Genomic DNA, 114,574 nt, shown 5'->3' with positions numbered 1-114,574 from the left:
CCGGCGATCGCGGGCGGCTACTACCGGACCGGCGACAACGTCGAACTCGAGCCGGACGGCACCGTGAGCTTCATCGGCCGCGCGGACGACGTGATCACGTCGTCCGGCTACCGGATCGGCCCGTTCGACGTGGAAAGCGCGCTGATCGAGCATCCTGCCGTCAGCGAAGCCGCCGTGATCGGCGTGCCCGATCCGGAGCGTACGGAGATCGTCAAGGCATTCGTCGTGCTGTCGAAGGGCATCGACGGCACGCCGGCGCTGGCGGAGGAACTGAGCCAGCACGTGAAGCGGCGGCTGTCCGCCCACGCCTATCCTCGCGCGATCGACTTCGTCGATGCGCTGCCGAAAACCCCGAGCGGCAAGATCCAGCGCTTCGTGTTGCGCAAGATGGAAGCCGAGAAGGCCGCTCAACCCTGAATACGGATTGCTAATGAATATCAAGGATCGCGTTTTTCTGATTACGGGTGCCGGTTCGGGCCTCGGCGCCGCGGTGGCGCGCATGGTCGTCGCGCAAGGCGGCAAGGCCGTGCTGCTGGACGTCAATGACGATGCCGGCGCAAGCCTCGCGCACGAACTCGGCGCGGCCGCGCGCTTCGTGAAGACCGACGTGACGAGCGAAGCCGACGGGCAGGCAGCCGTGGCCGCCGCGCGTGACTCGTTTGGCCGCATCGACGCGCTCGTCAACTGCGCGGGCGTCGCGCCGGGAGAGAAGGTCGTCGGCCGCGACGGTCCGCACTCGCTGGACCGCTTCGCGCGCGCGGTGTCGATCAATCTCGTCGGCACGTTCAACATGATCCGGCTGGCTGCCGAAGCGATGTCGAAGCAGGATGCCGACGCGGAAGGCGAGCGCGGCGTGATCGTCAACACCGCGTCGGTCGCGGCGTTCGACGGGCAGATCGGGCAGGCCGCGTATGCGGCGTCGAAGAGCGGCGTGGTGGGCATGACGCTGCCGATCGCGCGCGAACTCGCGCGGTTCGGCATTCGTGTCGTGACGATCGCGCCCGGCATCTTCGCGACGCCGATGATGGCCGGCATGCCGCAGGACGTGCAGGATGCGCTCGGCAAGAGCGTGCCGTTCCCGCCGCGGCTCGGCCGCCCGGAGGAATTTGCGGCGCTGGTGCGCCACATCGCCGAGAACACGATGCTGAACGGCGAAGTCATCCGTCTCGATGGCGCGTTGCGCATGGCACCGCGCTGACACTGGAGGAAGCGAATCATGACGACTCAGGATCCGATCGTAATCGTTGGTATGGCGCGTACGCCGATGGGTGGCTTCCAGGGCGACCTTGCCGCGGCCAGCGCGAGCGAGCTCGGCGCGGTAGCGATTCGCGCGGCGCTCGAGCGTGCGAACGTGCCGGCCGAACGCATCGATGAAATCGTGTTCGGCTGCGTGCTGCCGGCCGGGCAGGGCCAGGCGCCGGCGCGGCAGGCCGCGCTGAAGGCCGGGCTGCCGCTCGGGGCGGGCGCGACCACGGTCAACAAGATGTGCGGCTCGGGGATGAGGGCGGCGATGTTCGCGCACGACCTGCTGCTGGCAGGTTCGGCGGGCGTGGCCGTCGCGGGCGGGATGGAAAGCATGACGAATGCGCCGTACCTGCTGCCGAAAGCGCGCGCGGGGATGCGGATGGGCCACGGCCAGGTGCTCGACCACATGTTCCTCGACGGGCTCGAGGACGCGTATGAAAAAGGCCGCCTGATGGGCACGTTCGCCGAGGATTGCGCGCAGGCGTACCAGTTCACGCGCGAAGCGCAGGATGCGTTTGCGATCGCGTCGCTGACGCGCGCGCAACGCGCGATCGCCGAAGGGCATTTCGTGTCGGAGATCGCGCCGGTGACCGTGAAGGCCGGCAAGACCGAAGCGGTCGTGTCGATCGACGAGCAGCCGGGCAAGGCGAAGCTCGACAAGATCCCGACGCTGAAGCCGGCATTCCGCGAAGGCGGCACGGTGACGGCAGCGAACGCGTCGTCGATTTCGGACGGTGCCGCGGCGCTGGTGATGATGCGCCGCTCGGAAGCGGAACGCCTGGGCCTCGCGCCGAAGGCCGTGATCGTCGGGCATTCGACTTACGCGGACAAGCCGGGCCTGTTCGCGACGGCGCCGATCGGCGCGCTGCGCAAGCTGTCGGAGAAAACCGGCTGGAACCTGCGCGACGTCGATCTGTTCGAGATCAACGAAGCGTTCGCGGTGGTGCCGATGGCCGCGATGCGCGATCTCGGCCTGCCGCACGAGAAGGTCAACGTGCACGGCGGCGCGTGCGCGCTCGGACATCCGATCGGCGCATCGGGCGCGCGCGTGATGGTGACGCTGCTGGCAGCGCTCGAAACGTATGGCTTGAAACGCGGCGTCGCGTCGCTGTGCATCGGCGGCGGCGAGGCGACGGCCATCGCGATCGAGCGCATCGCGTAACGTGTAACGCATAACACGCATGCTGCGACGCGGGCGACGGGTATCGCGCAGGAAACGCCTGCGTGGTGCTCGTCGCCCGTTTTTTATTCGACGGCTCGCCGCGGTTGCACTATGGTTTCGCGTTCGGCGACACCGCGCCGCATGCGCGTATCACGAGCTGCACGACCTGCTCGGTCTTCTCGTCGAACGCCTTTCGCGTGAACGCGCGCTTGCCGCTCAGCGCGCGGATCTGCGCATCGAAATCCGCATAGTGCTGCGTGGTCGCCCAGATCAGGTACATCAGCGCATGCGCGTCGATCGGCGCGAGCAGCCCGCGCGCGATCCAGCCGTCGATGACGTTCACGCGCGTGTCGAACCACGGCTTCACGCGTTGCGACAGGATGTCCTGCATGTGCTCCGCGCCATGGATGATCTCGTTGGCCCAGACCTTCGAGCCGAGCGGGCGCCGCCGCGACAGATCCATCTTCGCGCGCACGTAGCCGCCGATCGCTTTCACCGGATCGTCGCCGGCCTCGAACGAGCCGGCCGCGCGATGCCAGTCCTCGAACAGGTCGTCGAGCACGCGGCGGTACAGCGCGTGCTTCGTCGGGAAGTAGTAATGCACGTTTGCCTTCGGCAGGCCGGCGCGTTCCGCGATCATCGCGGTGCTCGCGCCGTCGAGCCCGCGCTCCGCGAACACGGCTTCCGCACAGGCAAGCAGATGCGCTTCGTTGGACTCGCGGATGTGCGCTTTGCGTCGCCGCAAAGGCGCGGACGTTTCGTCGCTGTCGGTCGCTTCGGCTGCCGCCTCGTCATGTCTCATCGTTACCCTCGCGCGGCGGGCATGCCGCGTTGGGCTTCATTCTAGCCGCTGATTTGCGTCGAACACACGCTTGCGGACGCTGCGCATCCGCAGCGATGCTGCGTTGCGATGGCACGTTTCTCGCTCTATCGAACCACGAAAGAAAGACATTGCTTTGGTCATTTTGATCGTCTAAAACCTGTCCAATCGGACAGGATTCGACGAGCGGCGCAACGCGGTTCCGACGATTCGTCGGACGAACTTCACGCACGACCGGGACATGCACCGCGCATGGGCGCGTATGCCCCGAAACGGGCATTGCACGCACCGGCACAGACCGGGCTGACGACATCACCGACCCCACAGGAGCGATGCGAATGAACGCGGTATCGGAAACAGTGAAGCGGCCGGTCTTCGACCCGTCGATCAAGGTCGACGGCAAGCGGTTGTGGGACAGCCTGATGGAAGTCGCGAAGATCGGCGCGACGCCGAAAGGCGGCGTGTGTCGCCTCGCGCTGACCGATCTCGACAAGGCCGGCCGCGACCTGATCGCCGGCTGGGCGAAGGCCGCCGGCTGCACGGTGACGGTCGATACGATGGGCAACGTGTTCATGCGCCGCGCGGGCCGCGTGGCGGACGCGGCGCCGGTCGTCACGGGCTCGCACGCGGATTCGCAGCCGACGGGCGGCCGCTTCGACGGCATCTACGGCGTGCTCGGCGGCCTCGAGGTGATTCGCAGTCTCAACGATCACGGGATCGAAACCGAGCATCCGGTCGAGGTCGTGATCTGGACCAACGAGGAGGGCTCGCGCTTCGCGCCCGCGATGGTCGCGTCCGGTGTGTTCGCGGGCGTGTTCCCGCTCGAATACGGGCTGTCGCGCAAGGACGTCGACGGCAAGACGATCGGCGAGGAGCTGGCGCGCATCGGCTACGCGGGCGACGTGCCGTGCGGCGGCCGCAAGCTGCACGCGGCGTTCGAACTGCATATCGAGCAGGGACCGATTCTCGAAGCGGAGTGCAAGACGATCGGTGTCGTGACCGATGCGCAGGGGCAGCGCTGGTACGAGATCACATTTACCGGCCAGGAAGCGCATGCGGGGCCGACGCCGATGCCGCGCCGCCGCGACGCGCTGCTCGGCGCGTCGCGCGTGGTCGATCTCGTCAACCGGATCGGCCTCGATCATGCGCCGTTCGGCTGCGCGACGGTCGGCATGATGCAGATCCATCCGAACTCGCGCAACGTGATTCCCGGCCGCGTGTTCTTCACCGTCGATTTTCGTCATCCTGACGACGCCGTGCTCGCGCAGATGGACGCCGCGCTGCGCGACGGCGTCGCGCGCATCGCGGCCGGCATCGGGCTCGAAACGGAACTCGAGCAGATTTTCTACTACAAGCCCGTCGCGTTCGATGCGGCGTGCGTGGCGGCCGTGCGTGACGCGGCCGATCGCTTCGGCTACTCGCACCGCGACATCGTGTCGGGCGCGGGGCACGACGCATGCTATCTGGCGCAGGTCGCGCCGACGTCGATGGTGTTCGTGCCGTGCGTCGACGGCATCAGCCACAACGAGATCGAGGACGCGACGCCCGCGTGGATCGAGGCCGGCGCGAACGTGCTGCTGCACGCGATGCTGTCCCGCGCATGCGAGCCGGCTTCATGACGAATCGACCGTAGCAGCCGGCAGGCTGCGCATCGCCTGACCGCAGGATTCCTCAGCATGACCGCCCCGACTGTGCATTCGCAGCCGGCGGGGATGGCTTTGTCTCCACCCAGTCGAAGGAACGCGTATGACCACCAAGCCAACCGGCGATATCGCCGCGCATCGCCTGTCGTCCACGCAACTCTCGTGCGAATTCGCCGATATCGCGCCGCTGCTCGATCCGACTGCCGCGGCGGCCGCTGCCAGCCGCTGCCATTACTGCTACGACGCGCCGTGCGTGCACGCGTGCCCGACGCAGATCGACATCCCGAGCTTCATCCGCAAGATCGGCAACGGCAACCTGAAAGGCGCCGCGACCGACATCCTGTCCGCGAATCCGCTCGGCGGCATGTGCGCACGCGTGTGCCCGACCGAGATCCTGTGCGAAGGCGCATGCGTGCGCAACCATCAGGATGCGCAGCCGGTCGCGATTGGCGCGCTGCAGCGGCACGCGACCGACTGGGCGATGGCAACCGGTGCGGTGCGTTTTACGCGTGCGCCCGATACGGGTCGCCATGTCGCGGTGGTCGGCGCGGGGCCGGCCGGGCTCGCGTGCGCGCACCGGCTCGCGCTCGCCGGGCACCGCGTGACGCTGTTCGATGCGCGCCCGAAGGCTGGTGGCCTCGACGAATACGGGATCGCCGCGTACAAGACGGTCGACGATTTCGCGCAGCGTGAAGTCGAATGGCTGCTGTCGGTCGGCGGCATCACGCTGAAAACGGGTGTTGCGCTCGGACGCGACATGACGCTCGACACGCTGCGCGAGCAGCACGACGCAGTGTTTCTCGCGATGGGCCTCGGTGGCGTGCGCGCGCTCGCGATCGACGGTGAGCAACTGGCCGGCGTGATGAACGCGGTCGACTTCATCGAGCAGGTGCGGCAGGCCGACGGGCTGGAGAACGTGCCGGTCGGGCGGCGCGTGGTCGTGATCGGCGGCGGCAATACGGCCATCGATGCGGCCGTGCAGAGCCGCAAGCTCGGCGCCGAGCGCGTGACGATGGTTTACCGGCGCGGTGTGGACGCGATGAGCGCGACGTGGGCCGAACGCGAGTTCGCGCAGAAGAGCGGCGTCACGCTCGTCACGCACGCGAAGCCGGTGCGCATCGCGGGCGCAAACGGGCAGGTGACGGGCGTCGAGTTCGACGCGGCATCGGGCGAGCGCTTCACCGTCGACGCGGACATGGTGCTGAAGGCGATCGGCCAGACGCTGGTGCCCGACGGCATCGCGGCCGCGTTGCTGACGGCGGACGGCACGCGTATCGCGGTGGACGCGGACGGGCGCACGGCACTGCCCGACATATGGGCCGGCGGCGATTGCGCGGCGACGGACGGCATCGACCTCACGGTGCAGGCCGTGCAGGACGGCAAGCGCGCGGCCGCGTCGATCGACGCGGCGCTCGCGCTGCGCGACGCGAAGGCCGCATAGGCGCCCGCGCACGCATCCACTCCACGACAACGACCCCACTTTCACGGAGCCGAACATGGCCGACCTTCGCTGCACCATCGCGGGCATCACTTCGCCGAATCCCTTCTGGCTCGCGTCCGCGCCGCCGACCGACAAGGCCTACAACGTCAACCGCGCGTTCGAGGCGGGCTGGGGCGGCGTCGTGTGGAAGACGCTCGGGCTCGATCCGCACGTCGTCAACGTCAGCTCGCGCTACGGCGCCGTGCAGTGGAACGGCCAGCGCATCGCGGGGCTGAACAACATCGAGCTGATCACCGACCGTCCGCTCGACGTGAACCTGAGAGAGATCGCGCAGGTCAAGCGCGACTGGCCGGATCGCGCGCTGATCGTGTCGCTGATGGTGCCGTGCAACGAGCGCGACTGGAAATGGATCCTGCCGCTCGTCGAGGATACGGGCGCCGACGCGGTCGAGCTGAACTTCGGCTGCCCGCACGGGATGAGCGAGCGCGGGATGGGCGCGGCCGTCGGGCAGGTGCCCGAATATGTCGAGATGGTCACGCGCTGGGTCAAGGAGGGAACGAAGCTGCCGTGCCTCGTGAAGCTCACGCCGAACATCAGCGACATCCGCATGGGGTCGCGTGCCGCGTACAAGGGCGGTGCGGACGGCGTGTCGCTGATCAACACGATCAACTCGATCGTTGCGGTCGATCTCGACCACATGGCACCGATGCCGACCGTCGACGGCAAGGGTACGCACGGCGGCTATTGCGGCCCGGCGGTCAAGCCGATCGCGCTGAACATGGTCGCGGAGATCGCGCGCGATCCGGAAACGCCGAACCTGCCGATCTCCGGTATCGGCGGCATTTCGACATGGCGTGACGCGGCCGAATTCATCGTGCTCGGCGCCGGCAGCGTGCAGGTGTGCACCGCGGCGATGCATTACGGCTTCCGGATCGTGTCGGATCTCGCCGACGGGCTGTCGAACTGGATGGACGAAAAGGGCTACGCGACGCTCGACGACGTGCGCGGCCGCGCGGTGCCGAACGTGACCGACTGGAAATACCTGAACCTGAAATACGACATCAAGGCGCGCATCGATCAGGACCGCTGCATCCAGTGCGGGCTGTGCCATATCGCGTGCGAGGACACGTCGCACCAGGCGATCACGCGCGAGAAGGACGGCGTGCGCCACTTCGAAGTGATCGATTCGGAGTGCGTCGGGTGCAATCTTTGCATGCACGTGTGTCCGGTCGAGCAATGCATCACGATGGAGCGCGTCGATTCGGGCGAGTACGCGAACTGGACCACGCATCCGAACAACCCGGCGCGCACCGATGCGGCGGCGAGCCCGGCGGCGCCCGAGAAGCACGCGAAGGCGGCTTGACCTGCGTCCGGCGGCGCGGAAGATCCGGCGCCGCTGTTTTTCGTTTCCGTGAGCCGGCATCGCATGATGCCGGCGCTGACGTTTACGTGGAGTGCCTTCGATGAAACCAGCAGCGACCCCCGCCGATTCCGACAGCGCCGCGGCGCAGGGCGGCAGCCTGTACAACGACGACCTCGCGCCGACGACGCCGGCGCAGCGCACGTGGAAGTGGTATCACTTCGCCGCGCTATGGGTCGGGATGGTGATGAACATCGCGTCGTACATGCTTGCGGCCGGGCTGATCCAGGAAGGCATGTCGCCGTGGCAGGCGGTGATGACCGTGCTGCTCGGCAACCTGATCGTGCTCGTGCCGATGCTGCTGATCGGCCATGCGGGCGCGAAGCACGGGATTCCGTACGCGGTACTCGTGCGCGCGTCGTTCGGCACGCAGGGCGCGAAGCTGCCGGCGCTGCTGCGCGCGATCGTCGCGTGCGGCTGGTACGGCATCCAGACCTGGCTCGGCGGCAGCGCGATCTACACGCTGCTGAACATCCTGACCGGCAACGCGCTGCATGGCGCGGCGCTGCCGGTCGTCGGCATCTCGTTCGGGCAGCTCGCGTGCTTCCTCGTGTTCTGGGCGCTGCAGCTCTACTTCATCCTGCACGGCACCGATTCGATCCGCTGGCTCGAAAGCTGGTCCGCGCCGATCAAGGTCGTGATGTGCGTGGCGCTCGTGTGGTGGGCGACATCGAAGGCGGGCGGCTTCGGCTCGATGCTGTCGGCACCGTCGCAGTTCGCGGCGGGCGGCAAGAAGGCCGGGCTGTTCTGGGCGACCTTCTGGCCGGGCCTGACCGCGATGGTCGGCTTCTGGGCGACGCTCGCGCTGAACATTCCCGATTTCACGCGCTTCGCGCATTCGCAGCGCGACCAGATGATCGGGCAGTCGATCGGGCTGCCGCTGCCGATGGCGCTGCTGTCGGTGGTGTCGGTCGTGGTGACGTCGGCGACCGTCGTGATCTACGGCAACGCGATCTGGGACCCGATCGACCTGACGAGCCGGATGACGGGCATCGGCGTGGGCATCGCGCTCGTGATCCTCACGCTCGACACGATGTGCTGCAACCTCGCCGCGAATCTGGTCGGCCCCGCGTACGACTTCTCGAGCCTGTGGCCGAAGGCCATCTCGTACCGCGCGGGCGGGATGATCACCGCGACGATCGCGATCGTGATGATGCCGTGGAAGATCCTCGCGACGACGGACGGCTATATCTTCACCTGGCTCGTCGGTTATTCGGCGCTGCTCGGGCCCGTCGCGGGCATCATGATGGTCGACTACTTCCTGATTCGCGGCACGCAGCTCGACACGCGCGCGCTGTTCGACGAGCGCGGCGGCTTCAGCTACGCGCGCGGCTGGAACCCGGCCGCGCTGGCCGCGCTCGCGGTCGGCGTGCTGCCGAACCTGCCAGGTTTCCTGCACACCGCATTTCCGGCGTCGTTTCCGAACGTGCCGGCGTTCTTCAACACGCTTTATACGTACGCGTGGTTCGTCGGCCTCGTGCTGGCGTCGGGCGTGTACGGCACCTGGATGAAGTGGCGCGCCGGACAGCGCGCGCAGATCGCGAGCGCATGACGCGCGGCACCGCATGCGGAACCCGACAGTCAACGAGGAGGCAACCAAATGGCAATCCTGATTCGCGGCGGCACCGTGATCGATGCGGACCGCTCCTATCGCGCGGACGTGCTCTGCGCGGAACCGCAGGACGGCGGCACGATCCTGCAGATCGCCGAGCAGATCGACGCGCCGGCCGGCGCGAGCGTCGTCGACGCGCACGACCAGTACGTGATGCCGGGCGGCATCGATCCGCATACGCACATGGAACTGCCGTTCATGGGCACGACCGCGAGCGACGATTTCTACTCGGGCACGGCCGCCGGGCTGTCGGGCGGCACGACGAGCATCATCGACTTCGTGATCCCGAGCCCGAAGCAGCCGCTGATGGACGCGTTCCTCGAATGGCGCGGCTGGGCCGAGAAGGCGGCGGCCGACTACGGCTTCCACGTGGCGGTGACGTGGTGGGACGAGAGCGTGCACCGCGACATGGGCACGCTCGTGCGCGAGCACGGCGTGTCGAGCTTCAAGCACTTCATGGCGTACAAGAACGCGATCATGGCCGACGACGAGATCCTCGTGAACAGCTTCTCGCGTTCGCTCGAACTCGGCGCGCTGCCGACCGTGCACGCGGAGAACGGCGAGCTCGTGTTCCGGCTGCAGCAGGCGCTGCTCGCGCGCGGGATGACGGGGCCTGAGGCACATCCGTTGTCGCGTCCGCCGGAGGTCGAAGGCGAGGCCGCAAACCGCGCGATCCGCATCGCGCAGGTGCTCGGCGTGCCCGTGTATATCGTGCACGTATCGGCGAAGGATGCGGTCGACGCGATCACGCGCGCGCGCAGCGAAGGGCTGCGCGTGTTCGGCGAAGTGCTGCCGGGCCACCTGGTGATCGACGAGGCCGTTTATCGCGACCCGGACTGGACGCGTGCGGCCGCACACGTGATGAGCCCGCCGTTCCGCTCGGCCGAGCATCGCGAAGCGCTGTGGCGCGGGCTGCAGTCGGGGCAGCTGCATACGACGGCAACCGATCACTGCGTGTTCTGCGCATCGCAGAAGGCGATGGGCCGCGACGATTTCACGAGGATTCCGAACGGCTGCGGCGGCGTCGAGGATCGCATGTCGGTGCTGTGGCATCACGGCGTGAATCGCGGCCGCATCACGCCGAACGAGTTCGTGCGGATCACGTCGACGAACGCCGCGCAGATCTTCAACCTGTATCCGCGCAAGGGCGCCGTGCAGGTGGGCGCCGATGCCGACCTCGTCGTGTGGGATCCGGCCGCGACGAAGACAATCTCGGTGAAGACCCACCACCAGCAGGTCGACTTCAACGTGTTCGAGGGAATGACGGTGCAGGGCGTCGCGACGCACACGCTCACGCGCGGCGCGCTCGCGTGGGCCGACGGCGACCTGCGCGCGGTGCGCGGCGCGGGCCGCTATCTGAAACGCCCGCCTGCGGCCGGCTACTACGAGGCCGCACGCATTGCGAACCGGCTGCGCGAACCGCATCCGGTCGAGCGCGCTGGCTGAACGGTGCGTGTCGCGCGGGGCGTGTCCGTTCGCACGGCACGCCCCGCATGCATTTGAGCGTGCCGACCGGGTAATATCCACCGACAGCGTTGCACGAACGTTCCCGGCGGCGTGCGGGACAGATCAATAACATCGAGAGAAAGGAGCACAAGGTGGATATTCTGCGCAGTCTCCTGGGTATGCTGTTCCTGCTGCTGGTTGCGTATCTGCTGTCGAACAACCGGCGCGCGGTAAGCGGCCGGACCATGATCGCCGCGCTGTTCACGCAGTTCGCGATCGGCGCGCTGGTGCTGTTCGTGCCGTCAGGCCGCGCGGCACTGGCAGCGGCCGCGAACGGCGTCAATCGCGTGCTTGACATGGGCAATCACGGCATCGCGTTCGTGTTCGGCGGGCTGGTGGACAGCCGGATGTTCCAGTTGTTCGGCGACGGCGGGTTCGTATTCGGCCTGCGCGTGCTGCCGATGATCATCTTCGTCACCGCGCTGATCGCGGTGCTGTACTACGTCGGCGTGATGAAGTGGCTCGTCGCGATCCTCGGTGCAGGGCTGGCGAAAGTGCTCGGCGTGAGCCGTATCGAGGCGTGCTCGGCCGTCGCGACGATCTTCCTCGGGCAAAGCGAGATGCCCGCGCTCGTGAAGCCGTTCGTGCGGAACATGACGAGCGCCGAGATCTTCACGGTGATGGCGAGCGGCATGGCGTCGGTCGCGGGCTCGGTGCTGGTCGGCTACGCCGGCCTCGGCGTGAAGATGGAGTATCTGCTCGCCGCGTCGTTCATGGCGGTGCCGGGCGGGCTGCTGTTCGGCAAGCTGCTGTTTCCGACCGTCGAGCCGAGCCGCGTCGTGGTCGACGGTCTCGATTTCGACGACAAGCGGGCCGCCAACGTGATCGAGGCGGCGGCGTCCGGCGCGTCGGTCGGCCTGCGGATCGCGATCAACGTCGGCGCGATGCTGATCGCGTTCGTGGGGCTCATCGCGCTGATGAACCTCATCGTCGGCGGCGTGGCCGCGTTCGCGGGCTTTCCGCAGGTCACGCTGCTGGGCATCCTCGGCCACCTGTTCGCGCCGCTTGCGTGGATCATCGGCGTGCCGTGGCACGACGCGGCGCTGGCCGGCAATTTCATTGGCGAGAAACTGATCTTCAACGAGTTCGTCGCATACGGCGACCTGTCGCCGTACCTGAAGGGCAGCGAGCACGTCGCGGCGGCCGGCCTGCAAGTGCTCGACCCGAAGACGCTCGCGATCGTGTCGTTCGCGCTGTGCGGCTTCGCGAACTTCTCGTCGATCGCCATTCTCGCGGGCGGCTTCAGCGCGGTCGCGCCGGAGCGTCGGTCGGAAGTCGCACGGCACGGCTTGCGTGCGCTGACGGCCGCGACACTGTCGAACCTGATGAGCGCCGCGATTGCCGGCTTGTTCTTCTCGCTGCATTGAACCGCGCAGCGGCCACTGACCGACCGAGGAGATGCAACGATGTTTCTACCGCAGGAATTCATCCGCAAGAAGCGCGACCGGCAGCCGCTCGATCGCGACGAGATTGGCGCGTTCGTGCGCGGCGTGACCGACGGCAGCGTGACCGAGGGCCAGGTGGCGGCATTCGCGATGGCCGTGTATTTCAACGACCTGAGCGTCGACGAACGCGTCGCGCTGACGATTGCGCAGCGCGACTCGGGCGACGTGCTCGACTGGCGCGCGCTCGATCTCGGCGGACCCGTGATCGACAAGCATTCGACCGGTGGCGTCGGCGACGTCGTGTCGCTGATGCTCGGACCGATGGTGGCCGCGTGCGGCGGATACGTGCCGATGATCTCGGGGCGCGGGCTCGGCCACACCGGCGGAACGCTCGACAAGCTCAGCGCGATCCCCGGCTACGACGTGACGCCCGATACGGATGCGTTTCGCCGCACGGTGCGCGACGTCGGCGTCGCGATCATCGGGCAGACCGCTCGGCTGGCACCGGCCGACAAGCGCATCTATGCGATTCGCGATGTGACGGCGACCGTCGAGTCGGTCGCGATGATCACCGCGTCGATCCTGTCGAAGAAGCTCGCGGCAGGACTCGACGGGCTCGTGATGGACGTCAAGGTCGGCTCCGGTGCGTTCATGCCGACCATCGAGCAATCGGCGGAACTGGCCCGCAGCATCGTCGACGTCGGCAACGGCGCCGGCATGAAGACGACCGCGATCCTTACCGACATGAACCAGTCGCTCGCACCGTGTGCCGGCAACGCGCTCGAAGTGGCGTGCGCGATCGACTACCTGACGGGCAAGTCGCGTCCGGCCCGGCTGCATGAAGTGACGATGGCGCTCTCGGCACGGTTGCTCGTCACCGGCGGGCTGGCGCAGGATGCCGCGCAGGCGCGCGCGATGCTGCAGCGGGCGCTCGACTCGGGCGCGGCGGCGGAACGTTTCGCGAGAATGGTCGTGGCGCTCGGCGGCCCCGCGGACCTGATCGATGCGCCCGGGCGACATCTCGCGCGGGCGGCGGTAATCGTGCCGGTTCCGGCGCGCGCGAGCGGCGTCGTGCAGCGGGTCGATTGCCGCGCGCTCGGGCTGGCGGTCGTTGCGCTCGGCGGTGGCCGCACGCGCGCGGCGGATGCGATCGACACCCGTGTCGGCCTGTCCGCGCTCGCGGAGATCGGGCAGCGCGTCGAGGCCGGCCAACCGCTCGGTTGCGTGCACGCCGGCGACGCCGCCGCGGCGGCGCGCGCGGTGGACGCGGTCCAGCGCAGCTATGTGCTGGGCGAGACGGGCGATGCGCCGCCGACCATTTACGAGCGGATCGGCTGACCGGTCGCCGGTGCCGGCACGGAGGGAGCGTGCGGGCATCGGCGGCCGCTTCACATCACGGGATGTATCGTGCGCGCCGGGATGCGGCTGCGTCGATGCATCCCGGCACACCACCGGAGGCATCATCGAGATGGAACGAGACGAATTGCTCGAACAGGCAAAGGCGGCGCGCGAACGCGCGTATGCGCCGTATTCGCGCTTCAAGGTCGGCGCGGCGCTGCAGGCGCGCGACGGGACGATTTTTCACGGCTGCAACGTCGAGAACGCGTCCTACGGACTGTGCAATTGCGCGGAGCGCACGGCGATGTTTTCGGCCATCGCCGCCGGCTATCGTCCGGGGGACTTCGCGCGGCTCGCGGTCGTCGGCGACACGGACGGCGCGATCGCGCCATGCGGCGCGTGCCGTCAGGTGATCATCGAGATCGGCATGCCCGACATCGAAGTGATCCTGGGCAACCTGAAAGGCGATGTCGAGGTGACGACGGCGCACGCGTTGCTGCCGGGCGCGTTCCGGTTGTAGCGGAGCGCGCCGCGGCGAGCGTGCGCCGTCGTGCGGCGCGCCGCACGTATCACGCGTCGTCGCGTGCTTCGCGGATCGGGATCACGGTGCGGCCGCCGCACTGGCGCAGCAGGTCGCGCAGCTCGTTGATGACCGGAAACACCTCGTGGTTCCAGTCGGCGCCCTGGCGATCATGTGCTTCCTGTTCGCGCTCGACGATCCAGCGGTCCTCGCGGAAGATGCGCTCGGTAAACCAGACGAGCAGCGGCCACGCGAGATCGAGCGCGAACGGGATGCCGGGCTTGTGGATCGACAGCAGTCCGAACGTGCGGTTGGTGCGTTGCTCGGCGTCGAGCGGCACGTAGACGATCCACAGGTCCATCACGAGCGTGCCTTCGCTCGAACGGATCCGCAGCGTCTGGTACGGGTAGCCGGTGCGTACCGTCATCACGCTCTTGTCGGACTGGTCGGCCGGCTTCTTGCTCGCGCCGAACACGAGCGCCTCGCCGACCGGCTGCTTGCCCTCCATCCGCGCGAACGTGTAGTCGACCTCGACCCAGTCGTCGCCGCGGCGCCGGCCCACCGAGCGCGCGCGCATCTGCCCCATCTGCTTGCGATGCAGGAACTGATGGTTCATGTCCATCAGGTTCTCGTGCATGAACGAGTAGTGGCACTTGACCTCGCGGCCGAAGCGGCGGGTCTTGTACGCGGGGTTGTCCGCCGATTCGAGCGCGGGAAACGGCCGCGTGTCGGCGAGCGTCGCGTCGCCGGGGAACACGAAGATCAGCCCGTGCGCTTCGCGGCACGGATACGCGCGCACGCCGTTCGGCAAACGCTCGCGGCCGAGGTAGGGCACGTCGACGCAGCGGCCGCTGTCGCACGCGTAGGTCCAGCCGTGATAGCAGCAGCGCAGCGTTTCGCCGCTCACGACGCCCGCATGCAGCGGCACCTGGCGGTGCGCGCAACGATCTTCGAGCGCGTACACGGCGCCCGATTCGGTGCGCACGAGCACGATCGGATCGCCGGCGAAGCGCACGCCGAGCGTCTTGCCGCGCTTGAGCTCGCGCGACCACGCGAGCGGATACCAGTGATCGGGGTGAATGGGCACGCGGCGCAGGTCGCGCACGAGCGCGCCGGAAGACGATTCTTCGAGGGTGCTGCTGTCAGGCAAAGGCACTGCGAGCATGCGTGACGTCTCCTGGCTGGGCAGAAAGTCCGGGCGCCGCAAGAAGCGGCGGGAATCTGAAGAAGTCTACGCGAAGTTGCCCGATGTGGCGGACGCGATGCGGGTTTGCCCCGGCATGACGGCCGGGGTTTCGTTGATGCGGCGCAAACCGGGCCGCAGGCGGTGCGCGCCCGCCCCGGCCGTGCGGCGGGCAGCAAACCGGCCGCGCGGCCGGTCACCGGTCACGAGCCGGCATCGCGCCACAGCACCGCGTCCGTGCGGTACAGCGCCGGGAAGCGCTGCTTCAGCCCGGCGACCTTCGGCAGGTCGTTGAACGCGATATACGGCGCGTCGGGATGCAGTTCGAGGTAGTTCTGGTGATAGGCCTCGGCCGGATAAAACCCCTTGTATGCCTCGACGCGCGTGACGACGGGCGCCGGAAACACGTGGGCGCTGCCGAGCTGCGCGATATACGCGGTCGCGACCGCGCGTTGCTGCGCGTTGGTCGGGAAGATCGCGGACCGGTACTGCGGCCCTTCGTCGGGGCCCTGCCGGTTGAGTTCGGTCGGGTCGTGCGCGACCGAGAAGAACACCTGCAGCAGCCGGCCGTACGTGATCTGCGTCGGATCGTAGACGATGCGGACCGATTCCGCATGCCCGGTCAACCCGGAGCCGACGAGCGCATAGTGCGCGGTTTCGGATGCACCGCCTGCATAGCCGGCCGTGACCTGCTTCACGCCCTTCACGTGCTCGAACACGCCCTGCACGCCCCAGAAGCAGCCGCCGGCGAGCACGGCCGTCTCGTCGTGCGACGCGCCGGGCGTTTCGTCGAGCGTCGGCGCGGGCACGGTGCGCATCGGCTCGGCGGAATTGACGATGCGCTGGAAGCCGAACACGGCGGCGGCCGCGACGGCGATGGCGCCGATGCGGCGCAGCATCGCTGCGCGCCGTCGCGGCGCGGAATCGCGGGTGGGTGTCGGGTTCATCGTTTGCTCCTTCGGAATGCGTTGTGGAAGACGGTGCTCGGGTGGCGGCGTTGCCCGCGTGCGGCGCCCGCATGCGGCGCCCGCGTTCAACCGAATGTGAATGCGTACGCATCGACACCGGGATCGAGAAACTCGATCGCGAACGTGCGGTCGGCGATCGCGCCGGGTTGCCGGACGAGCTGGTACAGGCGCTGCCCGGTGACGGTGCCGTAGCCCTGCGCGTCGACGTCGGCGCCGTGCGCGGCACCGGGCGCCGCGCCGTCGAGCGTCACGCGAAAGCGCACGGGCTGGCCGTTCGCGCCCGAGCCGAGCACGAGGTGCAGGTCGCGTGCATGGAAGCGGTAGACGATCCGGCCGGACGGCGCGGCGAGCGACGCGCGCTCGGTGCCGACCTGCCAGGTGCCGGCGAGGCCCCAGTCGTTGAGACCGGGGCGAGCCGGCGCGTCGTAGCGGTGGGCCGCGTCGCGCACGACGCCGCCCGGCGACGAGAAATCTTCCGCGCGCGCATAGCCGACGTAGGTTTCGGGCGAGCGGACGTCCGCGGCGTCCGCCGCCGCGAGCGCGCCCTTCGCGGGCGCACCGGCCAGCCCGAGCGGCACGTTCAGCGCTTCCGGATGGCCGGCTTCGGCGAGCAGCGACTGGATCGCGCGTTCCGACTGCGCGTATTCGCCTTCGCCGAAGTGGTGATGACGGATGCGCCCTTGCGCGTCGATGAAGTAGTGCGCGGGCCAGTATTCGTTGCCGAACGCGCGCCAGATCGAATAACCGTTGTCGATCGCGACCGGGTAGTCGATGCCGAGGTCGTGCACGGCTTTCTTCACGTTGCCGATGTCGCGCTCGAACGCGAACTCCGGCGCGTGCACGCCGATCACGACGAGCCCGTACGGCGCGTACTTGCGCGCCCACGCGTTGGTGTACGGCAGCGTGCGCAGGCAGTTGATGCACGAATAGGTCCAGAAATCGACGAGCACGACCTTGCCGCGCAGGCCGGCCGCCGTCAGCGGCGGCGAGTTCAGCCACTGTACGGCGCCGTCGAGCGACGGGAGCGTGCCTTCGACGGGCAGCGCGGCCGGCTTCACGTCGGCCGCGCGCATCATCGCGCTGCCGGCCATCGCACCGCCGCCGGCCTGCGCGCCATCGGCAGTCGCGGCCATCATCGCGCCGCCGCTTGCGTTGCCGGACGTGTTGCCGGCAGCGTTGCCCGTGGCGGCCGTCGTTGCGGGCGCACCGTTCGAGCGCCCGCCGAGCCGGTCGACGAGCTTCGTCTCGAGCCCGCCCGTCGTGACGGTCGACAGTTGCGCGAGCGCACCCGTATCGAGGCCGAGCGCGATCGCGCCGACGCCGGCCAGCAGCGCCGCGCCGATCCCGCGCCGGATCCATTCGCCGGCGCCGAGCGAGCGCTTCATTGCGGCGAATACCTTGCCGCCGATCACGAGCGCGACGGCGAGCGACGTCGCCGCGCCGGCCGCATACGCGACGAGCAGCAGCGTCGTGCCGACGCTCGCGCCGCGCAGCGCGGCGCCGGTCAGCACGAGCCCGAGGATCGGGCCCGCGCACGGCGCCCACAGCAGGCCGGTCGCGATGCCGAGCAGCAGCGACGACGCGGGGCCGGCCGGACGGCCGTCGCGCTGCGCGAGCCCGGTGAGCCGGTTGCCGGCGGCGACGAGCGGGCGCGTCAGGTGTTCCGCGAAGCGCGGCATCAGCAGCGTCAGGCCGAACACCGCGAGCAGCACGATGGCGATCCAGCGGCCGGCCTGGTTGGCCTGTGCGACCCAGCCGCCGCCGACGGCGGCGAGCGTCGCGACGACGGCGAACGTGAGCGCCATGCCGGCCAGCAGCGGCAGGCCGGTGCGCACGAACGGCTGGTCGGCGCGCGCGAACACGAACGGCAGCACGGGCAGGATGCACGGGCTCAGGATCGTGAGCACGCCGCCGAGATAGGCAAGGACGATGAGCAGCATGGTGCGTTCTCCAGTCGGTCGGGAGCGGGGCCGGATCAGGCGGCGGCCGGGTGGAAGGCGAGCGCGAGCCCGTTCATGCAGTAGCGCAGGCCGGTCGGCGGCGGGCCGTCGTCGAACACGTGGCCGAGATGGCCGCCGCAGCGGCGGCAGTGCACTTCGGTGCGGACCATCCCGAACGACGCGTCGGCGTGGGTGCCGACCGCGTGGTCGAGCGGTTTCCAGAAGCTCGGCCAGCCCGTATGGCTGTCGAACTTGGTGGCCGACGAGAACAGCGCGAGGTCGCAGCCGGCGCACGCGAACGTGCCGGGCCGGTGCTCGTCGTTCAGCGGGCTGCTGAACGGCCGTTCGGTGCCGGCGTCGCGCAGGATCGCGAACTGGGCGGGCGTGAGCCGGCGATGCCATTCGGCGTCGCTGAGCGTGATTTCGAAAGGGGCGGCCATCCGTGGGGCGGCGGGCGGTGGAGCGGCCGGCGGCGCGGCGAATGCGCGGCCGACCAGCGCGCGACGGCCGGCGGACGACAGCGCCGCGAGCGCGGCGAGGCCGGTGGCGCCGGCGAACAGCAGCAGATGTCTGCGGGTGGGCATGATGGGCTCCTGGAAGCAGGTCCTGAAAACATGCGCCTATCGTAGGCAGCGGCCGGTGTCGAAGTCCTCACGAAAAGTTAAATGAATCGTGATGTTTTCCGGGTAATCCGGCCGGGTCCGCTGAAATCCGTCCAGGCCCCGTCTGACAAGGGTTTGCTGGATATTGGTGGTCGCCAGCTTACACGGCGCCGCAACTGCGCTTCACCGTTGACGTCGACGGTCAACCCGAACCCTGCGCGATCACGGCCGAGGCGCTCGACGATCATTTCGGCGCGCGCTCGGCGCTGTAAGCCGACCTGCGTGACGCGTTCGGGCGCGGTCGGGCCTTACGCTCCCATGCGGCCATTGCTCGACGCGGCGGGCCGACGTCTCCGTCCGAGCTCGAATACCGCGGCCTTACCGGCCAGGAGCGGCGGTTCGGCCCGCGCGCGTCGCTTGCTCGGGTTCGACAGCCGCCGGCGCATGAGCCTGTGAAGCCGGCGGCGTCGCATTCATATACACCGGTGCAGCCTTTTTCTCCTTTCGTACTCCCGGTGGCGGCGCGGTCGGGCGCTGCTCCATGTCGGTCAGCATCTGCTTGCACGGCAGCGGCTGATCGCGGCCCGGCTGGAGCAATGCGAGCAAACTCGCGAGCGGATTCAGCAGGCCTAGCGCCACCGCCGCCCCGCCGCGCGCGATGAGCGCGCCCGGCTTCACGCCCACGTGCGGCTGCTTGAAGGTGCCGGTGACGTACAGCGGCGAGCGCAGCGATATCACCCGGAACCCCTTGGTATGCGGATGAATCGTCAGGTTCATGGTCTCGTCCCGCAGGTTCACGTTACCGTTCATGCCGATCACCGCATCTTCGGTGTCGAGCGCGAATACGCGCGAGTCGAGCACGCCATTGGTGACCACGAAATCGGCCGCCGCGCAGTTGATCTTCACGTCGCGATCGCGGAACAGCTTCTCGTACACCACGTTCGCCACGTTCAACCCGGCCGCTTCCATCAGCACCAGGCTCACGGTGCCGTCCGTGACCAGCGTCTTCACTTCTCCGTTGGACGTGGCGGCGAGCGCCGCCGGCGAGTTGCCGGTGGCCGACAGCGCGGCATCGCCGTTGACTTCGCCGAGCGCCGTCTGCATGACCTCGAACGTCGGGAATAGCCGCTTCAGCTTCAGGTGTCGCGCCTGCAGCGTGAACCGCCCCTTGAGCGGCGTGCCACTGCCGTCCAGGTGGATGTTCGACGCCAGCGTGCCGCCCGCGACACCGAAGTTCAGCGGGTTGAGGGTCAGCACGCCGTCCTGCATGACGACGTGGGTCGTCAGGTCGGTGATCGGCAAGCTCGGGGACTTGATGATGCGCTGCCCGGTGAACCGGACGTCGGCGTCGATCTTCTTCCAGCGCTCCGTGTGGAACGCCTCGACCGGCAGTGCCTTGTTCGCGGGCTGCGCGACCGCGGCGCCGCGGCGCGCCTTGCTGGCATTCGTGTCGGCGCCGATGAGCGGCGCCAGGTCGGCGAACCGCAGCACCTTCGACACCAGCGTGCCCGACAGGAGCGGCCTCGGTTCGCGCGAAACGTACACCAGCGTGCCGGTGAGATCGCTGCCGCCGACACGCCCCGTGAAGTCCTCGTACTTGAAGACATTTCCGGACGCGCGGAATTGCCCGATCAGCCGTCCGTCGGTCGCATAGGGCGGGGTTTCGGGCAGTGTGATGCCGGTGACGTCGTACAGGTGCGCCATGCTGGTGCCCGCGAGCCACAGTCGCAGGTCGACCGCCGCCAGGTGCGCCGGATCGGTCAGCGTGCCGACGAGCGCCAGCTTCGTATCGCCGAAGCGCAAATTGGCCTGGACCGGAAACGGGCGCTGACCGCTTTGCAGTCCCAGCACGTTTCCGAGCTTGCCAGTGCCGGCAACGTGCCCTTTCTTGTAGGTTCCGTCGACGGTCCACCCGATCGTGTAGTCGCCCGTGCTTACGGACGCGGCGGGCGCGGCGCCTGCCGATGCGCCGGACGCTGCGGAGGCCGTCGCGCCCGCCGCCGCTGTCGCGGACGTGCTCGACGCAGCCGATGCCGCCGGGGCGATCGCGGTAGTGGATATCGCGGCCGACGCTTGCGACGCCGCGGCCAGCGCTTGCGACGCCGCTGCCGATGCGCGGGATGCCGCTTCGATACCCGACACGGGCGCCGGGGATCGTGCCGCACCGTGGTGTACCTGTGCCGCGAGTTTCTTTTGGCCCTCCTGGCCGACGGCCTGCGCCGATTCGCTGCGCGCCAGCGCCGCCTGCTGCTTCAACGCATCGCCGAACGCAATCGGCTTGCCGAGCGTGTCGATCACACCGCTCAGGTCGAATTGCTTCTGTTGGTCGTAGTAGCGGAGCTTGCCGGTGGCGAACGCGATATCGTGCAGGTCGAGCGTCCACTTGCCCGGATGACCGGCATTCTTGAGCTGGAACGTCCAGTTGACGCGCCCGTCCGCGAGGCGTTCGAGGTCGACGGATGGATTGACGAGGTCGATGGCCGGAATCACGATGCGGCGCGCGAGCAGCGGCAGCGCCTCGACTTCGAAGCTGATCGCGTCGAGCGTGGCGAAATGCTTCGTGCGCGCCCAGTCCGGGTTGGCGATCGTGACATTGCGGGCGCTGAATCGCGGCCACGGCACCCAGGCGCGCCAGCCATGCTCGCTCGCGGGCCGATGCCACCCGACACGCAGGTCGCCGTTGATGGCGAACTGCCGTCCGATCGCGTCCGATACCTTGTCATCGACCCAAGGGCGCGCGCGGTTCCAGTCGAACGTCACGATGAAGACGAACAGCGCGGCAATCGTCAGGGCAACGACAACGGCGAGCCACGCGGCCATCTTGCCGACGGTATGGCCGTTGCGCATCTTTCACTCCCGGGTTGGGCTGCACCGAAACGATGGCGCAATTCGTGTTCCCGAATGCGCTTCGACCGGCCAACTGGTCTATTTCAGCGTTGCAACCAGGCAGGCGAGTCCGGAAATGGCAAGCCCGATGGGATCGGGAAAGTGAACCTTCCGCATCGACCCCGAAGGTTTCGACAAGGGCGAGCGATATGTGCAGGCGCTTGAGCCGTGCGAAACGTATCAACGCTGAAACATTTTCATCCGCTCACGGCGACTTTCCGTGTATTCCGGCGGTTCGTATCGTCCTGCGAATCGAGTGCGTCGAGATGGCATATCGCTTGCTACTAAATACTAAAGATTGCACCCGCAGACGAGTGATCCGGGAAATAGCGTCCAGGTGCGATCGTCTTCATGAGGATCAAGAGGAAATCGTAATGAGCATACTTGCGACTTACACGTTCGCATTGCAGCACGGCAGCCATGTAACGTTCCTTATTCCTCAGAACGGCTGCCCATCCGGCGCGGCCCAGTTTTTCCTTGCCGCGCATCTGTCCGATGGTGCTGGATCGCTCGCCGACAGATTTCATCGAGCGAACAGGTTTGCCGAGCTGACTTCACCCGACGCGCATGAGAATTTGTCCTATCGCTACCTGGTCGATCTCGGCGGGCATATCGTCGCGTTTCGGCACGACTCGGAGGGGAACGAGTGGGAGCGGTTTTTCTCGGGACACTACGCGGAATTCATCAATGGGCACGCGCCGCTCAAGGTTCTCGGCGACGGCGTGCTGAAGCACATCAAGTCCTGTACCGGCGGAAATGACGAATGGGTGACGCGCGGGCAGCTTGTCAGGCGTCATGCCGCAGCCGTGGAGACATTGTCGTTGCAACGCGAACGATTTCCGGAGCGGGCGGATGTCATTTCAAGCTATCAAAGCGATGTCGATGCGCTGGCCGTTTCTCTCAGGCGATACAGCGAAAGTGAGGATTTTGAATGAATGCGGCAGAATATTTATTAAAAAATATCGACCTGCATTATCTGACAGCTTCAAAAAATGACAATTTCAAGCGATTATAAGAAATATATTTTGGGATTTATATATTCATACCATTTCGCATGCTTGCTTGATTTTGATCAATGATAACGTTTCCGAATCAGGGCATCCACCTACGAGGTGGCGGACCGGAAATGGACGCGGGCGCGTTAGAATGTGCCCACTAAATCGCGCATTGAATCGTCGCAGGAAATGGTGGGGTCGTTACAAACTCTCGCACACCTTGTTGCGTTGAAAAGCGGGAGGCATGCGTTCGCGCATGCATACACAATCCAATTGTCCGATACGAATATTCCATGCAGACCATGCTAAGTCCGCACGAAATTACTACTTTAATGATCGTTTGGGATGCTCCTGATCAGATCGAACTGGATCGCGACGAACTCGTCACGCTCATCGAGCATCGCCTGATCGCCGTTGATCAGCCGGCATCGGGTTGTCGGCGTGTCCAGGTTACCGCAGAGGGCCGCGCCGTCCTGAAAGCGGTCTCGCGAATGCGTTGAGTGATCCGAGTTGGCCGAAAATGACGGAGGATGCTATGAGCGGAGCATGGGTCGGGTTCGTGGTCGGCGCGTTCGTGCTGGCGTTTGCGGCAATTGCCGCAATGAACCGCTATCGCCGCGAGCATCGTCGCGCGGAACTGCTTAGAAATCTGGACCACCATGAATGGTGGCACTGGACTCATACCTCCACCGCGGGTTCGCGAACCGCGAAAAGATGAACCGCGTACATCGCAGGTCAGGCATCCGGCAGCAGGTCGCGCGCGACACGTTGCAATAACGCGTCGGGCGTGGCCGTCTCTGCCAAGTACCTCTTCGGCCACCACAACTGCCTCTACGGAGTGCGTGTTGGCGGGCGCGAGCTAATGTCGGAAGTGGTGTACGGCGGTGTGGAGCGGAATCGGCGGGAGGCGGTGGCGATTGCAGGAGAATGTTGCTTTCCAAGGTAACGAACCCAGCAACCAATCCACCACCATGGCGAAACGTAATCGGGAAGCGAACGACAGTCAAGCAACGGAAACAGAATTCAAGGGGCCCGTCGGCCTGGACGAGTTGATCCAGCAAGGCGCGCGGCAGATTATCCAGCAAGCGATCGAGGCGGAATTGAAGGCATTGCTCGAGCAATATTCGAACGTGAAGACGCTGGACGGCCGGCGGGCGATCGTGCGCAACGGCTATCTGCCTGAGCGAGACGTTGTCACGGCAATCGGACCGGTAACGGTCCAGGTGCCGAAGGTCCGCGATCGCTCGGGCTCGGGGGTAAAGTTCAACTCGGAGATCGTGCCGCCCTACGTGCGCAAGTCGCCGCGTGTGTCGTCGGCGCTGCCGTGGCTGTATCTGCGCGGCGTCTCGACCGGCGACATGAGCGAAGCGCTCAGCGTATTGCTCGGCGACCAGGCGAAAGGCCTGTCGGCAAATACCGTCATTCGTCTCAAAGCGATCTGGGCGGACGAATTCGCGCAATGGAACAATCGGGACTTGTCGGCGGCCCGCTGGGTCTACTGGTGGGCCGACGGCATTCATACTGGGGCGCGCAGCGAGGATTCCGACGGGCAATGTCTGCTGGTGATCATCGGCGTGAAGCCAGACGGCAGCAAGGAACGCGTCGCGCTCGCCGACGGCTACCGCGAGTCGAAGGATTCGTGGGTCGAGCTACTGCTCGATCTGAAGGCTCGCGGTCTACAAGCCGGCCCACTGCTAGCCGTCGGCGACGGCGCGATGGGCTTGTGGGCGGCACTCGAGGAAGTGTTCCCGCAGACGCGGCACCAGCGCTGCTGGTTTCACAAGATCGGCAACGTGCTCAACGCGTTGCCGAAGTCGCAGCAGGGCAAGGCCAAGGCCGCGCTCGCGGAGATCTGGAACGCCGCGACGCGCGCCGATGCGATCGTCGCCTACGATCAGTTCGTCGCGACCTATACGGCCAAATATCCGAAAGCTGTCGAGAAGGTCACGAAGGATCGCGACGAGCTGCTCGCGTTTTACGACTTCCCGGCCGAGCACTGGCAGCATGTGCGCACGACGAATCCGATCGAGTCGACCTTCGCGACGGTCCGCCACCGCACGACCCGCACGCGAAACTGTCTGTCGCGCGCGACCTTCCTCGGCATGGCCTTCAAGCTCATCGAAGCAGCAGAGGAATCATGGCGCCGCATTCGCGGTGTCGACAAAATCGAACAGATCTTGAACGGCGTGCCCTTCAAGGACGGAACACCGGTGACCGAGAGCACACCGGCTCCTGCTCAACCGCTTGCCGCTTGATCATGCTGCTCGACTGTCGTACACCACATTTGACATTAGCTCGGCGGGCGCGCCTGATGTTCGTTACTCCGGAGAGGGCGAAGGTGTATCGCTATGGTATGTAGCAGGGGTCCCTTTGATTCCTGTGCAATGTTCCGGCTGGATCTACCCCGGCTTGGCGGTGCCCCTGACTTCCTGAGATTCCCTTCCGAAAACGACGTTCCACCAAACGGTCGGCCTCTTCGCGGCCACGGCGTCAGGGCATGCGAGCCCACCGTGTTCCATATTTGCCTGAGCGTTTTGATCTCGTCATGCGAAGCGGCGTGGAAGCGCGTTTCGTAGGCAAGGAGGTGGGCGGCAGGAGCCCGGATCGACCGGCGCTCTAGAATTGATGCCTGTGCCGAAGCGCCTTTGCCCGGACAAACCGTTCGACGTTCATGTCGACGCCGGCCAGTCGGGCGAGTAGACCTCCTCAACGGATTCCAACATGCGCATCCCACCACTCAAGGCAATCATCGCGTTCGAAAGCGTGGCCCGGACCAAGAGCGTGAATCGCGCTGCGGACGAGCTCGGCCTGACCGCGTCCGCCGTGAGCCACCAGCTCAGCAACCTCGAATCGCTGATCGGTCAGCCGCTGTTCCAGCGATCGGGGCGCGGGCTCGTCCTCACGCCGACCGGCGAGCGCTACCTGGCGGACGTCACCGGCTCGCTGGCCGACCTGAGCCGCGCAACCGAGCGTGCGTCGAGCCGCACCGAAGTCGATATCCTGCGCGTGCATTCGAGCCCGAGCTTCGGGTTGATGTGGCTGCTGCCGCGGCTGTCGTCGTTTCAGGAGGCGAACGGCGATATCCAGCTGAACCTCGCGTGCTCCTACGAAAACGTGTCGTTCTCGAACGGCTTCTACGATATCGATGTCCGGCACGGCTACGGCAACTGGGACAACCTCGAGGTCAGGACGGTGCGCGGCGAGTTCATTGCGCCGCTCGCTTCGCCGCAATATCTTGAACGGCATCCGGTGAAGGCGCCGGAAGAACTGCTCGCGCATCGGCTGATCTATTCCGAAACGCCGTTGGTCCAGTGGAAGCAGTGGTTCGGTCGGGCCGGCGTATCGCTCGCGGCTCAGAAGACCTTCGATTTTTCATTCGACCGGTCATACATGTCGCTCGAAACCGCTGCGCTGGGCCTGGGCATCGCGCTCGAAAGCCTGATGCTTGCGTCGGTGAAGATCCGCGAAGGGCTGCTGGTTCCGGTGTTCGACGAGACTCATGCGGTCGAAGTCGGCGCGCATCACCTCGTTTACCCGCGGCAGAACGCGGAACTGCCCCGCGTGAAGCGTTTCCTTGCGTGGATCGAGCGGGAGGTCGCGGCTTACGGGCGGCCGGGCTGAGCGCCTCGTCCTCCGGTCCGCACGCGATATTGCGTTGCAGCACCCGCGGCGCGCCGTGCGGCGTCATCTGAAATTTTCTCAACTATGGCTGAGCGTTTCCGCGTTGATGCGGGTGTCCGGTGAGCCGACACTCTGGACACACATCAACAACAGGAGACGACCGATGTTGCTCGACAACAAGACCATCATCGTGACAGGCGCCGCATCGCCGCGCGGTATCGGCAAGGCCACGGCCCGCATACTGGCTGCACACGGCGCACGCGTTGCGATTCTCGACCTTCGCCGCGAAGACGCCGAGGCAGCCGCCGCCGAACTCGGGACGGACCATCTCGGCCTGGCATGCGACGTGACCGACCGCGACGCGTGCATGGCCGCGGCCCGCGCGACGCTGGAGCGCCATGGTCGCATCGACGGCCTCGTGAACAACGCCGGCGTCACGCAGCCCGTGCGCACGATGGACATTTCCGGGCGCGACTTCGACACGATCGTCGACGTGAACCTGCGCGGCACGCTGTACATGTCTCAAGCGGTGCTGCCGGCGATGAAGGAGCAGCGCGGCGGCAGCATCGTGTGCATGTCGTCGGTGTCCGCGCAACGCGGCGGCGGCATCTTCGGCGGTCCGCACTACAGCGCCGCGAAGGCCGGCGTGCTCGGTCTCGCGAAGGCAATGGCGCGCGAATTCGGCGCCGACCATATCCGCATCAATTCGATCACGCCGGGCCTGATCCAGACCGACATCACCGGCGACAAGCTGACGCCCGACATGCGCGAGGAGATCATCAAGGGCATTCCGCTCGGCCGCCTCGGCGATGCCGCCGATGTCGCCAACGCATGCCTGTTCCTGCTGAGCGACCTGTCGAGCTACCTGACGGGCATCACGCTCGACGTCAATGGCGGGATGCTGATCCACTGAAACGGTGCCGCGAAAATCGCGGCGCCGCCCATCATGCACCCGGGACAACCCGGGGCCATGGCAGGAGACAAAGATGAGAGCAAAGTACCCCGCACCGCCGGTTCCGGGCGAGATGCTGCAACGGGACGATGCGCAGACGTTCGAAGCGGCCGCCTACGCGAAGGTGGCGCGACGGCTGATCCCGTTCCTGATGCTGTGCTACCTGGGCGCCTATCTCGACCGCGTCAACGTCGGGTTCGCGAAACTGCAGATGCTCAACGACCTGCGCTTCAGCGAGACGGTGTACGGCATGGGTGCAGGCATTTTCTTTCTCGGCTACTTTCTGTTCGAAGTGCCGAGCAACCTGATCCTGCATCGCGTCGGTGCGCGCCGCTGGCTCGCCCGCATCATGCTGACGTGGGCAGTCATTTCGGCGAGCTTCGTGTTCGTCAGGTCGCCCACCGCGTTCTATGTGCTGCGGTTCCTGCTCGGCGTCGCCGAAGCGGGTTTTGCACCGGGCGTGATCCTGTACCTCACGTACTGGTTCCCGTCGGCACGCCGCGCGAAGGCACTGTCGCTGTTCTTCATGGCGATTCCGCTGGCGGGGATCATCGGCGGGCCGCTGTCGGGCGCGATCATGCATTCGCTGCACGGCGCGATGTCGATGGCGGGCTGGAAGTGGTTGTTCCTGCTCGAGGCGCTGCCTTCGTTCGTGCTGGGCTTTGCGATCCTGCTGTATCTCGATGACGGCATTGCCGGCGCGAAATGGCTGACCGATGCCGAAAAAGCCTTGCTGGCGCGCAACGTGTCGGCCGACGCCGAGCACACTACCGCCCACCTGTCGATTCGTTCGTTCGTCGCCGACCGCCGCCTGTGGCTGATGGCCGCGATCTACTTCTGCGTCGTGCTCGGTCAGTACGGCCTCACGTTCTGGCTGCCCACGATCATTCGCAAGGCCGGGGTTGCCGATCCGCTGTGGGTCGGACTGTTCACCGCGATCCCGTATGCGTGCGCAATCATCGCGCTGCCGCTGATCGGCATGAGCGCGGATCGCCGCCGCGAGCGTCGCTTCCATCTCGCGGTGCCGATGCTGATCGCGGCGGCGGGCTTCGCGACTTTGCCGACGCTCGGCAGCGTCAGCGCGTCGATCGTGTGCCTGAGCATTGCGTCCGCCGGCATCCTCGCGTCGTCGTCGCAGTTCTGGTCGCTGCCGACGGCCCTGCTGGGCGGGATGTCGGCGGCGGCGGGCATCGCCGCGGTCAACTGCTTTGCCAATCTCGCGGGCTTCTTCTCGCCTGCGATCGTCGGCTGGCTGAACGACCTGACCGGCAAGTCCACTGCGGGACTGCTCTTCATCTCCGTCGCGATCACGGTCGGCGCTCTGCTGGTGTTCCTGGTGCCCCGATCCGTCAACCGCTGATTCGATTTGCATTCCTTCCGACACAATACTGGAGCTATCGATGGATACCGAAACCATCCATGAAGTGGTCACGCTCGCCGAGCGCGCGTACCGTATCCGAAGAAACGCCGTGCTGATGGGCGAAGTCCAGGGGCAGGGCTATGTCGGCCAGGCGCTCGACATCGCCGACGTGTTGGCCGTCGCGTATTTCGGCGCGATGCGCTATCGCCCCGACGATCCCGAGTGGGAAGGGCGCGACCGCTTCCTGCTGTCGAACGGCCACTACGCGATCGCGCTGTACGCGGCGCTGTTCGAAGCTGGCATCCTGCCGGCCGAGGAACTCGAAACCTACGGCAGCGACGACAGTCGTCTGCCGATGTCGGGGATGGCGAGCTACACGCCCGGGATGGAAATGTCCGGCGGTTCGCTCGGGCAGGGCCCGACGATCGCGGTCGGTCGTTGCCTGGGCCTTAAGCGCAAGGGCTCGGATGCATTCGTCTATACGCTCTTTTCGGATGGCGAGCTCGACGAAGGTGCGATCTGGGAAGGGCTCATGTCGGCCGCGCACTGGAAGCTCGACAACCTGATCGCGATCGTCGACGTGAACAACCAGCAGGCCGATGGCCCGTCGACGCAAGTCATGGCATTCGAGCCGCTGGTCGACAAGCTCGAGGCATTCGGCTGGTATACGCAACGTGTCGACGGCAACGATATCGACGCGGTAAAGCGCGCGTTCGACAACGCGCGCCGGCATGACAAGCCGCAGCCGCGGATCATCGTCTGCGACACGAAGATGGGGCGCGGCGTGCCGTTCCTCGAAGCACGCGAGAAGAGTCATTTCATCCGCGTCGATGCGCACGAGTGGAAGCTCGCGCTCGACGCACTCGAAGCAGGGAGACACGCATGAGCACCGTCGACAACAAGCCTCGCCTGAAGACTTCCGCGATGATCGCGTCCATCGCGGCAGAAGGGCAGACTACGCGTCCCGCGCCGTTCGGCCATGCGCTCGCGAAGCTCGCGCGGACGAGCAGCAATGTGATCGGAATGACCGCCGATCTCGGAAAGTACACCGACCTGCATATCTTCGCGAAGGAATTCCCGGAGCGTTACTACCAGATGGGCATGGCCGAGCAGTTGCTGATGGGCGCGGCCGCCGGATTCGCGCACGAAGGGGCGCAGCCGTTCGTCACGACCTATGCGGTATTCGCCACGCGCCGTGCATACGACTTCATTCATCAGGCGATTGCCGAGGACAATCTCGATGTGAAGCTGGTGTGCGCATTGCCGGGACTGACGACCGGCTACGGGCCGAGCCACCAGGCCGCCGAAGATCTGGCGCTGATGCGTGCGATGCCGAACATGACGGTGATCGACCCGTGCGACGCGCTGGATATCGAGCAGATGGTGCCGGCCATTGCTGCGCACAAGGGGCCGGTATACGCACGCCTGCTGCGTGGAAACGTGCCGGCCGTGCTCGACGAATACGATTACCGCTTCGAACTCGGCAAGGCCAAGCTGCTGCGCGACGGCAACGACGTGCTGTTGATCTCGTCCGGGATCATGACGATGCGCGCGCTCGAGGTTGCGAAGGCACTCGAAGCCGATCGCGTCGATGTGGCCGTGCTGCACGTGCCGACGATCAAGCCGCTCGATACGGCAACCATCGTGCGCGAGGCGGCGCGCAAGGGACGCATGGTGATCGTCGCCGAGAACCATACGGCGATCGGCGGGCTCGGCGAAGCGGTGGCGACTGCGTTGATCGGGGCCGGCGTTGCCGTACCGTTCCGCCAGATCGCGCTGCCGGATGCGTACCTTGCCGCGGGCGCGTTGCCGACGTTGCACGAGCGCTACGGGATCTCGACCGGCGCGATGCAGGCGAACATCAAGTCGTGGCTCGCGTAGCAGCTGAAGTCACCGACGCCGCCGGTGTGCAGCCCGCAGAGCAACGGCATGGCTGAGCGCTTCGTGAGGACGATGAAGCGCGGCTATGTGGCCCTGATGCCGAAACCGGATGCAGCGACGGCCGCGCGGAATCTCGCCATTGCGTTCGAGCATTACAACGAGAAGCATCCCCGTAGCGCACTGAAGGATCGCTCACCACGCGAGTTTCGACGCGCGGTGGATTCATCGACCGTAGCGTGAGGCTGTGTCCGGGACTACGGGGTAACTCCACTTTGTGTCGTGGACGCGGTCGCCATCGGCTCCGCGGCACTTGACACGTGGTGTTGCGCCGGGGGGGGCGCTGAGGCGGCAAGCAGCGTGGATTCTGGTCCGGATTGTCCGTTGGGGGCGGCGAGGTGTGCCGGAACTGCTGCCGTCACAACAGGCAGACCCGACGCAGCTTGACCGTTCTCAGATAGACGGATTTATCGAGCCACGGCACGAACACATACTCGTCGTATGCGTCGCAACCGATCAGAATCCAGTGGGACAGAACGTTGGACATGATGGTCTCCTTGACTGCGCTCGTTTCGATGTGCAGGGTGCCGACGCGTCGCGATCGTCATCCGTCGTGCTCACACACCGTATACCCGGCGAGCACCGCGCCTATTCCCGAAACCGTGCGATGCACTTCATGCGCGGGATGTCGTGCGTCGCCGGAATAAACGGGCCCGCTCCGCGGTATGCCGATCAAGCGGCGGACGCATCGAGGGGAGGCGCCAATGAACGGCAAGCGGAGGCAAACCCGGGACATTCCAGGCCGATCGCAGCGCGACGGCAAGGGTGCCCCGAAGGTGAACGAGGCACGGCGGCCATCGTCGTTCCAGGATCGCGTCGGCATGCGCCCGCCGTGGCGCAACCGCGCGCCGCGTCCCGCGCAGCACGCGATCGACTCCGATGCCGGTAAACCGGCGTCGGCGCAAGACGGGAAGCGCAATGCCGCGCGAAGGCTGCAACTCGGCTCCGGCATCCTGCTGTGGTTCTATATTTCCGTCCATATGGTCAATCACGCGCTCGGCATCTGGTCGATCGATATCGCCGAGCGCGGGCTGCATCTGGCAATCGGGCTCTGGCAAAGCGCGCCCGGCACGATCCTGTTGTACGGCGCGGCCGGCCTGCATTTCGCGCTGGCGGTCCGCACCATCTACGGCCGCCGACACTGGGCGCTGCCGCCCGCCGAATGGCTTCGTCTGTGGGCGGGACTCAGCCTGCCCATGCTGTTGATACGCCACGTCGTCGGGACACGGGTTGCGACATCGTTTTACGGCTTCGAGCCGAACTACGAACGGGTCATCGCGTCGCTCCTGACGAGCGGCACGCAGGGTTTGCAGATCGCGCTGCTCGCACCGGGATGGGTGCACGGCAGTCTCGGGCTGTGGTTTCATTTGCGCCGCCATGCATTTTTTCGGCATGCGAAGTTCGTGCTGCTGGCGATGCTCGTCCTGCTGCCCGTGCTGTCGGCGGCGGGATTCGTGCAGATGACGCGTGCGATCGTGCCGGGAAGTCTCGCCGTGCCGGCGCCCGACGCGGCGCTGCTTGCGCACCGCGCCGCGCTCGATGGCTGGCGACATCTCCTCGTTGCCGGGTATCTGTCGTTGATTGCGGGTGCGTTCGTCGGCGGTCAGTTGCGAAACAGGCTCTTCAGCGGCGATTCGCACGATCCATCCCACGAGCAGCGGCGAACGGACGCGTGAACGCCACACGCCCACTCGCGGTTCGCGTTCCGCGCGTGTCGGCCGCCGGCCTTCGGAGATCGTGACCGATGGCCGTGAGCCACAAACAGTTATTCGACATCGCAGCCCGGATCGTTACAATCCGCTGCATACACTGCACCCACTGGCGCAAAGCCGCCCGACAGGGAGTCCTCAATGTCCGGAATATCCATCAGGTCCGCAAATATCGACGATGCACAGGCGATCGCCGATTTCCACGTCAAGGTCTGGCGGCATACCTATCGCGATCTCGCACCGGCGCAAGCGCATGCCGTGCTCGACGAGCGCTATCGTGGCAAAAGATGGCAGGAAAAGCTGGCGTCGAACGATGGCGACCAGCTCGTGCTCATCGCGCAGACCGACGACAGGATCGTCGGAATCGGCGCGGCCGGCGCGCCGTCGGAACCGATATTCGACGGCCGTGGCGAGATCAAATTCCTGTATGTCGATCCCGAATTCAAGCGTCGCGGCATCGGCCGCAAGCTGCTTGCCCAACTCGCGACGCATTTGAGAGGGTTGCGGTATCAGGGCGTCGCGTTGAGTGTCGTCAACGGAAACGCATCCGCGATTGCCTTTTATGAGGCGCTGAATGCGCGGTTTGCCGGCGAGTACGTCGATGCGGGGCCGATCTGGCGCTCGCACAACATCGTCATGGTGTGGGACGACCTGGCGAATCTCATTTGAATCTCGTTTCCTGACCGAAACCCTGCCGCAGGCAACGACGCGCATCACGCGAGGCAGGCGCGCAGCCACGACGTGAACGCGGTCACGAGCGGCGTCCCGGTCAGCTCGTGACGCGTGACGAGATAGTACGCATGACGCGACGGCACCGTTGCGCTGAATGGCCGCACGAGCGTGCCGTCGATCAGGTCGTCGCGCACGGACAGGCTGTCGCCGAGCGCGACGCCTTGCCCGTGCACCGCGGCTTCGACGCCGATGTGCGCGTTGCCGATCTCGAGGATGCGGATGCCCGGCAGCTTGTCGGCGTTAGCTTCCGCCAGCCAGCGCATCCACGAGCCCGCATGCTCGCAGAACAGCGTGCGTCCCGCGAGATCCTGCACCTTGCGGATCGCATCGGGCCCGTTCATCAACGCCGGGCTCACGACCGGGAACAGCGCCGGATGATCGAGCAGCTCGACGTGCCGGTTGCGCCAGGTACCTTCCCCGTAGCGGATGCAGACGTCGACGTCCGTCGAATAGATCTCGCGTTCGTCGTTCGACGGAATCACCTTCAGGTGGATGCCCGGATAGCGCTCGAGAAAATCGCCGATGTGCCGGGCGAGCCAGCGCGACGTCAGCGACAGCGGCGTCGACACGACGAGATCGCCGACGGCGGCCGGCGAATCGAGCCTGACGGTGGCGTTCGCGATCATGTCGAATGCGGTGCCGACCGGTTCCAGCAACGCCTCGCCTTCTGGCGTGAGCTTCACGCGCGCCTTTGATCGGACGAATAGCGCGACGCCGAGCGTGCTTTCGAGAATGCGGATCTGGTGGCTGACCGCGCTCGCGGTCACGTGCAGTTCGTCGGCGGCGGCCGACACGCTGCCGCGCCGGGCGGCGGCCTCGAATGCGCGAAGCGGGTTCAGCGGGGGCAGGCGGTTGCGCATCGGCGGGCGCGTCGAAGGCGACGGTGCTGAGAAAAACTTCATTTAAGCGGAGCCAATTTCTCGCTACAACAAAAAAAATTGAATGCCTACAGTGGGGGCAATCCAACCGAGTCGAGGTCGACCGCAATGAGCCTTACCGAACCGATCGAACGCCTGTGGGGCGGCCGCTTCCAGTCGGAGCCGTCCGACGCGCTGCAGAACCTGTCCCGCTCCGATCCGAGTTTCTACCGTCTCGTGCCGTACGATCTGGCGGGCTCCCGTGCGCATGCGCGCGAGTTGAACCGCGCCGGCATCGTGAACGACGACGACCTCGCGCAGTTGCTGGCCGCGATGGACGGCATCGCGCGCGACTACGCGGCCGGTGCGATCGCGCCGTCGCTCGCCGACGAGGACGTGCACACCTTCCTCGAGCGCGTGCTCACGCAGCGGCTGCCGGCGCTCGGCGGCAAGCTGCGCGCCGGGCGTTCGCGCAACGACCAGGCGGCGAACGACCTGCGCCTGTACCTGCGCGACAAGGCGCGCCAGCTCGTGCGCGGCGTGCTCGACCTGCAGCAGGCGCTGGTCGGCCAGGCGAGCCGGCACGTCGACACGGTGACCGCCGGCTTCACCCATCTGCAGCCCGCGCAGCCGATCGTGTTCGGTCATCAGTTGCTTGCGCATGCGCAGTCGCTGTATCGCGACGCCGACCGCCTGGTCGACTGGGACCGCCGCACCGCGCGCTCGCCGCTCGGCGCGGCCGCGCTGGCGGGCTCGGCGATCTGCGTGCGACCTGAGCTGTCCGCGCAGGAGCTCGGTTACGACGCACCGTGCGAGAACTCGATCGACGCCGTGGCCGCACGCGATCACGTCGCCGAATTCGCGTTCGTCGCGAGCATGCTGGCCGTGAACCTGTCCCGCCTGTCGGAAGAAGTGATCCTGTGGACGTCGCGACAATTCCGCTGGGTGGAACTCGACGACGGTTATGCGACGGGCAGCTCGATCATGCCGCAGAAGAAGAACCCGGACATCGCGGAACTCACGCGCGGCAAGGCGGGGCGCCTGATCGGCAACCTGACGGGCCTGCTCGCGACGCTGAAGTCGCTGCCGCTCGCGTACAACCGCGATCTCGCGGAAGACAAGATCGCCGCGTTCGATTCGATCGACACGCTCGAACTCGTGCTGCCGGCGATGGCGGGGATGATCCGCACGATGCGCGTGAACGTCGACGAGATGCGTCGCCAGGCGCCGCTCGGCTTCACGCTCGCGACCGAGGTCGCGGACTGGCTTGCGCTGACGGGCGTGCCGTTCAGCGAAGCGCACGAGATCACCGGCGCGCTCGTGCGGGCGTGCGAACGCGACGGCATCGAGCTCGCGGACGCAAGCGCGGAACAATTGCAGGCCGTCGACCCGCGCCTCGCGCCGGCGGTGCGCGCGCACCTGACGCTCGACGCGGCCGTCGCCGCGCGCGGCGGCGCGGGCGGCACGTCGCCCGCGCGCGTGCGCGAGCAGATCGGCCGCCTGAGCGGCGCGATCGAACGCCAGGCCGCCTGGGCGGCCGACTACCGGGGGCCGTCATGCTGAGCGCCTCCGATTCGAGCCGTCTCGACGGCGCATCCGGGCCGGCCGGCGCCGCGGCAGACGATACCGCCGGCCTCGTGCGCGTGCGCCGGCGCTACTGGGGCCGCTATGTCGCGTCGATCGCGATCATTGCCGCGCTCGCCTACGTGGCCGCCGCGTTCGCGCGCGGACAGATCGAGTGGCACGTCGTCGGCCAGTTCCTGACCGCGCGCTCGATCCTGACGGGGCTCGGCAACACGATCGTGATGACCGTTCTCGCGATGACGCTCGGCGTCGTGCTCGGCGTGGTCACCGCGGTAATGCGGCTGTCGTCGAACCCGGTGCTCGGCGCGATCGCGCAGGGCTACATCTGGTTGTTCCGCGGCACGCCGATCATCCTGCAACTGCTGCTGTGGTTCAACCTCGCGCTGGTGTTCCCGACGCTCGGCATCCCGGGCATCGCCGAATTCCGGACCGTCGACGTGATGACGCCGTTCCTCGCGGCGGTGCTCGGGCTCGGCATCAACCAGGGCGCGTATACGTCGGAAGTCGTGCGCGCGGGGCTGCTGTCGGTCGACACCGGCCAGTACGAGGCCGCGAAATCGATCGGCATGCCGCGCCTGCAGGCGCTGCGCCGGATCATCCTGCCGCAGGCGATGCGCGTGATCGTGCCGCCGATCGGCAACGAACTGATCGGCATGGTCAAGCTGACGTCGCTCGCGAGCGTCGTGCAGTACGCGGAGATGCTGCACAACGCGCAGAACATCTACTACGCGAACGCCCGCGTGATCGAGCTGCTGATCGTCGCGGGCATCTGGTATCTCGCGGTCGTCACCGTGCTGTCGCTCGCGCAGGCGCGCGTCGAACGGCGCTTCGCGCGCGGCGCGGGCCGCGCGGCGGGCCGCACATGAACGGCACGACCCTCAACCATCGGGAGAACGTCATGACGAACGCGGTCGTTCGCGCGGTAGACGTGCGCAAGTCGTACGGCGATTTCCAGGCGCTGCACGGCATCACGCTCGACGTCGCGCAGGGCGAAGTGCTGTGCATCATCGGGCCGTCGGGCTCGGGCAAGAGCACGTTCCTGCGCTGCATCAACCAGCTCGAGACGATCAGCGCGGGCGCGCTGTGGATCAACGGCGAACTGGCCGGCTACCGGCGCGCCGGCGACCGGCTCCACGAGCTGTCGGAGCGCCAGGTTGCGCGCCAGCGGCTGGCGACGAGCATGGTGTTCCAGCGCTTCAACCTGTTCCCGCACAAGACCGCGCTCGAGAACGTGACCGAGGGCCCCGTGCAGGTGCTCAAGCGCCGCCGCGCGCAAGCGGACGAGGAAGCGCGCGCGCTGCTCGCGCGCGTCGGGCTCGCGCACAAATGCGACGCGTTTCCGGTCGAGCTGTCGGGCGGCCAGCAGCAGCGCGTCGCGATCGCGCGGGCGCTCGCGATGCATCCGCAGCTGATCCTGTTCGACGAACCGACGTCGGCGCTCGATCCCGAGCTCGTCGGCGAAGTGCTGGCCGTGATGCGCGATCTCGCGAAGAGCGGGATGACGATGATCGTCGTCACGCACGAGCTCGGCTTCGCGCGCGAGGTGGCCGACCGCGTCGTGTTCATGGACGGCGGCCGGATCGTCGAGAGCGGGCCGCCCGACCAGGTGCTGTCCGCGCCGACGCACGCGCGTACGCGCGATTTCATCTCGGCCGTGATTGCATGAACGGGCCGGGCGCCCCGGACCGAAGCGCCCGAACGATTCCACCGTCAACGATACAAGCCCACCACGACAAGGCGCCCCCCATGAAAGCATCCGTCCTGACCCGCACGCTGGCCGCCGTCGCATTCGGCGCGCTCGCGCTGCATGCCTCCTTCGCAGTCGCCCAGGCCGCGAGCGCGAAGCGCACGCTGAACGTCGCGATCGTGCCGAACTATCCGCCGTTCGAATACAAGGACCCGGCGACCGACAAGCTCGCGGGCTTCGACGTCGATCTCGGCGAAGCGCTCGCCGCGAAGATGGGCGCGAAGCTGAACTGGGTCGAAACGAGCTTCGACCAGATGATGAGCGCGGTCGCGACGCAGCGCGTCGACATGATCCTGTCCGGCATGACCGACCTGCCGACGCGCCGCGATGCGGTGACGTTCGTCGACTACATCGAGACGGGCCCGCAGTTCTATACGCTGAAGGCGCGCGCCGGCGAGTTCGCGCAGATGGGCGCGCTGTGCGGCAAGCGCGTCGGGTCGAGCCGGCGCACGTCGTTCCCGGACAACACGACCGCGTGGAGCGCGGAGAACTGCGTGAAGGCCGGCAAGCCGGCGATCGTCGTGGTCGGTACCGACGGCTCGTCGGACGCGCGCATGCAGTTGCGCCAGAACCGCATCGACGCGGCCGTGCAGGGCGGCGAGACGCTGCCGTACCAGAACAGCCTCGAGCAGAATGCATACGCGCCGGTCGGCAAGCCGTTCCTGTCGCAGTACACGGGCATCGGCGTCGCGAAGAGCAATACCGCGCTGAGCAGCGCGCTGACGACGGCGCTCAACCAGCTGATTGCCGACGGTTCCTACCAGAAGATCCTGGCGAAGTGGGGGCTGCAGGAACATGCTGTGACGAAGGCGATGATCAACGGCACGCACTGAGCGCGCGATGACGGCCCTCGCTCCCCGCTGGCCGGACGCGAAGCGCGCGTGCGTCGCGCTCGCGTTCGATCTCGACGGCCCGACCGGCGACGCGATGCTGAACGGGTCGATCTGGCGCAACCCCGCGTATTTCACGCTCGGCAGCTACGGGCCGTGGCGCGCGCTCGGCCGCTTGCTCGACATGCTCGCGGCGTTCGACCTGCCCGCGACGTTCTTCGTGCCCGCGTGGGTTGCGCGGACCTGGCCCGCGCAATGCGCGGCGATCGTCGAGCGCGGCCACGAGATCGGCTACCACGGCTACCGCCACGAAGCGTTCTGGACGCTCGAGCCCGGGCGGCAGCGCGAGATCATGGCGCAGTCGGCCGACGTCTTCGCGCGTACGCTCGGCGTGCGGCCGGTCGGGTTCCGCACGCCGTCCGGCGACTGGAGCGCGGCGACGGTGGCCGTGCTGCGCGAAGCCGGCGTGCGCTATTCGAGCTCGATGCGCGGCGACGACCGGCCGTACCTGCTGCACGGTGACGACGGCGAGGCGCCGCTCGTCGAGATACCCGGCCGCTGGGAGACCGACGACTACGCGTCGCTTGCGTATCACCGCAACCCCGACTATCCGGCCGGGCTCGACCGGATCGCCGGCTACGGCGTGACGCTCGACAACTGGACGCGCGAATTCGACGGCGTATACCGCGAAGGGCTGTGCCTGACGACGCTGCTGCATCCGAAGGTCTGCGGCAAGCCCGGCCGCATCGCGCTGCTCGAGGCGTGGCTCGGCCACATGCGCGCACAGGATGGCGTATGGTTCGCGCGCTGCCGCGAAGTGGCCGACTGGTGGCTTGCGCAGCACGCGCGAGACGCGCAACCCACGCAACGGAGCGGCCTGTGACGACACTCCCTTCATGGCCGGGCGGCGCGCGATGCGCGGTCGCGATCACGGTCGACTTCAACGACATTCACGGTATCCAGACACGCGAGCCGCGCATCGTCGGCCGCGAGAAATCGCTGTCGGTCTGGCGTTACGGCGCGACGCGCGGCGTCGATCGGCTGCTCGATGCGTTCGATGCGTTCCGCGTACCGGCGAGCTGGTTCGTCCCGGGCATCGTCGCCGAAACGCATGCGGATGCGGTGCGCGCGATCGCCGCAGCCGGCCACGAGCTCGGCGTGAGCGGCTATCGCTGCGAGGATTTCGACGCGCTGCCGCTCGCCGCGCAGGTCGATGCGTGCCGCGCCGGACGGGCGGCGCTCGCCGACACGATCGGCCGCGACGTGGAAGGCTTTCGCTCGTTCACCGGCAACTGGGCCGACGGTTTCCCGGATTTCCTCGTCGCGGAAGGTTTCACGTGGTCGTCGTCGTGGCGCGGCGACGATCTGCCGTATGTGCATCCGCGCGGCGACGGCGGCGCGGACGGCGCGCGGCTCGTCGAGCTGCCGCTGCACTACGAACTCGAGGACGAGCCGTACTTCGAGTTCAACCTGTCGCCGCCCGTGCCGGTCGGTCAGCCGCGCATCGCGGCGTACCGCGACGTGCTCGACAACTGGCGGCGCGACGTCGACGGGTTTCGGCGCTTCGGGCTGTGCTGCGTGCTGCGCCTGCATCCCGAGATCATCGGCACGGCAGCGCGGATCGACCTGCTGCGCGCATTGCTCGCGCATCTGCGTGACGCGGGTGACGTCTGGTTCGCGACGGGGCGCGACATCGCGCGCTGGTGGTGTGCCCAGGCGCCCGTCAATGCGCCCGGACATCCGGTCGACGTGTTCGCGCACTGCGTGGCGGAGGAGTCGGCGCGATGACGATGACAACCGATACGCGCGCCACGCGGCTCGCGGCGTTCGTCGCGCAGACGTCCGCCGACGCGTTGCCGGACGACGTCGTCGCGAAGGCCAAGCGTCATGTGCTCGACACGTTCGGTGCCGCGCTGGCGGGAACGTCCGCCGTCGAGACGCGCAGCGCCCGTGCGCTGACCGGCGCCGTCGCGCAGGGCGGCGCGCCGCTGTGGGGCACGCGGCGGACCGCGGGCGCGCGCGATGCGGCGTTCGTCAACGGGATTGCCGCGCACGCGCTCGAACTCGACGATTCCGGCGGCTGCGATCATTCGGGCCGGTCGTGCTGCCGGCCGTGCTCGCCGCGCTGTCGTGCGCGGGGCGCACGGTGACGGGCCGCGAATGCGTGGCGGCGATCGTGCTCGGCTACGACGTCGGCCGGCGCGTGCTCGAGGCAGCGGGCGGCTACTCGGTTCACAACGGGGCGGGCTGGCACTCGACGCTCAGTTGCGGCGTGTTCGGTGCGGCGGCCGCGAGCGCGCGCGTGCTCGGGCTCGACGCCGCGCGCACGCGCGACGCGCTCGGCCATGCGGCGAGTTTCGCGGGCGGCCTGTGGGGTTTCATCCACGACGGAGCGCAGACGAAGCGGCTGCACGCCGGGCGTGCGGCGGAGGGCGGCGTGCTTGCGGCGCTGCTCGCGCGCGAAGGCGTGAGCGGCCCCGCGCACGTATTCGACGACGTGTGGGGCGGTTTTTTCAACACGTTCGCCGCACAATCGCATATGCCCGACGCATTGACCGACGGCCTCGGCGCGCACTGGAAGCTGATGCGCTGCTCGATCAAGCCGCATGCATCGTGCCGCAGCGCGCATGCGGCTGTCGACGCGGCGCTGCAGCTCGCGGACGGCCGCATCGTCGAGGCCGGCGAGATCGAGCGGGTGGTCGTGCGCACGAGCGCGTTCGTGGCCCGCATGTGCGGCGGTCGCGATCTGTCGACGCTGTCGTCCGCGCAGATGAGCCTGCCGTATGCGGTGGCGGCGGCGCTGGCGTTCGGCGACACGGGGATCGGCGTGTATCGCGCGGACCGGCGCACCGATTCGCGCGTGACCGCGCTGCTCGCGCGCATCACGGTCGACGCCGATCCGGCGCTCGGCGATCTCGACGAGCCGACGGTGATCCTGCATCGCCCCGATGGACGGCGGGAATCGCGCCACGTGCCGATCGCGCTCGGCGACCCGCGCAATCCGCTGTCGGACGCGGCGCTGCTGGCGAAATATCGTGTGTTGGCGGGCATGGCGCTCGACCAGGCGCAGGTCGATGCACTGAGCGACGTATGCCTGTCGCTGGACCGGCAGGCGGATGCGCGCGTGATGAACGACTGGCTCGCAGGCGATGCCGAAGCGGCGGGCGCGATCGTCTGAATGTCGATGTCGTGTCGAATCGGTACGAGCGTACCTGTCCGGGGAGCGGGAATGAACGTGCGGCATCCGAAGCCGCAAGCACGGGACGGGCTGTCCGCAGCGTTGGCCGCAGGTGAACCGGAAATTATGCCCCTGTCGATATAAAGGGCGCACGCATTAAAAAAATCGCCCGGAGGCGATGAAAGAAGTGCGCCATCCGTCTCTCTTGCCGCATCGGTCATTTCCCGGGGGAAATCGGGAAAAACGCTCATGCTGCGTCAGAACTCGAATGTGATCGCTCGAAGTCCGATCTTGCTTCGAGAAATGACTCGCCTCGATTCCGCCCTTATTCGCGAGCATCCGCATCCCCTCCCGCATGTCGGCAACGAAATCGGTCGAATGCCGTTCATGTCGGCCGCGTTACGGCGTGTCGTTACGTAACGTATGCGAACGCCGCAGTTGCGCAAACGTTAAACAGGATTGTTTTGATTTATTCATACCTTTCAAATTTGGGACATAGGTCATTGGTTTATCGAGGATTTTCCGCGCTGCAACAAGAGAACGCGTCCCGGTGGCACGGATCGTGCGTCAAATGACTTGTGCAGAAGTAGTTAATACCATAACGCTAGACCAATCATGAATCAGATCAACACTCCTATATCCGGACGCGACGCGGGGGCGAAGCGGTCGATTCCGGACACTCAATCGATAAATCGCGTCCATTCGCCAATCCATTCGCGATGGCTCGGGCGCGGCATTTCCGTTGCCATGCCGAATCGTGTTGAGACGTCCTTGCGGCGGCCATGCATCGGCGCGGGGGCATGAGCCTAAGTAACCGGTAGTTCGTCCGCGGTCTGGATTCCCGGCGTGAATTGAACCGCCCATTCGATAAAGGCGCGTTCAATTTCATATAGGAATACGAATTTATTGATTAATTCATCGATGGGCCAATGACACCCGGGATGAATGTTGTCGATGCATCGGGATACCGAGGGCGGAGCATGTCCGGCGTCGCTCGGGAAATGTCCGTCGACGTGGTGATCGGAACGGACGCGTTTGACCGCAAATACGGCGCCATCGTGCGCCGCCTGGAGAATATCCATGTTCGGATTTCAGTCGATTATCGCGCGCCTGCTCGATGCGCTCGTGGTGGTGCTGGGGGCGGCTGCAGCGTCGCACGTGCGGTTCGATGACGATACGCTCGGCCGGCCGGACGCGATGGTCGTCCCGTTTGTCGCGATGCTGGCGCTCGCCGTCTTTCCGGCATGTCAGGTGTATCAGTCCTGGCGCGGGCGGTCGTGGATCGCGATGATCAGCCGCATCAGCGCCGCATGGGTCGCCGTGCAGGCATGCAACCTCGTGCTGCTGTTCGCGATGCATCGCGTCGATCAGGTATCGCGGTTGTGGTTCGTCTACTGGACGGCAATCGCGGGATGCGGATTCGTCGTCGTCCGCCTGGCTGCCTATACGATGCTCGCGCGCGTCAGGCATGCGGGACTGAATCTTCGCAAGGTGGCGATCGTCGGTAACGGCGCGCATGCCGTGCGTGTGATCGAAACGCTGGCGCTGTCGCCGGCAAGCGGGTTTCGCCCCGTCGTGCTCCACGATCCCGCGGGATCGTCCAACGGCATCATCCCGGCGATCGCGGATTTCACCGAATTCGCCGCGGCAGTGCGTGCCGAAGCCGCGACGGAAATCTGGCTCGCGTTGCCGATCTCCGAGGAACGGACGATCCGGCGCGTGCTGAAGACGTTCGGCGACGATCTGATCAATATCCGCTTCATGCCGGACATGTGCAGCATCGCGCTGCTCGGCGGAACGATGATGGATCTCGTCGGCATGCCGGCGATCAACCTCGTTGCATCGCCGATGTCGCATCACGCGTTGATGCAGAAGGCGCTGTTCGACCGGGTATTCGCGGCAGCAGCGCTCGTCGCGCTGGCGCCGCTGCTCGGCCTGATCGCGCTGGCGGTCAAGCTGTCGTCCCCGGGCCCGGTGTTGTTTACGCAGTACCGGAAAGGTGCCGATGGCCGGGTGTTCCGGATCTACAAGTTCCGCACGATGCGCGTGCACGCCGAACCGGCCGGCATCGTGCACCAGGCGACCCGGGGCGATGCGCGCATCACGCGGGTCGGCGCGTTCCTGCGTCGCACCAGCCTCGACGAGCTGCCGCAGTTCTTCAACGTGCTGCGCGGCGACATGTCGGTCGTCGGGCCGAGACCGCACGCCATCGAGCACGACGATCTGTACCGGCCGCTCGTCGAGGGATACATCCATCGTTACCGGATCAAGCCGGGCATCACCGGATGGGCGCAGGTCAACGGCTATCGCGGCGAGACGGATCACCTCGACAAGATGGTCGGCCGTGTCCAGCACGACCTCTATTACCTGCGCAACTGGTCCTTCGGGCTCGACATGAAAATTGTCGCCGCCACGGTGCTGAAGGGCTTCGTCCATCCGAACGCCTACTGAGCCCGGCCATGATCGAACGCATTCTGGTCGTCTGCGACGGCAACGCATGCCGCAGCCCGATGGCGAGCGCGATGCTGGCACGCGCGCTGCCGTCCGTGCAGGTGCGTTGCGCAGGACTGATCGCGCTGGCGGGCCGGCCGGCCGCACAGGCTGCGATCGACGTGATGCGCGAACGCGGCTTCGACATCACGTCGCATATCGCGCAACCGGTGCATCTCGGCCACGTGCGTGCATCGCAACTGATCCTCGCGATGACGCTCGTGCAGTGTCGCGAGATCGAGCGCCGTTACCCGTTCGCGCGCGGTCGCGTCTTCCAGCTCGACCATGCCGCGAAATGCGATATCGCGGATCCGGTCGGCAAGTCGGCGGACGTGTTCGATGCCGTGGCGCGTCACATCGAGCGCGCGGTGGCGCACTGGATCGCGCGGATTCCCGCAGCTGCCGCACGGGGGCACTGCTGATGCGACGCCATGTCGGTCGACTCGCGATGCTCATCGGCCTGTCGTGTGCATCGGCTGCGCACGGCAATGCACCGGCGGCGCGCCCTTCGGCGAATGCGCCGCGGTGGATCGTGGGGCTCGCGGATACCGCGTCCCAGACCTCGAATCCGTGGCGCGGATCGATCGCAAAGCCGGCGGTCGCGTCGGGCGTCGCGGTGCCGGCGGTCGGCAACTACGCGCCGCTGCCGATCGAGCGGCAGATGCGGGCGTTGTCGATCGACGCGCTGGGCATGCCGGCGGCGCATCGCACGCGCGGCGCGGCACGCGTCCCGAATCGGCCGCGCGGCGGGACCGACAACGCGGCAGGCGACTGGCCGGGCATGGAGCCGCCCTGGTCCCGTTCGTCGTGGTGATCGACCGGGCGGCGCGGCATGAGGGCGAAGCAAGCCAAACCCTCACGCGAAGAAATGAACATATCCGTGAGCACGGCGCCACGGACGGAATTGACGATAGCGCGACATACGAGGCGGCAATGGGCAAATCATTCGACGGTATATCGACAGGAAGCAGACGGGGCTGCGCGCTGGCCCCGCTCGTGCTGTCCGTGTTCCTGACGGCATGTGCCGTTGCGCCCGGCATGCGGATGACCGGCTCGCAGGAATTGCCGGTGGCCAGCGCGCGCAACGGCGAACCGGCACGGTCGCTCGATGTGCCGATCCGGGAAATCGACGTCAACCTGCTGCAATCGATGCGCGACGACAGCGACGCGGCCGGGCACGTCGACGCGCTGTTGCGCGAGCGCACGAAGGGCGGCTATCGGATCGGCGCCGGCGACGTGTTGCAGATCACGGTGTGGGATCACCCCGAACTTTCCGCGGCGGCGCCGACGAATCAGTCGTCGTCGACACAACGGCAGAGCGACCCCGTCGGCGGCTTCGTCGTCGATGAAACCGGCAGCGTGCAGTTTCCCTATGTCGGCACGCTCGCGGTCTCGGGCAGGACGACGACCGAGGTGCGCGATGCGTTCCGCGTCGCGTTGACGAAAACCTTCCGCGACCCGCAGGTCACCGTGCGCGTCACGTCGTACCGCAGCCAGCAGGTCTACGTCGAAGGCGAGGTGCGCAATCCGGGCGTCCAGCCGATCAACGACGTGCCGATGACGCTGATCGAGGCGATCGATCGCGCGGGCGGGCTTCAGCCGACGGCCGATCGAAGCCGCATCGAGCTGCTGCGCGGCGACGAACATTACGTGCTGAACCTGTCCCTGCTCGTCGCACGACGCATCGATCCGGCCCGCATCCTGTTGCGCAACCGGGACGTGCTGCGCGTGCAGTCGCGCGAGGACAACGGTGCGTTCGTGATGGGCGAGGTCGCGAAGCCGACGCTCGCGCTGCCGCTGCGCGACGGCTCGTTGACGCTCGGCGATGCGTTGCAGCAAGCCGGCAGCTTCAACAGCGGCACCGCCGACACGGCGCAGGTCTACGTGATTCGCGGGCGCGGCTCGAGTACCCCCGACGTGTTTCATCTCGACGCGAAGTCGCCGGTTGCGATGGTGCTCGCGAACGACTTCAGGCTGGCGCCGAAGGATGTCGTTTATGTCGACGGCAACGGCCTCGTCCGACTCAGCCGCGTGCTGTCGCTGCTGTTGCCCGCCATCAATGCCGGCATGACCGGCGCGCTGGTCGCGAAATGAACCGCCGGACCCCGATCGACACTGGATTTGCGATGACAGACCTTTCCGAAGCACGGCTGTACGACGCGGCGTTGTACGACGACGCGCCCCTCTCGTCCTACGTCGATATCGTGCTGGCCCGGTGGCGCATGGTGCTGGGCATCGCGGCCGGCGTGTTCCTGCTGGGGCTGCTGTATGTCGTATTCGCGACGCCGGTCTATCGTGTCGACGCGACGATCCAGGTCAACGAATCGACCACGGCGGGCAATTCGCCGTTGCACGACATCGCGGCGTTGCTCGACAACGGGAGCACGACCGCTGCCGAACTCGAACTCGTGCGCGCGCGCATGGTGATCGACTCGGTTGTCACGAAGCAGCATCTGAACCTCATCGCCGAACCGCGCTATTTGCCGTTGATCGGCCGTTGGGTCGCTCGTCGCTATCGGGACGACGGCGTGGCGCGGCCGCTTTGGGGGTTGTCCCGGTTTGCATGGGGCGGCGAGCGATTCGACGTCGTCACGTTCGAGACGGCCGGGAAGAAGAGCCACGACGGCATCGACGCGCTGGACGGGCTCTGGTTCGACGTGACCGCCGAAGGCGGCGGACGCTACGTGGTCAGGGACGAGGACGGCGACGTCGTGCTGAAAGGCGAGGTCGGCGTGCCGGCGCACGGGCAGTACAAGGCGCAGCCGCTGACGCTGCTGGTCGCCGCCCTCGACGCCAGGCCGGGCACGGCGTTTCGGCTCAGGCGCATCCCGCAGCTCGAAGCGGTCTCCCAGCTCCAGGACGATCTGACCGTCGAGGAAAAGGCCAAGCAATCCGGCATCCTGACCGTCACGCTCGAGGGCGACGACCGGACCCGCATCCGGGACATCCTGCGGGCCGTGGTCGACGGTTACGTCCAGCAGAACAAGGAGTACCGGAGCGAGGAGGCCGCCGCGACGCTGGCATCGCTGAAGAGCAGCATGCCGACCGTCATGAAAGCGCTGAAGGATGCGGAGGACAAATACGCGGCGTTTCGCGCGCGCACGGGGACGGTCGATCTCGACGAACAGGGCAAGCTGCTGCTCGGCCAGGAAGTGGACATCGAGACGCGCACGCTCGAACTCAAGCAAAAGCGTGTCGACCTGATCGCGCGGTTCGCCGACGGCCATCCGGCCGTGCAGGCGCTCGACGCCAACCTGGCGGAACTGGCGGGCAAGGCGAAGGAACTGAAGGCGCTCGAAGCCAGGTTGCCCGATACGGAGCGGGAGGGCCTCGGCGTGCTGCGTGACGTGCGCGTCAACACCGAGCTGTATACGAACCTGCTGAACACCGGACAACAGCTCGAGATCGCCAGGAGAAGCGAGATCGGCAATGTCCGCGCCGTCGACTTGCCGGTCCTGCCGGTGAAACCGGTCAAGCCCAGGCGCCTGCTGCTGGTCGCGCTGTCGTTGTGTGTCGGGATTGCCCTCGGCGTCGCCGCCCCGTTCGCACAGCGGGCGGTATGGGGCCGCGTCGAACATTCCGAGCACCTCGAGCAGGTACTGGGCGTACCGGTCTATGCGGTGGTGCCGCATAGTCGGGAGCAGCGGCGTCTCGTGCGAAACCAGCAGCATGCGGGACAGGGCGCGCATGTTCTCGCATCGGAAATTCCGGAGGACGTGACCGTCGACGCGATCCGCAGCCTGCGCACGACGCTGCAGTTCACGATGTCCGAGTCGGGGCACAACGTGATCATGGTCACGAGCCCGCAGCCCAGTGCGGGCAAATCGTTCCTCTGCGCGAACCTGGCTTCGCTGTTCGCGTCGGGCGGCAAGCGCGTGCTGCTGATCGATGCCGATATTCGCCGCGGTCAGTCGCATCGCCACTTCGGGCTGCTGGCGGCGCCCGGCCTGCCCGACGCGATCGCGAGCGGCACGCTCGAGCGCGGCGTCCAGAAATCGGCGGTTGCCGGCGTCGACGTGCTCGCGCGCGGTGCCGTCGCCCGCACGTCGGAGCTGTTCAACGACGGCCGCTTCAAGATGCTGCTCGACACGGCATCGCGTCTCTACGACATCGTCATCGTCGATACGGCCCCGATCCTCGCGCTGCACGATGCGGCGACCATCGGCCGCCACGGCGCGACGACGCTGCTGTGCGTCCGGCATGGCCGTAGTTCGATGCCGGAGATTCGCGAGGCGGAGCGTCGCCTGCGCAATGCCGGCATCGCGATCAGCGGCGTCGTGCTGAACGACGTGCCGCGGCGCCAGGCCGTCTACGGCGCGTATGGCGAAGGGAAATACGCGTATGAAACCGAGCACTGAGCCAGCGATTCGCGACATCGCGCTGCTCGCCGCGAGCGACCGCGCATCGCCCGCCGGCGAGCGGCTCGGCGCGCGCACGGTGCGAAGCCTCGCGTGGGCGCTGGTGCAGGCGTGGGGCGGCAAGCTCGTCACGCTCGTCACGTATCTGCTGGTCGCACGCTGGCTCGGCCCGGCGGACGTCGGGCTCGCGGCCGCGGTCACGCTGTCGCTGTCGCTGGTCCTGATGATCGCCGAGGGCGGCTTCAGCGACGCGCTGGTTCAGCGCGCATCGCTCCACGACGACGACCTCGAATGGCCGTTCGCGTGTTCGATCGGCATGGCGGTCGTGCTCGCGGCCGTGATGTTCGTGCTGGCCGGGCGCGTCGAAACGTGGCTGGGCGTACCCGGCCTGGCGCCGTACCTGCGGGTGGCGTGCGCGTTCGTGCCGATCGGCTCGGCGAGTTCGTTCCAGGAGGGGCTGTACAAGCGGCGGCTGGATTTCAGGACGCTGGCCATGCGTCAACTCGTGTCGGTGAGCGTCGCGGGCGCCGTGGCGGTCGCGCTGGCGATCGCGGGCGGCGGCGCGTGGAGCCTGATCGCGCAGGCGGCGACCTTCATGACGGTGTCCGCGCTCTGGCTCTGGCGCAGACCGGTCTGGCGGCCGCGCGGCCGCCGCAACGCGTCGACGTTCTGGCCGATCGCGCGCTTCGGCGGGCACGTCGTCGCGTCGAGGCTGATCGACTGGTGCGCGACGCGAACGGTGGACCTGATCGTCGTCGCGCTGTACGGCGCGGCCGGGCTGGGCATCTACGCGATCGGGGCGAAGCTCTATCAGACGGCGCTGGAACTGCTGTGCCGCGCCGCGACCGACGTCGCGCTCGCGGTGCTGTCGCGTGTCGCGCACGACGCCGGGAAAATGGCCGCTACCTATCTCGACGTCACGGGGCTGGCCGCGATGGCCGCGGCGCCGCTGTTCGTCCTGATGGCCGTGTCGAGCCGCGACATCACGATCGTGCTGTTCGGTGCGCGCTGGGCCGACAGCGCCGCGATCATGACGCCGCTGATGGGGCTCGGCGCGATTCAGACCGTCCAGTTCATCAACGGCGCATTCCTGGCTGCGCGCGGCCGGCCGAACGTCGCGATGTGGCTGACGTTCGTCAAGCTCGTCCTGGTGCTGGGCGCGATGGTCTGCCTGCCGTCGCACGACGTCGCGGGGCTGGCGTGGCTGTATGTCGGCGCCGTGCTGTGTATCACGCCGCTCAGCTTCGGCGCCGTCGTCGTCGAGCTGTCGATCGATCCCCGCCGCTTGCTGGGGCGGCTGGTGCCGCCGTATCTGATTGCGCTCGGCTGCGCGCTGGTCGTATCGCGGCTTGGCGCGTATCTCGGCGGCGTATCGCCTCTGGTCAGGTTGCCGCTTCAGGTCGTTTGCTTCGGCGCCGCTTATGCCGGCGCGACCTGGATATTGCGTCGTCAGGCCGCCCGGCAAACCGTGGCGATGCTGAGCGCATTGCGCGATGCGAGGAACCGGACATGAGCCGCCTCGCGCCGCAGGTGCCGCGGCAACGCGCGTCGTCGTCCGGCGTATCGACGATCGGGCCGCATGTGCGCTTCGATCTCGCGGACGCGGTCTTGCTCGTATTGCTGCTGCTGAGTTCGATCCAGTTCCTGAAGATCGGCGGCGCGCAACTGGGCCAGATGTTCGCGGTGCTCGTGCTGCCGGTGCTGCTGGTGCGGCGCCGGATCCCCGTCGGCGCATGGGAAATCTGGGCCTTTGCGTTGTTTGTCGGCGTGGCGCTGTCGACGACCTTTCTGTCCGGCTATCCGCGCTTCAAGGCGGCCGAGCAGATCGTGAAATTCGGGTTCGTGATGCCGGCGTTCTATTTGATCGGCCGCTATTACGGCGCGCGGGCACGCACGCGGCCGTTGCCGTTCGGTTATGTCGCGATCGCGGGGTTTCTGGCGTTTCAGTACGCGCTGCAGTATTTCGACGTCCCGGTGCTGTACGAAAAAGTCGACTTCATGCAGAACGCGATTCACGGTTCGTTCAAGGAGCGCAACTGGTTCGCGGCGTTTTTCTTCCTGACCGCCTACGCGTGTTTCCTGCAGTCGCCGCGCCGCATTCCCGACGTCGTGAAGTTCGTTGCGCTCGCACTCGTCGTGACGCTGCTGAGCGAATCGAAGACGGTGCTGATCGCATGCGCGATCGTGATCCTGCTGCAGGTGCGCGGCTATTTCTTCGCGAAAGTGCTGACGATGGCCGCCGGGGCGGCCTTCTATCTGTACATGTTCACGCGCGAACTGACCGGCGACCAGCTTCAGGTCCGGCTGCAACAGGAGCGCGGGCTTGCCTTCACGGAATCGATCAAGCTGGTCGGCCGCGACTGGATCGGTCACGGCTTCGGCTTCGTCGAGCATTACTTCTCGCACTCGGCCGTCGCCGTCCGCGGGCTCGGCGAGGGCACGAGCGCCGTGTTTTGCGCGCCGCTGGATCTGATGCTGGTGGCCGGCCCGATCGGGCTGCTCGCGTGGGCGGTGTTCTTTGCGGGCCTCGGTCAGGGCCGGCGCGCGATGGTGTTGCTCGCGCCGCTCGCGGCATGGTCGCTGATCAACCCGATGCACCAGAGCGAAACGTCATACCTGTTCGTCGGCTATCTCGCGTCGTTCGCGTTCGCTCCGCGGGCGGCACGCCGGAAAGCGCGCGCCGCGCCGCGCGTGTTGCGGCCCCGATCCATTTTCCCGTCCGGACCTACCCGATGAAATTCTCCCTCATCATGGCGACGCTCGGCCGCAGCGACGAGATCGTGCGCATGTTCGATTCGCTGGTGCTGCAAGCCTATGCCGACCTCGAAGTGATCGTCGTCGACCAGAACCCGGACGACCGGGTCGAGCGGATCGTCGACCGGTATCGCGACCGGCTGACGATCGTCCATCTGCGATCCGGCAAGGGCAAGTCGCGGGCGACGAACGTCGGCCTGAAGGCCGTGACGGGCGACGTGGTCGGGTTCCCCGACGACGATTGCTGGTATCGGCCCGGGACGCTCCATGCGGTCGCGGCGCGCTTGTCCGCCGACCGGATGCTCGACGGCGTGACGGGCATGAGCGTCGACGCCGCGGGCCGGCCGTCGCAAGGACGGTGGGCGACTTCGGGGCAGACCGTCAACCGCTTCAACGTGTGGGTATGCGCGACGTCGTACACGATCTTCCTGCGCCGGTCTGCCGTGCATGCGGCGGGACAGTTCGACGTGGACCTCGGCGTGGGCGCGACCACGCGCTGGGGAGCGGGGGAAGAAGTCGACTTTCTCGTGCGCGCGCTGCAGGCGGGGTGCCGGATCGATTACGACCCGCATCTGCGTGTCCATCATCCCGAGCCGCTCGCCGTGCTCGACGAGCAGGCCTATGCGCGCGGCCGGCGCTACAACCGCGGGTTCGGGCATGTGCTGCGCATCAATCGCTATCCGCTCGCCTACGTCCTTTACATGATCGCGCGGCCTGTCGCCGGCTGCCTGCTGTCATGCGTGCGCCGCAATCCCCGGCGTGCGAAGTACTACTGGATCGCCGCGTCGCATCGACTGCTTGGCTGGATGGATTGAACGATGAGCACGATCTTCTCCGCTTCGACCGAATGCACCGACCGTGCCGAGCGTGCCGAGCGCGCGCGTCTAACCGTCTATACCGACACGCGCTGGCCGGTTGGAACCGGCATCCACAACGTGATGGCGGCCTATGCCGAGCGCGCGCCGTCGACCGTCCGCATCGAGCCGCTGGCGGTCGGCGGCGGTGTCGCGCACCCGCTGTCGCCGCTCGCGTTGAGCCGCGCGCTGAGGAGGCTGCCGGCCCGCAATGCCGTGTTCTGGAATCCCGGGTTCGTACCGGCCGCGTTGCCCGGTTTCCCGTCGGTCGTCGTGGTGCACGACCTCACGCATCGCCACTTCTATACGCGCGCGCATCGCTTCTACTACGACACGGTGCTCCGGCCGCTGTACCGGCGTTGCACCGCGATCGTCTGCGTGTCCGAGTTCACGCGCGACGAATTCCTCCGCTGGTCTGGCATGCCGCCGGATCGCGTTCACGTGATCCACAACGGGACCGACGCTGCATACCGGCGCAACCGCGACACGCTCGGCTATCCGTTTCCGTACGTGCTTTATCCGGGCAACCGGCGCAACTACAAGAACCTGCACCGGTTGATCGCGGCATTCGGCGCGAGCGGGCTGTTGCCGCTCGGCGTGCGTCTGATGCTGACCGGCGACCCCGACCCGGCGCTGCTTGCGCACGCCTCGCGGCACCGATGCGCGGACGGCCTCGTATTCGCGGGGGTATTGCCGAACGATGCGATGCCGAAACTGTATCGAGGCGCGCTGTTCGTCGCTTTCGTGTCGCAGTACGAAGGTTTCGGCCTGCCGATCCTCGAGGCGATGGCATCCGACGTACCCGTGCTGACCTCGAGCGTGTCGGCGATGCCGGAAGTGGCGGGCACCGCCGCGATGCTCGTCGACCCGTTGTCGGTCGTCGACATCGCGGTCGCCATGCGCCGGCTCGGCACCGAGGCCGTGTGGCGAGACGCGCTCGTCGCGCGAGGCCGGGAGCAGACCCGCCGGTTCGACTGGGACACATCGGCGCGCACGTTCTGGCGGCTCGTCGAGCAGGTCGGCGCGTCGGCATGACGCGCACGTCAACGAACAGAGCCGGGCAAACCGGCCGACACAATCCACCACGGCGCGGGGTATCACGATGGAAACCGAAGGAAGAATCAGCGTCATCGTCGTCAATTACGGCACGCCCGACCTGACGATACGATGCGTGGCGTCATTGACGTCGTTACGCGTCGCACTCGCCGACGACATCGTCGTCGTCGAGAATGCGTCGCCGGACGACTCGTACACGCGGTTGCGGCACGCATTGCCGCGCGGCGTCAGGCTGCTGCGCGCCGCATGCAATCGCGGCTTCGGCTCCGGCGTGAACTTCGGCATGGCCGCCTGTCGGCGCGACTACGTGCTGGTGGTCAATCCCGATACGCGTTTCAGCGAGAACGGGCTGGCGAAAGTGCTGGAGCTGTTCGAGACACGGCCGGAGGCCGGGCTCGTCGGGCTCGACCTGCAGTACCCCGACGGCCGGCGCCAGTATTCGGCGCGACGGTTCTACAGCTGGCTCGACATCGTCGCGCGACGCACCGCGCTTGGCCGCTCGGGCCGCTTTCGTGCGCGGATGAACCAGCACCTGATGATCGATGCATGGTCGTGCGGCAACCCGTTCGATGCCGAATGGGTGATGGGAACGGGATTCGTCGTGCGGCGCGACCTGTTCGAGTCCCTCGGCGGCATGGACGAATCGTATTTCCTGTACATGGAGGATGTCGATCTGTGCGCGCGGACCTGGCTGGCCGGCTATCGGGTGCTCGGCATGCCGGGCGTCACGCTCGTGCACGATCATCAACGACAGTCGGCGGCGAGCCCCGTGTCGCGAGCGGGGCGGCATCATCTGCGCAGCCTGTGGCGGTTCTACCGCAAGTTCCACGTGCCGCTGTCGTTGCCGCCCGGCATCTCGCGGATCGCACGGTAATGAGGCCTGCCGCGCCGGTTCGTGTCGTCGTGCGTGCCGCGGCTGTCGCATTGTGCGCGATGGCCGCGCGCGGCGGCGCTTGCGCGCAGCCGGTGCGGCCGCCGCACGACGCGAACGTCGTCGCCGGAAAGCCCCCGGTGTCGGCGCCGCGCGTGCTGCTCGCGCGGGATGGCGTCGCGCGCTACCTCGTTCGTGCCGGTGCGACGGATGCCGTGACGCGACATGCGGCGGACGAGATTGCCGACTACCTGTCGCGGATCAGCGGCGCGTCGTTCGCCGTGTCGGACGACGGGCAAGACCGCACGCCGGCCATTGTCGTCGGCGGCGAGCATGCGGCGGAACGATGCCGGTCGGCACACGCGGCGCCGCTCGGCAGCGACGGCTTCGTCGTCTGCCGCAGCGGCGACGACCTCGTCGTGGCCGGCGACACCCCGCGCGGCACGCTGTTCGGCGCGTACTGGTGGCTCGACCGCAAGCTCGGCGTGAAGTGGCTCGCGCCCGATGCGACCGAGGTGCCGCAACAGGCCGAGCTGCGCGTCGACGCGGCGCCCGTCCGGCAGGTTCCGCGCTTCGCGTATCGGGAGGTGTTGAGCGCGGAAGGGGAGGACAAGCCGTTCCGCGCGCACAACCTGCTGAACGGCGAGTCGCACGGCACGTCGTATCGCGCCTCCCCGCCCGGTATCGACATGTGGGATCGCAGCTGGCTCGCGCGGGACGGCGATGCGGATTTCTGGACGCTCGTGCCGCGTGACCGGTATGCGGCCGCGCATCCCGAGTGGTATGCCGGCGGGCAACTCGCGATGATGTCGGCCGACGTCCGCGCCGCGATGGCGGCCGGGATCGTGAAGCGCCTGAAGCGGCAGCCCGACCCGGCCCGCATCTGGTTCGGCATCCGCGACATGGACTGGGGCTGGGATCTGGACGCAGCCAGCCGCGCGTTTGCCGACGCGCATGGCGGTGCGCCGTCGGCGGCGTTTCTCGATATGGTGCGGGACGTGGCGGCGCGGGTCCGGCAGGAGGTTCCCGGCGCGCGTTTCGCGATGCCGGCCTATCACTGGGGCTTCACGCCGCCGGACGGCATGCAGGTTCCGGATTACGTTCGCGTGTATCCGATGACGATCCAGGTCGACTACGGCGTCGCGCTGAACGAGGGCCGCAATGCATCGCTGCGCGACGGTCTGCGCAAATGGAGCGACATCGCGCGGCACGTTACCGTGTGGGATCACGTCGTGAACTTCGGCGGCTACATACAGCCGACGCCGAATCTCTATCCGATCGGCCGCAGCATCGCGTGGCTCGCCACGTTGCCGAGCGTCGACGGCTACTTCGCGGAAGGCGACTGGCAGTCGCGCGGCGGCGAATTCGCGAGCCTGCGCGTGTGGTTGATCGCCCGGCTGCTCTGGACGCCGACCGCGGACCCGCGCACGCTCGTCCGCGAATATTGCGACGCCTATTACGGCGCGGCGGCTCCGGCCGTCGTCCGCTACATCGATCGCATGCACGCCGCGCTACGCGCGAGCGGCGACGTGCTGGCCGAACAGACGCCGGTCGGCATGTCGATGTACACGTACGACTTCGTCCGCGAGTCGGAGCGGGATTTCGATGCGGCCGCCCGTGCCGTCGACGGCGATGCCGTGCGTAGCGCGCGCGTTCGCCAGGCGCGCATGCCGCTCGATTTCGTGATCCTGGCGCTGCGCGACCGCTACGCGGCGCGTGCCGCGCAGGAAGGCTGGGACCTCGATATTCGCGGGCGGCGCGCGCGTTTCGATGCGGCGATCTCGGCCGCGGGCGTTCGTCAGTATCGGCAAAGCGGCAATCTCGCGGCACTCGGCGCATTGCTCGATCTCGACCGCCATCCCGTCGTTGCGCCGCCGCTCGTGGCGGGCCTCGCCGACAGCGACTGGCGCGCGATCGATGTTTCGCTCGTGAATCTCTACGACAGCGCGCGCGTGGTGGCCGACCCCGCGGCACTCGACGGCGCCGCGATAGCGATACGCGGCGATTCCGGCGTCTGGGCAGTCCAGCTCAAGCTCGACAAGCTGCCGCGCGACGGGCGCTGGGATCTCTACGCGTCGGTGCGTGTGCCGGAAGGCGGCGGTGCGGGTGGTGCTGGCGCTGCGGCCGTGCGGGTGGGCGCCTACCCGCCGATGACGCTGCGCACCGACACGCCGGCGCGCACGCTCGACGACGCGCGATTCGGATGGCTGCCTGTCCCGGGCGGCCCGTTCGCGTACGACGCCGATCACGAGAAAGGCATTTATGTCCACGGCGTCGGATTCGCGCGAGGCCAGTCCGTGCGCGTCGGCACCTTCATCGCCATTCGTCATGGTGCGCCGGGCGGCACGCTGCCGCCGGTTCCGCTCAAAGGAAACGCCTCATGAAAGTTGCCATCGTTTCGCCCATTCCGCTGTTTCCCGTCAATGCCGGCAATCGCAGTCGCGTGCTGAATCTCGCGCGGGCGATCAAATCGCTCGGCTGCGACGTGCATTTCGTCTATCTGGAATCGCGCCAGACGGGCGGCATGGACCTTGACGCGCATCGCCGGGAGTTCGGTGCCGACCGCGTGTCGATATTGCGCCGCGCGGGCCTCTCGCTTGCGCTGTATCGCGCCAAGCGGGTGGCCTGGCTGGCGCGTCGTCTCGCCGCGAAAGCGGCCGGCAGCCGGCATGCGTACTACACGGGGCTCGATGAATTGTTCAGCGAGCGCTTTACCGGGCAGCTGCGCGCGCTGCAGCACCGCCATGCATTCGATGCCGTGTTCGTCGAATACGTGTTCTATTCGCGCGCGCTGGATGCGTTTCCCGATACGGTGGTCAAGGTCATCGATACGCACGACATCTTTGCGGACCGGCATGTGCCGTTCATCGGCCGCCCCGGTGCGAAGCGCTACATGTTTTCGATTCCGCCGCAACGGGAGTGCGACGGATTGCGCCGCGCGCATGTCGCGCTGGCCATCCAGGCCGAGGAGGGCGACCTGCTGGCGGCGCGCCTCGGCAGCGGCGACACCCCGGCGGTCGCGGTGCTGAGTCACCTGCTGGCGTTTCCGCCGCAGGTGGACTGTGCCGGGCATGCCGACGCGACCTTCCTCGGCAGCGACAACCAACCGAATCGCGATGCCGTCAAATACTTCGTCGACGAAATCCTGCCGCATATCGTGGCCCGGCTGCCGGCGTTTCGCGTGCATCTGGCCGGCACGATTGCCGCGGCCGTCCCTGACGGGCCGAACATCGTCAAGCACGGCCCCGTCGCCGAGCTGGGCGACGCATTCGCGATCGCACCGATCTCGATCAATCCGATGCTGCTCGGCACGGGCATCAACATCAAGCTGCTCGAAAGCATGTCGCTCGGCGTGCCGATCGTCAGCACCCGAACGGGCGCGCGCGGCCTTGGCGAGCATGACCTGCGCGGGGTGACGGTCGTGCGGGACGGCGATCCGCAGGGCTTTTCGGATGCGGTCGTCCGGCTCGCGACGGACCGCGCGCATCGTATCGCCGAGGGTGCGGCGGCGCGCGAGTCCGCGCAAGCCTGGCACGAAACGCAGCTTCGCGTGCTTCGCGACACGCTCCGGCGGCGGCCGCCCGTCGCCGCGGAGGCCTGACGAATGCAGCCGTCGAAACCATCGAATCACCCAGGAGAATCGAACATGTCCAAACTGGCCGGTCTGAAGCAGCGGCTTCGCGTGTGGCTGTATGTCAAGCGATTGACGATGCAATGGCGTCGCGAGGCCTCCCGGGGCGCCCCGCAAAACGACGGCGCGTGCGGCGCCCATCTGCTGATACTGCCGGGCGATCCGTGGACGCTGGTCGGCTCGAAAGGCGATGAAGCGATGCTGCGCGCGGTCGTCGAGCGGTTGCGACAGGCGAACGGCGCGTTGAAGGTGTCGGTCGTCACGGCTACGCCCGCGGCAGCGGACGCCGCGACGCAGCTCGGTTTGCATGCGGTCGACGCATGGAACGAGCCATGGCGCCTGACGGACACGGTCGAACGGCTTGCCGCGCTGCGACCCAGCGCGGTGGTCGTCATCGGTGCCGACGTGATGGACGGCTACTATTCGCCCATGACGTCGCTGAGGTTGCTGGCAACGGCGGATCTGCTGGTCAGGCGCGGCGTGCCCGGCACGATTCTCGGCTTCAGCTTCAATCGCTTGCCGTATCGGCAGTTGAAGCATGCTTTCGACCGGATCGACGCCCGGCTGCTGGTCAACGTTCGCGACGGCGTCTCGCTCGATCGATTCAGGCGTTTCAGTTCGGCGAGCGCGGAGCTCGTGGCGGATTCCGCCTTCATGCTTCGGCCGGACGATTCGTCCGATTGCGTCAGGGGCACGGCCGCGTGGGTCGAATCGCGCCGTGCGGCCGGCGACATCGTGATCGCATTCAACCTTCACCCGATGCTGATCCGCCGGGCCAGCGACGACGATATCGCGGCGCTGGTCGCGTCGGCACAGGCAGCCATTCGCGAACTCGCGAAGCTTCATCGGATCAGCATCGTGCTGCTGTCCCACGACTATCGCGGCCGGGACGGCGACGATACCTGCCTCGAGCCGCTGCATCGCGCATTGGCCGCGACGATGGGCGAGCGGCTTTGCTACCCGCGCACCAGGATGTCGGCGGCGGAACTGAAGGCCATTTCAGGGCAGGTGGACGGCGTGGTAACGGGGCGCATGCATCTGGCGATCGCCAGTCTTGGCATGGGTGTGCCGGTCGCCGCGCTGACCTATCAGGACAAGTTCCATGGGCTCTTCAGTCATTTCGGTCTGTCGGACAGCTTCTTGCTGAAGCCCGAGGAAGCGATGCGCTCCACGCATCTGGCGGCGGTACTGGACCGGTTCGTGTCGGCGCTTCCGCAACTGCGCAACCAGGTGCGCGCCGCGCTGCCGCGCGTAACGGAGGCGTCATCCAGAAACCTGCGCGGCGTGATCCATGCGATCCGGCCTTCGTGAGCGGTTTCCGCGATATTTTTCCCGCATTCGCAGCAGCGCCGCATGACGCGCGCGGTCATGCCGGCGTGACTCAAGTGAGCTGAATTCCAGAGGCATCGTTTCACATGCGCAATCCAAACGAAGATCCGGTTGATCCCGACAGTTCGGGGCTCAAGAAAAAAGCGCATTATCGTGCGCCGGCGCTCGAGAAGGGCCTCGATATTCTCGAGTTGCTCGTCGATCGCCAGTTCGGCATGGCGCAGGCGGACATCTGCCGCGCGTTGAAGCGCAGCCGGAGCGAACTGTATCGGATGATGCAGGTGCTCGAGGAGCGGGGATACATCTACAGGGTGGATCGTTACGACCGTTACGCGCTGACCATGAAGCTTTATTTTCTCGGACAGCATCATGCGCCGACACGATCGCTCGGCGCGCTTGTCACGCCGCTCCTGCAGCAGTTCGCATTGCAGACTGTCCAGTCGTGCTACCTGACGGTATTCGACGGCGACACGATGGTTGTCATCGCAACGGCCGGCGCTGAAACGGAATGGAACCTCGCTGTCCGGGTCGGCACGCGCGTTCCGCTGCACGGCAGTGCCGTGGGAGAGATGTACCTGGCTTTTCAGGACGAAGACGTGCGAACCCGATTGCTCCGGAACATCGGGCACGATGTCGAGTCGTGGAACCGGCAACGCAGCGATGACGCATTGCCGACCCATCGGGGCGACGGCTATATCTGCCGCCCGAACGAGCGCATTCCCGGCATCACGGATATCGCAACGCCGATCGTCGACAAGTCGGGCTCGGCGATCGCGATCCTCGCTTGCCCGTACCTGGCGCTATCGGGAGAAGCCGGGGAGATGTCGATCAGGCAGATCGGCGTCGCGCTGTGCGAAACGGCACAGCGCATCTCCGCGACGGTCGATCAGCGGTTCATGCAATCTGCGGTCGAGATGCCGTCGCGCGAGCCGGCGCGGACTGCGCGTCGGGCGGGGTGAGGGAATCGCGGGGATTCGTGCGGCGTGGGGCCAGCGCGTGCGATAACGCGCGATACGGGGTGGGGCGATTCAGGTGTGTCCGCACCCGGACGATGGAAATCGAATCTCAAGGGCCGGAACGAAAAGCCGCGCCGGTATTGGCTCCCGGCACCCGCACCGTCGCCATCGCAGCCCCTTGCGGCATGCCAAGCGGCGGCAATGCGCCACCGCAATGCCAATGTGCGCACGATCGACGATGCGCCGCCTGTTCCTCCGTTGCGAAAAAACTCGATTGCTTATAGAAATGAACAGTTGCATGTGCGATGCACGGATTCAAGAATGAAACGTGTCGAAGGATGCAAACCCGTATCGCGCAAACCGGAAAGTATTCATAGGATAGGTAAACCGCGCGCGCATGCCGCGGCGATCGACATCGATAGGGGGTGTCGATGGCGCCTGGAACCTGGGTGGTGGCGTTTGGTGGCGGCCGCGATGCATCGAGACAGGCGCGCGGCCGCTCGCGATTGCCCGATCCAGGTCGGTTTGTTTTTACGGGGGGCAGCATGGTGAACTGGATCAGCCGTTGGGCGATGCGTTACGCCCCGACACCGGAAAAAACCGCCGCGTCGATGCTGGTGACTGCTCGCATGGAATTGTTCGCTGCCGAGCAGCGTGTCATCGATGCGAAATTGCGAGCAAGCTACTGGAGCACGCGCGTTGCGTTTCTGGAAGAAGTGCAGCAGCAGGGCATCGATCCTTGGGTACACGCGCTGCCGTCGCCGCAACCTGAAGCCGAGTTCACTCCGCTTGGCGCGGGCCCGCGTCTCGCCGCCGGCACGTGACGGCCATACGCTGCGTGATCGCTCGCGGCGTCTAGAAAAGACGATCCGGTAAATGCGAATCGATTAGTCAGGACGCTGGTGGCGGACGTCGCGAAAAGTGCGACCGCCGGCTCCGAGGCCGCCAGCGTGCCGCTGGATTCGACGATTGCCGCCAAACGCGCTTTGCGAAATACTGCAACGAACTGGCCAACAGGCGGTCCAGGTCGCCCAAAGCAACCTCGACATCCATCAGGCGCGCTGTCGAGCCGGCAGCACCGGCCACCAGGCGGTAATGGCTGGCGGTCGTTGGAGAGGTGGCCAGGCGTGAACGCTCGCGGCTAGCGCGATAAGGCGCCAGGGGTACCGGCGCCCGCAAATCGCGGCGCGATCCGATTCTCTGGTTTGTTGCCATTGTCATTGCTGGAGCGTGCCGGAATGGGAAAACACTCTGATGTTCGCTTCCGTTTTGCTTTCGCCGCCGCCGCCGCCGCCGCCGTTGGCTTGGCTGCTGCGGGTTTTGCGAATGCCGACGAAGGCGCGCCGAACCCGTCGAGTGGGCTCGGCCCGGGGCAACGCACACTCGACGCGTACGCCGTTTATGGTAATGGCCGTGCGAGCGAGGGCGGCAACATGCACTGGCGCGCTTACGAAATCGGCTTTGGCCAGGCACTGAACGATTACGCGTCGGTTTTCGTCGCCTACCTGAACGAAGGCCATCCGACGGACAACCATCGCGACGGTTTCGCGCTGCTCGGCGCGGCGCGCTTGCCGCTTGGCGGGAGGGCGGCGCTCGAGTTTGCGGCGGGCCCGTATTTCAGCATGAATACGACACACGTCGGCGATGAGGCGCGCAACGAAAAGCGTCTCGGGATCCGCGCGTCGGCTGCGTTGCGTTACGAGCTCACGCCTAACGGCATCTACCTCAAGGCGCAGTACAACCGTGTTCAGATGGCGGGCGGCCACTCATCCGATACGGTGCTGTTCGGCATCGGCTCGGGATTCGGCGGCGACCCTCATCCGTCGTTTTCCGACGGCAGGACTCAGCTGAGCGTCTGGACCGGAACCTCGCAAACAAACCGGCCGAGGGTTCCGATCCAGAAGGGTTACCTGGTCGAACTCAAACGGCCGATCGGCAATGCCTGGGCATATTCGGCAAGCTTCGTTTACGAGGGCGTCAACGACGTCGCTGCCAGAAGGGGCGTCGCAGCCCAATTCTGGTACATTGCGCCGATCTTGAGCAGATGGAGTCTCAGTGCCGGAATCGGCCCCTATCTTGCATACGACAAGAGTGCGCCGTCTGACCGGATGAAGCTTGCCGCGCTTTTCAGCGCGCAGATCGGCTATGAATTTACCAAGGACTGGACTGCGAATCTTCGCTTCAACCGTGTCGCGACCGGCAACAACACGGACCAGGACATGTTCATGATCGGATTGGCCCACAATTTCTGAGGCGGGGTTGCCGTGCAGGAATCCTGATAATTCTGCCGACTTCGCGTCAGTCATGGGCTGGCCGATGGCACTGGATTTTCAGGACGAAGACGTACGAACGCGATTGCTCCGGAACATCGGGCCGGCGATGCGCTGCTTTCCGGATACGACGCGACGGCCACCCGTCCATGCAGCGCGCCGTTTCGCGGATCTACTGCGCCATTCACGAAGAAACGTCGGGGCTCGTCGCATTCGATCCCGTTATGAAAAAAGCGTGAAATGGCCTGTTCGCTTTTTGCGCCGGCGCATTGGCGGCCGGCATTTCGTGCGCAAGCGCCGGTAGCCGGCAGGTTGTACGTATATCGATAATGACACTACACTGATTATCAGCCGGCGCCGGGACACGCGGTCATCCATTCAATACGCATCGCCAAGTACTAATTAAACGCGTGCCGACAATCGCCATCGAGGATGGTTGCCTTGTTCCTCAATATCCAGCGGGGGGAAGTGGCGATGAAAATCGGGGCTGCGCATAACCCGTCAGCGGTTTGCTAGCCGAACGGCGCGCGCATGAGCACGACCGGAAGCATTCAGGCGACGTCACTCGGGCTGCATGGCACGAGCCCGGCGATGACCGACCTGCGCCGCTATCTGGCGAAGGTCGCGCGGACCGATACGACGGTGCTGGTGACCGGCGAAACCGGCACCGGCAAGGAGCGCGTCGCCGCCGCCGTCCATCGTCTCAGCGCCCGCACCGGCAAGCCATTCATCGCGGTCAACTGCGCCGCCGTGCCCGACAGCCTGTTCGAATCCGAGATGTTCGGCCACGAGCGCGGCGCTTTCACCAGCGCGCAGAACGCGTTTCCCGGCCGCTTCGTCGAGGCCGACGGCGGCACGCTGTTCCTCGACGAAATCAGCGAGATGCCGCCCGCCGTCCAGGCCAAGCTGCTGCGCCTGCTCGAAGACCGCACGGTGATGCCGGTCGGCTCGCTGCGCCGACGCGCGGTCGATGTCCGGATCGTGGCCGCCAGCAACGAAAGACTGGAGGACCTGGTCGCCGAACGCCGTTTCCGCCCCGATCTGTTCTATCGCCTGAACGTCGCGCGCATCGAGATACCGCCGCTGCGGGAACGTCCGGAGGACATCGCGTCGATCGTCGATCACTTCGTCGCCGAACACAACCAGCGGCGTGCGATGCGGGTGGGACAGCCCGATCCGGCGTTGCTCGAATGCATGCGGCACTACCGGTGGCCGGGCAACGTGCGCGAGCTGCGCAACCTGGTCGAGGCGTTGTTCATCGATGCGCCGGAAGGGCGCCCGTTCGGGCTGGGCGACCTGCCGCCGGCGTTTCGCCGCCTGTTCGTGCAGGACTTTTCCGCCGGCGAACATGAGCGCGAGCGGCTGGTCTCGGTGCTGCGCCAGACCAACTGGAACAAGATGGAAGCGGCGCGCCAGATGAACTGGTCGCGCATGACGCTGTACCGCAAGCTGGCCAAGTACAACCTGGACGGCGGCAACACTGCATCAGTGTGACAGCGCGGCTGTCACATGGTACAGCCCGGCAGCCTTCACGCATTCCGGTCCGGCCGGGAAATTCCACGGCAAATCATGCGTTTGCGTCAGCGCGCGCGGGTTGGCCCGCTCCTTGCGAAGATCGACGGACAGACCGCCCGTCGCCATGCAAGGAGGCCGTCGTGCACGTCATCGAGCCACTCCAGGATGCCCCGCCGGACCCGGCGCAGCCGGCCGGCCAGCCACGGCCGCTGCTTGCCAGTTATGCGAATTATTTCGAGGTCGGGCATAACGCGTTCGAGTTCCTGATCGATACCGGACAGGTCGAGCCGCAGTCCGGCAACGTCCAGTTGATGAGCCGCATCGCGGTCAGCCCGGTTCACGCCAAGCTGCTGGCACAGTTGCTCGCGCACTCGATCGCCCAGTTCGAAGCGACGCACCACGACATCCCCGACATTGCCGACATCGCCGAACCGGAACCGGATCTGGCGATTCTTCCCCCGCAGGAATTCGAACAGCGCGCGATCGATGCGCGCAGCAAGCCGATGCTCGGCGGCCGTCGCGACGAGCCCGATCAAAACCAGAGCTGAGGACACGACATGGCAGCGCAACTCCATCCCAACCGCATGGTCGTGACCGACCGCTTCCCGATGCTGGGCTTCACGATTCGCGTCGGCCACGCGCCGTGCGTCGCCGAACTGGTGATCGCCACCGATCCCGAGCTGTTCGTGCGCAAGGAAGGCCGCACGTCGTCGACGTTCTACACCAGCCGCGAGGACGGCCTGCTGGCGATCCCGCGCGGCGAAGCGGTGTTCATGGTGCCGCCGGCGGTGCTGGCGCGCTTCACGGGCGCGGGCCGGCTGTGGTTCGGTCTCGCCACCGCCGCGTCGCCCGATGCCGACGCGTGGACGGTGGACGTCCTGCCGCATGCCGACAGCCCCTACGTGTCGCTGTCGGGGCTCAGCGACCGGGGGTTGCGCAGGGTCCTCATGTTCCCGACTCGCGGGGGGGCCGGCGTCAGGAGCCCGCTGTTGAGCTGGGCGGGCGACGGCACCCGGCCGGGTGCCACCGCCGTGCCGGCGCCCGCCGCGCCGGCAGCCGTCTCCGCCGCGCCGCAGCCGGGCGTCGAGGCTGCTGCGCCACACCACGACGTCCACTACGACGACGGGTTCGGCCCGCTGCCGCCGCTGCACGCCGCCGCGCCGGTCGCAGCGATCCCCCCTGCGCCGGCACCGGCGCCCGCCGCCGCGCCGGCGCCCGTCTCGCAGGGGATGGGCGACGATGCCGACTTCCGCATTGCCGGCGAGCGCCGCGGCTTTACCTGGCCGCGGCCGCGCAAGCTATCGACCGTCGAGCGGGCCGCGCTGCGCGCGATATTGAGCGCGAATCCGGCCACCGCATCGCTGCTGCTGCTGCTGCCGGTCGCGATGCGCAACGGCCTGTCGGTCTCGATCGGCGCGGGCGCGGGCGCCGGGCGGGAAGCCGGGGGCTCTGGCTCGGTCGGCCTCATCTTCGACGCCAATGGCGACGACATCGGCGCCTTCGCGGCGGGCGAGCTCGACTTCGGCTTCATCGTGTCGGCGAGCGTCACCGGGCAGATCAGCCTGCTGCGCGGGCATATCGACGATTTCGCGGGCGCCGGCACGTCCGTGGGCGTGATGATCGGCGAAGCCCCGGCGGGCGGCATCTCGGCGCTGTTCAACGCCCGCAACGAATTCGTCGGCGTCACGCTGTCGGCCGGCGTCAGCGTCGGCAGCCCGGTGAGCATCTTCGTCGGCGTCTCGCGCGCCGCGTCAGGCACGATCGCCACCTCGTCGTCGCTCGCGTGGTCGCGCAGCCTGAGCGACGACCCGGAGGCGTACGGCATCGATACGCCGCCGTACAGCGACGACGACGCGGCCGCCGAGCCGGCCGCAACGGCCAGTGCGCTGGCGCTGGGTGCGCGCGAGAACAGTCTCGTCACGCGCACCGCGGCCAGCCCGAATTTCGACGAGGGGCGCGGCAGCAGGACGATCGACCGCATCGTCATCCACATCGCCGACGTGCCCACCGTGCAGCACGTGGTGAATACCTTCACCAATGCCGCGTCCAAGGTGAGTTCGCATTACCTGGTCGGGCAGGCGGGCGAAGTCGTCCAGTTCGTCTCCGAGGCCGATACGGCGTGGCACTGCAAGGGCTCGAACCAGCGCAGCATCGGCATCGAGCATATCGCGGTGAAGCGCGGCGGCGCCGACTACCCGCGTCGCAACGGCACCGTCCAGCATTTCGACGCGCTGGCGCCGACTCCGCTCCAGTACGAAACCTCGGCGGCGCTGGTCGCGTCGCTGTGCGACAAGTATCAGCTGCCGATCAATCGCACCACGATCATGGGCCATCGCGAGGCCGACACGTCGACCGGCCATACCGCGTGCCCCGACGGCAACTGGGACTGGGACTACTTCATGCGGCTGGTCAACAGCCGCACCTGCCAGCCGCAGTCGGCCGGCCAGGCGCTGGGGCTCGCCGCCCGCGGCCTCGGCGACGACATTCCGCTCGATCCGGGCGTCGGTGGCCTGTCGATCGGCACCGATGCGCTGGAGATCGGCGACATCATTCTTAGCACCACCGGCAATCCCGGCTCCGGCGTCATTCGTGCCGGCTCCGGCGCCGAGGTCAGCCATGCGATGCTCTATGTCGGGCAAGGCGGGCAGGTGATCGAGGCGATTCCCGGCGGGGTCCAGCTGCGCCCGCTCGCGGATGCGCTGGCCGACGCGCGCCTCGCGGTCGCGTTCCGGGTGCCGGGCCTGACCGATACGCAGAAGCGGCAGGTTGCCGATGCCGCCGCGCGCTACCTCGATCGCGGCTTCAACTATGTCGGGCTGGTCCGCTGCGGCGGCTACCTGATCGATCGCCACGCGTGCGAACTGCTGTCGGGCGACGCGGCGGAGCGCTGCCGCCGTTTCGTCGGCCGCATCGAGCTCGGCGAAGGCGCCGACACCGACAACTTCTTCTGCTCGCAACTGGTTGCCCAGTCCTTCCAGGATGCGGGCAAGCCGATCGTCAGTGTGCCGCCGCACTGGGTGCCGCCGGGCGATCTCGCCAGCCTGTCGACCGGCACGATGGCCCCGGGAACGCTCGCATATGTCGGTCACCTGAAGGCGCCGATCCCGAGCCGCGGCTTCTTCGGCATCGGCCAGTCGCTGTCGGTCGCGCCGGGCACCGCGCGCGCGCTGGGCGCCGACGACTGGACGGTGAACTGGGACGAGGTGCAGCTGACCCCGCAGCCTACCGACATGGGGTGCTGGGCAACGGCCGCGTCGATGGTGATCGGCTGGCGCGACAACCAGAGCGTCGACCCGGCGCTGCTCGCGCGCTGCATCAGCCTCGAGCGCCAGATGCAGGATGGCCTGAAGCCGGCCGAGGTGGCGGTCTTCGCCGGGGCGTCGAGCCTCACGGTCGAACCCAATGCGTGCTTCGCGCCCGAAGGCTTTCGGCGGTTGCTCGAGGCCAACGGGCCGATCTGGGTCGCCGAAGTCGTGCGCGCGCCGGTCAACTTCTTCCATGCGGTGGTGGTGACGGGCATGTATCGCAGCGGCGACGCGTATTTCGTGCGGATCACCGATCCGCTGGACCGCGTGGTCGGCACGCCGGGCCATCCCGGCGCGCGGACCCTGCCGCCGACCCACGCGACCGGCAGCCGCTACATCATGACTTACGAGGATTTCGTGTCGGAATACGAGGCCGCGGCCGGCATCGGCGTGATCCAGCTCATGCATGCGGGCGGCACGTTCGGCCACTTGATCAATCGCGGCAGCGCGGCGGGCGCCGGCTACGCGCTCGGCGTCGAGCCGCCGGCCGCGGGCGGCGAATTCGGCTTCGGCGTGAGCCTGACCCGGCGCACCGAGAGCCGCGACGGGCGCAGCTACGATCTCGCGCAACTGGCCGGGCTGGTCCAGCCGGCCAATGCGCTGGCGGGCGGCGCCGGCCAGCCGCGCATGACCGGTCAGCGCATCGCCCTCGACGACTGGCCGTACATCGACGGGCCGAGCGGCCGCACGTCGGCGCCGGTGACGATCGACTGGGCGTGGCAGGGCGGCGCGGTCGGCGACGTCGCGATTTCGCCGGGCGACGGGCAGATGCTCGACGGCTGGAGCGCGCTCGTGCGCGCCGATATCGGCCGCGGTTCCGGCACCCCCGAGCGGGCGAGCGTCAAGCTGCGCATCACCACCACGTTCCGGCATGCCGGCGAGGAGGATCAGATCGGCGTGACCGAGGTGGCGCTGAACGGCGACGGCCGCTTCCAGACCGTGCACGGCGCCGACGGCGCGGCGCCGCTCCCGGCAAGCGGCACGCAACCCGCGGCGCGCGAATTGCAGCCCGCCTGACCCCTGAGGGACACGCGCGATGGCCCGCCACATTCCCCCTCCGCCGCCACGCGGCGCGGTAACGCCCGCGATGGCGCTCGCTCGCGACGCGTTCGGCCGCGAGATCGTCGACGGCTCCGGATCGAGCGACCCGGGCAGGCAGGACGGCGCGTTGCCGCAAGCGACGCCGGCCGGCGGCCCGGGCGCGTCGGCGTCTCCCAAGGAGAAGGCGACCGACGCCATCGGCCGGCGTGCGGCGGCACTGGCCGACGCGATCGATTTTCCGACCTTCGTCGCGAGCCTCGTGCATGGCACGTACGACGCGATCGTCGACAGCTCGATCAAGCAGGTCGAGAGTTTCGCCGACCTGGTCGGCGCGGTGGCCAAGCCGCTTGACCAGTTCGCGCAGGAGAACGTGACCGACGGACAGGCGCGCGCGTGGCTGGTCGAGCAGTATCCGCACGACGTGACGCTGGTGCAGGACGGCGGCGAATACCGTCTCGCGCCGGTGGTCCGGCCCGGCGACGACGACGCGGCGCCCGCGCCCGCGTGGCTCGCCGATTTCGGCGCCGCCGACGGCGCGTTCGACGCCCAGATGCTCGAATCGGTGGTGCTGCCCCGCGCCCGCGAGCGCGTCGCGCAACATCGGCTGTCGACGTTGTCGACGATGGTGCTGCTGGGCATGCAGCGTGTCGTGGTCAAGGACGGGACGATCGCCGCCAGCCTCAATTTCCAGGCCAAGGCGCGCGATCGGGCCGCCGTGCAGTATGCGACGTCGAACGACCCGTCGTCGGGACAGACGACCTGGGGCGGACGGGGGACGTCGGGCGACGTCGTCACCACGGTCTCGACCGTTGCGGTCAACGCGCAAACCGATACCGATCTCAAGGCGACGCTGACCGGAAAGGTGAGCATCAATTTCGCGTCGGAAACACTGCCGCTCGACCGTTTCGTCGACGAGGCGTCGCGCAATCTGCTGGAGCGGCACAGCCGGCCCGCCGCGCGGATCGCGCCGCCGGCGCCGACGGCCGCGACGGTTGCCCAGCCTGCCGCGCCGGTTGCGGCGCCCGCGCCCGCGGCGACGCCTGCGCCGGTCGCCGGGCCGGCGGCGGCCGCACCCGCCGCGCCCGCTGCTCCGGCTGCGCCCGCATCCACTCGAGGAGAACCGGCATGATTTCGCAGCGGCCGCTGGGCGAGACGCTGGGCGCGTTTGCCGACGTTGCCGAACTGCTGACCGCGGGTGCGGCGCAGGGGCTGCAGGTGCGCTCGCTGGCCATGGAGCTGCCGCTCGACCTGCGCGTCGCGCGCGGCGCCGGCGGCATCGAGCTGGTCGGCGACCTGCCGCAGTTCCTGACCCGCACGGCCTTCGATCCGGAGCCGGCGCGGCTCGTGATCGTCCTTGAAGCCGTGCCGGCTGGCGGAGCGGGGCAATGAACAGCAACGCCAGCCTGCGCCTCGAGGATTTCATCCAGGCCGTGCAGAGCCAGCTCGACAACGCGCAGGCGGCGATGGCGATCAAGGCGCGCAACCTCAACCTGCCGCTGACCTTCGCGATCAAGGACGTCAACCTCGATTTGCGCGCCCATGTCGAATTCGTCGAAAGCGAGGTCTGGATTCGCCCCGCCGGCCCGGGCGACAGCGACAGCAGCACCTTCCATCTCGTCTTCACGACCATCACGCGGCCGGCGATCGAGGAGAACGCGATCGCGCTGTCCGAGGACAGCAAGGACCAGCCGCTGGACGCGCTGGGCGACGAACTCTCGGCCGAGGACCGCAAGCGGCTGGAATGGGCCGGCGTGCGCACGGTCAGGCAATTCCGGCAGGCCGAGCAGCGCGACATGGTGCATGCGATCGGCCGCGTCACCAACCTGTCCGTGGACCGGCTGCGCCGGGCGCTCGATCGGGCGTCCGCGCCGAGCGTCGAGCGGGTCGAGCCCGTGGCGCCCGCCACCGATGCGCTGCCCGATGCGTCGCCGCTGCTGCGCGTGGTCGGGCGCAATCTCGTCAATGGCGGGCACGCGCCGCTGGTGCGGATCGGCAATCGCCCGGTCGCCGTGCTGCAATCGGCGGACGACGAGCTGCTGCTCGCGCCCGGTCACGACCAGTGGGCCGGCGAACTCGCCGTGTCGCCGACGAGCCGGCATGCCGCCGCCGTGGCGTTCGACCTGAGCGCCTTCGCGCCGCCGCCGGCGCCCGCCGCGAGGCCGATGACCCTGGCCGCCGTTCCCGGTCAGGAGGAGACGCGGCCATGACGATCCATGCACTCGGCACGCCGTGGGCGTCGCCCGGCGAGCGGCAGTTCAGCCTGCCGACCAGCCTGCTCCTGAAGCTGGCGCTCGGCGAAGCGCCCGAGCATGTGCCGTCGATCCGCGACGTGACGCGCGGCGCGCTGGCCGCCGCGCAATGCATCGACGGCGGCCCGGTCGACCGCATCGTGGTCGCGTTCGCCGGCCGCTTCCTCGCGGTGCGCCCGTTCAGCGCGCTGGCCGGGCGCTGGGTGCCCGGGCAGGCGCACCACGGTTACGACGCGGTCGAACAGACGACGGGCATGGCCCGCACGCTGCTGCTGCGCGTGCCGGCCGGCACGCCGATCGGGGCGCTGTGCGACTCGCTCGCGCAGCTCGCGAGCGTGGAGAGCGTGACGCCCAACTACGTGGCGATGGTGCCGATGGACGCGCCCGGCCGGCTGGCGCCCGTGCCGCCGGCCGCGCGGTTCGCGCAGGATGCCCGCGCGCTGGTGCGCATGGCCGACGCGCATGCGATCGAGCGGGGCGACAGCGGCGTCACGGTCGGCCTCATCGACAGCGGCATCGCCCGCCGGCATCCCGAATTCGCCCACGCGTTCCGCGCGGGCGCCGACACGGTGCGGCTGGAGCCCGGCGATCTGTCGCCGGGCGTGCAGCTGCTGAGCGGCCACGGCCATCGCGGCGATTTTCCCGAGGACCGCTTCGTCGGCCACGGCATGGGCTGCGCGGGCATCATCGCCGCCGAGGGCGTGGCGATGCCGCGCGGACTCGGCGGCGATTGCCGCATCCTGCCGATGCGCGCGCTGGCGGCCGCCCGCCTGCCGGGCAAGGCGCACGCGGTCGGGCTCGGCGCGATCGCCGACCTCGACCGCGCGCTCAAGCTGGCGGTCGACCTCGGCGCCAAGGTCGTCAACATGAGTTTCGGCACCGACGATGCGACGATCGCCGCCAACCGCCCGAAACCGCATGCCGACACGATTGCGTATGCCGCCGCGCGCGGCTGCATCCTCGTTGCCGCGAGCGGCAACGACGGCAGCGTCACCCGCTACTGGCCCGCCGCCTACCCGCAGGTGATCGCGGTCGGTGCGGTGGGCGACGACGGACGGCCCACCCCGTTCTCGACGCGCGGCCCGCACGTCGCGCTGTGCGCACCGGGCGAACGGGTGCTGACGAGCGCGATCGAGGCCTATCAGCTTGCAACCGGCACCAGCTTCGCCGCGCCGTTCGTCGCGGGCGCCGCGGCGCTGCTCGTCGCGTATGCGCAGCGCCGCGCCTATCCGCTCGACGGCGCGACGGTGCGCGATCTGCTCGTCGCCACCGCCCGCCCGTTCGCGCCCGGCGCGGCCGACGGCTGCGGCGCCGGCATTCTCGATGCGGCGGCGGCGCTGCAGGCGCTGTCCGGCCGCATCGATGCGTACGAAGCGGCGGGCGACGACGGTTGCGCGGGCAAGGAAGGCAGTGCCGACGACGGCTGACTTGTGCACCGGATCCCGTTCATTCCCTCGAACCGACCGGATTTCAAGGAGAAGTTAAATGTTTCATGTCAATGATCAAGTCCGCTTCCTCGACTTCGTCGACCTCGAGACCCGGGCACGCGACGGGCTGGTCGATATCGTCAACCGGCTCGAGTCGCTGAAGCGGCCCCCGGTCGCTGCCGAGCGCGAGCAGCTCGCGCTGTGCAAGGCCATTCTCGACGTCGTCTACCGCAGCAAGACGTCGTCCGGCGACGTGGCAGAGGTCTGCGACCCGCTGTTCGTCGCCACCCGCGCACTGCTCGCCAGCAAGTCGCTGGTCAACCCGCCGCTGCTTACCGAGGACGAAGGCCAGCTGATCTTCGGCGCGGACGGCGCGAGTGGGGCGAACGGCGCGAACGGTGCGGACCCCGAGCCCGCGGCGATCACGCTGGTCGCGCTGGTGCTGGGCATCCTCGTGGTGGACGGAGCCACGCCGCCGCCCGTGAAGGTCGCGGACGGCAGGACCGTGCCGGACGACGACAGCGGGCTGATGAACGCCTTTACCCGCCAGTTCTTCGCGGCGGTGGGCGAAGCCAATTCGTACGGGGCGCTCGCGCAGCGGGTGCTGGCGCTGCTGTGCATCGAGGGCGATCCCGACGGCCGCGACGGCGAGAAGCCTGGCGTGGTCGCCACCGAATTCGCGCGGGTGATGCGCGGCCTGCAGGCCCGCAAGATCCAGGCCGACGAGCCGCAGTTGCGCCGCCGCATCAACGAGGAGCTGAACACCGTCCAGAACATCGGCAGCCAGGACGCGATCGCCGATCTCGGCATCGACCTGCCGAACCTCGAGGATCTGGAGGACGCGAACATCGTCGCCGACAACGTGCGCGTGATGGGCCCGATGATCGTCGCCGCAATGTTCGACGAACTCAAGGTGTTCCAGGTCGTCGACCGCATCGTCGAGCAGTTCCAGCACGGCACGCTGCCGATCGGCCCGGGCAATGCCGGCAAGCTGCTCTATCGCTACTGGCGCGAAACGCCGAACCGTATCTCCGAGCAGGAGCGCAAGAACTTCGCGGCGATCACGCTCGGCGTCCCGGGCGGCGATCCGAATACCGCGGGCAACCGCGAATTCAACGATCTGTGGATCCGCTTCGTGTCGTCGGTGTCGTCGTTCGTGCGCCAGACCGAGGTCGACGCGTTGCTGCGCGCGAGCGTGCCGAACCCGATCAACCACCAGCAGGTGCGCAAGGCTGCCCGGGATCTCGCCGGCAACCTTTCGCTGCATGGCTACGGCATGGCGCATTACGCCGCGCGCGAGATCCAGTCGCAGGTCAAGTTCATGATCGACCTGCTGCAGGACCCCGAGATCCGCGGCTGCTACGGTGCCAAGGACATGTGGCAGGTGATCGACCAGGTCGCGACCTACGATCTGGGCGGCGCGCGCACCAGCTCGCGCTATCGCACGCTGGCGACCTGCGGCACGATCATCACCGCGTGGCTGGCCAACAACGTCGACCGCGTCAACAAGGCGACCGGCCCGCTGCTCAGCATCGACCAGATCGCCAATCCCGACGTCTCGTCGAACCACAAGTCGACCGTCGATCCCACCGACTACGACCTGGTCAACGCGTGCGAGCTGTGGCTGGCCGATACCGCGACCACCGATACGCAGATCGAGCAGTTCTCGCAGCCGCGCGAGGCGCCGCAGATGACGTCGAAGCCGGTGCCGATCCCGGCGATGGCGCGCGAGATGCTGGACGGCGTCGGCGATATCGGCGCCGGCATCGGCCTCGGCACGGGCGTGCCGGTGACGGCGGGCTACGGTGTCGGCACGCACAACGGCGCGAGCTACTACTCGAACCGCCCGCACTGAACCGGCGTTGCGTGCGCTGCGCCATCCCCGAACCCTGCCGGAGCCGAGCCATGCCCCTGACCTCAATCCGCGAGCCGGTCGTCGCCCGGGTCGAACGCCGCCTGAAGAGCGCCGCGCGAAGCCTCGGCACCGCCGATCCTTTCGCGCCGTCGCGCGACCTGTTCCTGCGCACGTTCGGCGACGGCGCCGACGATCTGCGGTTCCGCGACAACGCGCTGATGCCGATGGCGGTGCCGTTCGAACCCAGCTTCTCGGAAAGCCAGCCGGGCAAGCTGCGTTTCACGATCGAGCCGCTGCCGCCGGAGGCGTCCGCGATCGACCGGCGCGACGCGTCGACGCGCGAAATGCGCAAGCTGATCCGCGACTTCATCGGCCGCGAAGCGCTGCACTGGTTCGACCAGGCGAGCGAGCCGTTCCGGGGCTTCGCCCGACCGGGCGGCAACCTCGACTACGGCGCGTTCTTCGGCTCCAGCTACGACCGCGACGGGCTCTACGCGTCCAAGGTGTACTACGAGCTGCCGGGCGACGCCGGCACGATCGAGAACCTGCCGCGCGACCTGGCCGGCATCGTCCAGGCCGCGCTGCGGATGGTGCCCGGGCTCAAGCCGCTGTTCACCACGATGGCGGCGCAGCGCGACCTCGGCGGCCAGCGGCTCACGTTCGCGTGCACCCGGGCGCTGCGGCTCGCCGATCTGCAGCCGGTCATGGACGCGCTCGGCATCGGCCATCGCCTGCCCGGCATCATGCAGCTCCTGGGGCTGGTGCTCGGCGGGCGGTTCGACCTGCCGCCGCACGGCGCGCTGCTCGCGTTCGGGCTGGGACCGGACGGGCCGGATTTCGAGCTCTACGTGCTGCTCTCGGCGATCCCCGACGTGCCGCCCGCATTCCTCAGCCTGCTGACGATGGGGCTCGCCGAGCGTCCGCGCGGGCTGCAGGCGCTGGAGCAATGGATGGGCGCGTTTACGCCGGAGGACGCGCATTGGCCGGGCCGCTTCTCGATCATCAGCCTGCGCACGGACGCGGCTTGCCCGGCGCGGGTGAGCCTCTACCTGCGCCCCATCGAGTTCGAACTGCCTGTGGACGCGTTCGCCCAGGCCAGCTGAATCCGAATCGCTTCGTCACGCGTTTCCCGCGAGGTCGCCATGTTCCCGCAAGCTGCCCGTCCCACGCCGATCGCGCCGCCCCCGCGCGCCGCCGCGGCCGTCCCGCGCCACACGCCGCCGGTGCCGGCCGACGCAGTGCGCCACGGCGTCGCGCAGATGCTGACCCGATCGCAGGCCTTCAACGCGATGCCCGACGCCGATCGCCGCGACATCGCCCGCAACACCGCGCTGATCGCCGATTACCTGGCGCGGCCCGAGGGGTTCTCCGGCCACGAGATTCCGGGCGGGCTGGGCATCGCCACTGCGCGCGCGCTCGACGACAACACGGATCATTCGGCGCAAGAGAAGAATTTCGACGACCACAACCAGGCAGTCGAGGCCATCGGCAAGTCCAAATTCACCGCGTCGGCCGCGCACGAAGGCGCCGCGGTGGCGGGCGAGCTGCTCAACCAGGTCAAGTTTCCGACCTTCGTCGCCAGCCTGATCAGCGGCGTGTTCCAGTCGATCACCCACAGCTCGATCGAGCAGATGAAGGCGTATCAGGAAATGATCGCGCAGGTGGCCAAATCGCTCGGCCAGTTCGCCGACGAGCACGTGACCGAGAACCAGGCACGCGATCACATGGTCGGCCAGTTTCCCGACCTGTTCGAGATCGGCATGGACGACAGCGGCGATACGCCGAGCCCGCGCGTGCAGGTGCGCGACGGGGTCGACCCCGACGACGCGTCGAAGACCGTGCGCGCCCGCCTGCAGATGGGCGACGGCGACACCTTCGACCTGTCGGACGAGGCGTCGGAACTGGCCATCGTCAACCGCTTCAAGATGCAGCTCGCCAAGCAGCGCCAGCAGATGCTGGCCTCGATCGTGCTGATGGGCATCAACCGCATCGTCGTCACCGACGGCAAGATTTCCGCGAAGATCATCTACGACGTGCGCGCGCAGGACACGCTCTCCAAGCAGCGCAGCGCCACCGCGGTCGACCTCGCCCGCGACAAGGACGGCAACGTCCAGACGACCCATGCCGGCAAGGGCACCTACGACCGCGGCGGCAAGTACGACTCCAGCAACGACAAGGACAACGGCCGCCAGTACAGCGCCGACTACTACGCGAAGGGCGACTACGAATACGAGAACAAGCCGATCATCACCGCGTCGACCGCCGCGTCCGAAACCAGCAACGCGGCGATGCAGACCAAGATCCAGCTGTCCGGCGGGGTCGACGTCAATTTCAAGAGCGACTACCTGCCGCTCGACAAGATGGCGACGCCGCAGATGATCGCCACCATCACCGGCAACGCGACGCCGGCCGATCCCAACGTGCTGCCCAGCCCGAAAACGCCGCCGGCCGGAGCCGCACCCGCTGCGGCACCGGTCGCCGCACCGGCCGCCGCGCCGGCTCCGGCCAGGGGAAACTGAGCCATGCGCCTGTCCGCTCCCCCCGACGCGCTTCACCCGGTACGGCCGCCCACGAGCGCCGCCGCGTTCGACGCGACGCGGCCCGAGGTGCGCCGCCTGCTGACCGCGATTCCGTCGTTCCTCGACCTGCCCGACGACGAGCGCCGCCGCATCGCCGCCGATACGGTGCGGGTGCTCGCGTACCTGGCCGATCCCAACGGCGTGCATGCCGAGATCGCCGAGCGCGAGGCGAACGGCGAACTGCCGCCTACCGGCCTCGCGCGCCCCGTCGCAGCACCGCGTCCGGTGCCGGCCGCCGCCGCGCTGGCCGACGATCCCGTCACCGCCACCAAGCGCCAGCTGTCGCAGGATCCCGGCTTCGCCGGCAAGGACTTCCAGGCCGGCGCGGTCAAGCAGGGCGTCGAGCAGTTCGGCCAGATGGTGCAGAAGGTCGATTTCCCGAAATTCGTCGGCGGCCTCATCAAGAACGTGTTCCAGGCGATCGTCGAAAGCTCGATCGAGCAGATGCGCGCGTATGGCGAGCTGATCGCCAATGTCGCCAAGACCACCGCCCAGTTCATGAGCGACAACATCAGCGAGGGGGCCGGCCGCGACTATCTCGCCGATTCGTTCCCGGACGTGCTGTCGGTGCAGGCGCAGGACGGCGCCGACGCGTTCGACGCCGACAGCGCCGGCGCGGCGGCCGCCGCGGCCCCGTCGCGGCTGGTGGCGCAGGGCGACAACGCGCCGCAGCGGCTCGCCGAGATCAGCCGCAACTACAACCTCGATCCGCCCGTGACCGACCTGTCCGACGACAAGTCCGAGCTGCGCCTCGTCACCGCGGCGCGCCTGCAGATGGCGAAGCAGCGCCAGCAGCTGCTGTCGTCGATGGTCATGCTCGGCATCAATCGCATCGTCGTCACCGACGGGTCGATCAACGCCAAGGTGGTGTTCGACATGCGCGCCAGCGACACCGCGAAACGCACCTATACCGCGTCGATGCACGACCGCGAGAGCCAGAAATACAAGGAATCGCTCAGCGCCCACTACGGCAGCTGGTACACGCCTTATTCGGCCGACGCCGCGTTCGAGGGGCAGCAGGAACACGTGGCCACCGTCGGGTCGGCGCTCGACGACACCAGCGAATCCAAAGCCGAGGTGAAAGCGAAGCTCTCGGGCGAGGTCCGCGTCAACTTCAAGAGCGACTACCTGCCGCTCGACAAGATGGCGACGCCCGAGATGATGTCGGTGATCCAGGGCAACTCGACGCCGTACAACCCCAACAAGCCGGCCCCCGCCGCCGGCTTGCCGGCCGGGCAGCACTGAATCATGGCGCGCATGCTCATCGCCCCGCTGGCGGATGCCGGGCTCGCGGTCGCCATCCGGTCGGGGGAGCGGCTCGTCGAGCGCGCGACCGCGCACGGCCTGGCCTTCGCGCTCGACGAGCTCGGCGACATCGCGATCCCCGATCCCGTCGCCGCGCGCGTCGACAAGGCGCAGCTGCGGGCGCTCGCGTCGCTCTATCTGGCGGCCGATCTCGAGCCCGCGGGCGTGATCCCCGCGGTCGAGGCGCTCGCCGGCTTGTCCGCGAGCGGCGCCGTCGGCGTCGATCTCGGCGGCGCGGGGCCGCTGGTCGCCAACTGGTGGCGCCACCGCGCCGAGAAGCTGGCGGCCGGCGAACGCGCGGCGTTCTATTCGCGGTTGTTCGGCACCGCGTACGGCCCGGCGGCGGCGGATGCCGAGCGCAACGTCCAGTTCGAGGAGTGCATGCTCGCGCTTTGCGAGGCGCTCTACAAACTCGACGAGACGCCCGGCGCCGACCCGCGCGGAGATCTCGGGCACCAGGCGCGGGTCCGCAACGCCGCCCGCTCGCTCGCGCAAGACCTTAGCGCCGCGTGTACCGGCGTGACCGCGTTCATGGCCGGCGAGATCGTCGGCATGCTCAGGGACGCGTTCGCGATCCTCGGCCATGCCGACATGCGTCAAGGCTTCGGTGCGCACGACATCTGGGGCGTGGTCGCCGGCATCGGCCGGCTCTCGCGCCAGCCGCCGCGCCAGCCCGCCGCCCATGTCCGGCGCGGCAAGGCCGGGATGACCGTGATCGCATGGCTGGCGGACGTCGCGGATGCGCTGGGCGGCGCGTCGCCGCTGGTGACCACCGACAATCCGGTGATCGCCGCCGCCGCCGAATGGATCGAGGCAACGCTCGGCCTCGGCGAGAAACCCGATGGCCAGGCGCCTGTCGCGCCGGACGCCGGCCGCGGCGTGCCGCCGGCTTTGGGGCCGGCCGCGCCGGAGAACCCGTGGGCGGCACTCGGACGCTGACATGAAACCTCGTCGCTCAGGCCGTCGCGATGCGGACGGCACAACCGGGATACCGAGGGCGGTGGACGCGCCGTCGCCACCCCGGCCGCGCGCTACGCGTCGCGGGACGCGCGACGCGCGGCGGAGCCGTTGAGATGGCGGCGGCCGCGCGCCCTGCGCGTTCGCCGGTGCTGCGGCCCGACGTTCGCCACCGTGTCCGCGAACTGCTGTCCGCGCAGCAGGGCTTCGGCGCCCTCGATCCGGCCACGCGCCGCGATCTCGCGTCCGGACTGGTTCGGATCGGCTCGATCGCGCTCGACCACGACGCGCTCGCGGCGCGTCCCGGCGCGGCGCTGGCCGTCGCGCAGAACGCCGGCTCGGACTATTCGGGCACCGCCATCGACCGGATGGCCGGCACCACCCGGGCGGTGCTCAACGCGGTGTCGTTCCCGCGCTTCGTGACCGAGCTGATCACGGGTGTTTTCAAGGCGATGAACGATTCGAACCAGCAGCAGCTGACCGCGTTCGTCGACCTGATCCGCAACGTCGCGCAGACCACCGAAGGCTTCGCGGACAGCAACGTCGGCATCGCCGGCGCGCGGCAGTGGCTGGCCGAGCATTTCCCCGCCGCCTACCAGGTCACCGGCGACGACGAGGCCGCGGACGATGCCGACGAATTGGCGGGTCTGCCGCCGGACGAGCGCCGCCAGCGCCAGCAGGAGCTGCAGGCCGAGCGCGATGCCGCGACCCGGCTGACGTTGCGCCCGGGCGCGTCCCCGCCGGCCGAAGCGGCGCTGCGCAGCGCACTGGGAATGGGGCCGGGCGACGCGGTCCCGGCTTCCGATCCCGAGCGCCTGGTGCCGCTCGCGCAGCAGGTGCTGGCCCGCAACCGCCAGCAGTTGCTCGCGACGATGGTGCAGATGGGCCTGCAGCGCATCGTCATCGAGAGCGGGCGGCTCAACGCCGCGATGAATTTCCATATCGATGCGAGCAGCGCCGCCGCCAACGACCGCGGCTCGCAATTCGACACGCGCAACACGGTGGGCGTGAGCGGGGGCGCACGCTTCGGGCCCTGGGGCGCGGAGGCCAATGTGCAGAGCACGATCGGCTACGTGTCGACCGACCGGACCCAGACGACCGAGAGTTCGCACGCCGACGTCAACCTGAGCAGCGGCGTCGAACTGGTGTTTCGGACGGACTACGTGCCGTTGAACCGGCTGGCGGGCGTGGGCGACGTCGAGCGCATCCGCGTCAACACGATCAATCCGGATGCCGAAGCGGCGCGCCTGTCCTCCGATCGCGCCGCTCTGCGCAGCGCCGAACAGGCCGACCTGGCAGCTCGCCGGACCTCGCTCGACGGCGGGCTGCGCCCGCCGCCCGGCGCCGCGCCTGCGGCTTCGGGTTCCGTCGCGTCAGGTTCGGCAGCGGGAGCCGGCGCCGGCCAAGCGTCCTCGTCGCCACCGGCTGCGACGCATACGCCTGCTCCGCAGCCGCCTTCCGGGCCTGGCGCAGCAGCGTCCCCGTTGCCCGCGCAATCCGCTGCGGCAGCACCTCGATCGCCTGCCGGCGCAACGGCAGCGGGACACCGCGCAGCGTCATGAGCGCGTGCACCGGCGGCCGTTCCCGAAGCGCCCGCTTTTTGGGGTTCATTTAGCGTTCGTACCCGGATGACGGAAACTGCATTTCAGGCGCCGGAGCGAAAAGCCTTGCGGGCATTGGCTCACCGCGCATACGTTGTTCAAAGTTAAATGATTTGTGATCACTCGCCACCGCAAAATTTTGCACAATGGCGGCAGCGCGGCGTTGCGCCGCGATTCGCCCCCGGCAACCGGCAATCCCGACCACCGTTGTCGCAACCGTTACCGAACCCGAGCCCGACGTGCCGCCGCCCACCGCCATGGACCATCCGAAACGCATCCTGATTGTCGAGGACGACGCCGACATCGCCGACGTGCTGAGCCTGCACCTGCGCGACGAGCGCTACGAAGTCGTGCACAGCGCGGACGGCGCCGAAGGGCTGCGCCTGCTCGAACAGGGCAACTGGGACGCGCTAATCCTCGACCTGATGCTGCCGGGCGTCGACGGCCTCGAAATCTGCCGGCGCGCGCGTGCGATGACGCGCTACACGCCGATCATCATCACGAGTGCGCGCTCGAGCGAGGTGCACCGGATCCTCGGCCTCGAGCTCGGCGCCGACGACTATCTGGCGAAGCCGTTCTCGGTGCTCGAGCTCGTCGCGCGCGTGAAGGCGCTGCTGCGGCGCGTCGATGCGCTCGCGCGCGATTCGCGGATCGACGCGGGCACGCTCGACGTCGCCGGGCTGTCGATCGACCCGATCGCGCGCGAGGCGAGCGTCGACGGCGCGCGCATCGACCTCACGCCGCGCGAATTCGACCTGCTGTATTTCTTCGCGCGGCACCCGGGCAAGGTGTTCTCGCGGATGGACCTGCTCAATGCCGTGTGGGGCTACCGGCACGAAGGCTACGAACACACGGTCAACACCCACATCAACCGGCTGCGCGCGAAGATCGAGGCCGATCCGGCCGAGCCCGTGCGGATCCTCACCGTGTGGGGACGCGGCTACAAGCTCGCCGCGCCGGGCCAGCGGGACGCGTCATGAAACTCACGCTCACCCAGCGGCTGTCGCTCGTGTTCTCGGTCCTGCTGCTCGCGTGCTCGGGCGCGTCGGCGTGGCTGCAGATCCGCGCGAACGACATGCGCGAGAAGGAAGTCGTGCAGGGGCTGTCTCGCGACCTGGCCGCCAACATCGCCAACAGCGCGCCGCTGATGGACGCGAACGGGCTGCGCCCCGACGCCGTGCGCACGCTGTTCGGCCAGCTGATGGGCGTGAACCCGAGCGTCGAGGTGTACCTGCTCGACAACGCGGGGCGAATCAAGGGCGACGATGCGCCGCCCGGCCACGTAAAGCGCGACCGCGTCGATCTTGCTCCCGTGCAGCGTTTCATCGCGGGCCAGCCGCTGCCGATCCTCGGCGACGATCCGCGCAGCCCCGACGCGCGCAAGGTGTTCAGCGCCGCGCCGCTGCAGCGCGCCGGGCAGCCGCCGTCGGGCTATATCTACGTGGTGCTGCTCGGCGAGGCGCACGACCGGCTGGCCGCGCGCGTCGACGCCGGCAACGTGCTGCGCACGACGTTGTGGTCGATGGCGGTCGTCGCGCTGCTCGGCCTGCTCGCGGGCCTCACTGCGTTCAGCTTCATCACGCGCCCGCTGCGCCGGCTGACGGACGCGATGCGACGTTTCGACGCGAACGGCGTGCCCGACACGCAGCCGCCGGTGCCGCGCTCGCCGCCGGGCCGGCGCGGCGACGACATCGTCGTGCTCGAATCCGCGTTCGCGCAGATGGCCGACCGGATCGGCGAACAGTGGCGCGCGCTGACGCACCAGGACCAGCAGCGGCGCGAACTGATCACGAACATCTCGCACGACCTGCGCACGCCGCTCACGTCGCTGCACGGCTATCTGGAGACCCTGTCGCTGAAGTCCGACGCGCTCGCCGAACCCGAACGGCGGCGCTACCTGTCGATCGCGCTTGCGCAGAGCGCGAAGGTCGGCCGGCTCGCGCAGGCGCTGTTCGAACTCGCGCGGCTCGAATCGGGCGGCGTGCAGGCCGAGCGCGAGCCGTTCTCGCTGGTCGATCTCGTGCAGGACGTGTTCCAGAAATTCGAGCTGGCCGCGCAGGCGCGCGGCATCGCGCTGCATGCGCGGATCCCGCCGCGCGTGCCGGTCGTGTCGGCCGATCTCGGGATGATCGAGCGCGTGCTGACCAACCTGCTCGACAACGCGCTGCGGCACACGCCTTCGCGCGGCGAGGTCGAGGTCGCGCTGGAGCCGCGGGGCGACTGCGTGGTCGTGACCGTGTCGGATACCGGCGAAGGGATTCCGGCGGCACGCCGCGAAGGGCTGTTCCAGCGGCCGCAGCGGCCGATGAGCGGCGCCGCGTTGACGAGCGGCGGGCTCGGCCTGCTGATCGTGCACCGGATGCTGGCGCTCAACGGCAGCAGCATCCGGCTCGTCGATCGGGCCGGGCGCGGCGCGGTGTTCGAATTTGCGCTGGCGATCGCGTCGCCGACGGCCGGCGACGCACGCTGAAATTTGTCAGCGTCCGCGTCGTCGTCCGCGTTCAGCCGCCGCGCTTGCGCCGCACGTCGCTCGGCGTGGTGCCGGTCCAGCGCTTGAACGCGTGACGGAATCCGACCGCATCGCTGAAGCCGAGCGTCAGCGCGATGTCCTCGGTGCTGAGCGTGGTGGTGCTGAGATAGTCGATCGCGAGCGCCTTGCGCACGCTCGTCAGCAGTTCGCTGTACGACGTGCCTTCGGCCTCGAGCTTGCGGCGCAGCGTGCGCGCGGTGATGCACAGCGTCTGTGCGATCGCGTCGAGGTCCGGGAACTGCCCCGGCATGCGCGTGAGTTCCTGGTAGACGCGGCGCGTGACGCCCGACTGGGTGCGCAGTTCGTCGAGCAGCCGCGCGCAGTGCGACGACACCTGCGCGGCGGTGATCGGGTTCGCGAGCTGCGGTGCGCGCGTGAGCCACGCGGCCGGGTAGCTGAGCACGTTGCGCGGCTGGTCGAACGCGAGCGGGCATTCGAGCGCGTCGGACAGCATGGCCGCGTGCGGCGGCTCCGGCTGCGTGAACTGCGCACGCGCCGGCACGCACCACGTGCCCATCACGTCCTTGATGATCGTCACGTGCAGCGCGAACTGCATGTCGATCAGGAAGCGGTAAAGCGGCTCGTCGAGACAGGGCAGCGGCATGGTTTCCCGATCGGGAAACAGCCACGAAACCGTGTCGTCCTGCACGACCCAGCCGATTTCGAGCATGCGGTTCGCGAGCTGGTGGTATTTGACGGCCGAGTCGAACGCGTGGGCCATCGATTCCGAGCACAGCATCGCGTAGCCGTACATCCCGTAGCTCGACGCGTGCAATCGGTGCCCGACCCGCACGCCGAGATCCGGGTTGCCGTAAGCGCGGATCGCGTTGCCTGCGGCTGTCAGGAACTGCTGGGACGACGTGAGCGTGAACGGATCGGCGACCGCGGCGGGATCGAGATCGGTCCCGGCGAGCACCGCACCGGCGTCGAGCCCCAGGTCCGACGCGACCTGCAGCAGGACCGCGAGCTTGGACGGCGAGAAGCACTTCTCGCGCAGCATGGCGGGCAGCGCGGCGTCGGGCGACCGATCGCCGGGGGGCCGTGTCTTGGCCGGTTTCAACGGCGCGTCGCGCAGCATGGGTGAGTCCTGAGTCCGATTCGATAGCGATTCCGGGTACGCGATTCTGCCCTCGAATGCACCGGGTCGCCACGGGGTTCACCCTGAGTCCGGCCGCCGCCCGTGGGCCGGACCGTCTGCCGCGCATGGCGCCGGCGCTCCGTTTTGCCCGATGTCGACTACTTTCCCGTGTGTAGAGGCGGGCTCGTCTCGCTGAGCAACGTCAGAATTTTGTCGGTGACGAGTTCGGCCCATCGACGATATTGATTCGGCCCGGGATGGTACCGGTCGATTGCCATCTCGGCGGGATTCGCGGCCCACTCGAGCGACACGTAACGTCGCGCGGGATGGAGGTCGACCCAGCGCCGCAAGATCCGATCGAGTCGAATGGCGTAGCGGCCGAGGTACCACCGCAGCGGATGCGGTGCGGCCGGCAGGATGCGCAACGGCGGCAATCCTGTCACGACGATGCCGGCGGCGCCGGTTCGCAGTCCGAGATGATCCGCGAGCGCGATATAGTCGCGGATGAATTGCCCCGGCTTGCGCTGGGACGTGACGTCGTTCGTGCCGAGCGCCGTGACGAGGTAGTCGGCCGGCCCGATCGTGCTGCACGTCAACAGCTTCAACGCCTCGTCCGTATTGACGCCGGACTTCGCGATCAGTTGCCATTCGACCCGTCGGCCCGTGGCGCGTGCCAGGAGCCGTGCAACCGGCTGCGCCAGTGCATGTTCCTGCTCGTCCACGCCCACGCCCGCCGCCGAAGAATCGCCGACCACCAGGATGCGCAGGGGCGCCGTCGAACCATCATCCGCGCCCTCGCTCCCTTTACGGGGACCGTTGGCCTCGGGCAGGCGCAGCGCGGTTCTGCGCAACCAACGTGCCTGAGCCAGCAGGATCGGGCCAAGCGCGTACTTATATAGCGTCAACATAGAGCAAGAGGATCGAGGTGATGCGCTTTCGCAGTGAAGAATCGCGGAGGCTACGCGACTTCGTTCAGAAAGGCCAGCGTGGCCGCAATACCGGTCTTGTCGCGCAAGATCTTCCGATGACCTTGCTTGCGTGTCGAGAAGAGCCTTGCGTTGATGTGGCTCGAATGGAGTTCCTGCGCCTGTCGGAACGGCACCTCGTCGTCGTCCTCGTCATGAATCAATAGTACCGGCCGATCGAAACCACGGATCAGTCGCGCCGGCGCTATCTGGTCCCAACGCCACGCATTCCGATGTCGCTGTTCGAGTCGTACGCGCATTGCATGAATGACGGACGCTTTTATCCGGAAAAATCGCGCAAAAGAGTCGGTGATGAATACGGCGTCGGAAAAGCAGCTGATCAGCACCAGCTTCGTCGTGGCGAGGCCGAACCGGCTGATCGACAACAGCGTGCAAGCCGCTCCGAAGGAGTGATGCTGCCCGAGACAGCGTGGCGATAGCTTTTGACCTGCAGCACGAGCGTCGTGATTTCGGTGCCGACAAGCAAATCAATCTGTTGGCCGCCACAATAGAAGTCGCAGAGAACGACGGCCGGATGTTCATTGATTTCGAGGATCTCGACGACTCGTTGAAGAACGCGTCTCTCGGCAGCATTCTTCGCGCCTTTGGAATATCGACAGAAGATTTCAACCGTCATGGTCTGTTCGTGGGCCCTGTTGTTTTTCACGTCAGCCAGCTATTAGAGCATGCTGCACCCCATTTTCATTTCGTTATTGATGCGCTTCCGACAGCGGCGAGCGGCATCCGAGTCGATATTGTCCGAGGATGTTCATTTACGAGCTTCGGCGTTGGCTGCGGGGCGACATCCGATGCGTGTCCGTTTCGATCATCTTTACGACCGCATCGATCATTTGCAAAGCACGGCCGGCGGGCGATAGTCGGCATTCGTGAGACAACCTTCGCCCAAGCGGCACGGGGCGTCGAGCGAGCGGCGCCAGCATCGATCCGGGAGCGGTTCCCGCGATGCGCGAAGCCTGCGCGCCGGCCGCACAAGGATACCTACATGATCAAGAGACACTGGACCGCGTCATATGGCGCGATCCCCGCCGAGATCGACGCCGATCGCCATCCTTCCGTCAGCGTGCTGCTGGACGACGCGATGCGCCGCTTCGCCGATCGTCCCGCGTTCCATGCGTTCGGCCGCACGCTGACCTATGCCGATGTCGATCGCCTGTCGAGCGCGCTGGCCGCCTATCTGCAGCAGGTCGTCGGCGTCCGCAAGGGCGACCGCGTGGCCGTGATGCTGCCCAACGTGCTCGCGTTTCCTGTCGTGTTCGTCGCCGTCGCGAGGATCGGCGCGATCCAGGTCAACGTGAACCCGCACTACACCGCGCACGAGCTCGAGCATCAACTCAACGACGCAGGCGTCGAGGTCGCCGTGGTGTGCGGCGGGTCGATGGGCACGTTCGCCGACGTGGTCGGCGGCACGCGCGTGCGCACCGTGCTGAGCGTGGGGCGCGGCGATCTGGGCGTGGTCGATGCGCCGGCCGGTGCGTGCGACGCGCTGCCGCCCGGTTCGATCGCGCTCGCGGACGCGATCGCCGCAGGCGAATCGCTCGCGTGCGAGCCGGTCGCGCTGGGCGGCGCGGACCTGCTGCTGCTGCAATACACGGGCGGCACGACCGGATTGTCGAAGGGCGCCGCGCTGTCGCACCGCAACCTCGTCGCGAACATCGAACAGTTCGCGGCGATCGTGGCGGCCGCGCGGGTGCCGGGCGAGGAAGTCGTCGTCACCGCGATCCCGCTGTACCACATCTTCGCGCTGACGGTGAACTTCCTGTCCTACTTCGCGATCGGCGCGCAGAACTGGCTCGTCGCGAACCCGCGCGACATGGACGCGTTCATCGACGTGCTGAAGGCCGCGCGGCCGACCGTGTTCGTCGGCGTGAACACGCTGTACGCGGGGCTCGCCGGCCATCCGCGCCTGAAGGAAGTCGACTGGTCGCGGCTGAAGCTGTCGGCCGGCGGCGGCGCGGCGGTGATCGACGTGATCTCGTCGCGCTGGAAGGCGGTGACGGGCAACTTTATCCGCGAGGGCTACGGGCTGTCGGAAACGTCGCCGGTCGTGTCGTTCAACCCGCAATCGATCGACACGTTCACGGGCACCACGGGCCTGCCGCTGCCGTCGACGGACGTGAAGCTGCTCGACGACCAGGATCGCGAGGTCGCGATCGGCGAAGCGGGCGAGATCTGCGTGAAGGGGCCGCAGGTGATGACCGGCTACTGGCAGAAGCCGGAAGCGAATACGGCCGCGTTCACGGCGGACGGCTATTTCCGCACCGGCGACGTCGGCGTGTTCGACGCAGCCGGCTTCCTGCGGATCGTCGATCGCAAGAAGGACATGATCATCGTGTCGGGCTTCAACGTGTACCCGAACGAAGTGGAAGCCGTCGCGACCGCGCTGCCGGGCGTCGCCGAATGCGCATGCATCGGCGTGCCGGACGCGCGCACCGGCGAGGCCGTCAAGCTGTTCGTGGTGCTGGCGTCGGATGCCGACGTGACGGAGGCGCAGCTCGTCGCGCATTGCCGCGCGAGCCTCGCGGCCTACAAGGTGCCGAAGCTCGTCCGCTTCGTCGACCGGCTGCCGAAGTCGACGGTCGGCAAGATCCTGCGCCGGGAACTCAGCCGCACCGACTGATGGCGCCGAAGCGCCGCGCGGCCGCGGCGGCGCGGCCCGGCGCGCCGAAGGCCCCGAAGCGGACGCGCGGGCCGCTCAAGTACAATGCGAGCGGTTCGATCGACGGGGACGCGATGACCGGCTCAGATTCACTTTCCGCCCGGCCCGGGCGTGCGCTGCCGTCGCCGAGCGCGACGGTGCCGATCTCGCTCGTCAACGGTTTCCTCGCGAGCGCGGGTGCGCAGCGCGACGTGGTCGAACGCTACCTGCGCGGGGCCGGCATTCCGATCGAACTGCTCGGCGAGCCGCATGCGCGCGTGACGGAGGAGCAGTTCTCGACGCTGTACCGCACGCTCGCGATCGACCTCGACGACGAGATGCCCGGCATCTTCTCGCGCCCGCTGCGCGGCGGCACGCTGAAGTATCTGTGCCTGAGCCTGCTCGATGCGCGCAACCTCGAAACGGCGCTGCATCGCTTCGGCCAGTTCTTCCATATCCTGCTCGACGACTTCTTCGTCGAATCGAAGCGCGACGGTCTCGTCGCACAGGTGCTGCTGCGCCCGAACGAGGCCATCGGCCCGATCGGCGCGCTCGGTCAGGAGCTGATGCTCAAGCTCGTGCACGGCGTATGTTCCTGGCTGATCGGGCAGAAGATCCCGCTGCTGCGGATCGAGTTCGCGTGCCCGCGGCCGCGCCATGCGGTCGACCACCTGTACTTCTTCACCGGCTCCGTGCAGTTCGACTGCGAGCGCACGCTGATGCGCTTCAGCGCGGACTACCTCGATGCGCCGATCCGGCAGAGCAAGCGCAACCTGCGCAAGTTTCTCGCGCGCGCGCCCGGCGACTGGATCTTCGAATCGTTCAGCGAACAGCTCGTGTGCCATCGCGTGCGGCAATACCTGTCGGCGGCGCTGCCCGACCTGCCGGTGATCGACCAGGCGGCCGAGCACCTGCATTGCTCGGTGCGCACGCTGAGCCGCCACCTTGCGGCCGAAGGGACGACGTTCCAGGTGCTCAAGGATGAACTGCGGCGCGACATCGCGATCCAGCGGCTGACCGATACGCCCGACACGATCGCGGCGATCGGCGCCGATATCGGGTTCGACGATCCGAGCGCGTTTCATCGCGCGTTCCGGCACTGGACGGGGAGTACGCCGGGGACATATCGGCGGCGCGCGTAGCGCGCGACGCCCGCTGTCGTCTTTTCGAAGCCGGTTCCCATAGCCGGCTCCCATCGGCGGTTCCCATAACCGGCTTCCTTCGCGGGTGGAAGTGAATCGTGGAATCTCCGATGCGGCGACGCGCTCTGCGACGCGGGGCGCGGAATAAATCCGTCGTTCGCGTGTTGTCGATAGATCAGCCATCGACGCTGTTCCAGGAACGAAATGCGCTTATTCACCGATATGCTGGATGCTTCCGTCGCCGCGTGGCACGAATCGATCGACGCGTTTTGCCGCTTGCAGGACGTCGGTTCCGTGGCAACGGGCGCGCACGGAACGAAGTCGATCTACAGTGGCGCGCCCGTGCCCGTGCTCAATGCGGTCATCGGCATGACGCGCGAGCCCGACGTCGACGAGATCGGAGTCTTTGCCGAATCGTTCAGGGATTGCGAATTGCCATGGAGTATCCAGACACGCGCTGCCGGCACGCAAGCCGCGGCAATCCGACAAATCGCGGGTGAATACGGTCTGACGCAATGTGTCGCGCTGCCATTCATGACGAAGCGGCTGGACCGCGTCGAAGCGCCGGCAACCGGCGATGGCCGGGTGGTCGTGCGGCGTGTGGCGGCAGCGGACAGCGAACGGTACAACAGCACGCTTGCCGCAGGCTACGGCGCGCCGGAGCAGGTGTTTCGACGATTGAGCGCGCGGGCGGTGCTGGAGTCGGACGGGATGATGGGCTTTCTGGTGGAATGCGCCGGCATTCCGGTTGCAACATCGTTCGGTGTCCTGTGCAACGACCAGGTGGGGGTATTCAATGTGTCGACCGTTCCCGAGTATCGGCGACGAGGCTACGCGCGAGCGGCGACCCAGGCGGTATTGAACGCCGCGATCGACAAAGGCGCGCATACCGCGTTTCTGCATTGCACACCGGCGGGACGCCACGTGTATGAGTCGATGGGCTTTGCCGCCGGCGAGGAATGGCAAGTGTACGTCGGTCGGTGACGGACGGGCGCGCGTTTTCGACGATGAACATTCAAAGCGATTGGGCCTTGGTCTCCGGCAACAGGAGAACCGCGAGCAGCACCACGCCATAGGCCGCCCCCGAAAAGATCGCGATGGCCATCGCCAGCCCGATCGAGTGGCTCAACATCCCGACCAGGCTTGGAAACAGGGCACCGATTCCGCGGCCGAAGTTATAGGTAAAGCTCTGTGCATTCGCGCGGAAGCCCGACGGAAACAATTCCGTCAGGTACGCGCCGACCCCGCTGAAGATGCCGCACGAGGAAAAGCCCAGCGGAAACCCGAGCCAGAGCATCTGCGCGTTGGATAGCGGAAGCGTCAGGTACAGGCACACCGATACGAGCGACAGCGCCGAAAACAGCATGAAGTTGCGCCGCCGCCCCCAATAGTCGGAAAGGTATGCGCCGACGACGTAGCCGCAAAACGACCCCACTATGATCACGAACAGATACGCGCCCGTGTCGAGCACGGAGAGATGTCGCTCGATCTTGAGAAAGGTCGGCAGCCAGATGGACATCGCATAGAAGCCACCCTGGATGCCGGTGCAGAGCAGTGCGGCCAGTACCGTGCGGCGCACCTGCGAATGGGAGAAGATAACCCATGCCGAGGGCCGGCCGGCGCCTTGTTTCCGGGTGGCGGCTGCCTGCGCGAACACGTCGGGTTCCGGCACGTGCCTGCGGACGTACAGGACGAGCAACGCGGGCAGGATCCCAACCCAGAAAAGGCTGCGCCAGGCGAGCGACTCGGGCAGCACGGAAAACGCGATGCTGTAGAGAATCGCCGCGATACCCCATCCGACGGCCCAGCCGCTTTGCACCAGGCCGACCACCTTGCCGCGATGTGCGGGCGAGACGATCTCGCCGATCAGCACGGCGCCGACGGCCCATTCGCCGCCGAAGCCGAGCCCTTGCAACGCGCGCAGGACGAAGATCTGCTCGAAATTCTGCGCGAAGCCGATCGCGAGCGTACAGACCGAGAACCACAGGATGGTTCCTTGCAGGACCTTGACCCGCCCGTATCGATCCGCCAGGATGCCGGCAATCCATCCGCCGATCGACGAGAAAATCAGCGTCACCGTGCCCAGCAGGCCGGCCTTGCCGCGATCGAGCCCCCAGAGGTCGATCAGCGAAGCCAGAACGAAGCTGAACACCATGAAATCGAACGCATCGGTCACCCAGCCGGCGAACGACGCGTTGAACGTGCGCCTTCCCGCAGGGCCGAGTTCCGCATACCAGGACGGGCGGGATACCGCGGGTTGCGACACGTGCTCGACATTTCTCGTTGACGTCATTGTTCTGTCCGGGAGTAGAAGCGGCTCTGTCAAAGCCCCGCGGGCGAGCGTCGGGTCGCCAGCGCCTGACGGACGACATCCGGTGATGCGGGGGCTTCGCGGATTCGTAGGCCGATCGCATCGTGAATGGCATTCAGGATGGCCGCGGCCGTCGGGACCAGCGCCGGCTCGCCGATGCCTTTTGCGCCGTAGGGGCCGACGGTCGTCGGTGCTTCGACGAAAATCGACTGCACCTCCGGCATGTCATGCACCGTCGGAATCATGTAGTCGTGCAGATTGTTGTATTGCCCGGGGTGATACTTCTCCATCAGCGCCATGCCGACGCCTTGTGCCACCGCGCCCTCGATCTGCCCTTCAAGCAGTGTCGGATTGACCATTCTGCCGACGTCGTGTGCGGCCACGACCTTCAGCACCCGAACGCGCCCGCTCTCGCAGTCCACCACGACTTCCGCAATTTGCGCACCAAACGCGTAGGCGGCGTAGGCGATGCCTTGCCCTGTCGCATCGAGCGTCGTCGTCGGCGGATCGAAGCTTTCTTCTGCCGCGACGACGTAGCCGTGTGCATCGACGGGCAGGGCCCGGAGATCCAGTGCGGCGCCGTCGATGGCGATCCCGCGCGTATCGGACGAAATCCTTGCATCGGGCGCCGCGCCTGCCAGGGCGAGCAGCCGGTGGCGCAGCGTCGTGCCGGCGAGGAACGCAGCCCGGCCGGTGACCATGGTCTGGCGTGACGCCGAGGTACGGCCGCAATCCGGCGTCAGCGCGGTGTCCGGACCGACGATCCGCAGGCAATCGACCGGTACGCCCAGCGCATCGGCCGCGATTTGCGGAATGACCGTGTTCGAGCCCTGGCCGGCATCCACCGCGCCCTGGTGCAACACGATCGTGCCGTCGGGTCGAATACCGAAGCGGACCGTCGACGGATTCGGCAGCGCGGTGTTGCCGCAACCATAGAAGAACGCGGCCACGCCGACGCCATGGCGAAGGTGGCCCGGCGACGCGCCATTCAGCGCGGCGACACGGGCTTGCGCTTCACGCCATGCCGGCCGCAGCGCATCGAGGCACGCGACGAGGCCCACGCTATCGTCCAGGACTTGCCCCGTCGGCAGCAGGTCTCCCGGCCGCAGCGCGTTCATTGCACGAAACTCGAGCGGATCGATGCCCGCCTTGAGCGCCAGCTCGTCGACGAGTTGTTCCTGCGACATCGTCGTTTGCGGTACGCCAAAGCCGCGGAACGCGCCCGCGGGCGTGACGTGCGTATGAATCGCGCGCGAGTGCGCCGTATAGTGGGGAATGACGTACGGGCCGCCGGCATGCACCGGTACGCGATTGGCAACGGCGGTGCCCCAGGAAGCGAACGCGCCGGTATTGAAGTCGCCGTCGAACGTCACGGCACACAGTCGGCCATCGGCATCCGCGGCCATGCTGGACGTCATTCGGCCGGGATGGCGCTTGGTCGACGTGGCCATCGATTCCTCGCGCGACAACACCATCGCAACGGGCCTGTCGAGATGCCAGGCCGCGATCGCCAGCAACGGCTGGACCGTCATGTCGAGCTTGCCGCCGAAGCCGCCGCCGACCGCGGTCGCCACGACGCGCACCTGCTCCGGCGCGACGGCGAGAATGCGGGCGAGATCGCCGCGATGCGGATGGGGCGCCTGCGTGGACGAATGGATCTCGATGGTGTCGCCCACGCGTCGCGCCCAGCCGGCCTCGGGCTCGAGGTACGCATGCTCGACGAAACTGGATTCGAACGTCGCGCTCACGACATAAGGGGCGCCCTGTATCGCGCGTTCCGCGTCGCCGCGGCGCACGAGCCCCTCGATCAGCACATTGCCGGGACGATCGGCGTGCAGTTGCGGACTGTCGTCCAGCACGGCGTCGGCGATCGCGAGCACCGGTGTCTGCGGTTCCCATGTGACGGGAAAGCGGCTCAGGTCGAGCGCCGCGATTGCGTCGCGCTCGCCGACCACCAGCGCAACCGCCTCGAGATGGTGTCGTGTTTCCGTTTCCGGAAGGACGGGCTGGTCGGCGTACGGTGTCGCGACGCCGTGCAGATTCATGCCGGGCACGTCGACGTGGGTCAACACACGACGCACGCCCGGATGGGCTGCGACAAATGCGTCGAGGTCGCCGAACGCGAAGCGAGCGCGGTGATGCGGACAGCGGACCGCGCGCAGGAACAGGCTGTCGGCCGGATAGTCGTCAGCACCGAAACGCTGGCTGCCATCGACTTTTTCGGGCCCGTCGAGGCGCGTCAGCGGTACGCCGACGGACGGCCCGTCGGACGGGGCAACCGTACAGTGCCGCGCGGCGGTGCCGCACCCGACCTCGGTCACGGCGTCGACGATCTTCCGGTAGCCCGTGCAGCGGCACAGCACGCCATCGATGGCGGTCCGCGCGCTCGCGCGGTCGGTCACGCGGTTGGCGTCGATTGCCGCCGCCGCTGCCGTCAGCATGCCCGGTATGCAAAATCCGCATTGCACCGCCTGATGCGCGAGGAAGGTTTGCTGCAGGCGGCTGCCGCATCGGGTGCCGTCGGCCAGCCCTTCGACGGTGACGACGCGGCGTCCCGCGACTTGCCCCAACGGAATCAGGCAGGCATAACGCGCATCGCCATCGACGATCACGGTGCAGCTTCCGCAGTCGCCCTGGCGGCAACCCTCCTTGGTCCCGAACTGCCGCAAGTCCGCGCGCAGGTAGTCGACCAGCCGCTGCGACTGGTCCGCCGGCAGGCGCAGCCGCGTGCCGTTGAGTTCGAACCAGTCGAGTGGCGGCGAAACCGGAGCGCTGCCGCTGGCGGTGGTTTCGCGAACGTCGGCAAGCTCGTCAAGCAGTGGATGCGCCACGTGCGTTCTCCTCGATGCAGCCTCTGAAAGCGCGCGCCACAGCCAGCCGCGCGAGATGAATGCGATGCAATGCCGTCGCCCGGCAGTCGTCGAGCGGGGACAGCTCCGCGAGCGGCGCCGCTTCGATCACGCCCGCCAGATCTTCGCGCCGCCGGCCCGACAGCGCCGCCTCGAGCACCGGTATCCGCCGCGCAACGTCGGATGCGCCACCGACGGCAACGGCGGCCGCCTCTACCGTACCGTGCACGGACACGCGCAGATGCGCGGCGGCCGAAACGACGGCGATCGCTGCGCCGTCGCGATTCGTGCATTTGACGAACGACGTCCGATCCTGCGCGCGCGGTAGCGCAAACAGGATGGCAACCAGCAGTTCGTCCGCGTGCAGCGCGGTCCGGCGGCTGCCCGGCAAGAACTCGGCCAATGGCAAACGGCGCACGCCCCGTGTGCTCGCCAGCTCGACGCAAGCGTCGAGTGCCAGCAGCGGCGGGATGCCGTCCGCCACCGGAGAGGCATGGCACACGTTCCCGCCGATGCTGCCCTGGACGCGAATTTGCCGGGGCCCGACGGAAGCTGCCGCTCCCGTGAGCGCCACGGGCAACCAGGCAGTCCGGGCGATGGCTTCCCAGGTGCTCGCAGCGCCGATACGGGCTACACCGTCGCGCTGCTCGATGCCGCGCAATGAGGCGATGCGGCTGATGTCCACCCATGCAGACCTGGCGGGCACCAGCCCGATATCCGCGAAGGCGTCGGTTGCTCCGCAGACGATGCGCGGCCGCGGATGCTCCGCAAGCCTGCCGAGCACTTCGTCGATGGTGTTGGCGCGAAGATAGTTCATCGCAAGAGTGCGTGCATCTTCATGGTTACGATGGTGGACATTGGTACCGGCACGCGCTCAGTCGCCGGCCGACGCATCCTTGCGGACAACCCGCAGCACGCTGTCGATCACGAACGACTCCCAGTGGCGCACGGCATTCGGCGCATCCAGTTCCTCCCCGAGGAACACGGACAACGTGTGGCGGTTCGACGTATAAAAATACGCTGTCGAGATGATCAGCAGGAAAACGTCGCGCGCATTCAGGTCCTTGCGAAACAGGCCTTGCTCGACGCCGCTTTCAAGAATCTTCGCGATGACCTGCACCGCATGCGACGAGTATTCGCCCCAGCGTTTCAGCTTGGACACGTGCTTGCCTTTGTGCAGGTTCTCCGTGTTGAGCAGCGTGATGAAATCGGGATTGCGCCAATAATAGTCCAGCTTGAAGCGGATCACCGATTTGAGCGCTTCCACGGGAACCGAAGGATCGGGTGCCATCTTGACTTCCGCTTCGTCCATCCGTCGATAGATGCCTTCGAGCACCGCGACGAACAGGCCCTCCTTGCTCCCGTAGTAGTAGTAGATCATCCGGTCATAGGACTTCGCCAGCCTGGAAATCCTTTCCACGCTGCCGCCTTCGTAGCCGTAGCGCGCGAAGACCTTGGTCGCCGCACGAAGGATCTTGTCGCGGGTTTCCTGTGCCGCTGCTTCCCGGACACCGGTTCCGCGCACAGCCTTGCTTTTTGCTGCCTGGGCCATACTGCTCCTATGGCGGCCGATAACCTGGGCATTGCCGCCTGAAAAAAACTTCCAATAGCGGGTTTCCTCGACTTTCGTACAGGGAACGCTACATGAATCCCGGATTCTACGGAACTCTTTGCGCGACTGCAACAAGACATAAAAGTGTCGTTAATTCAACGGGTTATTTTTGACGTGATCCGCCGTCCAGGCATGCTGGGGAGTGAATCTTCCACCTCTCCCAGTTTTTATTTCCGAAAAGTGCTGCTACCATTCGTTTGTGGAGTACTCACTACATGAAACGCTGATTCCAGGTTGTTTGGGGCCGATGTCCGGTAAGCAGGAGATAGACGAATGAACAACGAACTCGACGATCCCTGCAGCGCTTTCGCTGCGCGGAGCATCTGGAAATCGCCCTCCGACGCGAGCGATCCTGAAATGATCCCGGTCTTCGAGGGGCGTGCGTCTCGATCGCTGCTCGATCTGGACATGCTCGCGTTGCGACACGTTTCCCAGGCGATGGCGAACGAGGTCGCGCCCGCAGCGCGCATTGGAAAATTGCTCGAGGCCGCGATGCAGGGCGCGACGGCGACCTGGGGGCTGATTGCGGTCATGCGCGACGGCGGCTGGGAGGGTGCCGCCGAGGCGACGGCATCGGCGGCGCCGAACGTCGACGTGGAACGGCTGCCGATCGACCGGCTTCCGGTCTCCATCCTGGCGACAGCCGTCCATCTGCGCAACGGACTGGTGCTGGACGATGCCCGTGCCGCCGATCAGTGGCGCATGGACGACTATGTGCGCCGTCGCAAGCCGCGCGCCGTGATCTGCGTGCCGATCCGGTGCAACGGCGCATTGACCGGCGCGCTGTATCTGGAACACGGTGACGTACCAGGCATCTTCACATCGGCGAACACCGCGTTGATCGAGATCATTGCACTGCATGCCGGGTTCGCACTGGAGAACATGCGTCTTCGCGACGAGCTTGCCGGGCTGCACGCACGCCTGAGCAGCACCGAAGCAAGGATGCACGACACGCTCTCCGAAATGGATCGCGTCGACCGGCTGAAAGCCTATGGGGAACTGGCGGCGTCGATCGTGCATGAAGTCGCCCAACCCGTCACGGCAATAGACACGTCCGCGCGCGCCGGGCTGAAGTGGCTCAACCGCAATGCCCCGGATATCGACGCCGCCCGCGAGATGCTCGCCCACATCTGTGCATGCGCCATGCGTGCGCGGACCATCATCAGCGCGCTGCGCGCAAGGGCGCGGCACGCAGCGCCCGTCTTCACAGTGTTCGATCTCACCGACGCGCTCCGCGAGGCGGCCGAAATCGTGGAAAGCACGCTGGACGCGATGAAGGTGAGCTTGCGCCTCGATGGATTCTCGTCCCCGATGCTGATGCGCGGCGAGCGCGTGCAATTTCAGCAGGCCATCATCAGCCTGCTGATGAACGGCGCGGAATCCATGCTCGGCACTCCCGAGGACGAACGAGTGCTCGTACTGGCATGCGAATCCGCTCCCGACCGCTTGCGCATTCGCGTCGACGATCGCGGCGACGGCCTCGATCCGAAGTTGGCGCAGCGCATCTTCGAACCGCTGTTCACGACCAAGCCCCATGGCATGGGCATGGGCCTGTCCATCTGCAAGTCCATCGTGGATGCGCACCATGGCCAGCTGGTGCTGATGCCTCGTTCGGAAGGCGGTACTCGGGCGACGGTGACGCTTCCGCCTTTTTCGATGTGACGCGCACGGGTTCCACGGCGAGCGGCGTGAAGCGCCGAGCGATCGGTGGGGGTTGAGAGACGGCATGTGCATTCGGTAAAGGATCGGGTGCCTATACAAACGTATGGGGCGACTTATCCGGACGCGTCATCCGGCTAGCTGCAGATTCAATGGATCGGGTCGACACGTCGCCTTATGCTCGTCTCACCGGTACGCGAATCGCATTGGCGACGGCTCGAGCGACAGTTCGTCGAGCTCGATTCGCGATGTGGCGGAAGTGCGATGCGTGTGCGTCGTGACGATGCAGATGACCGGAACGTGCGTGCTTCTCGATACCCGAAATCCAAGGAACCCATCATGAAACTCCGACAAATCGTTGCAAGCGGCGGCTTGGCCGTCGTCCTGACCACCTGCTTGCAACTGCAGGCATTTGCCGATGAACGGCCCGATACGGCGGGCGCGGATGTCGCGGCGACGTCGACCACGTCGCCCGGTACGACGAAAAAGGCCATCCGTGCAGCCAACCGCACATTCTCGCGGTCGGTCCAGAAAGTGCTGGCCCGCACCAAAGGATTGGAAGGGAAGCCGATCACGGTTTTCGGTAACGCTTCGACAGGGCGGGTGACGCTGGCAGGCCAGGTGGAAAGCGAGGATCAGGATCATCTGGCGGTCGAGGTGGCCAGAAAGGCTCGCGGAGTTACGTCGGTGAACAGCCGGATCACGCTGCGACCGCAAGGCGGAGCCTGAGCGACGAGCGGGCGCACTGCCGGGCCGGATGGCATGTATCGGTGACCTGCGTGCGTCCGCTTTCACATGACCGATCCGATTGGCTGGGAGAAGTGGCGATGGCGACACTGCCTGAAGCGGACATCGTGGTTCGCACTTTGATCAATGTCCTCGATCCTTCGCTGGAACAACGCGATGTTTGCCTGCGAGCGCAGCGCGCGCGATACAAGGCGCGACGCTTCGGCTTGCGTCGATGCGACGAACCCGATGTGCTTGCGCGGGCCGAACCGCTTTCCAGCATAGCGGTGACGGAGTGCATTTCGCTATCCATGATCAGCGTGTCGTGGAGCGACTCGTGTTCGGGGCGGTATACCGAGCAAATCTGGTGCAGGAGCCGCGCGCGCGTACCATCGGTCTGCGCGCTGACGGGGCGCGCAATACGGCGCGGCGATCCCGTGTTTCGTCCGCGTGCGAGCGATATCTGCCTGCCCTCGAACCGTCAGCGAATGATTCTTGCCGCGACCGTTCAACCATGCAGCGGCGCGTCCGCGCCCGATACGATCTAGCGGTACGCGCGAATCGATCGTGCATCCGCGGGCGTGGCATGAGCCGGGTCTAAGGCGACGGGACCGTCACGACGATCAGTGCCGCACCGTGCAGGCGCTCGGCCAGATCGAAGTGAACGGGGCGCTCTCGCCACCAGCGCGCGAACCCGCTACGGGCGCAATGTCCGACGACGATCAGGTCCGGACGGGTTGTCGCAGCATGTGCCGCGATGGCGTCCGCCGGGCGTCCGAACCGCACGTAACCGCGCGCGGCGATACCGTCGTCCGCCAGTGTGCCGACCGCCCGTTGAAGTTCGTGACGCGCGAATTCCTCGATGCGGTGGTGGGCGAGATCGCCGAGCAGTCCGGCCGCCTGTGCATTCGCGGTCACGGGGTCGACAACGGCCACGACGTCGACCTCGGCCGACAATGCCCGCGATAGCGCCGCACACTGCGCGAGTGCGGCTTTTGCTTCATCGGTCCCGTCATAGACGAGTAGCATTCTGGAAAGCGATGACATGTGTTTCGCGTTGGTTGTGGGAATGGACTCGTCCGCGGCGAGCGCCGGCATGCGTGGCGGGTGCCCGGATACTTCCGCCGCAGCGGACGCGATTGCCTACACTGAACACGCGAGGCATCCCGTTTATTCCGGCGTCATTCGAACGTCAGCCGCAGGCTTCGGTATCGACGAAATTTTCTGGCCGCATGCGTGATTCGCGGGGCTCGTCGAACGCCGTGCGAATCGCCTTGCGCGCACGGGATATCCGGCTCATGACGGTGCCGACGGGTATATCGAGCGTATCGGCTGCTTCCTGATAGCTGAACCCGTCGATGCTGACGAGCAGTAACGCGATGCGCTGGGGTTCCGGCAACCGCGCCACGGCATCGATGATCTGCCGGACGGCGAGGCCGGTTTCGGACGTGGAGCGCGGATCGGCGATCGTTTCCATAAACGCATCGTTCCAGTCGAGCAGCAGGCGGTCGCGATGATTGCGTTGGCGCAATTCATTGAGCCATATCGAATGGATGATCGAGAAAACCCAACTCAGGGGCGACGTATCGGCGCGCAGTTGATGGGCCCGCTCGAGCGCGCGAACGCAGGCACGCTGAACGAGTTCTTCTGCGTCATGCCGATTCCCGGTTATGCGCATGGAGAACGACCGAAGGCGTGGCAGCATGTCGGGAAGCATCGTTGAAAGTTCGGTTTGCTTCATTGGCTACTCGAGTCCGGCGCGGGATCCCGGCTGCACATCGCGCGACGCGTCGACGCGCAGTACGCGCGGAATGGATCCCTGGGGAAAAGAATGTCCAGATGCGGCGATTGGGCCGATTGCGTGGTTCGTTACGATCCCGCCAGCCGTGCGACGTCTGTACCGACGTATTGGAACGTCGCAACGTATCGGGCATATTTCGTCAGACGGGATGAATGCAACGCCATGTACCTGCGGCGCGTCCGGATACATGGAGAGACAATCGAAGGCGCTATACGGACGACGGTTTGCACCCTCGGCGTCGTGATTCGACAGCAGTTCCCGTCATCGACGGGCACGATTGCGCGGCACGGCGAACGTCCGGATGGAATCCAGGCCAGACGATTCGCCGGATGGACGGCCGCGCTGCAATCGAATCACTCGTCCGTCAGGCGGCCGTGCGGATTGAAATGATTGAACATTGGAACGGGACCGGGACGAGATGCAGTAGCGATCCGGGTGCCGCGGGCGTGCGGACGTTGCACCGTCAGTACCGGGCTTGACGCGGAGGCCCGTGTTCAATGGCCGGAATACAGCTTCCTCAGTGCGTCGAGCTCGCCGCTCTGCCTCGCCCGCTCGAGTTCCTGGCGTACTTCCGTGCGCGTCCTTGCCATCGGCACCATGGCAACCGGTGCCCACTGGTTCGTGGCCTGGGCATCGTGATTTCCCGTGATCGAATCCGCGGGGGATGCCGCATGGACCGAGGCGGTCATCGCGAGCGCGGCGAACGAGAAGGTGATCTTCAATGTGTTCATGTCGGAATCCTTAAAATAGATCGATCGAAAAGTGCGTACGGCATCCGATGAAGTCGGGCGCGCGCATGAGCCGGCCGCGTGATGGTTTTTCGCCAGATTCCGTCGTGTGTGTATTGGGCGCCGGGCAGGTATCTCGCATGTGTCCGGGGCGCGGCATTTTGCAATGTCGTGTATCCATCCGTTAGCGGGATACATTCGGATACGAAATTGCCCGTCATCGCGGGGCTTGAGCCGGCTTCGACGGCCGGCGGCCCGATTCGAACGGGGGGGCTCGACTGTCGGGGCCGGGCGCCGGGGGCTCGCGACGCCGGGTTGTGCTGACTCGGGGCCCGTTGTTGCGTTGGCGATTTCGGGCTGGGCTGGAATAATCTGACGGCTCGCGTGTTTTCAGTGGTGCCGGCAGAAGGTCGTTGCGATCGGCGGGGGGCGGCAACGACCGAGTGAAGTCGACGAGGGGCAGCTGCCGTGGCATGCGCTGCGGTTGCGTGTCCGACCGAACGGATAGGACCGGGTATCCCGCTCCGAGCCTGCGCGCAGGTGCCGCCGTGCCGGCGGCGTCCGAGTTCATGCCCGCCCCCGTTTCCTTACTGCATCCGCATGATCGAACTTTCGACACGACGCTTCATTGAGCTTTGCCCAGGCCCGCCGCGGCTGCAACGTGCGTTCGACGACAATGCGCGGTCCGTCCTGATCGCCGGGCACGGTGCGGCACCATCGGCCGTCACGGCAATGCAGCGCGAATATGCGTTGCGCGCGATGCTGTGCGATGGCTGGTCCGCTGTTCCGCAAGCGATCGTGTCACATGGAGGCGGGGCCGTGCTCGTACTGGCCGATCCGGGTGGGGAGCCGCTGTCCGGTGCCGGTCAACCGCAGGAAGGGCCGGCCGCGTTCCTGCGGCTCGCGATTGCGCTCGCGACGACGGTGGGTGCGATGCATGCGGCCGGTGTCGTGCATCGCGCACTCGCGCCGCATCGCTTCCTGGTGGACGACGACGGCCGTGCGTTCCTGACGGGCTTCGGCCATGCCGTCCGCACAGGAGTGATCGACCCGTTGCGCGACGCCGAGCTCGATTGGGACGACACGAATGTCGTCTACATGGCGCCCGAACTCTGCGCGGGCATGAACACATGTGGCGACGCACGGGCCGACCTCTACGCGCTCGGGTGCATTTTCTATGAGCGGCTGGTCGGGCTGCCGCCGTTTGACGCGACCGATGCCGCCGCACTCGTGCATGCGCACGCCACGCAATCGGCGCAGGCGCCTCACGAGCGTGCCCGGCACGTACCCGAGCAGATCTCGCGGATCGTCATGAAGTTGCTCGAAAAGGCCCCGGAGCAACGCTACGGCACCGCTGCGGCGCTCGTCGCTGATCTGCGGCGGTGCGAACGATGCCGTCGCCGCGGCGAGATCGCTGCGCAAGCCCATTTTCGCCATGCGCAGGGCGCCTGGCAGCGCTGGGAAGCGCTGGCCAAGGCGCGGCAACTGCCGGCTGTGCATGCCGAGGGTTTCGATGCGGAAGCGGGCAATCCCGCCGGGAATCGTTTGCACGAACTGGACGTGCGGGCGGTGCTGCGCATCTCGAACGCGCTGGCGAGCGACATCGTGCCGGCGCGCCTCGTCGAGACGCTGTTGCGCACAACGCTCGAAAGCGCCGGGGCCGAATACGGCGCGCTCGCGGTGCTGCGCGAGCGCGTCTGGCATGTGCCTGCGCGCGCGGACGCGGTCGACGGTACGATCGTCGTGACTCAGGCAGCCGAGCCTTTCACGGCGGGCGTGCTGCCCATGTCTCTCGTGCAGGCGGTTGCGCGTACGCAGGAGGGCGCGGTGATCGACGATGCGTCCGAGTCGCCGGTCCACGCCCAGGATGCGTACGTTCGGCGCAAGCGCCCCCGTTCGGTGATGTGCGTGCCGCTGATGCGTCATGCGACGCTCGTCGGCGTTCTGTACCTGGAAAACAATCTGGCGGCGCGGATGTTTACCGCGGCCAAGGCAGCCCTGGTGGAAGTGATCGCGTCGCAGGCCGCGTTCGCGCTCGAGAATGCGCGGCTCTACGAGGAACTGGTCGAGCAGAACCGTCAGCGCGCCCATGCCGAGGAACAGCTTCGAGCCGCCCTTGCCAGCCTCGAGCGCGCCAGCCGCCTGGAAGCGATGGGCGAACTCGTCGCGTCGATCGTTCATGAAGTCGGACAGCCGATTGCGGCCGTCGATACGTCGGCGAGCGCGGCGTTGCGTTGGCTGAGCCGGGAGCCGCCGGATGTCGGGGAGGCGCGGGAAATGCTCGTTCACATCAACCGGGGGGCGGCGCGAGCCAAGAGCATCATCCAGGCCTTGCGCGCGAAGGCGCGCAAGGCCGAGCCGCAGTTCGCGACGGTCGATCTCAACGAGGCCGTCCGTGAGGCAGCGGCGCTTGTCGCGCGGCAACTCGACGCGCTCGACGTCGTGTTGGAGCTGCACGTCCAGCACAGCCCCGTCTGTGTCCATGGCGACCGGATCCAGCTCCAGCAGGTCGTGATCAACCTGCTCACGAACGGTGCCGAAGCGATGGCGGGGCTCGAGACGGTACGTTGCCTGTCGCTTGCTTGCGAAGCGGACGGCGTTGACAGCGCTCGCGTGACCGTGGAGGATCTCGGCAGCGGTATTGCGCCGGATGTTGCGGACCGGCTGCTCGAACCGCTCTTTACGACCAAGGAGAACGGGATGGGCATGGGCCTCGCCATCTCGCATTCCATCGTCGATGCACACGGCGGGACGTTGACGTTGTCGACCCGCGACGGCACGGGTACGCGCGCGATCGTCATGCTGCCGCGCGCCGATCCATGACCGGGTCGTCCGCCGCCACGCGGCCATCCCTGCACATTCACCAGCGAATACTTCGATGCCCGAAACCAGAATGCCCTACCCGGATCCTTCCTCTGCGGATCGGAACGGCCGTGTCGTCTACGTCGTCGACGACGACGAGTTCATTCGTGCCGCGCTGATCAGCCTGCTGCGATCGATCGACCTGGACGTTCGCGCATTTGCGTCGACTGAGGAATTTCTCGCGGCGCCGAAGGGCGCCGGACCGTCGTGCCTCGTGCTTGACGTGAGGCTGCGCGGGCAAAGCGGGATTGCGTTCCAGAAGTCGCTGGTCGAGAACGGCGGTCCGCAGATGCCGATCATCTTCATCACGGCGCACGGCGATATCGCGATGACGGTGAAAGCAATGAAAGCCGGTGCGATGGATTTCCTGACGAAGCCGTTCCACGACCAGGAAATGATCGACGCGGTGATCGCGGCGCTCGATCGCGACGCGAAACGGCTGGAGGCCGATCATTCGCTGCTCGATCTGCGCGCGTGTTGGGAATCGCTGACGCCGCGGGAATGCGAGGTGCTGCAACACGTCGCGGCGGGCTTGATGAACAAGCAGGTCGCGGGGAACATGGGCATTGCGGAGATCACGGCCAAGATCCACCGCGGTCAGGCGATGCGCAAGATGAAGTGCCGCTCGGTCGCGGAACTGGTGCGCAAGATGAGTACGCTCGGCATCGGGCCGCCCGCACACTAGCAGCGGCACCGTCATTGGGGGAAAGCCTACCCCATACGTAGATATGGTGACGGTGCGGCGGCGTGGCGGTATGCTGGCAACTTGGGTAGCCGTAGTCGGGACGGTCCGGTCCGTTCACTCGCCATAAGCAGGGATGCCTTTTTCACTCTCAGCCACCGATCTCGTATCGATTGTCGACGACGACCCGTTCGTGCGCGCCGCCGCGAGAAGCTTCGTGCGTTCGCTCGGCGGGGACGCGCACGAGTTTGCGTCGGGGCCGGCGTTCCTGGCGTCGGACGTGGCGTTGCGAACAGGCTGCCTGATCTGCGACATCCAGATGCCGGAGATGGATGGCCTTGAAGTGCTGGCCCGGATGGAAGCCCGCGGCCTGAACATTCCGACCATGTTCGTCACGGCATTCGCCACTGCGCGCGATCGCGAGCGCGTGCGGGCCAGCGCCGCGCTGTGCCTGCTCGAGAAGCCGATCGACGCGCAGGAGCTCGAGACGTGGCTCGCCCGCGCGCTCGGCTACGTCTGACCCGCCGCGGGTTGCGGCCACGGCAACCTAAACCTTCGTAGGGGGTGGATGGCCGCTCGTTTGATGGTGCGAGCCCCCATCTGCGTGTTTTCATCCTTCCTGTACCGTCCGCCGTGGCGGCGACAGGAGAACGAAGATGGCGAACCTCCCTACCTTATCGTGCGGAACCTTGTCCGAATTCCGCATCGCGCGTCGCATACGCAACGTCGCCCGCGCAGGGTTCCCGTATGTGCGTGAGTTCATCGTGTGGCCCGTCCGTCTTGTCCTCGCGGCTGGCGTGCTGCTCGTCGCGGAGCGCATGCATGACGCTCGTGCCATGCTGCCGAGCGCGTTGCCTCCCGTTGCCGGCGGTGGTCCGCTGCTTGCAAGCGCGGCCGGGATCCTGTTTGCGCTGGCAGCGGTGCTGTGGCTGCGTACGCGGAAGCTGGACGCGAGAATTCGGCAACTCGCCGCGGCAATCGAGAATCATGGCGTCGAGGCGCTGCCCGATGCACCGGTCGAACGCGGCGCGCCCTCGATCGCAAGGCTGACACGCGCGATCAACGATGCACATCGCCAGCACGCGGAACGCGTGACGGAATTGCTGCACGTGCTGGCCGCCTATGCGCATGATCTGCGCACGCCGTTGACGCGGATGATGCTGCGTAGCGGGATGCTGGAAGATGGCGCGTTGCGTGACGCGATGGAGCGCGATCTTGCCGAGATGGGGGAACTGGTCGAAGCGAGCCTTGCCTGCGCGCGACTTCAGTGCAGCGTGGCGGAGCCGCCGCGGCGCGTCGATGCGGACGAGTTACTCGGTGCGCTGGTCGGCAACTATCGCGACGCGGGCCTGACCGTCGGCCTCGACGGGCGGGTGGGCCATCCGCTGGTGACCTGCCCGCACGCGCTGCGCCGCGTGCTCGTCAATCTGATCGACAATGCGCTGCGATACGGCGGCGACGTCCGCCTGTGTGTCCGGGTCGATGCCAGACGCGTGATGCTCAGCGTGGTGGATTCGGGGCCCGGTATCGTGCCGGCGGAACTGGAGGCGGTGTTCGCGCCCTGGTATCGTGCGCCGCAGACAGCGGCGCGCGCGTCGGGATCGGGGTTGGGGCTGGCGATCGCGCGCCGTCTGACGCAGGCGATGCAAGGAGAATTGCAGTTGAACAATCGCAGTACCGGAGGCCTCGAAGCGAGAGTGACGTTACCGCTCGCCGTCGCATGACGGCATGGGGGCGATGTCATTGGCGAGCGTGACGACATTGCTAAAGCGATCGTCGAGGCGTACCGCCGGGATTGCAGCGAGAGCCAGCCTCGCTCTGCTCTCGAAAAGTCGCTACTAACTGAATTTGCTCATCAGCTTGCGCTTTCGAGGATGCCGCTGTTTTCCGGCCCGACGGCGGCCGAAAGGGCCTGCTTTTATCGATGCGCAACGTCGGTCGCGTCGATAAATCGGCGCGCCGTGGAATGACACGAACCGGACAGGTGTTATGAGCGAGGAGCACGTCATTGGGTTGACGCGCCGTCCCTGAACCAGACCTCTTCCAGATGAATTCCATAGACTCTCCTCAGATTCCGGTCGTATCGCATCGTCCGCTGGCAGGCAGTGATCACCGAACGCTGGTACTCGCCGCGCTAGGCGGGGCACTGGAGTTTTACGATTTTGTGATTTACGTGTTTTTTGCAGCCGTGATCGGTCAACTGTTCTTCCCGCAGTCGATTCCCGACTGGCTGCGCCAGATGCAGACGTTCGGTGTGTTTGCCGCAGGCTATCTCGCTCGGCCGCTCGGCGGCGTGATCATGGCGCACTTCGGCGATCTCGTCGGCCGCAAGCGCATGTTCACGATGAGCGTGATGCTGATGGCCTTGCCCACGCTGATGATGGGGCTGCTGCCCACCTATGAGTCCATTGGGGTTGCCGCACCCGTGCTGCTCCTGCTGTGCCGGGTGTTGCAAGGTGCGGCGGTGGGCGGCGAGGTGCCCGGGGCCTGGGTGTTCGTCTCCGAACACGTTCCGCCGCGTCATGTCGGCTATGCCTGCGGTCTGCTGACGGGCGGCCTGACGTTGGGCATCCTGCTCGGCTCGCTGATCGCGTCGGGGATCAACCATCACTATTCGCCTGCCGCAATCAGTGCCTATGCGTGGCGGATGCCGTTTGTCGTCGGTGGCCTGTTCGGGATCTTGTCCGCGTTTCTGCGACGCTGGCTCAATGAAACGCCCGTGTTCATCGAAATGAAGCAGAGCCGGTTGCTGGCCGGAGAAGTGCCGTTGAAAGCCGTGTTGCGCGATCACGGCCGGGCAGTGCTCGTATCGATGATCCTGACGTGGACGCTGACCGCGGCGATTGTCGTCGTGATCCTGATGACGCCGACGCTCGTGGCAAAGCGCTTTCATATCGCGCCCGCGCTCGCGCTACAGGCGAATTCGGCGGCGACGCTCTGCCTGACGATCGGATGCGTCGTCGCCGGTTCGGTGGCGGGGCGGATCGGTACCGGCCGCACGATCTTCTTCGGCTGCATGCTGCTCGGCGCATCGTATTTTCTGATGGCCACGCGACTCTCCGTGGATCCGTCGTCGCTGCTGCCGCTCTACGCGGTATCCGGTTTCTTCGTCGGTGCGGTTGCGGCGATTCCGGTTGCGATGGTCAACGCGTTTCCGCCTGTCGTGCGTTTTTCGGGCATCTCGTTCTCGTACAACGTCGCGTATGCCGTGTTCGGCGGTCTTACGCCGGTGTTCGTCTCGGTGATGCTGAAATCGAATCCGCAGGCGCCGGAAATTTACGTGGGCGCGTTGTGCATCGTTGGGGCGCTGGCAGGTCTTGCGTTGCGCCCCGCGCGCTAGGGACGCACATACGAAGGTATGCGGCGCATCATCGGAACGGTTCGTTCCTTTGCCGGCAGATTGCATGGATCATGATGCGACTGGCTCCCGACCTGTTCGCGGCGGGCCTGAATCGATGGGGATGATGGGGATGTGCTCATGCGGTTGGCCAGTCGAGCTCTGCGCGCGCGGCGACGCGTGACGCCACGCCGGCGCGTTGCTTCGGCGCCGACAGCTCGAATGGGCCGGAATTTTGAAAGAGGGGAGCCATGATGGCCTATCCACGCACGATGTCCCCGCGCGTCGCGTCGTTCGGGCTGCTCGGTGCGCTGCTGACTGCATGCGGATACGGCGCGACGTTTCTTCTGTCGATGCATTTTCGTTCGGCAGGAGGCAACGACGTCGATACGGGGGCCGCACTGGCCGAAGCGATGGTCGGCACGCTGATCGGCCTGCCGCTGGTCGCGTGGCTTGCACACGGGATCGGGGCCGCGCGCACGACGGCGCTGGCCGCGCTGATCGTCGGCGCGGGCGTCGTCGGCTTCGCCGTGATCGGGCGCACCGGCTCGCTGAGCGTCGTGCCCGGATTGCTGGTCGGCGTCGGTTGGGGTGGGTTCTACCTCGCGGCGCCGATGATGCTGGCGGAGCGGACTACCGATGCCGAGCGCGAGCGCTGGTTCCTGCGGTTCGGCTCGTTTCAGATGGCCGGCGTCGGAGGCGGTCCGGCGGTCGCGGCGCTCGCGATACGCAACTGGCACTGGACGACTGGCACGGTGTTCTGCACCGTCGGCGGCTTGTGCGCGATGGCGGCGTTGATGCTGGAGTGCTTCGGGCGCCTCTCGCCTGCGCCGCTCCCCGTCGTGCCGCCGATACGGGAACGGTGGCTACGCGAGATTCGTGCGATCGCCCGCACGCATGCGATCTACCCGATCGCAATCATCGCGCTCGGCTCGAGTGTCTTCTCGGGCCTGATGACGTTCCAGATGTCGATGGCACAGGAAACGGGCGTGAAGGCGGGCACGTTCTTCGGCCTCTATTCGGCAACGGTTGTCGTCACGCGCTGGCTGCTCGGTGCGATCGTGATTCAGATGCGTGTCAGCGCGACCACGCAGATCCTCCTCGGCTTCATGATACTGAGCGTCGCCGTGACGTTTGCCGTGCCGCACAACACGATGCTTCATTCGGTCAGCGCCGTGCTGCTCGGTACCGGGTATGGCCTCATCTATCCGATCGTTCAGGCGCAAGCCGTCAACAGTACCGATGCGCGGCACCGGCACGCGGTGCTGACGTGGTTCGTGGCGTCCTATTTCGTCGGCGTGTTCGGATTTCCCGCTGTCGGCGGGCTGGTGCTGGTCAGCATGGGCAAGACGACGCTGCTGCTGCTCATCGCCGCGTGCGGCCTGGCCGCGCTGCTGCTCTCGATCGTCGAGCACCGGAAGAGAGCCTCGCTCGTGGCCTTCTGAAGGCACGGGAACGTTTCGGACGCGCAAGGGTTCGGGCGATTCCGGCAACGGAAACGGTTCGGGTCGGGTTCCCGCGAGGCAACACGCCGGGTGATACGGAACGGAAATCGTCGCGGCGCGCGTGCTCGGAACCTTTCCGGGCCCGCTGCGATTTTCATTGCTTCAACGCGAGGATTGCACCGCTGCGGAGCGCACGGCCGCAATGAAGTCGTCCCTGGAATCCGCTTCGATGCGCGTCTGGATTTCCTTCGCGGCCACCACGCCATCGGCCATCGCTGTCACGCAGCACGGATGCATTCTCTGCGCGACCTCGCCGATCGCGAAGACGTTGGATATCGACGTTTCGGTCGTGCTGACGTCCGTCGAGACGAATCCCCTGGCATTGCGCACCAGATCGAAGCCATGCATGAAGTCGAGCATGCGAAAAAATCCTCACCTGACCTCGTCATCGGCGTGACGGTGCCGTCGCGGCTTCGTCGAGAATCGCCCTGACTTCGCCGAGCAGCCCGGGTATCGCGCCATAGCTCGTGTGCGTGAGCCGCAGAATGCCGTCGATCGTGCACACGCCGATGGCCTGGTCGTCGGCGAAGCCCGAAGTCACGACGGGGCCCCATAGCGCTTTGAGCGACAGGCCGTCGTAAGCGGCAGCAATGGGCTGATTACCCAGATTCGACAGCAGCACGTCGAAGGCCAGCACGGCCGACAGGAATCCGGCCGCGTGTTCGACGCTCGGCCGCGCGGACATCGCGGCATCGAGCGTTTTCAGTTCCGCTGCCACGCTCGCGCGCGTTTGAAAAGGTGCGAGATCCTGTTTGATCTTGCGAGCGACAGTCCATAAATCGGTACCGCGCGGGTAGTCGTCAATCGTGATGGTCTGCGTGATGTACACGCCGTTGGCGACGCCGACTTCATCGGCAAGATGGCGCACGTCGATCGGCGTGACGGTGCGCAACGCGCGCTCGGACCATTCGCTCGACAGACGCCGGCCCGCTTCGTGAACGGCGGCGGCAACGGCGCCGTGCACGGTGGTTTGCTCGACATGCGCGCGAGCAATGAGCTGGCGCGTGGATTCAGCCGAAAGCTCGACGGCGTCGACACGCGGCACGTCCGCGGCGTCCGGGCGAAACGGCTTGGGTGCGGGTGCAGGCAGGGCGTGCGGCAAGACGGCGGTCCGGTTCAGGTCGGCGTCGAGCACGGTCTCCAGCGGCGGTAACAACGGCAACGGTGCCAGCGACTCGCCCGAGAGCAATCGCAGCAGATCTTCGATCAGATATGCGCTGCCCATGCCGTCGACCGCGGAATGATGTGCAACCAGGATCAGCGTCGAGTTGCCGTCGCCTTGCAGCAAGGTCGCGCGCAACAGCGGCGCTGTCGACCAGTCGAAGCGCGTCGCGATTTCGCAGGCCGCTTCCGCGTGCCACGAAGTTTTGCTCTGCTCGATCACGCGCAAGGGCACCACGGCATCGGGTGCACGATGGAAGCCGGAATTCATTTGCGCGTCTGCGGCAATATAGGTCGACAACAGCGGATGCCTCTGCTGGAGCGCGCGAAAAGCCGCATGCCATGCTGGCGGCGGAAAACGGCGGTCGATCTCCGCGACCATGGCGAAATGCGTCGGCCGATTCTGATCGAGCAACCAGAACAGGTGTTCCGTACTGCCGAGTCCGCGGACGTGTGTCGGCGCGGTCGATTGATCGTTGCCGGTTTCCTGTTGCTGGTTCTGCATCGTCTCGCTCCTGCGGAAGGGGGTGTCTGCATCACAGAACACGCGAGAACGGATCGCTATTCCGCCATTTTCGGATTACCCGATATATCGGGCTGCTTTTTTGCGTCGTCGGGGCTGTAGGTCACGTAGAGCTTGGTATAGCCAGGCGTGTCGAAATGCCCCGTCCATCCCTTGGGAAGCGTGACGGCTTCGCCGGTCTTCACGACCATCACCGAACCGTCCGACGAGGTCAGCTTCACGCTGCCCGACAGAAAGTACAGGAACTCGTTGTACGGCAATCCTTGCGGCCCCTTGATTTCTTCATGCGAAGGCCCGGATCGATAGACGCCGGTCTGGTAAGCGGTGTCGGCCGACGTGAACGTCACGACGTCGGCGCTCCGCTCGCCACTTTCGTCTTTTTTCACGACATCGGCGCGAGCGAATATCGCACCGGCCAGGTCGGACTTCGACGCCTTGATCGGCTTGATTGTTTCAGCGCGCGCGGCGGCCGAGGTCATGACGCCGGCCAACATCAGCGTTCCGATTGCGTATCTGATCATCGGTCATCTCTCCTTGATTCTTCCCGTGGCAACGAGGCAATAGGGCGGGCTTGCCATTGCAGCGTCATTTCATTGACGCGCCATTCTGTCGGAAAAGCGATCTCCATTTTGGAGAGTCGTCGAAAACGGAACGGCGGATTTGTTTCTTAATGTGTACGAGACCGGAATAGATACATGGCATTGCAATAGCCCCGATCTCGAGACACATGCCGGATACGTGGCCTGGATTTAATTCACCTCAACGAACGGATTCGATCGCGGCACTCGGGCAGACATCGCAGGATGAAGCCGCCACCGAGTGCCCGGAGGGATTCGCGACATTTGAATTGCTCCAGGAGAACGACATGAAAGCAAAGACGATCGCCTTGGCTTTTGCGGCTTGTGCCGCAGTTGCAACCGCTGCTTCTGCTTACGCAAGCAGCCCCGCCGACACGAGCGCCAACGACCATGGCGCACAGCAAGCGCGCCAGTGGGCGTCGGTCGACCCGTCGCCGAAGGCAAGGACGCGTGCCGAAGTGCGCGAGGAACTGGTGCGAGCGGAGAAAGACGGCCAGCTCGCGGCGCTCGACAAGCTCTATCGGGGCGGCTGATTTCCGGCTGCCGACGCAACGCCGATTTCAAGCATCGTCATTCACCCACCGCTGTCACCAACTCAGTTCAATACGATACCGATCATGAGCCAAGAAACGAAAGTCCTTTACACCGGCAAGACCCGCACCACCGGCGGTCGCGATGGCGCCGCCCACAGCTCGGACGGGCGCCTGGACGTCAAGCTGTCCGGCCCCGGTTCGGCCGCGCCCGGCACGAATCCCGAGCAGTTGCTGGCCGCAGGCTGGTCGGCATGCTTCATCGGCGCGATGGGCCTGGCCGCGCAACGGCTGAAGATTGCGCTGCCGCGCGACACGCATGTCGATGCGGAGATCGATCTGGCCATGAACGACGGTGCGTACTTCCTGCAGGCGCGACTAAACGTCAGCGTGCCGGGCGTCGACGCCGCCGTCGCGCATGCGCTGGTCGACGCGGCACACCAGACCTGCCCGTATTCGAAGGCCACGCGCAACAACATCGACGTCGTCGTCGCCGTCGTTTGACTCGCCTGCTGCCGGGCCCGCGCACGACGCCGTTTGCGTGATCGGCACGCCCGGCGTGGTGCGCGCTTCCGGCAGGCACTCCCGCGTGTCGCGTATCGATCGCGACTCGCGGCCTTCTTCTCGCGCCTGGATATCCATCATGTCATCCACACCGTTTTCTCCTCGTCGACGTCACGTGCTTGCCGCTTCCGTCGCTGTCGGCGCCATGGGGCTGATTCCCGGATCGGTGTTCGCCGCAACCGGCAGCACGGCAATTCGTCCGTTCAAGGCCAGCGTGCCCGAGGCCGCCCTCGTCGATTTGCGGCGCCGCATCGCGGCGACACGCTGGCCCGGCAAGGAGACCGTCAACGATGAATCGCAAGGCGTGCGGCTCGCGAGAATGCAGGCGCTCGTCCAGTATTGGGGTTCCGACTACGACTGGCGCAAAGGCGAGGCAAAGCTGAACGCGCTGCCGATGTACATGACCGAGATTGACGGCCTCGACATCCAGTTCATTCACGTGCGTTCCCGCCACAAGAACGCGCTGCCGTTGATCATGACGCACGGATGGCCAGGTTCGATCTTCGAGCTGATCAAGGTCATCGGTCCGCTGACCGATCCGACCGCGTACGGCGCCAGTGCGGACGACGCGTTCGACATCGTGATTCCGTCGCTGCCTGGCTTCGGCTTCTCCGGGCAGCCGAAAACGACCGGCTGGGGCTCGGATCACATCGCCCGCGCATGGGGTGAACTGATGGCCCGACTCGGCTACTCGCGCTTCGTATCGCAAGGCGGAGATTGCGGTTCGGTGATTTCGCACCGCATGGCGATGCAGAAGGTGAAGGGGCTGATCGGCATCCATGTCAACATGCCGGCCACCGTACCGCCGGACATCGCGACCTTGCTCGCACTCGGCGAACCCGCACCGGGCAGGCTGTCGCCGAAGGAAAAGACCGCATACGATTCGCTCAACGTCTTCTACAAGGACAATTGCGGCTATTCCGCGATGATGGTGACGCGTCCGCAAACCGTGGGTTATGCGTTGGCGGATTCGCCCGCCGGCCAGGCCGCGTGGATGTACGACAAGATCTCGCAATGGACCTATAGCGGCGGCGTGCCGGAACGTTCGCTCACCCGCGACGAAATCCTCGACGATATCTCCCTCTACTGGCTGACGAACAGCGCGACGTCCGCCGCGCAGATCTACTGGGAAGATCATTCCAACAATTTCAACGCGGTGGACATTTCGATGCCGGCCGCCGTGACGATCTTCCCCGGCGAGATCTATCAGGCGCCGCGCAGCTGGACGGAGCGGGCTTACCACAACCTCATCTACTTCAACGAGGTCGACAAGGGCGGTCATTTCGCCGCGTGGGAAGAACCGCAACTGCTCGCAAGCGAAGTACGCGCCGCATTCCGGACGCTGCGCTGAACAAGCAGGTTTCGACGGCGATCGCCTGACGCGGTCGCCGTCGCGTTCCGATGCCGATGCAACGCGAGCACTGTCACGCCAGGAATAGTCATGTCCGAATCCACCGATACCCGCAAGGCAGCCGCGGCCATCGCGCTGTTGATACTCTCGATTGCGTTGCGCCCGCCCATCGTGTCGATCGGGCCGGTGCTCGAATCGATCCGGCAGAGCTTCGGCCTGAGCTACACGCAGGCGTCCCTGCTGACCGCGATTCCCGACGTCTGCATGGGCGTCTTCGCGCTCGCCGCGCCGGGCGTCGCGCGCAGACTGGGCACGGACAACGCGGTCGTCGCCGCGCTGGCCCTGCTGTGCGTCGCGATGGTCGCCCGCGCGTTGGCCGGCTCTGCCGGCGTGCTGCTTCTGTGCACCGTCTTTACCGGGATCGGCATCGCGATTTCGGGTTCGCTGATCGGCGGCTGGGTGAAGAAGCACTTTGCGCGCGACGCGACGTTCTTCATGGGTATCTACAGCGCGGGGCTCAGCGTCGGCGCGACGGTCGCGGCGAGCGCGTCGGGTTATATCGCGCTGAGTTTTGGCGGCTGGCGCGTGGCCGTCGCGTTGTGGAGCGTGCTTTGCATCACCGCGATCCTGAGCTGGCGCGGGCTGGCCCGGCGTTTTCACGAGGCGAAGGCCGCCGAGGCGCAACCTCGGCAGGCTGCGCAAGCGCCGGCGGCAGTCGGCCTTCCGTGGGGCAACATCCAGGCGTGGCGGGTCGCGGCTTACTTCGGCGCGAGCCAGTTCATCGTGTACGCATGCTTTGCGTGGCTCGCATCGTCGAGTGCCGAGCTGCGTATCGAGACGCTGTCGCCCGGTCTTGTATTGGGCCTCTTTACCTGCGTGTTCGCGCTCGGCAGCTTCGGAATGGGCATGAAGGCCGGCCGCTCCACCGACCGGCGCGGCTGGCTCGGCCTCGCGTCGGCCATCACGGCGGTGGGCATCGGCGGACTGGCGTTTGCGCCGACCACCTATCCGGTGTCGTGCATCGTGCTGATCGCGATCGGACAAGGCATGTGCTTCACGCTCGCGATGACCTTGCCGCTCGACCACACCCATTCGCCCGCCGAGACCAACGCGTGGAGCGTATTCATGCTCTTCATCGGCTATCTGGTTGCCGCATTGGGTCCGCTCACCTTCGGGTATCTCCGCGACCGGACGGAGGGTTATTTCGCGTCCTATTTCATGCTGTTTCTGGTTGCCGCGGGTATTACGCTGATGGTGCCGCTGCTTCGTCCCACGCCGGCGCCGAAAGACGGGGCTATTCCTGCCGTTTCCGAATCGCCTTGATTTCACGGAGGCTTCGGCGGAATTCGATATATGGAGGGCGACAGCGGTGACGCGAGCCCAGCACCGCGCCGTCGGAATAAAGCCGGCATTCAAGTGTTCCGGTTCGGCAATCTGCAAGCGGCGATGCTCGCGCACTTCGGCGTCAATCTGGTGTAGCTCAGCGTTGCCGACCTGTCCATCCATCGCTCGCGTCTGAGCGAACGCGTTCCCCGGCCGCAACGAGCCGGGATCGGGCCATTCGGTCAACACACGACGGCGATGGAATATCTTCGCCGACCAACTGTTTACCAGGAGGGGTATCGCCCGCTCAATTTCGCCAAAACCCATGGATACATGTCAGGTACTGCAGTTTCTCAACGTCGGCTTGGTCGCACCGCGGGAGGATCGACGTAGATGACCGCAGCCGAATTGTCCGCCATGCTTCCTTCGATGCTCCCGCGTCTGTGGGCATTCGCGCTACGGATCTCGGGTGATCGCCACGACGCTGAAGATCTCGTGCAGTGCGCGTGCCTTCGCGCGCTCGA

General features: G+C 66.9%; 102 protein-coding genes and 3 pseudogenes (2 of these 105 cut by a window edge). 81 read left to right on the top strand and 24 right to left on the bottom strand.

The window, feature by feature from the left end; all coding sequences use genetic code 11:
• The 3 genes in view from FPJ27_RS04095 to FPJ27_RS04085 are tightly spaced (at most 18 nt apart) and all read left to right on the top strand, a layout consistent with a single transcriptional unit that may run on beyond the window.
• Positions 1-417 carry the 3' portion of an acyl-CoA synthetase gene (locus FPJ27_RS04095; protein ID WP_204420922.1) on the top strand. Its footprint begins 1,251 nt before the window's first position, so only the last 417 of its 1,668 coding nucleotides appear in the window; its start codon lies off the left edge, out of view; its stop codon occupies positions 415-417.
• Positions 418-430: 13 nt separating this feature from the next.
• On the top strand, positions 431-1,198 hold the full coding sequence (locus FPJ27_RS04090; protein ID WP_204420921.1) for a 3-hydroxyacyl-CoA dehydrogenase: 768 nt from the start codon (positions 431-433) through the stop codon (positions 1,196-1,198).
• An 18-nt stretch (positions 1,199-1,216) separates the two neighbouring features.
• Positions 1,217-2,407: an acetyl-CoA C-acetyltransferase gene (locus tag FPJ27_RS04085; protein WP_204420920.1), complete on the top strand. Its 1,191-nt coding sequence runs from the start codon at positions 1,217-1,219 to the stop codon at positions 2,405-2,407.
• Positions 2,408-2,516: 109 nt separating this feature from the next.
• On the opposite strand, the gene FPJ27_RS04080 is transcribed toward FPJ27_RS04085, so the two are convergent.
• Positions 2,517-3,209, bottom strand: a complete 693-nt coding sequence (locus tag FPJ27_RS04080) for a TetR/AcrR family transcriptional regulator (protein ID WP_204420919.1) — start codon at positions 3,207-3,209, stop codon at positions 2,517-2,519.
• A gap of 356 nt (positions 3,210-3,565) precedes the next feature.
• Here FPJ27_RS04080 and FPJ27_RS04075 point away from each other — a divergent pair, with 356 nt between their 5' ends.
• The 8 genes from FPJ27_RS04075 to FPJ27_RS04040 all read left to right on the top strand — a co-directional run bounded on the left by FPJ27_RS04075 (position 3,566) and on the right by FPJ27_RS04040 (position 14,092).
• Entirely contained in the window at positions 3,566-4,846 is a 1,281-nt protein-coding gene (locus tag FPJ27_RS04075) for a Zn-dependent hydrolase (RefSeq protein WP_204420918.1), read from the top strand.
• Positions 4,847-4,973: 127 nt separating this feature from the next.
• Positions 4,974-6,311, top strand: coding sequence for an NAD(P)-dependent oxidoreductase (locus tag FPJ27_RS04070; protein WP_204420917.1), 1,338 nt, complete (start codon positions 4,974-4,976; stop codon positions 6,309-6,311).
• A gap of 55 nt (positions 6,312-6,366) precedes the next feature.
• Positions 6,367-7,674: an NAD-dependent dihydropyrimidine dehydrogenase subunit PreA gene (preA, locus tag FPJ27_RS04065; RefSeq protein WP_204420916.1), complete on the top strand. Its 1,308-nt coding sequence runs from the start codon at positions 6,367-6,369 to the stop codon at positions 7,672-7,674.
• A 100-nt stretch (positions 7,675-7,774) separates the two neighbouring features.
• The gene (locus FPJ27_RS04060) at positions 7,775-9,283 is read left to right on the top strand and encodes an NCS1 family nucleobase:cation symporter-1 (RefSeq protein WP_204420915.1); all 1,509 of its coding nucleotides are present in this window, start codon (positions 7,775-7,777) and stop codon (positions 9,281-9,283) included.
• A 48-nt stretch (positions 9,284-9,331) separates the two neighbouring features.
• A complete protein-coding gene (hydA, locus tag FPJ27_RS04055; RefSeq protein WP_204420914.1) occupies positions 9,332-10,789 on the top strand; it encodes a dihydropyrimidinase in 1,458 nt (485 codons plus the stop codon).
• Between the two features lie 152 nt (positions 10,790-10,941).
• Positions 10,942-12,216, top strand: coding sequence for a NupC/NupG family nucleoside CNT transporter (locus FPJ27_RS04050; protein WP_204420913.1), 1,275 nt, complete (start codon positions 10,942-10,944; stop codon positions 12,214-12,216).
• Between the two features lie 39 nt (positions 12,217-12,255).
• The gene (deoA, locus tag FPJ27_RS04045; protein WP_204420912.1) at positions 12,256-13,572 is read left to right on the top strand and encodes a thymidine phosphorylase; all 1,317 of its coding nucleotides are present in this window, start codon (positions 12,256-12,258) and stop codon (positions 13,570-13,572) included.
• A 130-nt stretch (positions 13,573-13,702) separates the two neighbouring features.
• Positions 13,703-14,092, top strand: coding sequence for a cytidine deaminase (locus FPJ27_RS04040; protein ID WP_204420911.1), 390 nt, complete (start codon positions 13,703-13,705; stop codon positions 14,090-14,092).
• Positions 14,093-14,141: 49 nt separating this feature from the next.
• Here FPJ27_RS04040 and FPJ27_RS04035 read toward each other — a convergent pair whose 3' ends face one another.
• The 4 genes from FPJ27_RS04035 to msrB all read right to left on the bottom strand — a co-directional run bounded on the left by FPJ27_RS04035 (position 14,142) and on the right by msrB (position 18,767).
• Positions 14,142-15,257 (bottom strand): aromatic ring-hydroxylating dioxygenase subunit alpha, encoded by a 1,116-nt coding sequence (locus tag FPJ27_RS04035; protein WP_204420910.1) that lies wholly within the window; start codon positions 15,255-15,257, stop codon positions 14,142-14,144.
• Positions 15,258-15,478: 221 nt separating this feature from the next.
• Entirely contained in the window at positions 15,479-16,222 is a 744-nt protein-coding gene (gene msrA, locus FPJ27_RS04030; RefSeq protein WP_072444023.1) for a peptide-methionine (S)-S-oxide reductase MsrA, read from the bottom strand.
• 86 nt (positions 16,223-16,308) lie between these two features.
• A complete protein-coding gene (locus FPJ27_RS04025) occupies positions 16,309-18,183 on the bottom strand; it encodes a cytochrome c biogenesis protein DipZ (protein WP_204420909.1) in 1,875 nt (624 codons plus the stop codon).
• Positions 18,184-18,218: 35 nt separating this feature from the next.
• Positions 18,219-18,767 (bottom strand): peptide-methionine (R)-S-oxide reductase MsrB, encoded by a 549-nt coding sequence (msrB, locus tag FPJ27_RS04020; protein WP_204420908.1) that lies wholly within the window; start codon positions 18,765-18,767, stop codon positions 18,219-18,221.
• Positions 18,768-18,961: 194 nt separating this feature from the next.
• Here msrB and FPJ27_RS36280 point away from each other — a divergent pair.
• Positions 18,962-19,117 (top strand): annotated as a pseudogene (locus tag FPJ27_RS36280) (DUF1488 family protein); the annotation flags it as partial.
• Positions 19,118-19,163: 46 nt separating this feature from the next.
• Here FPJ27_RS36280 and FPJ27_RS04010 read toward each other — a convergent pair.
• Positions 19,164-21,632 carry an AsmA family protein gene (locus FPJ27_RS04010; RefSeq protein WP_204420907.1) on the bottom strand — a complete coding sequence of 823 codons (2,469 nt, stop codon included), beginning with the start codon at positions 21,630-21,632 and terminating at the stop codon, positions 19,164-19,166.
• Positions 21,633-22,045: 413 nt separating this feature from the next.
• On the opposite strand from FPJ27_RS04010, the gene FPJ27_RS04005 reads away from it, so the two are divergent.
• From FPJ27_RS04005 to FPJ27_RS03960, 10 genes and pseudogenes are all read left to right on the top strand, one after another.
• Entirely contained in the window at positions 22,046-22,606 is a 561-nt protein-coding gene (locus FPJ27_RS04005; protein ID WP_110281429.1) for a hypothetical protein, read from the top strand.
• A 362-nt stretch (positions 22,607-22,968) separates the two neighbouring features.
• Entirely contained in the window at positions 22,969-23,166 is a 198-nt protein-coding gene (locus FPJ27_RS04000) for a hypothetical protein (protein ID WP_072444061.1), read from the top strand.
• 35 nt (positions 23,167-23,201) lie between these two features.
• Complete coding sequence (locus FPJ27_RS03995; RefSeq protein WP_072444060.1) at positions 23,202-23,384, top strand: hypothetical protein; 183 nt, start codon at positions 23,202-23,204, stop codon at positions 23,382-23,384.
• A 253-nt stretch (positions 23,385-23,637) separates the two neighbouring features.
• Positions 23,638-24,921, top strand: coding sequence for an IS256 family transposase (locus FPJ27_RS03990; RefSeq protein WP_204420906.1), 1,284 nt, complete (start codon positions 23,638-23,640; stop codon positions 24,919-24,921).
• Positions 24,922-25,387: 466 nt separating this feature from the next.
• Complete coding sequence (locus FPJ27_RS03985) at positions 25,388-26,287, top strand: LysR substrate-binding domain-containing protein (RefSeq protein WP_175964001.1); 900 nt, start codon at positions 25,388-25,390, stop codon at positions 26,285-26,287.
• Positions 26,288-26,450: 163 nt separating this feature from the next.
• Positions 26,451-27,200: a glucose 1-dehydrogenase gene (locus tag FPJ27_RS03980; protein ID WP_072444012.1), complete on the top strand. Its 750-nt coding sequence runs from the start codon at positions 26,451-26,453 to the stop codon at positions 27,198-27,200.
• A 73-nt stretch (positions 27,201-27,273) separates the two neighbouring features.
• Positions 27,274-28,599, top strand: a complete 1,326-nt coding sequence (locus FPJ27_RS03975; RefSeq protein ID WP_204420905.1) for an MFS transporter — start codon at positions 27,274-27,276, stop codon at positions 28,597-28,599.
• A 40-nt stretch (positions 28,600-28,639) separates the two neighbouring features.
• Positions 28,640-29,485: a transketolase gene (locus FPJ27_RS03970; RefSeq protein ID WP_204420904.1), complete on the top strand. Its 846-nt coding sequence runs from the start codon at positions 28,640-28,642 to the stop codon at positions 29,483-29,485.
• Positions 29,482-30,480, top strand: coding sequence for a transketolase family protein (locus FPJ27_RS03965; RefSeq protein ID WP_175964004.1), 999 nt, complete (start codon positions 29,482-29,484; stop codon positions 30,478-30,480). The genes FPJ27_RS03970 and FPJ27_RS03965 overlap by 4 nt, the downstream gene beginning before the upstream one ends.
• A gap of 21 nt (positions 30,481-30,501) precedes the next feature.
• Positions 30,502-30,720: pseudogene (locus tag FPJ27_RS03960) on the top strand (integrase core domain-containing protein); the annotation flags it as partial.
• Positions 30,721-30,895: 175 nt separating this feature from the next.
• Here the strand turns inward: FPJ27_RS03960 and FPJ27_RS36785 are convergent.
• Complete coding sequence (locus FPJ27_RS36785) at positions 30,896-31,024, bottom strand: hypothetical protein (protein WP_256260748.1); 129 nt, start codon at positions 31,022-31,024, stop codon at positions 30,896-30,898.
• Positions 31,025-31,358: 334 nt separating this feature from the next.
• Between FPJ27_RS36785 and FPJ27_RS03955 the strand changes: the two genes are divergently transcribed.
• Both FPJ27_RS03955 and FPJ27_RS03950 read left to right on the top strand, forming a co-directional pair.
• Positions 31,359-32,213: a hypothetical protein gene (locus FPJ27_RS03955; RefSeq protein ID WP_239483144.1), complete on the top strand. Its 855-nt coding sequence runs from the start codon at positions 31,359-31,361 to the stop codon at positions 32,211-32,213.
• 291 nt (positions 32,214-32,504) lie between these two features.
• On the top strand, positions 32,505-32,915 hold the full coding sequence (locus tag FPJ27_RS03950; protein ID WP_343300092.1) for a GNAT family N-acetyltransferase: 411 nt from the start codon (positions 32,505-32,507) through the stop codon (positions 32,913-32,915).
• A 44-nt stretch (positions 32,916-32,959) separates the two neighbouring features.
• Here FPJ27_RS03950 and FPJ27_RS03945 read toward each other — a convergent pair whose 3' ends face one another.
• Positions 32,960-33,838: a LysR substrate-binding domain-containing protein gene (locus tag FPJ27_RS03945; protein ID WP_204420902.1), complete on the bottom strand. Its 879-nt coding sequence runs from the start codon at positions 33,836-33,838 to the stop codon at positions 32,960-32,962.
• A 126-nt stretch (positions 33,839-33,964) separates the two neighbouring features.
• On the opposite strand from FPJ27_RS03945, the gene argH reads away from it, so the two are divergent.
• From argH to FPJ27_RS36775, 8 genes are all read left to right on the top strand, one after another.
• Entirely contained in the window at positions 33,965-35,398 is a 1,434-nt protein-coding gene (gene argH, locus FPJ27_RS03940) for an argininosuccinate lyase (protein ID WP_111021030.1), read from the top strand.
• Positions 35,392-36,285, top strand: a complete 894-nt coding sequence (locus tag FPJ27_RS03935) for an amino acid ABC transporter permease (protein WP_204420901.1) — start codon at positions 35,392-35,394, stop codon at positions 36,283-36,285. Before argH ends, FPJ27_RS03935 begins: the two co-directional genes overlap by 7 nt.
• Positions 36,282-37,085 carry an amino acid ABC transporter ATP-binding protein gene (locus tag FPJ27_RS03930; RefSeq protein ID WP_072443996.1) on the top strand — a complete coding sequence of 268 codons (804 nt, stop codon included), beginning with the start codon at positions 36,282-36,284 and terminating at the stop codon, positions 37,083-37,085. Before FPJ27_RS03935 ends, FPJ27_RS03930 begins: the two co-directional genes overlap by 4 nt.
• Positions 37,086-37,165: 80 nt before the next feature.
• Positions 37,166-37,999, top strand: coding sequence for an ABC transporter substrate-binding protein (locus FPJ27_RS03925; RefSeq protein WP_065504466.1), 834 nt, complete (start codon positions 37,166-37,168; stop codon positions 37,997-37,999).
• A 7-nt stretch (positions 38,000-38,006) separates the two neighbouring features.
• Complete coding sequence (locus FPJ27_RS03920; protein WP_204420900.1) at positions 38,007-38,879, top strand: polysaccharide deacetylase; 873 nt, start codon at positions 38,007-38,009, stop codon at positions 38,877-38,879.
• Positions 38,876-39,784: a polysaccharide deacetylase gene (locus FPJ27_RS03915; RefSeq protein WP_072443990.1), complete on the top strand. Its 909-nt coding sequence runs from the start codon at positions 38,876-38,878 to the stop codon at positions 39,782-39,784. Before FPJ27_RS03920 ends, FPJ27_RS03915 begins: the two co-directional genes overlap by 4 nt.
• Positions 39,781-40,146 (top strand): MmgE/PrpD family protein, encoded by a 366-nt coding sequence (locus FPJ27_RS36780; RefSeq protein ID WP_275557380.1) that lies wholly within the window; start codon positions 39,781-39,783, stop codon positions 40,144-40,146. The genes FPJ27_RS03915 and FPJ27_RS36780 overlap by 4 nt, the downstream gene beginning before the upstream one ends.
• Positions 40,098-41,174: an MmgE/PrpD family protein gene (locus FPJ27_RS36775; RefSeq protein ID WP_275557379.1), complete on the top strand. Its 1,077-nt coding sequence runs from the start codon at positions 40,098-40,100 to the stop codon at positions 41,172-41,174. Before FPJ27_RS36780 ends, FPJ27_RS36775 begins: the two co-directional genes overlap by 49 nt.
• 806 nt (positions 41,175-41,980) lie before the next feature.
• Here the strand turns inward: FPJ27_RS36775 and FPJ27_RS03905 are convergent.
• Positions 41,981-42,256 carry a hypothetical protein gene (locus FPJ27_RS03905; protein WP_204420899.1) on the bottom strand — a complete coding sequence of 92 codons (276 nt, stop codon included), beginning with the start codon at positions 42,254-42,256 and terminating at the stop codon, positions 41,981-41,983.
• Between FPJ27_RS03905 and FPJ27_RS03900 the strand changes: the two genes are divergently transcribed.
• The 31 genes from FPJ27_RS03900 to FPJ27_RS03755 all read left to right on the top strand — a co-directional run bounded on the left by FPJ27_RS03900 (position 42,255) and on the right by FPJ27_RS03755 (position 82,047).
• Complete coding sequence (locus FPJ27_RS03900; RefSeq protein WP_204420898.1) at positions 42,255-43,625, top strand: undecaprenyl-phosphate glucose phosphotransferase; 1,371 nt, start codon at positions 42,255-42,257, stop codon at positions 43,623-43,625. The genes FPJ27_RS03905 and FPJ27_RS03900 overlap by 2 nt on opposite strands.
• 8 nt (positions 43,626-43,633) lie before the next feature.
• Entirely contained in the window at positions 43,634-44,086 is a 453-nt protein-coding gene (locus tag FPJ27_RS03895) for a protein tyrosine phosphatase (protein ID WP_072443982.1), read from the top strand.
• The gene (locus FPJ27_RS03890; RefSeq protein WP_204420897.1) at positions 44,086-44,478 is read left to right on the top strand and encodes a hypothetical protein; all 393 of its coding nucleotides are present in this window, start codon (positions 44,086-44,088) and stop codon (positions 44,476-44,478) included. The genes FPJ27_RS03895 and FPJ27_RS03890 overlap by 1 nt, the downstream gene beginning before the upstream one ends.
• Positions 44,479-44,597: 119 nt before the next feature.
• On the top strand, positions 44,598-45,758 hold the full coding sequence (locus tag FPJ27_RS03885) for a polysaccharide biosynthesis/export family protein (RefSeq protein ID WP_204420896.1): 1,161 nt from the start codon (positions 44,598-44,600) through the stop codon (positions 45,756-45,758).
• Between the two features lie 32 nt (positions 45,759-45,790).
• On the top strand, positions 45,791-48,022 hold the full coding sequence (locus tag FPJ27_RS03880) for a polysaccharide biosynthesis tyrosine autokinase (RefSeq protein WP_204420895.1): 2,232 nt from the start codon (positions 45,791-45,793) through the stop codon (positions 48,020-48,022).
• Positions 48,006-49,535, top strand: a complete 1,530-nt coding sequence (locus tag FPJ27_RS03875; RefSeq protein WP_204420894.1) for an oligosaccharide flippase family protein — start codon at positions 48,006-48,008, stop codon at positions 49,533-49,535. Before FPJ27_RS03880 ends, FPJ27_RS03875 begins: the two co-directional genes overlap by 17 nt.
• The gene (locus FPJ27_RS03870; protein ID WP_239483143.1) at positions 49,532-50,758 is read left to right on the top strand and encodes a hypothetical protein; all 1,227 of its coding nucleotides are present in this window, start codon (positions 49,532-49,534) and stop codon (positions 50,756-50,758) included. Before FPJ27_RS03875 ends, FPJ27_RS03870 begins: the two co-directional genes overlap by 4 nt.
• Positions 50,755-51,591, top strand: a complete 837-nt coding sequence (locus FPJ27_RS03865) for a glycosyltransferase family 2 protein (RefSeq protein ID WP_072443974.1) — start codon at positions 50,755-50,757, stop codon at positions 51,589-51,591. The genes FPJ27_RS03870 and FPJ27_RS03865 overlap by 4 nt, the downstream gene beginning before the upstream one ends.
• Before the next feature lie 3 nt (positions 51,592-51,594).
• Positions 51,595-52,665 carry a glycosyltransferase family 1 protein gene (locus FPJ27_RS03860; RefSeq protein ID WP_072443972.1) on the top strand — a complete coding sequence of 357 codons (1,071 nt, stop codon included), beginning with the start codon at positions 51,595-51,597 and terminating at the stop codon, positions 52,663-52,665.
• Between the two features lie 67 nt (positions 52,666-52,732).
• Complete coding sequence (locus FPJ27_RS03855) at positions 52,733-53,560, top strand: glycosyltransferase family 2 protein (RefSeq protein ID WP_034185023.1); 828 nt, start codon at positions 52,733-52,735, stop codon at positions 53,558-53,560.
• Positions 53,560-55,941 (top strand): DUF4838 domain-containing protein, encoded by a 2,382-nt coding sequence (locus FPJ27_RS03850; protein ID WP_239483142.1) that lies wholly within the window; start codon positions 53,560-53,562, stop codon positions 55,939-55,941. Before FPJ27_RS03855 ends, FPJ27_RS03850 begins: the two co-directional genes overlap by 1 nt.
• Positions 55,938-57,158 carry a glycosyltransferase family 4 protein gene (locus tag FPJ27_RS36265; protein WP_239483141.1) on the top strand — a complete coding sequence of 407 codons (1,221 nt, stop codon included), beginning with the start codon at positions 55,938-55,940 and terminating at the stop codon, positions 57,156-57,158. The genes FPJ27_RS03850 and FPJ27_RS36265 overlap by 4 nt, the downstream gene beginning before the upstream one ends.
• 45 nt (positions 57,159-57,203) lie before the next feature.
• Positions 57,204-58,499 carry a polysaccharide pyruvyl transferase family protein gene (locus tag FPJ27_RS36260; RefSeq protein ID WP_239483140.1) on the top strand — a complete coding sequence of 432 codons (1,296 nt, stop codon included), beginning with the start codon at positions 57,204-57,206 and terminating at the stop codon, positions 58,497-58,499.
• Positions 58,500-58,603: 104 nt separating this feature from the next.
• Positions 58,604-59,476, top strand: coding sequence for an IclR family transcriptional regulator (locus tag FPJ27_RS03840; RefSeq protein WP_204420893.1), 873 nt, complete (start codon positions 58,604-58,606; stop codon positions 59,474-59,476).
• A gap of 542 nt (positions 59,477-60,018) precedes the next feature.
• The gene (locus FPJ27_RS03835; protein WP_204421259.1) at positions 60,019-60,297 is read left to right on the top strand and encodes a hypothetical protein; all 279 of its coding nucleotides are present in this window, start codon (positions 60,019-60,021) and stop codon (positions 60,295-60,297) included.
• A gap of 414 nt (positions 60,298-60,711) precedes the next feature.
• Positions 60,712-61,725, top strand: coding sequence for a hypothetical protein (locus tag FPJ27_RS03830; RefSeq protein WP_204420892.1), 1,014 nt, complete (start codon positions 60,712-60,714; stop codon positions 61,723-61,725).
• Between the two features lie 609 nt (positions 61,726-62,334).
• Positions 62,335-63,237, top strand: a complete 903-nt coding sequence (locus FPJ27_RS03825; protein ID WP_239483139.1) for a sigma-54 dependent transcriptional regulator — start codon at positions 62,335-62,337, stop codon at positions 63,235-63,237.
• A 161-nt stretch (positions 63,238-63,398) separates the two neighbouring features.
• Positions 63,399-63,806: a DUF3467 domain-containing protein gene (locus tag FPJ27_RS03820; RefSeq protein ID WP_204420890.1), complete on the top strand. Its 408-nt coding sequence runs from the start codon at positions 63,399-63,401 to the stop codon at positions 63,804-63,806.
• A gap of 9 nt (positions 63,807-63,815) precedes the next feature.
• Positions 63,816-67,580, top strand: coding sequence for an N-acetylmuramoyl-L-alanine amidase (locus FPJ27_RS03815; RefSeq protein ID WP_239483138.1), 3,765 nt, complete (start codon positions 63,816-63,818; stop codon positions 67,578-67,580).
• 70 nt (positions 67,581-67,650) lie between these two features.
• The gene (locus FPJ27_RS03810) at positions 67,651-68,733 is read left to right on the top strand and encodes a hypothetical protein (protein ID WP_204420889.1); all 1,083 of its coding nucleotides are present in this window, start codon (positions 67,651-67,653) and stop codon (positions 68,731-68,733) included.
• Positions 68,730-68,993 carry a hypothetical protein gene (locus FPJ27_RS03805; protein WP_072443952.1) on the top strand — a complete coding sequence of 88 codons (264 nt, stop codon included), beginning with the start codon at positions 68,730-68,732 and terminating at the stop codon, positions 68,991-68,993. Before FPJ27_RS03810 ends, FPJ27_RS03805 begins: the two co-directional genes overlap by 4 nt.
• Positions 68,990-69,811 (top strand): hypothetical protein, encoded by an 822-nt coding sequence (locus FPJ27_RS03800; RefSeq protein ID WP_072443950.1) that lies wholly within the window; start codon positions 68,990-68,992, stop codon positions 69,809-69,811. The genes FPJ27_RS03805 and FPJ27_RS03800 overlap by 4 nt, the downstream gene beginning before the upstream one ends.
• Positions 69,808-71,280: a S8 family serine peptidase gene (locus FPJ27_RS03795; RefSeq protein ID WP_204420888.1), complete on the top strand. Its 1,473-nt coding sequence runs from the start codon at positions 69,808-69,810 to the stop codon at positions 71,278-71,280. The genes FPJ27_RS03800 and FPJ27_RS03795 overlap by 4 nt, the downstream gene beginning before the upstream one ends.
• Positions 71,281-71,338: 58 nt before the next feature.
• The gene (locus FPJ27_RS03790) at positions 71,339-73,135 is read left to right on the top strand and encodes a hypothetical protein (protein ID WP_204420887.1); all 1,797 of its coding nucleotides are present in this window, start codon (positions 71,339-71,341) and stop codon (positions 73,133-73,135) included.
• Between the two features lie 50 nt (positions 73,136-73,185).
• Complete coding sequence (locus FPJ27_RS03785) at positions 73,186-74,238, top strand: hypothetical protein (protein WP_204420886.1); 1,053 nt, start codon at positions 73,186-73,188, stop codon at positions 74,236-74,238.
• Positions 74,239-74,277: 39 nt separating this feature from the next.
• Entirely contained in the window at positions 74,278-75,654 is a 1,377-nt protein-coding gene (locus FPJ27_RS03780; RefSeq protein ID WP_204420885.1) for a hypothetical protein, read from the top strand.
• Positions 75,655-75,657: 3 nt separating this feature from the next.
• Positions 75,658-76,959, top strand: coding sequence for a hypothetical protein (locus FPJ27_RS03775; RefSeq protein WP_204420884.1), 1,302 nt, complete (start codon positions 75,658-75,660; stop codon positions 76,957-76,959).
• Positions 76,960-76,962: 3 nt separating this feature from the next.
• A complete protein-coding gene (locus FPJ27_RS03770; protein WP_204420883.1) occupies positions 76,963-77,958 on the top strand; it encodes a hypothetical protein in 996 nt (331 codons plus the stop codon).
• A 134-nt stretch (positions 77,959-78,092) separates the two neighbouring features.
• On the top strand, positions 78,093-79,538 hold the full coding sequence (locus FPJ27_RS03765) for a hypothetical protein (RefSeq protein ID WP_204420882.1): 1,446 nt from the start codon (positions 78,093-78,095) through the stop codon (positions 79,536-79,538).
• 296 nt (positions 79,539-79,834) lie between these two features.
• Entirely contained in the window at positions 79,835-80,557 is a 723-nt protein-coding gene (locus FPJ27_RS03760) for a response regulator transcription factor (RefSeq protein ID WP_072437683.1), read from the top strand.
• Positions 80,554-82,047, top strand: a complete 1,494-nt coding sequence (locus FPJ27_RS03755; RefSeq protein WP_204420881.1) for a HAMP domain-containing sensor histidine kinase — start codon at positions 80,554-80,556, stop codon at positions 82,045-82,047. Before FPJ27_RS03760 ends, FPJ27_RS03755 begins: the two co-directional genes overlap by 4 nt.
• Before the next feature lie 31 nt (positions 82,048-82,078).
• Here FPJ27_RS03755 and FPJ27_RS03750 read toward each other — a convergent pair whose 3' ends face one another.
• The 4 genes from FPJ27_RS03750 to FPJ27_RS03735 form a co-directional block, all read right to left on the bottom strand.
• Positions 82,079-83,185 (bottom strand): AraC family transcriptional regulator, encoded by a 1,107-nt coding sequence (locus FPJ27_RS03750; RefSeq protein ID WP_072437685.1) that lies wholly within the window; start codon positions 83,183-83,185, stop codon positions 82,079-82,081.
• Positions 83,186-83,343: 158 nt separating this feature from the next.
• Complete coding sequence (locus FPJ27_RS03745; protein ID WP_204420880.1) at positions 83,344-84,093, bottom strand: SGNH/GDSL hydrolase family protein; 750 nt, start codon at positions 84,091-84,093, stop codon at positions 83,344-83,346.
• A gap of 50 nt (positions 84,094-84,143) precedes the next feature.
• Positions 84,144-84,536, bottom strand: coding sequence for an alpha/beta hydrolase (locus tag FPJ27_RS03740; RefSeq protein ID WP_204420879.1), 393 nt, complete (start codon positions 84,534-84,536; stop codon positions 84,144-84,146).
• Positions 84,491-84,787 (bottom strand): NERD domain-containing protein, encoded by a 297-nt coding sequence (locus tag FPJ27_RS03735; RefSeq protein WP_072437687.1) that lies wholly within the window; start codon positions 84,785-84,787, stop codon positions 84,491-84,493. Before FPJ27_RS03735 ends, FPJ27_RS03740 begins: the two co-directional genes overlap by 46 nt.
• Before the next feature lie 366 nt (positions 84,788-85,153).
• On the opposite strand from FPJ27_RS03735, the gene FPJ27_RS03730 reads away from it, so the two are divergent.
• Positions 85,154-86,788, top strand: a complete 1,635-nt coding sequence (locus FPJ27_RS03730) for an AMP-binding protein (protein ID WP_204420878.1) — start codon at positions 85,154-85,156, stop codon at positions 86,786-86,788.
• Here the strand turns inward: FPJ27_RS03730 and FPJ27_RS36255 are convergent.
• A complete protein-coding gene (locus tag FPJ27_RS36255) occupies positions 86,772-86,984 on the bottom strand; it encodes a hypothetical protein (protein ID WP_239483177.1) in 213 nt (70 codons plus the stop codon). The two genes, FPJ27_RS03730 and FPJ27_RS36255, sit on opposite strands and share 17 nt — an antisense overlap.
• On the opposite strand from FPJ27_RS36255, the gene FPJ27_RS03725 reads away from it, so the two are divergent.
• Positions 86,887-87,948, top strand: a complete 1,062-nt coding sequence (locus FPJ27_RS03725; RefSeq protein ID WP_239483174.1) for an AraC family transcriptional regulator — start codon at positions 86,887-86,889, stop codon at positions 87,946-87,948. The two genes, FPJ27_RS36255 and FPJ27_RS03725, sit on opposite strands and share 98 nt — an antisense overlap.
• Before the next feature lie 204 nt (positions 87,949-88,152).
• Positions 88,153-88,932 (top strand): GNAT family N-acetyltransferase, encoded by a 780-nt coding sequence (locus FPJ27_RS03720; RefSeq protein ID WP_072437690.1) that lies wholly within the window; start codon positions 88,153-88,155, stop codon positions 88,930-88,932.
• A 31-nt stretch (positions 88,933-88,963) separates the two neighbouring features.
• Here FPJ27_RS03720 and FPJ27_RS03715 read toward each other — a convergent pair whose 3' ends face one another.
• From FPJ27_RS03715 to FPJ27_RS03700, 4 genes are read right to left on the bottom strand one after another with little or no spacing between them, the layout of a single operon-like run.
• Positions 88,964-90,241 carry an MFS transporter gene (locus FPJ27_RS03715; protein WP_072437691.1) on the bottom strand — a complete coding sequence of 426 codons (1,278 nt, stop codon included), beginning with the start codon at positions 90,239-90,241 and terminating at the stop codon, positions 88,964-88,966.
• A gap of 29 nt (positions 90,242-90,270) precedes the next feature.
• Positions 90,271-93,090, bottom strand: a complete 2,820-nt coding sequence (locus tag FPJ27_RS03710) for a molybdopterin cofactor-binding domain-containing protein (RefSeq protein ID WP_204420876.1) — start codon at positions 93,088-93,090, stop codon at positions 90,271-90,273.
• Entirely contained in the window at positions 93,071-93,925 is an 855-nt protein-coding gene (locus tag FPJ27_RS03705; protein WP_204420875.1) for an FAD binding domain-containing protein, read from the bottom strand. Before FPJ27_RS03705 ends, FPJ27_RS03710 begins: the two co-directional genes overlap by 20 nt.
• A gap of 57 nt (positions 93,926-93,982) precedes the next feature.
• Positions 93,983-94,660 (bottom strand): TetR family transcriptional regulator, encoded by a 678-nt coding sequence (locus tag FPJ27_RS03700; RefSeq protein WP_072437694.1) that lies wholly within the window; start codon positions 94,658-94,660, stop codon positions 93,983-93,985.
• Between the two features lie 333 nt (positions 94,661-94,993).
• On the opposite strand from FPJ27_RS03700, the gene FPJ27_RS03695 reads away from it, so the two are divergent.
• The 3 genes from FPJ27_RS03695 (at position 94,994) to FPJ27_RS03685 (ending at position 97,653) form a co-directional block, all read left to right on the top strand.
• Positions 94,994-96,382 carry an ATP-binding protein gene (locus tag FPJ27_RS03695; protein WP_204420874.1) on the top strand — a complete coding sequence of 463 codons (1,389 nt, stop codon included), beginning with the start codon at positions 94,994-94,996 and terminating at the stop codon, positions 96,380-96,382.
• Positions 96,383-96,718: 336 nt separating this feature from the next.
• Positions 96,719-97,108 (top strand): BON domain-containing protein, encoded by a 390-nt coding sequence (locus FPJ27_RS03690; protein ID WP_072437696.1) that lies wholly within the window; start codon positions 96,719-96,721, stop codon positions 97,106-97,108.
• A gap of 98 nt (positions 97,109-97,206) precedes the next feature.
• Positions 97,207-97,653, top strand: a complete 447-nt coding sequence (locus FPJ27_RS03685) for a DUF3331 domain-containing protein (RefSeq protein ID WP_072437697.1) — start codon at positions 97,207-97,209, stop codon at positions 97,651-97,653.
• Positions 97,654-97,702: 49 nt separating this feature from the next.
• On the opposite strand, the gene FPJ27_RS03680 is transcribed toward FPJ27_RS03685, so the two are convergent.
• The 3 genes from FPJ27_RS03680 to FPJ27_RS03670 form a co-directional block, all read right to left on the bottom strand.
• Complete coding sequence (locus tag FPJ27_RS03680) at positions 97,703-98,152, bottom strand: universal stress protein (RefSeq protein WP_239483137.1); 450 nt, start codon at positions 98,150-98,152, stop codon at positions 97,703-97,705.
• A gap of 145 nt (positions 98,153-98,297) precedes the next feature.
• Entirely contained in the window at positions 98,298-98,846 is a 549-nt protein-coding gene (locus tag FPJ27_RS03675) for an RNA polymerase sigma factor (RefSeq protein ID WP_204420873.1), read from the bottom strand.
• Positions 98,847-99,400: 554 nt separating this feature from the next.
• The gene (locus tag FPJ27_RS03670; protein ID WP_072437700.1) at positions 99,401-99,637 is read right to left on the bottom strand and encodes a DUF4148 domain-containing protein; all 237 of its coding nucleotides are present in this window, start codon (positions 99,635-99,637) and stop codon (positions 99,401-99,403) included.
• A 597-nt stretch (positions 99,638-100,234) separates the two neighbouring features.
• On the opposite strand from FPJ27_RS03670, the gene FPJ27_RS03665 reads away from it, so the two are divergent.
• The 6 genes from FPJ27_RS03665 to FPJ27_RS03640 all read left to right on the top strand — a co-directional run bounded on the left by FPJ27_RS03665 (position 100,235) and on the right by FPJ27_RS03640 (position 107,960).
• The gene (locus tag FPJ27_RS03665) at positions 100,235-102,457 is read left to right on the top strand and encodes an ATP-binding protein (protein WP_072437701.1); all 2,223 of its coding nucleotides are present in this window, start codon (positions 100,235-100,237) and stop codon (positions 102,455-102,457) included.
• 55 nt (positions 102,458-102,512) lie between these two features.
• Positions 102,513-103,181 carry a response regulator gene (locus FPJ27_RS03660; protein WP_204420872.1) on the top strand — a complete coding sequence of 223 codons (669 nt, stop codon included), beginning with the start codon at positions 102,513-102,515 and terminating at the stop codon, positions 103,179-103,181.
• A 133-nt stretch (positions 103,182-103,314) separates the two neighbouring features.
• On the top strand, positions 103,315-103,698 hold the full coding sequence (locus tag FPJ27_RS03655) for a response regulator (protein WP_072437703.1): 384 nt from the start codon (positions 103,315-103,317) through the stop codon (positions 103,696-103,698).
• A 136-nt stretch (positions 103,699-103,834) separates the two neighbouring features.
• Positions 103,835-104,902, top strand: coding sequence for an ATP-binding protein (locus FPJ27_RS03650; protein WP_072437704.1), 1,068 nt, complete (start codon positions 103,835-103,837; stop codon positions 104,900-104,902).
• Between the two features lie 323 nt (positions 104,903-105,225).
• Positions 105,226-106,518 carry an MFS transporter gene (locus FPJ27_RS03645; RefSeq protein ID WP_072437705.1) on the top strand — a complete coding sequence of 431 codons (1,293 nt, stop codon included), beginning with the start codon at positions 105,226-105,228 and terminating at the stop codon, positions 106,516-106,518.
• 248 nt (positions 106,519-106,766) lie between these two features.
• Positions 106,767-107,960, top strand: a complete 1,194-nt coding sequence (locus FPJ27_RS03640; protein WP_083534029.1) for an MFS transporter — start codon at positions 106,767-106,769, stop codon at positions 107,958-107,960.
• Between the two features lie 162 nt (positions 107,961-108,122).
• Here the strand turns inward: FPJ27_RS03640 and FPJ27_RS03635 are convergent.
• The 3 genes and pseudogenes from FPJ27_RS03635 to FPJ27_RS03625 form a co-directional block, all read right to left on the bottom strand.
• Positions 108,123-108,353, bottom strand: a pseudogene (locus tag FPJ27_RS03635) (hypothetical protein); the annotation flags it as partial.
• Positions 108,354-108,405: 52 nt separating this feature from the next.
• The gene (locus FPJ27_RS03630) at positions 108,406-109,686 is read right to left on the bottom strand and encodes a condensation domain-containing protein (RefSeq protein ID WP_204420871.1); all 1,281 of its coding nucleotides are present in this window, start codon (positions 109,684-109,686) and stop codon (positions 108,406-108,408) included.
• Positions 109,687-109,742: 56 nt separating this feature from the next.
• A complete protein-coding gene (locus FPJ27_RS03625) occupies positions 109,743-110,225 on the bottom strand; it encodes a cupin domain-containing protein (RefSeq protein ID WP_204420870.1) in 483 nt (160 codons plus the stop codon).
• Positions 110,226-110,569: 344 nt separating this feature from the next.
• Between FPJ27_RS03625 and FPJ27_RS03620 the strand changes: the two genes are divergently transcribed.
• The 6 genes from FPJ27_RS03620 to FPJ27_RS03600 form a co-directional block, all read left to right on the top strand.
• Complete coding sequence (locus tag FPJ27_RS03620) at positions 110,570-110,815, top strand: DUF4148 domain-containing protein (RefSeq protein ID WP_072437976.1); 246 nt, start codon at positions 110,570-110,572, stop codon at positions 110,813-110,815.
• An 84-nt stretch (positions 110,816-110,899) separates the two neighbouring features.
• The gene (locus FPJ27_RS03615) at positions 110,900-111,316 is read left to right on the top strand and encodes an organic hydroperoxide resistance protein (RefSeq protein ID WP_072437709.1); all 417 of its coding nucleotides are present in this window, start codon (positions 110,900-110,902) and stop codon (positions 111,314-111,316) included.
• A gap of 139 nt (positions 111,317-111,455) precedes the next feature.
• The gene (locus FPJ27_RS03610) at positions 111,456-112,727 is read left to right on the top strand and encodes an epoxide hydrolase family protein (protein ID WP_072437710.1); all 1,272 of its coding nucleotides are present in this window, start codon (positions 111,456-111,458) and stop codon (positions 112,725-112,727) included.
• A gap of 90 nt (positions 112,728-112,817) precedes the next feature.
• Positions 112,818-114,050: an MFS transporter gene (locus FPJ27_RS03605; protein ID WP_072437711.1), complete on the top strand. Its 1,233-nt coding sequence runs from the start codon at positions 112,818-112,820 to the stop codon at positions 114,048-114,050.
• Between the two features lie 30 nt (positions 114,051-114,080).
• Positions 114,081-114,206, top strand: coding sequence for a hypothetical protein (locus tag FPJ27_RS36770; protein WP_275557378.1), 126 nt, complete (start codon positions 114,081-114,083; stop codon positions 114,204-114,206).
• A gap of 237 nt (positions 114,207-114,443) precedes the next feature.
• Positions 114,444-114,574, top strand: partial view of an RNA polymerase sigma factor gene (locus FPJ27_RS03600; RefSeq protein ID WP_204420869.1) — the beginning only. It continues 418 nt past the right edge of the window; the window shows 131 of its 549 coding nt (coding positions 1-131); its start codon is at positions 114,444-114,446; the stop codon falls past the right edge of the window.

The sequence above is a fragment of the Burkholderia sp. MS455 genome, from assembly GCF_016899445.1.
In the GTDB taxonomy this organism is placed as follows: domain Bacteria; phylum Pseudomonadota; class Gammaproteobacteria; order Burkholderiales; family Burkholderiaceae; genus Burkholderia; species Burkholderia pyrrocinia_C.
The sequence above is the reverse complement of the archived record's forward strand: the minus strand, read 5'-3'. Positions and strand labels throughout refer to the sequence as shown.

Excerpts from the sequence above, each read along its gene's own strand:
- FPJ27_RS04090 (WP_204420921.1), top strand. The coding sequence starts at position 431 with ATGAATATCAAGGATCGCGTTTTTCTGATTACGGGTGCCGGTTCGGGC.
- FPJ27_RS04085 (WP_204420920.1), top strand. The coding sequence starts at position 1,217 with ATGACGACTCAGGATCCGATCGTAATCGTTGGTATGGCGCGTACGCCG.
- FPJ27_RS04080 (WP_204420919.1), bottom strand. The coding sequence starts at position 3,209 with ATGAGACATGACGAGGCGGCAGCCGAAGCGACCGACAGCGACGAAACG.
- FPJ27_RS04075 (WP_204420918.1), top strand. The coding sequence starts at position 3,566 with ATGAACGCGGTATCGGAAACAGTGAAGCGGCCGGTCTTCGACCCGTCG.
- FPJ27_RS04070 (WP_204420917.1), top strand. The coding sequence starts at position 4,974 with ATGACCACCAAGCCAACCGGCGATATCGCCGCGCATCGCCTGTCGTCC.
- preA (WP_204420916.1), top strand. The coding sequence starts at position 6,367 with ATGGCCGACCTTCGCTGCACCATCGCGGGCATCACTTCGCCGAATCCC.
- FPJ27_RS04060 (WP_204420915.1), top strand. The coding sequence starts at position 7,775 with ATGAAACCAGCAGCGACCCCCGCCGATTCCGACAGCGCCGCGGCGCAG.
- hydA (WP_204420914.1), top strand. The coding sequence starts at position 9,332 with ATGGCAATCCTGATTCGCGGCGGCACCGTGATCGATGCGGACCGCTCC.
- deoA (WP_204420912.1), top strand. The coding sequence starts at position 12,256 with ATGTTTCTACCGCAGGAATTCATCCGCAAGAAGCGCGACCGGCAGCCG.
- FPJ27_RS04040 (WP_204420911.1), top strand. The coding sequence starts at position 13,703 with ATGGAACGAGACGAATTGCTCGAACAGGCAAAGGCGGCGCGCGAACGC.
- FPJ27_RS04035 (WP_204420910.1), bottom strand. The coding sequence starts at position 15,257 with ATGCTCGCAGTGCCTTTGCCTGACAGCAGCACCCTCGAAGAATCGTCT.
- msrA (WP_072444023.1), bottom strand. The coding sequence starts at position 16,222 with ATGAACCCGACACCCACCCGCGATTCCGCGCCGCGACGGCGCGCAGCG.
- FPJ27_RS04025 (WP_204420909.1), bottom strand. The coding sequence starts at position 18,183 with ATGCTGCTCATCGTCCTTGCCTATCTCGGCGGCGTGCTCACGATCCTG.
- msrB (WP_204420908.1), bottom strand. The coding sequence starts at position 18,767 with ATGCCCACCCGCAGACATCTGCTGCTGTTCGCCGGCGCCACCGGCCTC.
- FPJ27_RS04010 (WP_204420907.1), bottom strand. The coding sequence starts at position 21,632 with ATGCGCAACGGCCATACCGTCGGCAAGATGGCCGCGTGGCTCGCCGTT.
- FPJ27_RS04005 (WP_110281429.1), top strand. The coding sequence starts at position 22,046 with ATGAGCATACTTGCGACTTACACGTTCGCATTGCAGCACGGCAGCCAT.
- FPJ27_RS04000 (WP_072444061.1), top strand. The coding sequence starts at position 22,969 with ATGCTAAGTCCGCACGAAATTACTACTTTAATGATCGTTTGGGATGCT.
- FPJ27_RS03995 (WP_072444060.1), top strand. The coding sequence starts at position 23,202 with ATGAGCGGAGCATGGGTCGGGTTCGTGGTCGGCGCGTTCGTGCTGGCG.
- FPJ27_RS03990 (WP_204420906.1), top strand. The coding sequence starts at position 23,638 with ATGGCGAAACGTAATCGGGAAGCGAACGACAGTCAAGCAACGGAAACA.
- FPJ27_RS03985 (WP_175964001.1), top strand. The coding sequence starts at position 25,388 with ATGCGCATCCCACCACTCAAGGCAATCATCGCGTTCGAAAGCGTGGCC.
- FPJ27_RS03980 (WP_072444012.1), top strand. The coding sequence starts at position 26,451 with ATGTTGCTCGACAACAAGACCATCATCGTGACAGGCGCCGCATCGCCG.
- FPJ27_RS03975 (WP_204420905.1), top strand. The coding sequence starts at position 27,274 with ATGAGAGCAAAGTACCCCGCACCGCCGGTTCCGGGCGAGATGCTGCAA.
- FPJ27_RS03970 (WP_204420904.1), top strand. The coding sequence starts at position 28,640 with ATGGATACCGAAACCATCCATGAAGTGGTCACGCTCGCCGAGCGCGCG.
- FPJ27_RS03965 (WP_175964004.1), top strand. The coding sequence starts at position 29,482 with ATGAGCACCGTCGACAACAAGCCTCGCCTGAAGACTTCCGCGATGATC.
- FPJ27_RS36785 (WP_256260748.1), bottom strand. The coding sequence starts at position 31,024 with ATGTCCAACGTTCTGTCCCACTGGATTCTGATCGGTTGCGACGCATAC.
- FPJ27_RS03955 (WP_239483144.1), top strand. The coding sequence starts at position 31,359 with ATGCGCCCGCCGTGGCGCAACCGCGCGCCGCGTCCCGCGCAGCACGCG.
- FPJ27_RS03945 (WP_204420902.1), bottom strand. The coding sequence starts at position 33,838 with ATGCGCAACCGCCTGCCCCCGCTGAACCCGCTTCGCGCATTCGAGGCC.
- argH (WP_111021030.1), top strand. The coding sequence starts at position 33,965 with ATGAGCCTTACCGAACCGATCGAACGCCTGTGGGGCGGCCGCTTCCAG.
- FPJ27_RS03935 (WP_204420901.1), top strand. The coding sequence starts at position 35,392 with ATGCTGAGCGCCTCCGATTCGAGCCGTCTCGACGGCGCATCCGGGCCG.
- FPJ27_RS03930 (WP_072443996.1), top strand. The coding sequence starts at position 36,282 with ATGAACGGCACGACCCTCAACCATCGGGAGAACGTCATGACGAACGCG.
- FPJ27_RS03925 (WP_065504466.1), top strand. The coding sequence starts at position 37,166 with ATGAAAGCATCCGTCCTGACCCGCACGCTGGCCGCCGTCGCATTCGGC.
- FPJ27_RS03920 (WP_204420900.1), top strand. The coding sequence starts at position 38,007 with ATGACGGCCCTCGCTCCCCGCTGGCCGGACGCGAAGCGCGCGTGCGTC.
- FPJ27_RS36780 (WP_275557380.1), top strand. The coding sequence starts at position 39,781 with ATGACGATGACAACCGATACGCGCGCCACGCGGCTCGCGGCGTTCGTC.
- FPJ27_RS03900 (WP_204420898.1), top strand. The coding sequence starts at position 42,255 with ATGTTCGGATTTCAGTCGATTATCGCGCGCCTGCTCGATGCGCTCGTG.
- FPJ27_RS03905 (WP_204420899.1), bottom strand. The coding sequence starts at position 42,256 with ATGGATATTCTCCAGGCGGCGCACGATGGCGCCGTATTTGCGGTCAAA.
- FPJ27_RS03895 (WP_072443982.1), top strand. The coding sequence starts at position 43,634 with ATGATCGAACGCATTCTGGTCGTCTGCGACGGCAACGCATGCCGCAGC.
- FPJ27_RS03890 (WP_204420897.1), top strand. The coding sequence starts at position 44,086 with ATGCGACGCCATGTCGGTCGACTCGCGATGCTCATCGGCCTGTCGTGT.
- FPJ27_RS03885 (WP_204420896.1), top strand. The coding sequence starts at position 44,598 with ATGGGCAAATCATTCGACGGTATATCGACAGGAAGCAGACGGGGCTGC.
- FPJ27_RS03880 (WP_204420895.1), top strand. The coding sequence starts at position 45,791 with ATGACAGACCTTTCCGAAGCACGGCTGTACGACGCGGCGTTGTACGAC.
- FPJ27_RS03875 (WP_204420894.1), top strand. The coding sequence starts at position 48,006 with ATGAAACCGAGCACTGAGCCAGCGATTCGCGACATCGCGCTGCTCGCC.
- FPJ27_RS03870 (WP_239483143.1), top strand. The coding sequence starts at position 49,532 with ATGAGCCGCCTCGCGCCGCAGGTGCCGCGGCAACGCGCGTCGTCGTCC.
- FPJ27_RS03865 (WP_072443974.1), top strand. The coding sequence starts at position 50,755 with ATGAAATTCTCCCTCATCATGGCGACGCTCGGCCGCAGCGACGAGATC.
- FPJ27_RS03860 (WP_072443972.1), top strand. The coding sequence starts at position 51,595 with ATGAGCACGATCTTCTCCGCTTCGACCGAATGCACCGACCGTGCCGAG.
- FPJ27_RS03855 (WP_034185023.1), top strand. The coding sequence starts at position 52,733 with ATGGAAACCGAAGGAAGAATCAGCGTCATCGTCGTCAATTACGGCACG.
- FPJ27_RS03850 (WP_239483142.1), top strand. The coding sequence starts at position 53,560 with ATGAGGCCTGCCGCGCCGGTTCGTGTCGTCGTGCGTGCCGCGGCTGTC.
- FPJ27_RS36265 (WP_239483141.1), top strand. The coding sequence starts at position 55,938 with ATGAAAGTTGCCATCGTTTCGCCCATTCCGCTGTTTCCCGTCAATGCC.
- FPJ27_RS36260 (WP_239483140.1), top strand. The coding sequence starts at position 57,204 with ATGTCCAAACTGGCCGGTCTGAAGCAGCGGCTTCGCGTGTGGCTGTAT.
- FPJ27_RS03840 (WP_204420893.1), top strand. The coding sequence starts at position 58,604 with ATGCGCAATCCAAACGAAGATCCGGTTGATCCCGACAGTTCGGGGCTC.
- FPJ27_RS03835 (WP_204421259.1), top strand. The coding sequence starts at position 60,019 with ATGGTGAACTGGATCAGCCGTTGGGCGATGCGTTACGCCCCGACACCG.
- FPJ27_RS03830 (WP_204420892.1), top strand. The coding sequence starts at position 60,712 with ATGGGAAAACACTCTGATGTTCGCTTCCGTTTTGCTTTCGCCGCCGCC.
- FPJ27_RS03825 (WP_239483139.1), top strand. The coding sequence starts at position 62,335 with ATGACCGACCTGCGCCGCTATCTGGCGAAGGTCGCGCGGACCGATACG.
- FPJ27_RS03815 (WP_239483138.1), top strand. The coding sequence starts at position 63,816 with ATGGCAGCGCAACTCCATCCCAACCGCATGGTCGTGACCGACCGCTTC.
- FPJ27_RS03810 (WP_204420889.1), top strand. The coding sequence starts at position 67,651 with ATGGCGCTCGCTCGCGACGCGTTCGGCCGCGAGATCGTCGACGGCTCC.
- FPJ27_RS03805 (WP_072443952.1), top strand. The coding sequence starts at position 68,730 with ATGATTTCGCAGCGGCCGCTGGGCGAGACGCTGGGCGCGTTTGCCGAC.
- FPJ27_RS03800 (WP_072443950.1), top strand. The coding sequence starts at position 68,990 with ATGAACAGCAACGCCAGCCTGCGCCTCGAGGATTTCATCCAGGCCGTG.
- FPJ27_RS03795 (WP_204420888.1), top strand. The coding sequence starts at position 69,808 with ATGACGATCCATGCACTCGGCACGCCGTGGGCGTCGCCCGGCGAGCGG.
- FPJ27_RS03790 (WP_204420887.1), top strand. The coding sequence starts at position 71,339 with ATGTTTCATGTCAATGATCAAGTCCGCTTCCTCGACTTCGTCGACCTC.
- FPJ27_RS03785 (WP_204420886.1), top strand. The coding sequence starts at position 73,186 with ATGCCCCTGACCTCAATCCGCGAGCCGGTCGTCGCCCGGGTCGAACGC.
- FPJ27_RS03780 (WP_204420885.1), top strand. The coding sequence starts at position 74,278 with ATGTTCCCGCAAGCTGCCCGTCCCACGCCGATCGCGCCGCCCCCGCGC.
- FPJ27_RS03775 (WP_204420884.1), top strand. The coding sequence starts at position 75,658 with ATGCGCCTGTCCGCTCCCCCCGACGCGCTTCACCCGGTACGGCCGCCC.
- FPJ27_RS03770 (WP_204420883.1), top strand. The coding sequence starts at position 76,963 with ATGGCGCGCATGCTCATCGCCCCGCTGGCGGATGCCGGGCTCGCGGTC.
- FPJ27_RS03765 (WP_204420882.1), top strand. The coding sequence starts at position 78,093 with ATGGCGGCGGCCGCGCGCCCTGCGCGTTCGCCGGTGCTGCGGCCCGAC.
- FPJ27_RS03760 (WP_072437683.1), top strand. The coding sequence starts at position 79,835 with ATGGACCATCCGAAACGCATCCTGATTGTCGAGGACGACGCCGACATC.
- FPJ27_RS03755 (WP_204420881.1), top strand. The coding sequence starts at position 80,554 with ATGAAACTCACGCTCACCCAGCGGCTGTCGCTCGTGTTCTCGGTCCTG.
- FPJ27_RS03750 (WP_072437685.1), bottom strand. The coding sequence starts at position 83,185 with ATGCTGCGCGACGCGCCGTTGAAACCGGCCAAGACACGGCCCCCCGGC.
- FPJ27_RS03745 (WP_204420880.1), bottom strand. The coding sequence starts at position 84,093 with ATGTTGACGCTATATAAGTACGCGCTTGGCCCGATCCTGCTGGCTCAG.
- FPJ27_RS03735 (WP_072437687.1), bottom strand. The coding sequence starts at position 84,787 with ATGACGGTTGAAATCTTCTGTCGATATTCCAAAGGCGCGAAGAATGCT.
- FPJ27_RS03730 (WP_204420878.1), top strand. The coding sequence starts at position 85,154 with ATGATCAAGAGACACTGGACCGCGTCATATGGCGCGATCCCCGCCGAG.
- FPJ27_RS03720 (WP_072437690.1), top strand. The coding sequence starts at position 88,153 with ATGCGCTTATTCACCGATATGCTGGATGCTTCCGTCGCCGCGTGGCAC.
- FPJ27_RS03715 (WP_072437691.1), bottom strand. The coding sequence starts at position 90,241 with ATGACGTCAACGAGAAATGTCGAGCACGTGTCGCAACCCGCGGTATCC.
- FPJ27_RS03705 (WP_204420875.1), bottom strand. The coding sequence starts at position 93,925 with ATGAACTATCTTCGCGCCAACACCATCGACGAAGTGCTCGGCAGGCTT.
- FPJ27_RS03700 (WP_072437694.1), bottom strand. The coding sequence starts at position 94,660 with ATGGCCCAGGCAGCAAAAAGCAAGGCTGTGCGCGGAACCGGTGTCCGG.
- FPJ27_RS03695 (WP_204420874.1), top strand. The coding sequence starts at position 94,994 with ATGAACAACGAACTCGACGATCCCTGCAGCGCTTTCGCTGCGCGGAGC.
- FPJ27_RS03690 (WP_072437696.1), top strand. The coding sequence starts at position 96,719 with ATGAAACTCCGACAAATCGTTGCAAGCGGCGGCTTGGCCGTCGTCCTG.
- FPJ27_RS03685 (WP_072437697.1), top strand. The coding sequence starts at position 97,207 with ATGGCGACACTGCCTGAAGCGGACATCGTGGTTCGCACTTTGATCAAT.
- FPJ27_RS03680 (WP_239483137.1), bottom strand. The coding sequence starts at position 98,152 with ATGTCATCGCTTTCCAGAATGCTACTCGTCTATGACGGGACCGATGAA.
- FPJ27_RS03675 (WP_204420873.1), bottom strand. The coding sequence starts at position 98,846 with ATGAAGCAAACCGAACTTTCAACGATGCTTCCCGACATGCTGCCACGC.
- FPJ27_RS03670 (WP_072437700.1), bottom strand. The coding sequence starts at position 99,637 with ATGAACACATTGAAGATCACCTTCTCGTTCGCCGCGCTCGCGATGACC.
- FPJ27_RS03665 (WP_072437701.1), top strand. The coding sequence starts at position 100,235 with ATGATCGAACTTTCGACACGACGCTTCATTGAGCTTTGCCCAGGCCCG.
- FPJ27_RS03660 (WP_204420872.1), top strand. The coding sequence starts at position 102,513 with ATGCCCGAAACCAGAATGCCCTACCCGGATCCTTCCTCTGCGGATCGG.
- FPJ27_RS03655 (WP_072437703.1), top strand. The coding sequence starts at position 103,315 with ATGCCTTTTTCACTCTCAGCCACCGATCTCGTATCGATTGTCGACGAC.
- FPJ27_RS03650 (WP_072437704.1), top strand. The coding sequence starts at position 103,835 with ATGGCGAACCTCCCTACCTTATCGTGCGGAACCTTGTCCGAATTCCGC.
- FPJ27_RS03645 (WP_072437705.1), top strand. The coding sequence starts at position 105,226 with ATGAATTCCATAGACTCTCCTCAGATTCCGGTCGTATCGCATCGTCCG.
- FPJ27_RS03640 (WP_083534029.1), top strand. The coding sequence starts at position 106,767 with ATGATGGCCTATCCACGCACGATGTCCCCGCGCGTCGCGTCGTTCGGG.
- FPJ27_RS03630 (WP_204420871.1), bottom strand. The coding sequence starts at position 109,686 with ATGCAGAACCAGCAACAGGAAACCGGCAACGATCAATCGACCGCGCCG.
- FPJ27_RS03625 (WP_204420870.1), bottom strand. The coding sequence starts at position 110,225 with ATGATCAGATACGCAATCGGAACGCTGATGTTGGCCGGCGTCATGACC.
- FPJ27_RS03620 (WP_072437976.1), top strand. The coding sequence starts at position 110,570 with ATGAAAGCAAAGACGATCGCCTTGGCTTTTGCGGCTTGTGCCGCAGTT.
- FPJ27_RS03615 (WP_072437709.1), top strand. The coding sequence starts at position 110,900 with ATGAGCCAAGAAACGAAAGTCCTTTACACCGGCAAGACCCGCACCACC.
- FPJ27_RS03610 (WP_072437710.1), top strand. The coding sequence starts at position 111,456 with ATGTCATCCACACCGTTTTCTCCTCGTCGACGTCACGTGCTTGCCGCT.
- FPJ27_RS03605 (WP_072437711.1), top strand. The coding sequence starts at position 112,818 with ATGTCCGAATCCACCGATACCCGCAAGGCAGCCGCGGCCATCGCGCTG.
- FPJ27_RS36770 (WP_275557378.1), top strand. The coding sequence starts at position 114,081 with ATGGAGGGCGACAGCGGTGACGCGAGCCCAGCACCGCGCCGTCGGAAT.